This is a genomic window from Bradyrhizobium sp. CCBAU 53421 (assembly GCF_015291625.1).
Classification (GTDB): domain Bacteria; phylum Pseudomonadota; class Alphaproteobacteria; order Rhizobiales; family Xanthobacteraceae; genus Bradyrhizobium.
Window position 1 is genome coordinate 8,183,464 of record NZ_CP030047.1, and the last position, 115,343, is coordinate 8,298,806.

The following is a 115,343-nucleotide window of genomic DNA, read 5'->3' on the forward strand; positions in this document are numbered from 1 at the left end:
CCGGAATTGATGCCGAGGTTGTTGAGCTTGGCGGCCTGCTGCCGCAGCTGCCGGACGGCCTTCATGTCGCGCTGATAGCGCCGCTCGTCCGAGGCATCGAATTCGTCGATCGCCGCGCGCGCCGCGGTGTAGGGCAACGCGAACAGCTGCGACCGCTCCGGGCGCAGGAACAGCGTCCGATTGGTGGTCGCATCGAGGAAGGCGCGATCGTGGCTTGCGATCACCACCGGCATCTCGCGCGGCAGCGCGTTCAGCCAGGTCTCGAGCCGGCCGATCTTGGCGAGGTCGAGATGGTTGGTCGGCTCGTCGAGCAGCAGCACGTCGGGCTCGGTGACCAGCACGCGGGCGAGCAGCGCAAGCCTCAGCCAGCCGCCGCTCAATTGCTTGAGCGGCCGCGCCCACAGCTCCTCCGGCACCTCGAGCGATTGCAAGGCGACGTCGACCCGCCAGCTGTCGCTGGCGCGTTGTTCGCCGGGAAGCGCCTCGAGCACGGCGGCATGGAACGGCGCATCCAGCAGGCTCAGTGGCGCATCCTGCTCGACATGGCCGACGGTGAAGCCGCGCGCGCGGGTGATGTCGCCTGTATTGGGCTCCATCGCGCCGGCAATACAACGCAGCAGCGTAGATTTGCCGCGGCCGTTGGCGGCCACGAGGCCGATCCGGTCGCCGGCATTGACGACGAAATTGAGTTCGGAAAACAGCGGCGCGTTCAGCGTCACGCCGAGATTGCGCACATTGATGAGGGACACGATCGTTCTCTGGTCTTGCCGGCGATCACGACATCCAGAGGCGTCCGGCCATCATTGGATGAGCGTGTCGAAGCGCGGCGAGGGATTTCAGTGCAGGCGCAAACGCTCAAGCGTTCGATGCCGCACGGCCACGAAGGGCAGACCAGGAAGAGATTTTAGTCGAGTTTCCGGTCAGCCCTGCAAACGCATCTGCAGGGCGTTGACGGGGCCACGCTTGAGGTGGGGATCGTTGAATCTCGCCACGACGCAGCCCTCCTTTCTCGGCAAAAATGTAGTGGTGGACGAGATGTAACCGGACGCGCAACGGATGGCAAGCATAGCCGGCCGCGCCGATCGGGCCGTTGAAGCGATTCAGCCGGCTCTGCGAACGGTTTCGGCGAGCAGGTCACCGCCGACCAGCGCGGCAAATTGACCGATCGGGGCCGGCCGGCCGATCAGATAGCCCTGCACCGCGTCACAGCCTTCCTCCGAGAGGAAGCCGAGCTGCGCCTCGGTCTCGACGCCTTCGGCGACGATCGACATTTCGAGGCCGTGGCCGAGATCGATCACCGCGCGGACGATCGCCGCCGATTGCGGATTGCGGCCGAGATTGATGACGAAGGCGCGGTCGATCTTGATCTTGTCGAACGGAAACGCCTGCAGGTAGCTCAGCGAGGAATAGCCGCTGCCGAAATCGTCCATCGAGATGCGGACGCCGAGCGCCTTCAGCCGCCGCAGCAGCGACAGGCCGCGGTCGAAATCCTCGATCAGCACGCCCTCGGTGATTTCCAGCTCGAGCCGGTCCGGGGTGAGCCCGGTCTCGAGCAGGATCGAATGCACGAGCCCGACCAGATCGCCATGGGTGAACTGCGCCGGCGACAGGTTCACGGCGACCTGCATCGGCACCGCCCAGGAGGCAGCCTCGCGGCAGGCTTCGCGCAGGATCCACTCGCCCATCTCGACGATCAGGCCGCTTTCTTCCGCGAGCGGAATGAAGTCGCTGGGCGGCACGAAGCCGCGCACCGGATGGTGCCAGCGCGCCAGCGCCTCGAAACCGATGATCTGGCTGGCCGCAACGCTGCCGCCCGCCGCCGCCTGCGGCTGGTAGTAGAGCGACAATTCGCCGTTCTTGATCGCGACCGAAAGCTCCTGATGCAGCACGCGGCGATCGCGGATTTGCTGGTCCATCTCCGGTTCGAAGATCGAGATGGTGCCGCGCGACTTCGCCTTGGCGCGGAACAGCGCCGCGCCGGAATTGGCCAGCAGCGAGGCAGCGTCGGATCCGTTGTGCGGGAACACCGCGATCCCGGCGGTGAGGCCGGTGCGCACCGACTTGCCGTCGATCAGGAAATCCTGCCCGAGGGCCTCGGCGGCCTGTTCGGCCAGCGCAATGCCGGCGACCGGCTGCTTGCCGTCGATGATGAGGCCGAATTCGTCGCCGGACAGCCGCGCGACCACGCCGCCGCGCGCCACGGTCTGCAAGCGCTGCGCGACCTCGACCAGCACCTTGTCGCCCATCGCATGGCCGTAGACGTCGTTGATCTCCTTCAGCCCGTCGAGATCGACGCAAAGCACGGCGAACGCCTCGTCGGTGCCGTCGCAGGCCTCGATCATCTGGGTCAGCGCCTGCAGGAAGGCGGCGCGGTTCGGCAGATCGGTCAGGCCGTCATGATAGGCCATGTGCGCCATCCGCGACTCGGTCTGGCGCCGGTCAGTGACGTCCTCATGGGTCTTGATCAGATATTGCGGCTCGCCATGGTCGTCGAGCACGGTCATGCGCCGGGTCAGGAACAGCCGCAGTCCGTCCTTGGTCGAGATCGGGTGTTCCTCGGCGATCATGCTGCGTTTGCGGATCGCGGCCTCGTCGCGGGCGATGATCAGCTTGGCTTCGCGCGCGTTGAAGATATCCGAAGCGGTGAGGCCGGCGGCGTCCTCGCGGCGGCGGTTGAGGATGGTTTCGGCGCTGCGGTTGGCCAGCAGATAGCGGCCGTCGCTGACGCGCTGCACGATCAGCGAGACCGGGATGTTGTCGACCACGAGTTCGAGGAATTTCTTGTTGTTCTCGAGCTCGCGCGACAGCGAGCGGCGGTCGGTGACGTCCTCGAACAGCGCGATCAGGAATTCCGGATCGCCGGCCTCGTTGCGCGCGATCACCCGGTTCGATGCCAGGATGCGCCTCTCCGAGCCGCGTTCGACGAGGAATTCGCTACGGTGATAGCCTTCCGGCGCGTCGAGCGCCGCGCGGTCGGCGGTATCGATGCTGACGGCGGTCTCGGGACGGAAGATCTCGTCGGCGCGCTTGCCGACGATGTGATCGCGCGAGAAGCGCGAGAACCGCTCGAACGCGCGATTGGCGAAGATGTAGCGGCCGTCCTCGATGTTCTTGGCGGCGACGCAGACCGGAACGTTGTCGAGCACGGATTCGAGGAATTGCGTGGTCGAGGCGAGCTTGCGCGACAGCTTGCGCTGGTCGGTGCAATCGAGATGGGTCGCGACCGAGCCGCCGTTCGGCAGCGGGAAATATTTCACCAGCACCGACCTGCCGCCGGGCAGTTCGGTGACCAGCCCTTCGGGCGCCGCGGCCCTGGCGAAGAAATCCTCGGCGCTGATGTCGAGCACGCCGCGATCGCGCCGCAGCTCCAGCAGTTCGGAGCCGGTCATGTTGCGCCTGATGTCGGCGCGCGACAGGCCGTAGATGTCGAGATAGCGGTCGTTGCAGAACACGATGCGCTCACGCGCGTCGGTCATCACCACGCCCTGGTTCAGATGGTTGAGCGCGGACGACACGAAGGCACTGCGCCGCAGTTGCGCGCGCTTGGCCTTGCGCAGGGCCGAAAGGATCCACAGCCCGACTGCGCCGAGAAAGGAGGCTACCACCACGCTGCCGATCAGCAGCTCCCAGACCACGCCGGGATCGAGGTCGCCAAGATAGGTCGACGGTGCGAAGGCGGCGGAGGCGGCTTGGGCTGCACCGAACGGCACGACGGCGGCGATCAGGCAAAGGATGGCCCTTGCCGGAATCGAATTCTTCCCGCCCGCCTGCCACTTCCTGCCAGCCATTGATCACCCACGGATTTCCGGGGCGAGTGTCCGGCTCCGGCGGTTTGGATCGGGTAAACGCGTCAGGATGCAACCGGAAAATGCCGGTTAATCTACGGCAATTGCCCTGACATGATTAATGCTCCACTAACTGGGCATGGCTCCCCGACTATTTGAGATGGCACAAGCACTTGCCCAAATCGACGGGATCGGCAGAACGATGGTGGCGGTAGCGGCACGCGCGTCGCTGCGCGGAAATGTTCGGACCTGAAGGACGAGATGGACAGGGTTGATTGCGTGATCGTCGGTGCGGGGGTGATCGGCCTCGCCGTGGCGCGCCGGCTGGCACAGGCCGGCCGCGAAGTGATTGTGATCGAAGAGGCCGAAGGGATCGGCACCGTGACCTCGTCGCGCAACAGCGAGGTGATCCACGCCGGCATCTACTACCGGGCCGGCAGCCTGATGGCGCGGATGTGCGTCAGCGGCAAGCGGGCGCTCTACCGCTACTGCGCCGACCACGGCATCCCGCACAAGAATTGCGGCAAGCTGATCGTCGCCACCACGCCTGCGGAGACCGAGAAACTGCAGTCGATCCGGGCCCACGCCGAGGCCAACGGCGTCGACGACATGCAGCTGTTATCCGGCGAGGCGGCACGCGCCCTGGAGCCGGCGCTGAACTGCGACGCGGCGCTGCTGTCGCCCTCCACCGGGATCATCGACAGCCATGCTTACATGCTGGCGCTGCGCGGCGACGCCGAGGCGGCCGGCGCCGCATTCGCCTTCCATACGCCGCTGCTCCACGCCAGGGCCACGGCCAACGGGTTCGAGGTCGAGGCCGGCGGCGCGGCGCCGATGACGCTGGCCTGCGATCTCCTGGTCAATGCCGCCGGCCTCGGCGCAACGGCGGTTGCGCGCAGCGTCGAGGGTATGCCGATCGCGTTGATTCCAACGGCCTATTTGGCCAAGGGCAATTACTTCAGCTGCAGCGCCAGGGCGCCGTTCTCGCACCTGATCTATCCGGTGCCGGAGCCCGGCGGGCTTGGCGTGCACCTGACGCTCGACATGGCGGGACAGGCGAGGTTCGGCCCCGACGTCGAATGGATCGATCACATCGATTACGCCGTCGACCCTGATCGGTCCGAGCGGTTCTATCCGGCGATCCGCAAATACTGGCCGACCCTGCCGGACGGGGCGCTGATGCCGAGCTATTCGGGAATTCGCCCCAAGATCGTGCCGCCGGCGGTCGCGACCCAGGACTTCCTGATCCAGGGACCGGCCGATCACGGCGTCGCCGGCCTGATCAACCTGTTCGGGATTGAATCGCCCGGGCTGACGTCGTCGCTCGCGGTCGCCGACCACGTCGGCGCGCTGGCGGAGCGCTGAGCAAATGCAGCATGGCCTCCCGGGGGATGCGCGCCGCGGCGTTCATCCCTCGGTGAAAGGCCAGATTATTTGCGAATTTACAGGGGGACCGGCTTAGTGGACCGTGTCGTCGGCGGACAGTCTCAACCGCTCGATTTGATCCTTGACCATCAGCTTGCGGCGCTTCAGCTCGCAAATGTGGAGATCGTCTACAGAAGGATGAACGAGCGCTTCGTGCAGTTCGTTCTCGAGTATTTTGTGTTTACGCTCCAGCTCAACGAGATGGGCCTGTATTGCCATTGCGAACTCTCCTCGGTGCGTTAAACCTCAGGTTCGATCCGGACCAACAAGTGTACACGAGTGGACGGTGCTGTCGATAGGGGACGCGATATGCCGCACGCACGCATTTCCGTTTATCTGTAACCATTCGTGACTATGGAACCGGTTCGGCTTGCGCGGCGCGCGCGCAGGGAGGATATTCCGGCGAGCGGCTGCTTCGGCCGTAACAACCTCATCGTGCTTATCAGTTAATACACAACCATGAACGATCAGGATGAGCGCGAACTCCTCGCCGAGCTTGCGCGTCTGCAACAAGAGCACCGCGACCTCGATGCCGCGATCGACGCGCTGCATCAATCGCCGGCGCCGGATCTCTTGATGCTGCAACGCTTGAAGAAGCGGAAGCTGCAATTGCGCGATCGCATCGCCTTCATCGAAGATCAGATCACGCCCGACATCATCGCCTGACGCCCGCCTCTCGGGTTCGGCGGCGCGCCGGGTCGGGTCCGGCGGCGGTTTTCCCCGTCATCCACAGAGCCTCGGTAGCTTCACGTTCGCGGCAACGGACGCGGCCGGGCTTTTCGGCGCTTGACTCTAAAAGAACAAAATAAGAACATGCCGATCCAGCCGCCAGCCATCAGAGGGAGTTTCGCCATGTCCGCACCGCCTTCCCTGCCCGACAACAGCCGCTACGAGCAGGCCTGCGATCAGGCGATCGCGATGTGCGACGGCAATCTGCGCAGCACCATCAAGGCGCTAATCATGGCCAACGAATATCTGGAAGCCGAGCTCGAGGAATTGCAGGCCGCGATCGCCGCCGGCTGCGTGCCGGCGCGAACCCACGCGGCGAGCGACGCCGCCTGATCTTTGCGGAGCACAGCAATGGCTGACGTGACCTATTACGTGGCACTGCCTTTCGTGCAGGACGACGACGGCACGCCGGTCGCCGGCAGCGCCGAGGAATGCCAGAGCTCGGCGATCGCGCTGCGCCGGGCGGAGACGATGTCGCGGATGCCCGGCAGCATCGGCGCCGTCGCGTTCAGCCGCACGGGCGATCCCGCGATCGGCGAATTCGGCGATGCCAAGCTGCTGCGGGCCTACGGCAACGTGCCGGAGGATCTGAGCGCACTTTGATTATCTAGCTAGGATTCATGGCGCCGCTGCGCCTTTCGCACATACATCGCGCGGTCGGCCTCATCGAGCACGCGATCGGCATCCGAATGCGCGGTGAGGATCGCAACACCGGCGGAGGCACCCGCGGTGACGCGGCTGTTGCGGAACACGAAGCTCAGGCGATCGATCGCCTCCTCCAGCGCAGCCGCCTTCGCACGGGCATCGGTCTCGCTGAGATTCCACAGCAGCACCGCGAACTCGTCGCCGCCGAGCCGGCCGATCACGTCGGAGGCGCGCACCTGGTCCGATATCGCGGCCACGATCGTCTTCAGCACCTCATCACCTGCCGCGTGCCCGAAGGCATCGTTGATCGGCTTGAGGCGATCGACGTCGAGCACGATCAGCGCGCCGCAGGCCTGATAGCGCTTGATGAACGAGAGCGAGCGGACGAGCTCGCGCTCGAAGCCGCGCCGGTTCAGGATGTCGAGCAGGAAGTCGGTCTCGGCGGAGGCCTGCAGCTCCTCGATCCGGGTCTGGGCCCGCGCCAGCTGCGCCCGCAACTTGCGGATGGTGGATTTGTCGCCCGACGCGACCGCGCCTCGCCTCGAAGCTTCGGTTCCAGTCGCTTTGGTTCCAGCCCCCTTTGCTCCAGTCCCTTTTGCGCCAGTCCTGCCGGATGCGGGTTTGCGCGCGGCGGACGCGCCTTTTCGTCGTTTTGCCGCCCCGGAGGCGGCCGCCGTGGTCTTCTTCTTCATGCGCATCCTTGTTGAGGCCTGCTTATGAAGGCTTGCCGGGATTCACCAAGACAGGATAGTCCATTCTAACTCCCTTGCCACGCCTTGGATGACGCCCGGGCCGCCCCTATAATCGGCCTATGCTTTTGGATTCCTGCACAGAATTGAAGAGATGACCGCTCCGATCGCCATCATCATGGGAAGCCAGTCCGACTGGGACACCATGCGCCATGCCGCCGAAACCCTGGCTGCGCTGGGCGTTGCCTGCGAAACGCGCATCGTTTCGGCGCACCGCACGCCCGATCGGCTCTATGCCTTCGCCAAGGGCGCCAAGGCGGCCGGCCACAAGGTGATCGTTGCCGGCGCCGGCGGTGCCGCGCACCTGCCGGGCATGACGGCGGCACTGACGGAGCTTCCGGTGTTCGGAGTTCCCGTCGAGTCGAAGGCGCTGTCCGGCGTCGATTCGCTGTACTCGATCGTGCAGATGCCGGCCGGCATCCCGGTCGGGACACTGGCGATCGGCAAGGCCGGCGCGATCAATGCCGCGCTGCTCGCGGCGAGCGTGCTCGCGCTCAACGATCCCGCGCTGTCGCTCCGCCTTGCGGCCTGGCGCAAGCAGCAGACCGATGCGGTCAAGGACCATCCGGAGGGTGCGGCGTGACGGCTTCGAATCTCGTTAAGCTGAAGCCGGGCGACACCATCGGAATCCTCGGCGGCGGACAATTGGGCCGGATGCTGGCGATGTCCGCTGCGCGCCTCGGGCTGCGCTGCCAGGTGTTTTCGCCGGATCCGGACTCGCCGGCCTTCGAGGTGGTGCAGAACGCGACCTGCGCGGAATATGCCGACGTCGAGGCGCTCGAACTGTTCGCCAATGACGTCGACGTCGTCACCTATGAATTCGAGAATGTCCCGGCCGCAACCGCGATGGTGCTCGCCGCGCGCCGCCCGGTGCTGCCCGCGTACAAAATCCTCGAGACCACGCAGGACCGGCTGATCGAAAAGGATTTCGTCAGCAAGCTCGGCATCGGCACCGCCGATTATGCCGATGTCTCCTCGGTCGCCACGCTGCGCGCGGCGGTCGAGCGCATCGGCCTGCCTGCCGTGATCAAGACCCGCCGCTTCGGCTATGACGGCAAGGGCCAGGCCATCATCCGCGCCGGCGACGACCTCGAGCAGGTCTGGGAGGAGCTCGGCACCAAGTCGGCGATCCTCGAGGCCTTCGTGCCGTTCGAGCGCGAGATTTCGGTGATCGCGGCGCGCTCCGCTTCCGGCGAGGTCGAGTGCTTCGACGTCACCGAGAACGAGCACCGCGACCATATTCTGAAGATTTCGCGCGCGCCGGCCGCGATCCCCGACGAGCTTGCCGCGCAGGCGCGCGCGATCGCCGAAAAGATCGCCACTGCGCTCGACTATGTCGGTGTGCTTGCGGTAGAGCTGTTCGTGGTGCCCGGCAATGGCAGCAATGCGACGGTGCTGGTCAACGAGATCGCGCCGCGCGTGCACAATTCCGGTCACTGGACGCTCGACGGCGCCTCGATCTCACAGTTCGAGCAACACATCCGCGCGATCGCCGGCTGGCCGCTGGGCAAGCCGGTGCGCCACGGCGACGTCACCATGACCAACCTGATCGGCGACGATATCCTGAGCTACGAGCAGTGGCTCACCGTTCCCGGCGCTACCGTGCATCTGTACGGCAAGGGCACGCCGCGCCCCGGCCGCAAGATGGGGCACGTCACCGAAGTGACGCCGGCCCACAAGCCGTAATTCCAAACCGCCTTCGCGCATCGATGGAAATGGGATCGTGGCAACCACGATCCCATCAGCGCATCGGTTCTGATTGAATCAGAACCGATGCTTTAGATTTTTGTTTTGACGCGTTTTCTTCACGCGAACCGGCGTCCGCTTCGCTCGAAAACGCTCTCGCCGATCACGCAGTCTTGACGCCGGCGACGATGCCGGTCGGCTCGTCGCTGAGCCAGCGATAGATCACGCCGCCGAGCGCGCCGCCGATCAAAGGCGCGACCCAGAACATCCAGAGCTGCCCAAGCGCCCAGCCGCCGACGAACAGAGCCGGCCCGGTGCTGCGCGCCGGGTTCACCGAGGTGTTCGTGACGGGAATGCTGACGAGATGGATCATCACCAGCGCGAGGCCGATGGCGAGCGGCGCGAAGCCGGCGGGCGCCTTGCCGTGGGTCGATCCCATGATGATGAACAGGAACATCATGGTCATCACCACCTCGGTGATGAAGCACACCACCATGCTGTACTGGCCCGGCGAGTGCGCGTCGTAGCCGTTGGAGGCAAAACCCTTGCTGACATCGAAGCCGGGCGCGCCGCTGGCGATCACATAGAGCAGCCAGGCCGCGACGATCGCGCCGGCGACCTGCGCGATGATGTAGGGCAGCACCTGGCCGCCAGGGAAACGCCCGCCCGCGGCGAGCCCGACCGTCACGGCCGGATTGAGGTGGCAACCCGAGATATGGCCGATCGCATAGGCCATGGTCACCACACTCAACCCGAAGGTCAATGACACGCCGACCAGGCCGATCCCGACCTGCGGAAAGCCGGCCGCGATGACAGCGCTGCCGCAGCCAGCGAATGTGAGCCAAAACGTACCGATCAGCTCGGCCGCGTATTTCTTCATCTCCATGTGGCATCTCCCCTATTTCCAATGTCCGGGTTGTCAGAAACTCCGGGAGCGGCCCCGATACCGGCGCCAAATCACCCAAATCAGGGCCGCACAAAGGCATTTTCGCCCCATTTCATGGCTTTACTAGGCCCGAAAGTCACTCGACCGGTGGACATCTGCGCGTTTGTCTGATACATGCGCGCGCCTAGGGTTAAGAGGCAGGCCTTTTGCCGCCCCTTTACCTCGCCAGAATTCCGAACCGATCAATTCAAAAGAGGATGCCGCGTGCAGGTTCTCGTCCGCGATAACAATGTCGACCAAGCCCTGAAGGCGCTGAAGAAGAAGATGCAGCGCGAGGGCATTTTCCGCGAGATGAAGCTCCGCGGTCACTACGAAAAGCCCTCTGAGAAGAAGGCTCGCGAAAAGGCCGAAGCCGTGCGCCGCGCACGCAAGCTGGCGCGCAAGAAGCTGCAGCGCGAAGGCCTGCTGCCGATGAAGCCGAAGCCGGTGTTCGGCGCTGGTCCCGGTGGCGACCGCGGCGGCCGTCCCGGTGGTGCAGGCGCTGGTCGCGGACCGCGCTGAACCGTTTTACCGATCCGGAAGTCTAACAGCGCGGGCCACGGGCCCGCGTTGTTGTTTTGAAGCCAGCCGCGTTCCGGGGTACCCATGCAAATCGACCGGCAAGAGCATTTTGCATGACGGCCGTTCCGGCGCCTCGCTCCCCGCTCCCCGAACCTGCGCAGCGCCGTCGTGCGGCGCAATTCGTCATCATGGCGGTGGCTCTCGGCCTGCCGCTCGGCGGCTGCTCCTTCGACTTGGGATCATGGGGCTCGGACGACAAGCCAAAACCGGCTGCTGCCGCTGCCGACAAGCCGGCTACCGACACCATCACCGCGCAGGATATCAACAGCGCCAAGGATCACGCCACGCGCGGCCAGGTGCTGGCGCATTCCGGCAAGGTCGACGAGGCGCAGGCGGAGTTCGAGCAGGCGCTGACCACCGACCCCTACAACATCCAGGCGCTGTACGGCCGTGGCTTGATCTATCAGGGGCGCGGGCAACATCAGCAAGCGATCGACGATTTTACCGCGGCGAGCGGGTTGTCGCCGCAGAAGGCCGAGCCACTGGTCGGCCGCGCCACCAGCTACCTCGCGCTCGACAAGGCCAAGCAGGCCGCCACCGATCTCGACGAGGCCGTGCAGGCCGATCCCAGCAACGTTGCGGCGTGGAGCGCACGCGGCCAGGCCTATGAGCGGCTCGGCGACAAGGCCAAGGCGGCGGCATCCTACAATCGCGTGCTCGCGCTGCGGCCGAATGACGGGAGCGCGCGCAGCGGGCTGGCGCGCACCGGCGGCTGAACTTTCGACTTACTTCGGCAGGACGGCGTGGAACATCGACTTCATGCCGGAGAACATGTCGTCGGTCACCGACGTGTGCTCGTTCTTCGGCGCCGGCATGGCGGCGTCGGCGCGCAGGTCGAGCGGCGCCTGCAGCACCGGGACCGGAATGTCGGCCGGCGGCGTCAGCCGGTTCGAATCCTGGGCATTGGCGGCGTAGGGCGGACGCGGCTGCGCGGATTGATCGGCATTGTCGCTCGACGGGTTCGACACCATGATCGGCGGCGGCAACGGCCGGATCGCCTGGGCTGCCGCCGGACGCTGCTGGTCAGGCAGGCGGGCGACATCCGTGCTGCGAGCGTCCTGGGAGCGCGCGGCGTCCTGGGAGCGCGCAGCTTCCTGCGGACGCTCCTTGCGCAGCCGCTCGATCGCGGCACGCGCAAGATCGTTGGCGTCGTGAGCTTCCTCCGGCGTGACGGCGGACTCGACCGGCGCGGCGGCGGGCGCAGCCTTCGCGACCGCCTTCGGCGCCGCCGGATGATGGCGCGAATCGGCCGGGATGCTGGCCGTATCGGCCGGCGCATCAGCCTTAGTGTCGGCCGACTTGATGTCGGCAGACTTGGTATCAGCCGATTTGGGATCGGCGGGCTTCTCGGTGACGGTGGCCTTCTCCGACGCCGACCGCTCGATCAAGGTGCGCTCGGACATGCCCTTGGCCTTCACGCCGGCTTCCGGGAGGCTGCTGACCACGGTGGACTTTTCGGCGGGCTTGGCGGGGACTTTTGAATCCGGCTTGGGATCCACGGCGGCGGTCACGGCCGCAGCGTCCGGCGCCTGCGGCTTGGCCACGATGTAGTGATTAACGATGTACGCCCCGATGATGGTCGCTGCCACCGAGGGTAAGATGTCCATCACGAATTTCTTCAGGTAACTCAGCATGACCTGCCACTCCCCACCCCGTTATTTCATGCTGGAACTTTGAGGCACATTCAGGGATCAACTGCGTCGGATCGGTGGCAAACCCCCGTTCCGACGTCACCTTTGGTGTCACTTTGGTTTCAGCGGAGGCGCCCCCTGCGCAGGCCGCATCCGCCTTCTAGATCATCGTGCAGCCGTTAACAGCATATGAATTTCCACAGCTGGGCCGGCTGGGGGCTGCCATTCTGCGCGCGCAGGGTTACCGCCCGCATCAGGGCTTGAGTTCGACCTCAAGGAACACGATCTCGTTGGCCGTCTCGTTGAGCACGTCGTGCTGGACCCCGGCCTTGCGGAAATAGGACTTGCCGGCGCCGAGCTGGGCCTTGGAGCGCTCGCCGTTCGGCGCCACGATCGTCATCTCGCCGGCCGTGATCGGAACGATGACGTAGTCCATCTCGTGGGTGTGGTGGCCGGTGGCGCTACCCGGCGCGAGCCGCCATTCGGTCACGCGGACCTCCGCGGTATCCACCTGCACATCCGATTTGGCGCTGAGCATCGTCACTTCTCCAAGTTTCTTGTTTGGGCGGATCGTGCGCTAGGGCACGAAAACCATGAATACGAACACCGCGAACACCACCATGTGAACGAGCCCGAACAGGATGTTGGTGCGGCCGGTTCCGAAGGTGAGCATGCTGACCATGAAGGTGAGCAGCAGGATCAGCATATGCTGGTTGCTGAGCCCGAGCACCAGCTGCTTGTCGAGCACCGAAGCGGCAACCGCCACCGCCGGAACCGTGAGCCCGATGGTGGCGATCGAGGAGCCCAGCGCGAGGTTGATGCTCTTCTGCAGGTCGTTCTTGCGCGCCGCCGACACCGCGGCAACGCTCTCCGGCAGCAGGATCAGCGCCGCCACCACCAGACCGGCAAAGGCCGGCGGCGCGCCGATCTTGACGGTGACGACATCGACCACCAGCGAGAACTTCTTGGCCAGCAGCACCACCGCCAGTAGCGACACCAGCAGCAGGACAACGCTGATCGCGGTCTCGCGGTCCGACATCACCTCGCCATGCGCCGCTGCCTCGTTGGCGCCGCTGACGAAATAATCGCGGTGGCGGATGGTCTGGGTGTAGAGGAACACCGAATAAAGCAGCAAGGTCACGACGCTGATCACGGCGAGCTGGGCCGTGGAGTAGATCGGGCCCGGCGCGGTGAGCGTGAAATTCGGCATGTCGAGCGTGATGGTCGCGAGCACGAACAATACGCTGAGATAAAGGTTGGCGCCGGTGATCTGGAAATCCTGCTCGCGGTAGCGGATGCCGCCGATGAAGATGCAGAGCCCGACCAGACCGTTGCAGACGATCATCACCACCGCGAACACGGTGTCGCGCGCCAAGGTCGGCGCCGGCGTGTCGCCCAGCATGATGGTCGAGATCAGCGCCACCTCGATGACCGTCACGGCCAGCGTCAGCAGCAGCGTGCCGAACGGCTCGCCGATCCGCTCGGCGATCATCTCGGCATGGTGGACGGCCGCAAACACGGTGCCGAACAGGATCACCAGCAGCACGGCGGCGAACACCCAGCCGGCGGCCGATGGCGCGAAGCTGTAGCCGCTGGCCGAGACCGCGGCAAACAACAGCACCGCCAAAAGGGGATACAGCCAGGCCGACCGTGGCATCGGTCCGTGTGCGCTCATTATGGGGTCCCCTCACTTCGGTAACCCCGATTATGCGACAGACAATCGCCGCCGTCAGCCTCTTGCGGCGTCGATAAACCGCCTCGCGGTATCCATCGCGCCGAAATTGTCGAGATCGTCGTGACCGCCACCGGGCAGACGCACGAACTGCTTGGGCTCATGGGCGAGGCCGAACAGCCGCTCGCCGAACTGAATCGGGATCACCGGATCGTTGCTGCCGTGCATGATCAGGAGCGGCGCAGTGACGCCGGTGATTCGCCGGTCGGAATGGAATTGATCCCGCATCAGCAGGCTGACCGGCACATACCAGAAGTGCGCGCCGGCAACGTCGGCGGTCGAGGTATAGGGCGCCTCCAGGATCAGCCTGCCGATCGGATGCTCGGCGGCGAGCGCGACCGCAACGCCGGTGCCGAGGGAGAATCCCCAGGCCACGATCTGCTCGGGGCGATAGCGCGCGGTGGTGAACGCGTAAGCGGCCGCAGCGTCCTGCAGCAGCCCCTGCTCGCTCGGAGATCCGCTCGAGCCGGCGTAGCCCCGGTAGGACAGCGCCACCAGCCCGGTACCGTCGGCCGTGATGCCCTTGAAGCGCGCCACGCGGCCGGCCAGGAAATCGCCATTGCCGGGAAAGAACAGCACGACGGGGCGGCCCGGCTTCGGCGGCACATGCCATACGATGACCTTCTCGCCGTCGGACGTTGTGAGGACATGCTCCTCCGCGTCGGGAAGACCGGCGGCTGCGGGCGCGGTCCGTCCGACCGGAGGGATCGGAAACAGCAATTCGCGCTGCTTGACGTACAGCACCGCGAGCCCGCCGAGATAGACGACGACCGCGGCGATCACGAGCCATTTCAGGATTGCGAGGGCCAGCGCCATAACCGGTGCCGCAGTTATGTCTTGGCGCGAAGCTTGAGCCGTTTCTCGACGTCAGCCTTGATGCTGTCCGGGATCGGCCGGCATGCGCACGCTGCCGCATGCGCGATATGCCACTTGATGCGCTGCTCGCGCGTGGCTCGGGGCGGCATGCGATGGTGTCGATGCCACTCCCGGTTCAGCGCCATTTGCCGCGCGCCCTACATCGCCTTGACGATGTTCTCGGTGACCTTCTTGGCGTCGCCGAGCAGCATCATGGTGTTGTCGCGGTAGAACAGCGGGTTGTCGATGCCGGCGTAGCCCGAGGCCAGCGAACGCTTGATGAACATCACGGTGCCGGCCTTCCAGACCTGCAGCACCGGCATGCCGTAGATCGGCGAGGTCTTGTCTTCTTCCGCCGCCGGGTTGGTGACGTCGTTGGCGCCGATCACGAAGGCGATGTCGGCCTGGGCGAACTCCGAGTTGATGTCCTCGAGCTCGAACACCTCGTCATAGGGCACGTTGGCTTCGGCGAGCAGCACGTTCATGTGGCCGGGCATGCGCCCGGCCACCGGGTGAATGGCGTATTTCACCTCGACGCCTTCCTTCTTGAGGAGGTCGGCCATCTCGCGCAGCGCGTGCTGGGCCTGCGCCACCGCCATGCCGTAGCCCGGCACGATGATGACCTTGGAGGCGTTCTTCATGATGAAGGCGGCATCATCAGCCGAGCCGAGTTTTGCCGGCTTCTGCTCGCCCGAGCCGCCGCCGGCCGCCGCGGTCTCGCCGCCGAAGCCGCCGAGGATCACCGAGATGAACGAGCGGTTCATCGCGTGGCACATGATGTAGGACAGGATCGCGCCCGACGAGCCGACCAGCGCGCCGGTGATGATCAGCGCCGAGTTGCCGAGCGTGAAGCCGATGCCGGCCGCGGCCCAGCCCGAATACGAGTTCAGCATCGAGATCACGACCGGCATGTCGGCGCCGCCGATCGGGATGATCATCAGGACGCCGAGCGCCAGCGCCAGGATCGTGATCATCCAGAAGTCGAACGCGCTGCCACTCAGCACGAGGCCGACGATGAAGAACACCAGCGCCAGCGCCAGCACGATGTTGATGACGTGGCGGAACGGCAGGATGATCGGCGCGCCGCTCATCCGCGCCGACAGCTTCAGGAACGCGATCACCGAGCCGGTGAAGGTCAAGGCGCCGATCGCAACGCCGAGCGACATCTCGACCAGGCTCTGCGGATGGATGTTGCCCGGCGTGCCGATGTCGAAGGCTTCCGGCGCGTAGAACGCGCCGGCGGCGACCAGCACCGCGGCCATGCCGACCAGCGAGTGGAACGCGGCGACCAGTTCCGGCATCGAGGTCATCGGCACCCGGCGCGCGATCACGGCGCCGATGCCGCCGCCGATCGCGACCGCGAGGATCACCAAGAGCCAGGCGACGCCATCGGCCGGCGGATGGCTCGCCAGCGTGGTGCCGACCGCGATCGCCATGCCGATCATGCCGAACATGTTGCCCTGGCGCGACGATGCCGGGCTCGACAGGCCGCGCAGCGACAGGATGAACAGCACCCCCGCCACGAGGTACAACAGTGCAGAGAGATTGGCGCTCATCTCAGGTCCCCCCAAATTCTTGACTCACCCCGAGGTGGTAGCCGTTCACTTGGCTTTCTTCTTGTACATCGCCAGCATGCGCTGGGTGACCAGGAAGCCGCCGAAGATGTTCACGCAGGCGAAGATCAGCGCGATGAAGCCGAAGCCGCGGGCCCAGCCCGATCCGCTCGACACCATGCCGACGCCGACCGCGAGCAGCGCGCCGACCACGATCACCGAGGAGATCGCGTTGGTCACGCTCATCAGCGGCGTGTGCAGCGCGGGGGTCACCGACCACACCACGAAGTAGCCGACGAACACGGCAAGAACGAAGATCGACAGCCGGAACACGAACGGATCGACGGCCTGCGCGAGATGCTCCATGGCTTCTCTCCTTACTTCGGCTGGAAGTTGGGATGGATGACGGCGCCGTCTTTGGTCAGCGCGGTGGCCTTGACCAGCTCGTCGTCCCAATTGACCGCGAGCGCCTTATTGGCCTTGTCGACCATCGTCTCGATGAACGAGAACAGGTTGCGCGCATACAGGCTCGAGGCCGAGGCGGCGACGCGGCCGGCGACATTGGTGTAGCCGACGATCTTGATGCCGTCGGTCTCGACCACCTCGCCGGGCCTCGCGCCCTCGACATTGCCGCCGCGCTCGACCGCGAGATCGACCAGCACCGAGCCGGGCTTCATCGACTTGACCATCTCGCCCGAGACGAGCTTGGGCGCCGGACGGCCCGGGATCAGCGCGGTGGTGATCACGATGTCCTGCTTCTTGATGTGCTCGGCGGTAAGCTGGGCCTGCTTGGCCTGATACTCTTTCGACATCTCCTTGGCGTAGCCGCCGGCGGTCTGCGCGTTCTTGAACTCCTCGTCCTCGACCGCGAGGAATTTGGCGCCGAGGCTCTCCACCTGCTCCTTGGTGGCGGGGCGCACGTCGGTCGCGGTGACGACGGCACCCAGCCGCCGCGCGGTCGCGATCGCCTGCAGGCCAGCAACGCCGACGCCCATCACGAACACTTTTGCGGCCGGCACGGTGCCGGCGGCGGTCATCATCATCGGGAAGGCGCGGCCGAACGCTTCGGCGCCCTCGATCACCGCACGGTAGCCGGCAAGGTTGGCCTGCGAGGACAGCACGTCCATCACCTGGGCGCGGGTGATGCGCGGCATCAGCTCCATCGCGAACGCCGACACGCCGGCATCGGCCATCGCCTTCAGCGCGGCCTCGTTGCCATAGGGGTCCATGATCGCGATGACCAGCGCGCCGCGCTTGTACTTCGAAAGCTCGGAGGCCTCGGGCCGCTTCACCTTGATGATGATGTCGGCGTCCTTGAGCGCATCGGCGCTGACGGTGGCGCCCGCCGCGGTGAGCTCCGAATCGGGCAGCCCCGACTTGACGCCCGCGCCCGGCTCGACCGCGACCTCGGCGCCCAGCGCCTTGAACTTCTTGATGGTATCGGGCGAAACCGCAACCCGCGGCTCCGACGCATCGATTTCCTTGGCAACGGCGATCTTCATGGGCCCTCCGGCGGCGCGAGCGGCGCACGCGTCTTCAAACTAGCGTTATTTTCGCCAGATTGGATACCCGGTTTTTCCATCCGGGTTTCGACAGGAATTCCGGCACCGCCGCGGGACGGCGATGCCGCTAGCCGATCAGAGGATCAGACCAGGAAATAGGCCATCAAGGCGAGGAGGATGGCGACGCTGATGGTGCCCCATTTGACCAGCATGAGAAAGCCTTCATAGGTCTGCTCATGCGCCACGTAATCGTTGCCGTCGGCGGTCGTGTAGGCCACTTCGCTATGGTCTGCCATTGCTGTCCCCAGTCAGAAATTCGCGTTCTGCGAGCCATTACCGCAAACGGATTGGCAGGGCAACGGCGTGGTCCCGATCGGGCGATTTGAACCGCAAATCGTCCCCGATTCACCCCTCGAGCGACGGCCCTTTGGCCGCCGCTCGGGGCAGGATTGGTCTCCCGAACGCGGGCGTCATGGGACGATCATGCCGCGAGGCGCAAAAACGCCGAACGAATCTGATGCGCGGCCGGGCCGCGCACCCGGCCCGACCGAAGGCCGATGGATTTCAGCCCATCGTCTCCAGCTCGTCGATCATGCCGGCGATCACGGACAGGCCGCCGTCCCAGAATTTCGGATCCTTGGCGTCGAGCCCGAACGGCCGCAGCAGCTCGGAGTAATGCTTGGTGCCGCCGGCGGCGAGCATGTCGAGATAGCGTTCGGCGAAACCGTCGGATGCGTGCTCGTAGACCGCATAGAGCGAGTTCACCAGGCAATCGCCGAACGCATAGGCGTAGACGTAGAACGGCGAGTGGATGAAGTGCGGGATATACATCCAGAACGTCTCGTAGCCCGGCTTGATCTCGATCGCCGGCCCGAGGCTCTCGCCCTGCACGCTGAGCCACAGCTCGCCGATCCGCTCGGCGGTGAGCTCGCCATTCTTGCGCTCGGTGTGAACCGCGCGCTCGAATGAATAGAACGCGATCTGTCGCACCACGGTGTTGATCATGTCCTCGACCTTGCCCGCGAGCAGCGCCTGGCGCTGCTTGGCGTTCTTGGTCTGCGACAGCAGCCGCTTGAAGGTCAGCATCTCGCCGAACACGCTCGCGGTCTCCGCCAGCGTCAGCGGCGTCGGCGCCATCAACGCGCCGTTCTTCGCCGCCAGCACCTGATGGACGCCGTGGCCGAGCTCATGCGCCAGCGTCATCACGTCGCGCGGCTTGCCCTGATAGTTCATCAGCACATAGGGATGCGCCGACGGCGTGGTCGGATGCGAGAACGCGCCGGGCGCCTTGCCGGGACGGACCGGCGCATCGATCCAGCGATCGCTGAAGAAACGCTCGGCGATCTCGGCCATCCTGGGCGAGAAGCCGTTATAGGCCGAGAGCACCATGTTGCGCGCCTCGGGCCAGGCGATGGTGCCGGTCGCCGCGAACGGCAGCGGCGCGTTGCGGTCCCAGTGCGGCAGCTTCTTCTTTTTGAACCAGCCGGCCTTCAGCGCATAGTAGCGGTGCGACAGCTTCGGATAGGCCGCGCGCACCGAGGCGACCAGCGCATCGACCACCTCGCGCTCGACGCGGTTGTTGAGATGGCGGGAATCCGCGACATCCTGGAAGCCACGCCAGCGGTCGGAGATTTCCTTGTCCTTGGCGAGCGTGTTGGTGATCAGCGCGAAGGTGCGCTCATTGTCCTTGAAGGTCTTGGCGAGCGCCTGCGCCGCCGCCTTGCGCTTGTCGCCGGCCTTGTCCTGCAACAGGTTCAGCGTCGGCTCGATCGCAAGCTCCTTGCCCGTGACCTTGAAGCGCAGGCCGGAGATGGTCTGGTCGAACAGCCGGTTCCAGGCCGCGTAGCCGCTCTGCGCCTTTTCATGGAAGAGCTGCTCGACGCGATCCTCGAGCTGGTACGGCTTGTCCTTGCGCAGATCCTCGATCCACGGCCGGTAGTGGCCGAGCGTCGGTTCGGCCATCGCGCGCTCGATCACATCGTCGTCAACCCGGTTGAGCTCGAGTGAGAAGAACAGCAGGTGCACCGACGCGGCGGTCAGCCGTTCGGAGATGTCGCCGTAGAATTTCGAGATCGCGGGGTCGACGCTGTCGCCGGCATGGACTAGGCCGGCATAGGAGCCTAGACGGCCAGCCAGATCGTCGATCGCCTCGTAGCGCCCGATCGCCTCGGCCAGCCACTTTCCGCCGCCTTCCTTGGCGGTATTTTCGGCAAGCTTGCCCTTGTAGTCGGTCTCAAACGCGACGCAATCTGCATCCATTTTCTGCAAATCGCGCGCAACTTCCGGCGCGTCGATACCGGAGTAGAGATCTGCCAGATTCCATTCCGGGAGCTTGCCGGTCTTGCTGGCTGCCTGTTTCGCCGCCGGGCCGGCCGCGGCCGGTTTGCGTTGTGCGGCCGTCTTGCGCAACGCGGCTTCCTTGCGGACAGCGGCCTTGCTGAGAGCAGATTTGCCGGGAGCAGACTTCGAGGAGGCAGTTTTGGAGCGCGAGGTCATCTTGTTCGTAACCTTACTTCAGTCGGAAAGATGTCGGCGGCGGCGGAATGAAAGCGGGTTCGCAAGGTTTAAGAGTGCGTTAATCGGCATCGGCGACATTGCCCCGATTCGAGACAAATAAACGTAGCGTGCGGGGAAAACCATGGCTGCCACCATTTTGATCGCCGATGATGACGCAGTACAGCGTCGTTTGGTTGAAAACATGGTGCAGAAGTGCGGCTATGAGCCCCTCGTCGTGGACAGCGGCGACGCGGCGATAGCGGCCCTGACCGCATCCGAGACGCAGGCGATCGATGCCGTCGTGCTCGACCTCGTGATGCCGGGCCTCGACGGTCTCGGAGTCCTCGCAAAAATACGTGAAGCTGGTTTGAACGTCCCGGTCATCGTGCAGACCGCGCATGGCGGCATCGACAATGTGGTGTCGGCGATGCGCGCCGGTGCCCAGGATTTCGTCGTCAAGCCGGTCGGCTTCGAGCGGTTGCAGGTGTCGCTGCGCAACGTGCTGAACGCGTCGGCGCTGAAGGGCGAATTGCAGCGCATCCGCCACAGCCGCGAGGGCCGGCTGACCTTCTCCGACATCATCACCCGCAGCGAGGCGATGGCCGGGGTGCTGCGCACCGCGCAGAAGGCGGCATCCTCGACCATCCCGGTGCTGATCGAGGGCGAATCCGGCGTCGGCAAGGAACTGTTCGCGCGCGCCATTCACGGCAGCAGCGAGCGCAAGGCCAAGCCGTTCGTCGCGGTGAACTGCGGCGCGATCCCGGACAATCTCGTCGAATCGATCCTGTTCGGCCATGAGAAGGGCGCCTTCACCGGCGCGACCGAACGCCACCAGGGCAAGTTCGTCGAGGCCCATGGCGGAACCCTGTTCCTCGATGAGGTCGGCGAATTGCCGCTGGCCACGCAGGTGAAACTGCTGCGCGCGCTGCAGGAGGGCACCGTCGAGGCCGTCGGCGGCCGCAAGCCGGTCAAGGTCGATGTCCGAATCATCTCGGCGACCAACCGCAAGCTGCTCGATCTCGTGAAGGCCGGCCAGTTCCGCGAAGACCTGTTCTATCGGCTGCACGTGCTGCCGCTGACCATCCCGGCGCTGCGGCAGCGGCGCGAAGACATCCCGCATCTGCTACGGCATTTCCTGGCGCGGTTCTGCGCCGAGGAGAACCGCAACATCACCGGCATCAGCGGCGATGCGATGGCGCATCTTTCGCAGCTCGATTGGCCGGGCAACATCCGCCAGCTCGAGAACACGGTGTATCGCGCCGTGGTGATGAGCGACGGCGACCAGCTCGGGCTCGCCGACTTCCCGCAAGGGGCGGCGCATCCAGTGCCGGAAGGCAAATCGTTGCAGGGCGAGCCGCTGGTGGTGTCGCCGTCTACGGCGCCCGCCATGATCTCAGGTAATGAGATACCGGTCGCAACCATCCTCCCCACGGCAGGCGGCCTGTCGATGCTCAATGCCGCCGGCGAGGTGCGCCCCTTGGAAGATCTCGAGAACGAGATCATCCGGTTCGCGATTTCGCATTACCGCGGCCAGATGTCGGAGGTCGCACGGCGCCTCAAGATCGGCCGCTCGACCCTCTACCGCAAGCTGGACGAAGCTGCGGCCGGCACCCGCACCAGCGACGCCACATGAAGCTCTGAGGCCGACACGGCCATACCAGGGAACCTTTTGAACCGTGTCGTGGCGGTGACAGACAAAGGCTGTGCCGCGTGGCAAAAACGCACGGCCCGAGCGAAATCAGCCGCTTCGAGGTCAGTTTGTCGTGAGTTGCCCCGCATGGCGCTGGCTGCATAAGAGGGGCAAATGTATCGTCTGCGTTAATTGCGTGCAGGCGTGCGAGTCGTTCGAGAAGCCGGCGCTTTCGCGCAAGCTATGAAACCGAATACCGATTTGAACTGTTCCAGACTCTCTGGGGGGCAGTTCCACCCAGGGGGTGCGAAAATGCGTGACTGTTCCAACAACCGTCGAGGATTTGACCGCGTCTTGATGGCCGTCGCGGCGACCTTCCTCACGGTGTCCGCGAGCTCGGCCTTCGCGCAGGACACGCCTCGCTCCAGTGCCTCGGAACTCGCGATCGACGCCGCGATCCCGCGCCCCGAACCGGCCAATGTGCCGCCGCCCACTGCCAGCGATTTCAAGGCCGACACTACCGCCGCGCTGCCCGACGCAGCCAAGCCGGCGGACGTGAAGCCCACAGACGTGCAGGCGACCGAGGCCAAGCCCGTCGATACAAAGCCGGCAGAACCGAGCGCGACGGCAAAGGCGGTCGAGCCGAAGCCCGCCGATATCGCGACCGCGCCGGCGACCAAGCCCACCGATGCACCGAAGACCGATACCGCGGTCGCGCCGGCTGCAGCCGCACCCGCCCCTGCAACCGCAACGGCACCTTCCGCAAACCCGGCGCCGGCAACCGCAACGGCGCCCGCCGCAGCGCCCACTCCCGCGACGGCCGCAGCGCCCGCGGCTGAGCCCGCGAAGGCTGCCAGCAACGTTGCCGCCGAGGATCAGCCGGTCGCCGACAAGCTGCGCGAGCAGCTCGCGGGCAAGTCGCTGCGCACCTTCGATCGCAAGAACGAGCGCGCCGCCGCCGAGAAATTCTACTCGACGCGCGACTACGCGCCGGTCTTCACCAAGGCCGGCAAGCTGACCGACGCCGGCAAGGGCGTCATCGCCCGCCTAAAGGATGCGGCCGCCGACGGCCTCGATGCATCGGACTATCCGGTGCCGGATTTCGCCGCTGCGACGACGCCCGATGCGCTGGCCGACGCCGAGCTGAAGCTCGCCGCCAGCATGCTGGACTATGCACGCCAGGCCCAGAGCGGTCGCATGCATTGGTCGCAGGTGTCGGCGGACATCCTCTATCCGGAGCATCCGATCGATCCGGCCGAGGTGTTCGCCAACGTGACCTCGGCCAAGGACGCCTCCGCCGCGCTCGACGGCTACAACCCGCCGCAGAAGCTCTACAAGGAGCTGAAGAAGAAGCTCGCCGAGCTGCGCGGCCAGGGCGACGGCCCGGTGATCACGATCGCCGACGGCCCCGCGCTGAGATACGTCCCCGCGCGCAAGAAGCAGGCCGCGGTCGAGATGGACGATCCGCGCGTGCCGGACCTGCGCAACAAGCTCGGCGTCACCGAGGATGCCGATAGCACGAAGTACGACGCGACGGTGGCGCGCGCCGTGGAGAAATTCCAGAACAGCGTCGACCTCAAGCCGACCGGCGTGCTCGACGAGCGCACAGTGAAGGCGCTGAACAATCCGAAGCGCGACCGCCAGATCGACACCGTGGTCGTCAACATGGAGCGCTGGCGCTGGCTGCCGCGCCAGCTCGGCGCCGCCAATGTCGGCAATGCCTATGTGATCCTCAACATCCCGGACTACACGCTGAAGGTGATGCAGAACGGCGCGCAGGTCTGGACCACGCGCGTCGTCACCGGCAAGCCCGGCCAGCACGCCACGCCGCTTCTGACCGAGACGATGAAGTACATCACGGTCAACCCGACCTGGAACGTGCCGCCGTCGATCATCTACAACGAGTATCTGCCGGCCCTGCAGCAGGATCCGACGGTGCTGCAGCGCATGGGACTGAAGCTCGAGCGCAACCGCGACGGCTCGATCCACGTCTCGCAGCCGCCCGGTGAAGCCAACGCGCTCGGCCGCATCCGCTTCAACTTCCCGAACAAGTTCCTGGTCTATCAGCACGACACGCCGGACAAGTATCTGTTCGCGAAGGACGAGCGCGCCTTTAGCCACGGCTGCATGCGCGTGCAGAATCCGGATCAGTACGCCTCCGTGCTGCTCAACATCACCGAGCCGAACCAGCACTACACGCCGGAGCGGATTCGCAGCATGTACGGCTCCAGCGAAGTCGATCTGAAATTCCCGACGCCGATCCCGGTCAACATCACCTACCAGACCGCGTTCGTGGACGACGGCGGCAAGCTGCAGATCCGCAGGGACATCTACGGCCGCGACGCCGCCATGCTGTCGCTGCTCAAGAACGGCCGCGGCAAGGATCTCGAAACCGTGGTGGCGCACGCCCAGCCGAGCTATTCGCGGCCGCCGAGCAGCAGCCTGCCTCCGGGCGTCAACGTTGCCGGCGACAACAGCGGCTTTGGCTCCTCCGGACCGAACTTCTTCGAGCGCCTGTTCGGTGGATTCGGCCAGCCGGAGCCGCAGCCGGTCCGCCGCGGCCAGGCCCAGCAGCAGCGGCGGGTGATTACCCGCTAATCTGCCCCGCCGCCCGATTGCGATAAATTTTGAAGCAAAATCAACGATCTCGCTCAAAAAGCGAGATCGTTTACGTTAACCATTTCCCATGGCGTCCGGGGAACAGGGCTATCTTTTGCCACACTCGCCCAGTTAGTTAAGCCTAACTTGGGGGCGGGTCGGTAAACCTCGGTTAACCCTCCCGCTTTAAGAAAGCGTTCACCGTCTTCCGCAGGGGGTCTGCGAAGGATGCCGACCGAACGCTCGTCGACTGGGTGGGCTCATAGTGCTGGCTGTCTTCGCACGCCGCTACAAACCGCTGTCGCTGCCTAAGGCCGGATACCAAGTCGGCCTGACCGCGCTATTGCTGTTGGCGGGCGCCGGCTCGGTGCACGATGCGACCGCGCTGAACCAGACCCGCACCCTCTCCTTCCACCACACCCATTCCGGCGAAGACCTCACCGTCACCTTCAAGCGCGATGGCCGCTACGACGAAGCCGCGCTGAAGCAGCTCAATCACTTCCTGCGCGACTGGCGCTCCCAGGATGAGACGGTGATGGACCGTCATCTGTTCGACATCCTCTGGGAAGTCTACAGCGACGTCGGCGGCAAGCAGCCGATCCAGATCATCTCCGCCTATCGCGCCCCTGCCACCAACGCCATGCTCCGCCGTCGCTCCTCGGGCGTTGCGCGCCACAGCCAGCACATGCTGGGCCATGCGATGGACTTCTTCATTCCGGGCGTGCCGCTCGAACAGATCCGCTTCGCCGGCCTGCGCCTGCAGCGCGGCGGCGTCGGCTTCTATCCGACCTCGGGCTCGCCGTTCGTGCATCTCGACACCGGCGGCATTCGCCACTGGCCGCGGATGACCCGCGAGCAGCTGGTGCGGGTGTTCCCGGACGGCCGCACCGTCCACGTCCCGACCGACGGCACGCCGCTGAAGGGCTATGAGCTTGCCAAGGCCGACATCGAGCGCCGCGGCAATGGCGACGATGCGGCTGTTATCAGCAAGCCGACCCTGTTCGCGAAGCTGTTCGGCGGCGGCAAGTCGAATGACGATGAAGACGAAGGCGCGGCCAGTGTGAACGACAAGCCCGCCACCGCCGCCGTGGTTGCGGCCGCAGCTCCCGCCAAAGCCGCCGATCCCGTTCCGCTTCCGCGCGCCAAGCCGCAGTTCGCCGCCGCCATCCAGCTCGCCGCCGCCGACGCCCAGCTCGTCCCGATGCCGAAGGCCAAGCCCGCGGTGCAGGTGGTGCAGACCGCGGAGAACACCGAGCCGCAATCGCCCGCCGACATCATCAACGCTCGCGGCTTCTGGGGTGACGAATCAGCGGCGCCGAAGCAGGCATCGGCCGCGCAGATCGCCGCGCTGAAGGCCCGTGAAGCCGTCGGCGGTGCCGACCCGCAGACCACCGCCAGCGCGACCCAGAATTTCAACAAGGCGCTCGCCTATGCGCCGGCCTCGTCCTCGCCGGTCGATCGCGCCAACATCGTCGCCGCGACCGCGCCGATCCCGCGCAACGTGCGGCCGACGCGCAATGCGGCCGCGCCGGCCACCGAGATCAACACCGTGGTTGCGAAGGGCACGCCTGGCCAGGGCGTGATCACGACGTCGGCGCGGATCTCGGCCGCCAAGGGCAACGACATCTGGATGCGCGTCGTGATGCTGGCGCCGAGCGCGAGCAGCGGCATGCTGACAACGGTGCTCGGCGACACCGACATGAGCATGATGCGACAGCACTTCGTGAAGCCGCAGGCCGCCGTCGCCATGACCTTCTCGGACGATCCGATGATGGGCATGACCTGCGATCACTTCTCGGGCTCGGCGACCACCCTGCTGACCACCCAGTCCTTCGTGCTGCGCACCGCCTCGCTGCGCTGAGCTTCTGCCGACGACGTCACTGCATCAGCCGATCAGGCCGGCAGCCCTGCCTTGAGCAAGCCAGCCTCGTAGCGCGCCCGGTCGGGCTCGCGCTTGTAGTGCTGGGTTGCGAGGTGAGCTGCGACCGAGAAGCTCGGCTCGCGCTTCAGCACCTCGGTCGCATGGGCTGAGGCCGCTACCGAATTGCCCATCTGCGCCAGCGTTGCGGCAAGGAAGGCATGATGGGTGTGGTCGGGCCGCGTGATCCGCGAGAACGCCTCGGCCGCGTCGGCGTATTTCTCGGCGCAATAGCAGGCCCGGCCGAGATGACTCCAGAAGCGCTCCGGATGGAACGGGTTGAGGCGCATCGCCCGCTTGATCCAGTCGATGCCCTCCTCCGGCCGCCCGAGCCAGGTCAGCAGCTCGCCCTGCTGCACCACGACCAGATCGTAGTTCGGATTGAGCGCGAGCGCGCGCTCCTGGTGGAAGGCCGCCTTGTCGTGGTCGTCGCGGTTGAGGTTCAGCGCGGCGAGGATCCGGTGCACGTCGCTGTCATTGTCGTCGAGCTTGAGCGCGATCTCGAGCTCAGATGCAACCTGCGCGAAGGTCGCGTCGCGGTCCTCGCACCAATTGTAGACCCAGGTCTGGCCGAGCACGCAGGCCCGCCAGGCGTGCGCATGGGCGTAGTTGGGATCGAGCAGGATGGCCCGCTCCAGCAAACGCTGCGCTTCCGCATTATCATCGCGCGCCGAGCGGTGATGCAGAACCTTGGCGGCCAGCACGCACTCATAGGCCGCCATGTTGTCGGTCGGCTTGCGCTTGACGCGGTCATGGGCGGCGGCCTCGACGCGGCCCGGCAAGATCGCCACGATCGCGCGCGTCATCTCGTCCTGGATGGCGAATATGTCGGCAAGCTCGCGGTCGTAGCGTTCGGCCCAGACGTGCCGGTCAGCCTCGGCATCGATCAGCTGCACCGTGACGCGGATCCGCCCGCCCGCCTTGCGCACGCTGCCCTCCAGCACATAGTCGACCGCGAATTCCTTCGCGACGTCCTGCACCTTCACCGCCTTGCCCTTGTACACGAAGGTCGAGTTGCGCGAGATCACGAGCAGATCGTGGAAGCGCGACAGCTCGGTGATGATGTCCTCGGTGAGGCCGTCGGCGAAGAATTCCTGCTCGGGGTCGCCGCTCATGTTGGCGAGCGGCAGCACCGCGATGGAGGGCTTCTTGGCGACGACGGGACCGGCCGCAGCATTCGGCTGCTCGGTCGTGGATTTGCCGCCCGATTCGAGATGGACGCGGAAGACCCGGATCGGGCGCGCGATGTTCTTGACGGTCTGGTCGCCGAGATCCTCGAAGCTCAGATCTTCCAGACGATCGCCGACCTGGTCGCGGACCGCGCCGGAAATGCAGATGCCGCCGGGCTCGGCCAGCGTCTCCAGGCGGGACGCGACATTGACGCCGTCGCCGAAGATGTCGGCACCGTCGACGATCACATCGCCGAGATTGATGCCGATGCGAAACTGCATCCAGCGCGCCGGCGCGACGTCGGCGTTGCGCTTGGCCATCCGGCTCTGCACCTCGGCCGCGCACAGCACCGCATCGACGACGCTGTGGAATTCGACCAGCAGGCCGTCGCCGGTGGTCTTGATGATGCGGCCGCGATTCTTGCTGATGGCCGGGTCGATCAGTTCGATCCGATGGGTCTTGAGGCGCGCAAGGGTGCCCGTCTCGTCAGCCTCCATCAGACGGCTAAAGCCGACCATGTCGGCGGCGAGAACCGCAGCGAGCCTGCGCTCTGGTCCTGGCACGTCCATCTGAACGATCTGCCTGGTTACCTCGCCGGCAATCTAGCAAATCCGGCGATGTCACCCAAGCCTCGACAGAGGCTCGATGGAAGCCTTCGGGAGTACCTTGGGCGGGCAGCCTGATGACGCCAGGCGGCCGCCTGCCGCCTCAGAGCATCCCCAGCGCCTGCATATAGGTCTCCAGAATGGTCTCCTGCTCCTGGCGCTCGTTGGCATCCTGCTTGCGCAACCGCACGATGGTGCGCAGCGCCTTGACGTCGAAGCCGTTGCCCTTGGCCTCGGCATAGACGTCGCGGATATCGTCCGAGATGGTCTTCTTTTCCTCTTCCAGCCGCTCGATGCGCTCGATGATCGACCTGAGCTGGTCCTTGGCAAATCGCGTTGCGGGTTCATCCTGAACGGCGGCAGACGTGGTGGCCATCGCGTACTCCTGAAATGGCAATGAAATGTCGCGCGAATACGCGCCACGCGCACCGCTTGTTGCGGGCGACCCTCGATTTTGGAGCCCGCTCCGTCAAGGAAACATCGCGCTCATCCACAGCGCGCCCACAGGAATGCGGACGGCCACGGAACTGACGCCACATGGATCGGGAATTAATGCCCGCTTTGGGCCTTCTTCATCGCCGCGAGCTGCTCCGGCGTCGCGCTGCCCTGATACTTCGCCTTCCACTCCTCATAGGGCATGCCGTAGACCGCCTCGCGGCTCTCGTCCTTGCTCACCGCAAGGCCCTTGGCGTCGGCCTCTTCCTTCATCCAGTTGGACAGGCAGTTGCGGCAGAAGCCGGCAAGGTTCATCAGATCGATATTCTGCACATCGGTCCGGTTGCGGAGATGATCGACGAGGCGCCGAAACACGGCGGCCTCGAGTTCCGTTCTGGTTTTGTCGTCAATGCTCATGATCGTGATCCCGGTGTGATGCGCTCACCATATTGATATCAGGTGGGAATTGTCACAGATTTTGCCATATCGACGCGCAATACGGACCTGTCCGGCCACCCTTGCCACGGTCCCACAGCGTGTCCGGACTGGCGCCCGCCCGTTGACAGTGCCTGCCCGGCACGCGAAATCGACAATGATTTGATATAGCCTCGCCGCATGAGCCCAACAGATTCTCCCGCCTCAGCTCCCCGCAGCATCCGTCTGATCCTGGCCGGCATCCTGCCGGTGCTGGCGCTGGTCGCGGCGTGCCTGTGGACCAGCCCGGCGGCCGCCGATTTCCGGCTCTGCAACAACACCTCGAGCCGGGTCGGGATCGCGCTCGGCTACAAGGATGCCGAGGGCTGGACCACGGAAGGCTGGTGGAATGTGTCGTCGCGGACTTGCGAGACCCTGCTGCGCGGCAATCTTGTGGCGCGCTACTACTACATCTACGCTCTCGACTACGATCGCGGCGGCGAATGGTCCGGCCAGGCCTTCATGTGCTCGCGCGACAAGGAATTCACCATCAAGGGCACCGAGAACTGCCTGGCGCGGGGTTTTGACCGCACCGGCTTCTTCGAAGTCGACACCGGCGAGCAGCGTGCATGGACCGTCCAGCTGACCGAAGCCAACGAACAACAGCCGCAGAAAGTACCGGGAATGCCGGGCGGCGTGGGCCCCGGAGGCCCCGGAACGATGCCGGGCCTGCCGAACCCGCCACCGCCGCCGGGCGCAGCGCCTCCGGGCGCGTCTGGTCTGCCGCCAGCCGCGCCACCCGGAAACAAGCAATGAGACGCCTGCGCCGAATCAAGATCCTCGCAACGCTCGGCCCGGCCTCCTCAGACAGCGCGATGATCCGCAAGCTGTTCGAGGCGGGCGCCGACGTGTTCCGCATCAACATGAGCCACACCCCGCATGACAAGATGCGGGAGCTGGTCAAGACCATCCGCAACGTCGAATCGAGCTACGGACGGCCGATCGGCATCCTGGTCGATTTGCAGGGGCCGAAGCTGCGGCTCGGCTCGTTTGCCGAAGGGTCGACCCAGCTCAAGAACGGCCAGAGCTTCACGCTGGATTCCGACAAGACGCCGGGCGACAACAGCCGCGTCCAGCTGCCGCATCCGGAAATCCTGGCCGCGCTCCGGCCCGGCCATGCGCTGCTGCTCGACGACGGCAAGGTGCGGCTGATCGCCGAGGAAACCTCGCCCGACCGCGCGGTCACCCGCGTCGTGATCGGCGGCAAGATGTCGGACCGCAAGGGCGTCAGCCTGCCCGACACCGACCTGCCGGTGTCCGCGATGACGCCCAAGGACCGCGCCGACCTCGAAGCCGCGCTGCCGGAGGGAATCGACTGGGTCGCGCTGTCCTTCGTGCAGCGCGCCGAGGACGTGATCGAGGCCAAGAAGATGATCCGCGGCCGCGCCGCCGTGATGGCCAAGATCGAGAAGCCGCAGGCGATCGACCGCCTCGCCGACATCATCGAGGCGTCGGACGCGCTGATGGTGGCGCGCGGCGATCTCGGCGTCGAGCTGCCGCTGGAGCGGGTGCCGAGCCTGCAGAAGCAGATGATCCGGATGGCGCGCCGCGCCGGCCGGCCGGTGGTGGTCGCGACGCAAATGCTGGAATCGATGATCCAGGCGCCGGTGCCGACGCGCGCCGAAGTCTCCGACGTCGCCACCGCCGTCTACGAAGGCGCCGACGCCATCATGCTGTCGGCGGAATCCGCAGCCGGCAAATTTCCGGTCGAAGCGGTCTCGACCATGAACCGCATCGGCGAGGAAGTAGAGCGCGACCCGACCTATCGTAGCGTGATCAACGCGCAGCGCGTCGATCCCGAGGCGACGGTGGGCGACGCCATCGCCGACGCCGCGCGGCAGATCGCCGAGACGCTCGACCTGTCGGCGATCATCTGCTGGACGTCATCGGGCTCGACCGCGATCCGCGTGGCGCGCGAGCGGCCGAAGGTGCCGGTGGTCGCGATCACGCCGAACCTCGTCACCGGCCGCAAGCTGTCGGTGGTGTGGGGCGTGCATTGCGTGGTTGCCGAGGACGCGCACGATCTCGACGACATGGTCGACCGCGCCGGTTCGATTGCATTCCGCGACGGTTTTGCCAAGGCCGGCCAGCGCGTCATCATCGTCGCCGGCGTGCCGCTGCGCGCGCCCGGCACCACCAACATGCTGCGCATCGCCTCCGTCGGACCGAAGGGCGACGCGCAGCTGTAGATTCGCGTTTTGACACGTTTTCCTCACGTGAACCGGTGCGCACTTCGCGCGAAAACGCTCTGACCGGCCTCTCCGCGATCAGCCCTGCAACGACGCGTCGAGCGTGATCTTGGTGTTGAGCAGCTTGGACACCGGGCATCCGGCCTTGGCCTTGCCGGCCAACTCCTGGAATGCCGCATTGTCCGCGCCCGGGATCTTCGCCGACAACGTCAGATGCACGGCGGTGATGGCGAAGCCGTCCGCGACCTTCTCAAGGGTCACGTCGGCCTTGGTCTCCATGTGCTCCGCCGTGAGCTTGGCCTCGCCGAGGATCAGCGACAGCGCCATCGTGAAGCAGGCGGCATGCGCCGCACCGATCAACTCCTCGGGGTTCGAGCCGGGCTTGCCCTCGAAGCGGCTGGCGAAGCCGTAGGGGTAATCCGAGAGCGCGCCGCTCTTGGTCGAGATCGCGCCCTTGCCGTCCTTGATGCCGCCCTGCCATTTGGCCGAGCCGTGGGTGGTCGTCATGCGTTGCTCCATCAGGTTGGTTGAACCCAGCCCGCAAAGCTACAACGCCAATGCGACAGAAGTGTTCTTGAAGTTAAGCGCCGACCAGCGCCTTCGCCGGGGTCGTCGCCTGGACCACGAGTCCGCGCGCACGCGCGTCCATTACACCGACCGCGCGCAAGGCGAGCAGCGTCACGGTCTGCACCGCATCGCGCAGCTTGATCGGATCGTCGAGATTGGACGGCGCCAATGGGCCGACCAGCGCCTCGTGCAGCGCGCCGAGCAACGCGGTGGCCGCCAGCGCCGTGTCCTGCGCCGGCAGATGTCCGGCGCGCACGGCGGCATCGATGCGCAGAGCAAGCTCACCGGAAATATCGCGGCGGCTGGCGAGGCGCGAAGCCGTAACGTCGACATCGACCGGCTCGGCCAGGATGCCCCAGGCGAGCTTGCGCTGCGACAGCACGTGGACCGCGATCGTCGTCACCGCGGCGGCGAGCGCCGATGACGGGCCGGGCGCGGCATCCGCGGCGCGCCGGATCGCGGTCAGCTCGTCGCGCGAGACTTCGGTGATCAATTCCGAGATCAGCTCGGCCTTCGACGGGAAATAGCGATAGACGGTGCCTGCGGCGACATTGGCCCGCACCGCGACCGGTGCGATCTGGACCGCCGCCATGCCGCCCGCCGCCGCTGCGTCCCGCGCAGCCGACAGGATGGCGCTGCGCCGGGCAGCCAGCCGTTTCACGACCTGATGAGTTCGCCGGTAGACCATGGCGTTCCGTCCCCCCACCGTGTGCCCTGGGCCGGCGCCCACCGGCAGAACACACGCGTCTTCAATGTTTTGAACGATTGATCCCGCAATCGCCTGAAGAAGTGAACAACTATTCAGACTGGTTGACAAGCTGGAATTGTAAGGATTTTGCGACGGCCGCATGCGACCTCCGATCGAACCGGCGGCCGCTCCGGCCCGTGGAGGCCCCGGCTGCCAGGATTCCGCGACAGATCGGCAGCTGCCAACGGCAACCACGCTCGGATCAGGCCTCCAATCGTGAATCGCGAGCTAACATGATCGCTCGAATTCGAGACATCCGATCTTGCGCTGACCCACGACATCGCACGCGCATTTACCCGAATTTATCGGAAGCCGTGGTCGAGTGCGCCCGACACTCACCAGTGGCGTCGCCACTGAAACCGGCCGAACCAAGAAAGCGCATGTCACTCTCCGTCACCAGCAGCGTGAGCAGCCGCAGCGCGGTGCGAGGACTGCTGCCGCTGTGCGCGGCCGTGGGCGCCTATCTGTTCTATCTCTCCGCCGGTGAAATCCTGCTGCGCGATTCCGACACGGAGTGGCAGATCAAGGTCGGACAGTGGATTCTCGAACACGGCGCGATGCCGACGTCGGACGTGTTCTCGTTCACCCGTTTCGGCGAGCCCTGGATCTCGAGCTCGTGGCTGTCGCAGGTGGCGTACGCCCTCGTGTACGGCGGCGATTGGGCCGGGCCGGTGATCCTGACCTCCATCGCGATCGGCGCAACGGTCGCGATCTTCCTGCATCTGTTGAGCCCGTATTTCGATCCGGCTCGCGCGCTGCTGATCGCGGCGCTGGCGCTGCTGCTGTCGACGATCCATTTCTTCGCGCGGCCGCATGTGCTGGCGCTGCCGGTGCTGCTGGCGTTCATCGGCGGCCTGATGGCATCAGCGGATCGCCGCACCTCACCGTCGTGGTGGCTGCTGCCGCTGATGGCGCTGTGGGCCAATCTGCATGGCGGCTTCGTGCTCGGCCTGGTGCTGATCGGGCCGATCGGACTGGAGGCGGTGTGGAGCGCGGAGCCCGGCCGCCGCCGCAACCTCATCGTGCGATGGGGACTGTTCGGCATCGCGGCGCTGGCCGCGAGCTGCGTGACGCCCTATGGCTGGAACAGCCTGCTTGGCGCCACCAAAATCCTCAACCTCGGCAAGCTGCTGACGCTGATCGGCGAATGGCTGCCCGCCGATTTCAGCAAGCCGAGCTTCTTCGAGGCCACGCTGCTCGGCCTGATCGGCGCCATCTGCTATCGCGGGCTGACCTTGTCGCCGCCGCGGATCCTGTTGCTGCTCGGGCTGATCTGGATGGCGCTGAGCCATATCCGCAACATCGAGCTGTTCGCGTTCATCGCGCCGCTGGTGCTCGCCAAGCCGATCGCCGAACAATGGGGAATGGCAGGCGTTCGCGCCGCCCGTTTCGACGAGACGCGCTCGCTCCCTGTCGTCACGATCCCGGTTGTCATCGCGATGGTGATCGGCGCGTGGGTGACGACGACGACCTACGTCGCGCGGCATGAATTCAAATTCCTGCCGGCGTTCTCGCCGGTTGCCGCGGTCGACGTCCTCCAGCAGCACAAGGCGCAGCGCGTGTTCAGCACCGCGCCGTTCGGCGGCTACATGGTGAGCCGCGACATGAAGGTGTTCATCGACGGCCGCGCCGAGCTTTATGGCGAGCAGTTCGTGCTCGACTATTACGCCGCGCTCGATGCCCGTGACGTCGGCCAGCTGCTGGACCTGCTCGACAAGTACCGGATCGACGCCACGCTGCTGAGCTCGGACTCGCCGGCCGGAAACGCGCTTGATCATCTGAAGGGCTGGAAGCGGCTCTACAAGGACGACATCGCCGTCATCCATGTGCGGTCGGACGAGAAGGCCGGCGTGGTGCCGGCGGTAGAGGGTTCGAGGTAGCCTGCGCCTTAGTGTTCTGCCGAATCGCAGCACCGCCATCAGTTCCGTCACCCTGAGGAGCGCGAAGCGCGTCTCGAAGGGTCGACGGCCACCAGCGGGGCCGTACATCCTTCGAGGCTCGCTCCGCTCGCACCTCCAGCGACAAAGGCGAAGCCTTTGCGCGGGGATGACGGGCTTGGAGTGGCCAGCTTGGCCGCACCCTCAATTCCCCGTCTGCAGCTCGCCGAAGCGATCCCAGGTCTTGCCGTTGAAGCGCATCAGCTGCATCTGGTCGACCGGCACATGATCGGCCGGCGAGGTGTTGACCTTGATGCCTGGCAGCAGCATCGGCAATTCCAGGTCCTTGATCGCGAACGCCTGCCGCAGGATGTTCTCGGTCGAGAGATCGTCGCCGCAGGCCTTCAGCACCGCCTCGAGCGCCATCGCGCTGTTGTAGGCGTTGACGTAGTTGGTGTCGTGCTGATCGCCTTCGGGCACGTATCTGGTCATGAAGTCGCGCCAGCCCTTCATGCCGGGATCGTCCTTCCAGGCCGGATCGTCCGGATCCTTCACATAGGCCGTGGAGATGATGCCGGTGCCGGCTTCGACGCCGGCCGGCTGCATCACGGTCGAAATCCACACCGCGGTATTGGACAGGAACGTCATCGGCCGCCAGCCGATCTCATAGGCCTTGCGGATCGACTGCGCGGCGAATTTCGGCGTCGCCGCGATCACGAAGACATCGGCATTGGTCGCCTTCAGCTTGACGATCTGGGAGTCGATGGTCGGGTCCGTGATTTCATAAGTCGCGACGGTGACGACGGAATCGTATTTCTCGCCGAGCACGTCCTTGAGACCGGCGAGATAGTCGCGGCCGTAATCGTCGTTCTGCGAGATCACCGCGAATGTTGCGTTCGGATTCTTCGCCAGCGCATAGCGTGCATAGAGCCGGGCCTCGTAGCGGAACGGCGCCTGCACGCCCATCGTCGCCTGCGGGAATTGCGCGATATCGCCGAACTTCGAGGCGCCGGAGGCGAGGAACAGCTGCGGGATGTTCTTGCCCTGCAGGTACTTTGCGATCGCCGTGTTGTGCGCGGTGCCGATCGAGGAGAAGATCAGCGCGACCTCGTCGCTCTCGACGAGGCGGCGCGTCTGCTCCACCGTCTTCGGCGGCGCGTAGGAATCGTCCAGCGAGATGAAATTGATCTTGCGGCCGTTGATGCCGCCGCGCTCGTTCAGCATCCTGAAATAGCCGGCCTCGCCCTTGCCGAGCGCGCCGAACGCCGACACCGGCCCGCTATAGGGCATGGTCTGGCCGATCCTGATTTCGGTTGATGTGACGCCGCGCATCTCGCCGGCGAATGAAGCGGTGGGCAGCAGCAGGAATGAAATGGCGCCAAACGCGCCGAGTGCCTTGCGCATAGGCCTCCCCTCCCCTTGTTCTTGCCGCGTCCCAGGAAAGCGCGGCCGTGCCGTTGATCGGCTTGCCTCCAGGATGCCACGGCGCCCGAACGGAGGCCAAGCCTATTCGCCGCGGCGGTCTCAGCGCTTGCCGCGCTGCTTGACCGGGATCACGAATTTCAGCCCCGACCACACCGCGTCGACGGCGCAGACCTTGACGTCGACCAGGCCGGCCGCGAGCCCGGCCTCACGCACGACCCTGTCGTCAAGATCGGTCACAACACCAGAGCTCTTCTTGGGCCACGATACCCAGATCATGCCGTCAGATGCGATCGCCTCCCGGTAACGCTCAAGCTTGGCGCCGAGCCCCCTCGCCTCGGCGGCGAACAGATGCACGGCATCGAGCGGCGCTCGCGCGCTCTTCGCGATCCGCACATCGGCAGGCAGTTCGCCGACGATGTCGCGATAGGGGACGGACAACCCGTCGACAAAAATGCAAAAGCCCGGCTTGAGGCCGAGCTTTTGCACAATCGGTTTGCCGGACGTACCGGCCATGGCGAGCGAGGCTTACGCCTGCGGCTGCGGCTCGAGGCCAGTGTCCGGATCGGGACGCGGGCGCGACTTGCCGGCCGGCGGCACGGCGGAGGCGCGCGGCGTCGACGGCTCCAGCACCGACTCGCGGTTGGGCTTCTTGCCCTTCAGCAGGTCGATGATCTCGTCGCCGGTCAGCGTCTCGAACTCGAGCAGGCCCTTGGCGAGGGCTTCGAGGTCGCCGTGCTTCTCGGTCAGGATCCGGGTCGCTTCCTTGTAGCCTTCCTCGACCAGGCGCTTGATCTCGGAGTCGATCTTCTGGACCGTCGCCTCGGACGCATTCTGAGTGCGCGAGACCGACATGCCGAGGAACACCTCGTCCTGGTTCTCGCCATAGGACACGGTGCCGAGCTCTTCCGAGAGGCCCCAGCGCGTCACCATCATGCGGGCGAGGCGGGTCGCCTGCTCGATGTCGGAGGCGGCGCCCGAGGTCACCTTCTCGCGGCCGAAGATCAGCTCTTCCGCGACGCGGCCACCCATCATGATGGCGAGGCGTGAGGTCATCTGCTCCAGCGACATCGACAGCTTGTCGCGCTCCGGAAGCTGCATCACCATGCCCAGCGCACGGCCGCGCGGAATGATGGTCGCCTTGTGGATCGGATCGGTCGCGACGACGTTGAGGCCGACGATGGCGTGGCCGCCCTCGTGATAGGCCGTCAGCAACTTCTCTTCCTCGGTCATGACGAGCGACTTGCGCTCGGCGCCCATCATCACCTTGTCCTTGGCCTCTTCGAACTCGGCCTGCGTCACCATCCGCTTGTTGCGGCGGGCGGCGGTCAGCGCGGCCTCGTTGACGAGGTTCATCAGATCGGCGCCCGAGAAGCCCGGGGTACCGCGCGCGATGGTCTTGAGGTTGATATCCGGCGCCAGCGGCACCTTGCGGACGTGGACCTTGAGAATCTGCTCGCGGCCGACGACGTCCGGATTGGGCACCACGACCTGGCGGTCGAAGCGGCCCGGACGCAGCAGCGCGGGATCGAGCACGTCGGGACGGTTGGTCGCCGCGATCAGGATCACGCCTTCATTGGCCTCGAAGCCGTCCATCTCGACCAGCAGCTGGTTCAGCGTCTGCTCGCGCTCGTCATTGCCGCCGCCAAGGCCGGCGCCGCGATGACGGCCGACCGCGTCGATTTCGTCGATGAAGATGATGCAAGGCGCGTTCTTCTTGGCCTGCTCGAACATGTCGCGGACGCGGCTCGCGCCGACGCCGACGAACATTTCGACGAAGTCAGAACCGGAGATGGTGAAGAACGGCACGTTGGCTTCGCCCGCGACCGCGCGCGCGATCAGCGTCTTGCCGGTGCCGGGAGGGCCGACCAGCAGCACGCCGCGCGGAATCCGGCCGCCGAGGCGCTGGAACTTGCCTGGGTCGCGGAGGAATTCGACGATCTCCTGCAGGTCCTGCTTGGCCTCGTCGACACCGGCCACATCCTCGAAGGTGACGCGGCCGTGCGCCTCGGTCAGCATCTTGGCGCGCGACTTGCCGAAGCCCATCGCCTTGCCGGCGCCGCCCTGCATCTGTCGCGACAGGAAGATCCAGACGCCGATCAGCGCGATGAACGGCAACCAGGAGACGAGCAGCGAGACGAACCACGGCACGTTGTCGCCGGGCGCCTTCGCGGTGATCTGCACCTTGGCGTCATAGAGGCGCTTCACGAGCGTCGGATCGCTCGGCGCATAGGTCTGGAAGCTGGTGCCGTTGTTGAAGGTGCCGTGAATCTCGGGCCCCTGGATCACGACATCGCGGACATGGCCCTGATCGACTTCAGTGAGAAGCTGCGAGAACGAGATGTCCGAAGACGACGAGCGTTGACCAGGATTCTGGAAAAGCGTGAACAACGCCAGCAACAGCAGGACAATGATGACCCAGAGGGCGAAATTCCGCAGATTGGCGTTCATGGTCTTCCTTCGTGGTCGCGCGGATCGCGGCCTCTTCTAATCCTTGGGCAGGCTCTGTGGGAATCCCCAGGGAATCCATCCCGTCGATGCCCTACAATCTAGGTGCCGCTGGGGTCGATGCCAAGGGAACCACGCACGACTATTTACCGCATCCTAGCGCGATTCCCGGTCAAAAAATGACGCGGAATCCGGTGTTTTTCCGGGGTGGTTAAGCCTCCTTGCCGGTTTATGACAGCGATTGAAACAATCGAACCCGGCTCAGCGGGAACGGGCCCGGCGGGGCGGCGCCGGACCGATCCTGATACGGCCGGAGGCGACGCTGATGACCGCTCCGGCAAGGGTCTGTTTCAGCTTGGATTCGCGTTTTCCCAAGGGCTCATTGACGGCCTCGTCGACCGCGGCGAGCAGGGTTTCGACCTTGCCGAGTTCGGCTGGCCCCTCATGTCCGGTGCGGTCGATGGCGCGCTTGAGCAGGCGAAGGCGGATCTCATCCGGCATCACCGCGAACAGTGCAGCGTCGAAGCCCGCATCGAGGTTATCCTCGCTTTTCAACGTAAGATAGCGCTCGGCGCCGTCGACCAGCACCTCCAGCGCAGCGTTGGCTCGCGCGATCCGCGCGGCGAGCCGTGCCAGGTTCCGCGCGTCGCCACCCTCCTCGGCCAGCATCGGCATCAGCGCGCGCAGCCGCGGCCGCGTGAAGGAAGGATCGCGGTTGGTCGGATCGTCGGCAAAACCGATGTGCGCCTTCTTCAGCGTCGCGATCAGCTGTGCCTTGGAAATATCGAGCAGCGGCCGCGTCAGCAGAACGCCATCGCGCTCGGTCTCGTGCGCCATCGCCGAAAGGCCCGCGATGCCGCTGCCGCGCAGCATCCGCATCAGCAGCGTCTCGGCCTGGTCGTCGCGGGTATGCGCGGTCAGGATATGCGTGGCGCCGTGCTTGCGCGCCGCTTGCGCGAGCAGGCCATAACGCGCCTTACGCGCGGCTGCCGGCACGCCGGTACTGGGCTTGGGCCCGCGCCAGCGCAACGTGTGATGCGGCACATCGAGACTTCGCGCCAGCCGCTTGACGTCGCGCGCCTCGCGAGCCGCTTCAGGACGCAGGCCGTGATCGACGGTGACCGCCACCAGATGCGGACCCTGCGCAAGCGCGCGGCGCCAGCGTGCGGCCAGCCACATCAGCGCGATTGAATCGGGACCGCCCGACACCGCGAGCACGATCGCCGGCGCGCGCGCCAGGCCCGCGAACAGGCGCTTGGCGTCCCTTGCCGGGATGGCGGATTGGTCGTCGGGCATCGCAGAACCAGCAGGTCGCGGAAAGGCCGGAAGCGGCCTCCCCTTGCTGGTTTAGCACTTCACGCGCTTCTGCTCGCGGTCAACCGCAGCCTTGACCCCGCCGGACGCGCGCGGGTACTTCCGCGTGATCTCGCCGAACGCGGCACAGGCTGCTTCCTTTTCCTTCAGCGCCGCCAGCGACTGGCCGAGCCGCAGCAGCGCGTCGGGCGCCTTCGCGGACTTGTCGAACTTGGTGGTCACACCGAGGAAGGTTTCCGCAGCGTCGCGATATTGCTGACGCTGGAAATAGCTTTCGCCGAGCCAGTATTGCGAATCCGCCACCAAGGGATCGGTCGGATACTTCGTGGCGAAGTTCTTCATCGTCTCCTCGGCGAGCGCATAGTCCTTGCGCTGCATGTAGCCGATGCCGAGGTCGAACTCGTCCTTCGGCGTCGCCGACGGCGGCAATGTGGTCAGGGCCGCGCTTGCGCCGGGCGCCCGCTGCGGACTGGTGTTGCCGAGTTCGAGCGGCTCGCCCGCCCCACGGCCGCCCGGAGCGCCGGCCTGCGCATCGCTTGGCATCGGCATCTGGCCGCCGCCGAGTGCGCGCGGCACGCCCGGAGCATTCGGATTCTGGTTCGGATCGAAGGCATCGCCGCGACCGCGGCGGCCGGGAGCTGCCGCAGGCGCCGGCTCCTGCACGATCGGCGCGGGCGCTGCGATCTGCTGCTGGTCATAGCCGCCTTGCGGCTGCCGGCCATAGCCTTGCTGCGGCTGGCCGTAGCCCGGCTGAGCTTGCGGGTAAGTCTGCGGTTGCTGGGCCGGTGGCACCGCCGCGACATTGGGCTGGCCGGCCGGAGCCTGTCCGGGAGCGCCGGGCGGCTGGCCGCCGAGCTGGCGCAGCCGCTCCTCGAGCTGACGGTTGCGGTACTGCAGCTCCTCGTTCTGGCCGGTCAACTGCCGCAGCTGGTTCTCCAGCCGTTCGATCCGCATTTCGGCATCGGAATCGTCGGATTGGGCAAACACTGGTGCGGAAACGGCGAATAGCGCCGCGATCGCCGCGGCGGAGGAAAGAAAATGAAGCCTGGATGACATTTTGCCCTGACGACGAGATCGACGTGAAAAGCGAGCGACATTGAGGGACGGAGTACGCCGGAATTGTGACTGGCACTTCAAATCCGGGACAACGCCGCGGATACCGGTTTAGTACGGACGGTGGAACAAGCAAGCGGCCAATTGCGCGCAGCCTCGTTCATCTTGATGAAGGCGGGCCGGGCTTTTCATGCGGCCAAAACAAAGCCGGCGCCCGAAGGCGCCGGCTCGGAAAACTCATTCAACGTCGCGTCAGGAACTGGCGTTCAGCACGGTGACGGCGCGGCGGTTCTGCGACCAGCAGGAGATGTCGTTACAGACCGCGACCGGGCGCTCCTTGCCGTAGGAGATGGTGCGCATGCGGCTCGGATCGATGCCGCGCGAGGCGAGATAGGCGCGCACCGACTGGGCCCGGCGAGCACCGAGCGCGATGTTGTATTCGCGCGTGCCGCGCTCGTCGGCATGACCCTCGATGGTGAAGGAATAACGGTTGTAGGTCTGCAGCCACTGCGCCTGCTTGTCGAGGGTCGCGGTCGCCTGCGGGCTGAGATCGGTCTGATCGCTCTCGAAGAACACGCGATCGCCGACATTGACCACGAAATCCTGCTGGCTGCCCGGGGTCGCGGCGCCCCCGATCGCGCCGTTGGCGTCCAACGGGTTCTTGTTGGCGCAGGCGCCCATCGACAGCGCCACCGCCAGAACCGCAACCAGCTTCATACCCTGGAGATATTTCATTCCCGGAGCCTCCACGCTCACGCTCTTCGTACTGTCCATTGGGTCTACAGGGCGATGGTTAAGCGAACGTTCCGTCAACCTTGACGAGACCTTGCTGGACCCCATCAAATGCCAGGCAATGGCGAAAAGCGCCCCCGATGGTTAATGGGTGGCAAATGTGGCGCGACGGTGAAGGGAAGGCAAGTTCGCGGGAACCGAGCCGCCCAACAGCAATTTTGCCGCCGTCCGTGACCGGCCGGCGACAGATAGTTGCGGAATTGGACGCGGACCGGCGGCAATGATGGGACCGGAGCCGGCTGATTCCCCCTCAGGAATGCGGCACGATCGAATGGCGCTCGAATCGATCGATCGCCGGCTGCTGGAGCACGTGGTGTTCGCGCTCGAACAGCATGCGGCGCTCAAACGCCGATGAGCGCATCATCGGGTAGCGCGCGAACACCTTGTCGCGCATGGTGGGGAAGTCCGCCGCCATCAGGCCGACCGGCTTGAGCAGGCCCGGAAACAGCCGCGGCTCGGCGATCGTCTCGTGGAAGAAGACGCGGCGGTAGAACGCCTGGTGCTCGGGGCGAACGATCGCGAGCCCCAGATCGGCGCCGAAATACTCGCAAGCCATGTAGGCGAGGCGAACGGTGACATAGGGCAGTTCAGGCGCGCGCCGGGCCCGATCGGGATCCGCAACGAACCGTGCGGGATCGATGATGATCTCATTGCGATCGAGTTTCGGATGCAGGATTTCGCCGAACGCCTCCGCAGAGCACGACTCGCGCCACTCGCTCGTCAGCACGCTGATGCGAACCGAGCTGCTGAGCTCGCCGTCGAGATAGACGCCGAAGGTCCAGGAGTTCTCCAGATCGTCATATTGATCCGTGACCCGCTGCTCCGCGGATTCCTTCACCGCGCCTTCGCGCAGATAGGCGCGGTAACGCAGATTGTAGATCTCTTCTTTTTCGGCGGGCGTTTGGGCGAGGCGGTAATCAACCTGGTCGAGCAGCTCGGGGCCCCGCGAAAAAGCGCGGGGCGCGACGACAGGGGACCTCATGAACTACTCCGGACTTTCACGACAACTTTTGCGAGCCGCCGAAAACCTTAACAGCTTCTTAATTTTCGTCAAAGCAATCGAGGCAATACAGTTAACCTCCGGCCGCAAAGGCGCAGTCCCGGTAGCGCAATCGAGGGCAACCACAACTATCGATTGAAGGGATTTGGCCCGCTCACGCGATCGAGCGCGAGGGAACCACGTGCAGCTGCTCGTCGGTCCGCCTGCCGTGCGAGGCATTGAGCAGCTGGCGGATACGCAGCGCGGGAACCGGCCGGCTGAACAGGTATCCCTGTGCTTCGGTCACGGCGCCGTCGGAACTGATCAGCTCGAGCTGCTCGTTGGTCTCGATGCCCTCGACCACGACCGACATGCCGAGATCCGCCGACAGCCGCGCCACCCCGCGCAGCAGGGTCAGCGGACGGTCGCTGTCGATGCCCTCGAGGAAGGAGCGGTCGATCTTGACCTTCTGCAGCGGGAAATTGTGCAAATAGCTGAGCGACGAGTAGCCGGTGCCGAAATCATCCAGCGAGATCCGCACGCCGAGCGAACGCAGCTGCGACAGCACGTCGTGGGTCAGCTCGGTGTTGTGCAGCAGCGAGGATTCGGTGATCTCGATCTCGAGACGGTGCGCCGGCAGACCGGAGACCTCGAGCGCGTAGCGGACCTCGCTCAGCACGTCGCGCTGATGGAACTGCTGCGGCGAGAAATTGACCGCGACGCTGACCGCCTCCGGCCACTTCATGCATTCCATGCAAGCCTTGCGCAGGATCCAGCGCCCGAGATCGACGATCAGGCCCATGTCCTCGGCAACCGGGATGATGTCGACCGGTGAGACCGTGCCACGCGCCGGATGGTTCCAGCGCAGCAGCGCCTCGCAGGTCGAGACCTTGCCGGACTTCAGGTTGATCAGCGGCTGGTAGAACAGCTCGAATTCCTCGTTGGCGAGCGCCTTGCGCAGATCGAGCTCGAGGATGCGGCGTGCCTCGACGGTCTGCGCCATCTCGTCGCGGAAGAAGCAGAAGGTACCGCGGCCGTCGGCCTTGGCACGGTAGAGCGCCATGTCGGCGTTCTTCAGCAGCGTATCGGCGCCGACGCCCGGCGCGGTCATCGCGATGCCGACGCTGGCGCCGATCTCGACCAGATGGTTGTCGATCTTGTAGCGCTCGCTGAGGCGATCGACGATGCGCCGCGCCAATGCAGCGGCGTCCTCATGCGAGTGGATGTTCTGCTGGAACACGACGAACTCGTCGCCGCCGAACCGCGCCACGAAATCCTCCGGACGCAGCATCTCGCGCAGCCGTTCGGCGACCGCGCAAAGCAGCTGGTCGCCGCAGGGATGGCCGAGCGTATCGTTGACCTGCTTGAACTGGTCGAGGTCGACGAACAGCAATGCGGAGCGATGGTCGCCGTGCTGCATGGCGAGCAGCCGGCCGATCTCGTCGCGGAAATTGACCCGGTTGGGCAGCGCGGTCAGTTCGTCGTAGCGCGCGAGGTGACTGATCCTGGCCTCGGCGTCCTTGCGCTCGGTGATGTCCTCGACCAGCAAGACCGTGCCGCCGCCGGCCATCGGCTGGAACGTCCAATCCAGCGAACGGTTCTGCGCCGGATCGGGGTCGCTGGTGACGATGTCGCCGCGCTGCGAGCTCTCGATCTCGTAGAGAATCTGTTGCGCGGCTGCGGCCGAGATCGCGCCGGACAGCACGCAGGCATTGCAGATATCGGCCGCGCTGGCGCCGCGCTGCACGAAATCGTCCGACAGCTCCATCATCTCGATGAAGCGGTGGTTCATCACCGCGAGGCGTCCGTCGGCGCGGAACATGCACAGGCCGTGCGGCATGTTGTTGAGCGCGGTGTCGAACTGATGCGCCAGCGCCGCCTCGCGGAAGCTAGCGGTCAGCGCCTTGACGAAGATCGCATGCAGGCTGAGGTTGATGCCCTTCAGGCCGAGAAAGAACAGCACCAGCAGGATCGACAGGCCGATGTAGTAGAAGTCGCCGTGCAGCGCCAGGGCGAGCGACATCGGCCCGCAGGCAACCAGCACATGGAGCTGCAGCAGCCGCGGCCGCCCGTAGTTGCGGGCCGCACCACCGGCCGTGTAGCCGACCGTCACCGCGACGCAGAGCATGTGGGCGATCGCATCGTCGCTGCCGAGGATGGTGACGAAGCACCAGGCGCCCAGCACCATGGCATAGACGATCGCACCGATCGAGTAGCGCGGCGCCCAGACCTTGGCTTCCTCGTAGGTCAGCCCGCCACCCTGCCCCTCGTCGTACTTGCGCATCCAGACCGCCCGCGCGGTTCCGATGGCAATGATCAGGAAGGCGAACGGCCACAGCAGCACGTTGCCGGTCTTGAGCGCGGTCATCACCGCGGCGGAGGCGGTGGCGACGCTGCCGAGGAACATCGCCCAGAAATTCTGGCGCATCGAATCCACGAGTGCAGCGTAGAGCACCGGCTCCAGCTCGTCCTGGCTGCCTCGTCGTTTCTGATCCACCAACTGCATCTGCAGACGTACGCGTCCCTTTCCGTCTGCGTAGTTCTAGCGGTCGCAGGTGAAGTCTTTCTGAGGGAACATCGTTAGCGAGTCGTTGCAGCGACCCATTGATGGCCGAAATTCGGCATAAGATTCAGTGCGCTAGGTAAGAAGTGCCGACCGCCCCGGGTTCCCCGGAGCAGCCCTGCACGAGCCTCACGACAACAGCGGCGACCAGGCGGGATCGGAGGCAAAACCGGGGGTCGGCACCCTCAGCTCGTTGCGCCCGGAGACGTCGATGGTGAACAGCGACGGGCCGCTGTTGCCGCCGGGATCGCGGAAGAACATCACGACGCGCCCGTTCGGCGCAAAGGTCGGGCCTTCATTGTGGAAGCCCGAGGTCAGGATGCGCTCACCGGAGCCGTCCGGCTTCATGATGCCGATCGCGAACTGTCCGCCGCCCTGCTTGGTGAAGGCGATGTAGTCGCCGCGCGGCGACCACACCGGCGTCGAATAGGTGCCGTCGCCGAACGAGATGCGCTGCGCCGCACCGCCGGTAGCCGGCATCACATAGATCTGCGGCTTGCCGCCGCGATCGGATTCGAAGCAGAGCCGCGTGCCGTCGGGCGCGTAGGATGGCGAGGTGTCGATCGCCGGCGTGTCGGTCAGGCGCGTCATCGACTTCGAGCGCAGATCCATCACGAACAGGTTGGAGTTGCCGCCCTGCTGCAGGCTCATGATGACGCGCTGGCCGTCCGGCGAGAAGCGCGGCGAGAACGACATGCCCGGGAAATTGCCGACGATCTCGCGCTGGCCGGTCTCGATGTTGAGCAGATAGACGCGCGGGTCGCCCTGCCCGAATTCCATGTAGGTGATTTCCTGGGTCGACGGCGAGAAGCGCGGCGTCAGCACGAGGTCCGAGCCGCGGGTCAGATAGCGCACATTGGCGCCGTCCTGGTCCATCAGCGCGAGCCGCTTGACGCGGCGATCCGCCGAGCCGCTCTCGTCGACGAACACGACGCGGGTGTCGAAATAACCCTTCTCGCCGGTCAGCCGCTCGTAGATCTGGTCGGAGATGATGTGCGCGATGCGCCGCCAGTATTCGGCCGAGGTGTCGTACTGCTGGCCGGCAAGCTGCTGGCCGGTGTTGACGTCCCAGAGCCGGAACTCGGCCTTGACGCGCCCGTTGCCCTGGCGCGTCATGCGGCCGGTCACCAGCGCCTGCGCATTGATGCTCTTCCAGTTGTTGAAGTTCGGCGCCGCGTCGATGTTGATCTGCTTCTCGAGATAGGCGGCCTGATCGATCGGCGCGAACAATCCGCTGCGCTTCAGGTTGTTGGTGATCACCTGCGTGACGCCGACGCCGACCTCGGTGTCGCCGGGCGTGCCGGCGGCAAAATTCGGGATCGCGATCGGCAGCGGCGCGAAGTCGCCTTCGGGAACGATGATGCGCTTCTGGGCGAAGGCGCTGCGGCTTCCGGCGAGCGCGCCAAGCGCGGCCATGCCGGAGATCATCTGTCGGCGATTGAGGCGAAAGGTCATTGCACGCAAATCATTCTGGTCGGTCATTGTCGGTAGACTTTGTTTGCTATTGGCCAAGCGACGCGGTCGTCCTCAGGTCTTTCGCTCTGTGAACACCGGCGCAAAATACTTCCATTCGTCGAAGAAGGCCGCCGGCAGATTGTACGGCTGGCATTCGATGATCGCCCGCAGCGCGCTCTCTTGATACACCCGCAGATAGGGCGTCGACGGTGTGCCTTCCGGCACCGGCATGCCCTCGAGCGAGCCGTCGCGCTTCAGCTTGATCGAGAACACGGCCTCGGTCTGCTGCGCCTCGATGCCGCCATAGGGTTTCTTCCAGCAGCGCTCGACCTGCTGCTTGAACATCGCGCCCCAGGTCGCGGAGTTATCGGCGGCCTTGCCCTTTGCCGTGCCGAGCGAGGCATTGGCGTTGAGCGTATCGCCGGTCGCCGAGGCGCGCGTCGGGTCACGCTTGTCGAGCAAGGCTGCGATCTTGCTCTGGTCGAACACGCGATCCTTCGGCTTCTGCTCCGGCGGCGGCTTGGCGGCCTGCTGGACCGGCTTCGGCGGCGGCTTCTTCTCTTCCTTCTTGATCGCTTCCGCGATCGGATCGGGCTTCACCGGATCGGGCTTCTTCTCGACCGGCTTCGGCTCTTCTTTCGGCTTGTTCTCGACCTTCTTCGGCGGATCCGGCTTCTTGTCTTCCGGCTTCTCCACCTTCGGCGTCGGGGCCGGCGCGGTGTCGGTCACGACCGGCGGCTTCTTGTCGTCGATCTTGCCGACGGCATCGTCCATCGGCTTGGCCTCGGCGACCTTCTCGACCAGCGGCTTGGGATTTTCCTTCTTGCCGTCCTTCTGGCCGGCCATGACATGAGAGAGCTGGTCGGACGAGATCACATCGACGGCAACCGACTCCTCTTCCGGCATCACATACGCCTTGGTCGAGAACGAAATCAGGCCCCACCCGATCACGAGGACGTGCAGGACAATCGATGCCGCCAGAGTCTTGTCGACCTTGACCTTCAAATCAGGCTTCCCCGTGCCTTGGCATGGTGGTTATCCGCCTTCCGGGATGATGACGATATTCGCCTTGAATCCCGCGGCCCGGACCTCCCCGAGCAATTTCATCATATCCGTGTAACAGACGTCCTTGTCGCCACGCAGATACACCACTTTTTCGGCATCCGACCGGGCATCCCCGATCGCCTTGATCTTGGCCGGAAAATCGGCGGCCGTGATCGGCGCGTCGCCGAGATAGAGCTCGACATTCGAGTTGCAGCCACCGCCAGTGCGCTTGACCGACAGCGTCAGCGGCGGCTGGTTCGACGAAATCGACTTGCCGCCGCTCGCAACCGGCAGGTCGATGTCGATGTTCGACGTCATCAGCGGCGCTGCGACCATGAAGATGATCAGCAGCACCAGCATCACGTCGACCATCGGCGTGACGTTGATCTCGGCCATGACCGGCTTGCGCCCGCCGCGGCGGCGTCTGCCACCGCCGGACCCTGCCATGCTCATCGCCATGATCGTACGCTCACAACAGTGACCATCGTGACCATCATTGATCTCAGCCCCGCTCGTCGATCTGACGCGACAGGATGGCGGAGAACTCGTCGGCGAACCCCTCCAGGCGTGCGGCCTGCCGGTTCACCTCCGAGGTGAACTTATTGTAGAAAATAGTCGCCGGAATTGCGGCAATCAGGCCGATTGCAGTGGCAAACAGCGCTTCCGCGATACCGGGCGCCACCACCGCCAAAGAGGTGTTTTTCGAGGCCGCGATCGACTGGAAGCTCGACATGATGCCCCAGACGGTGCCGAACAGGCCGACAAAGGGGCCGGCCGAGCCGACGGTCGCCAGCACCAGCAGCCGCCGTTCCAGCCGCTCCACCTCCCGGGCGATCGAGACGTTCATGACCTTCTCGATTCTAGCCTGCAGGCCGGCAAAGGACCGCGACTGGCTCTCGAACGAGCGCTTCCACTCCCGCATCGCCGCCACGAAACAGGCCGCCATCGACTGGGTCGGCTTGGCCGAGAGTGCCCGGTAGAGTTCCTCGATCGACTGGCCGGACCAGAACGCCTGCTCGAACTTGTCCATCGCCCGCTTGGTGCGGGCGTAGAGCAGGATCTTGTCGATCGCGATCGCCCAGACCCAGACCGAGCAGGACAGAAGTCCCAACATCACGCATTTGACGACCCAATGGGCCTGCCAAAACAACGCGATGAGCGACACGTCGCTCGATGCCAGTGGCAGAGTTGACTGCGCCACGTCGGCGGGATTCATCGGCAATATCCTCTCAACGCAAGTGTCCCAATCAGGGCGGGCCGCCAATCGGCACCGGTTCGACGGCCGCGCGGCCGGCGCGGCAAGAACTGCGCGAGAGCCTCTTACATCTGTCGCATGGGGGGCCCGTCCAAAGCCGGGCCCTGCTTCCCCTGCCAACATGTCAAAACGAGGGCTTTTCACGCGGCATTCCGACCCTAACCAAACGCTAATCATGGTTAAGGCGAGGTTACCAAAGGGAAATTTGAGGGCGGGAAACGCCAGTGGCGGAGGCAGTTGGCGGGTTCCGGAGATGAATGGATTTGGCGTTTGGGGAGGCGAGCGCCTCCTCCCCTTGCGCCGTCCTGGCGAAGGCCAAGACCCATAACCGCCGCACGCGGTGATGAACGGCATCGCGGCCCCAGCGGGCGCGCGTGAGGGACGCATCGGCGGCAGGGCTCCCTCCCCCCTTGCGGGGGAGGGCTGGGGAGAGGGGCGCCACACGACGCGGCCCCTCCGTTCCTTACGACGCCAAGCGAACGATTTGCGAGAGCGGTGCACTCTTCGATCAGCTCGCTCGGGGCCACCCCTCTCCCCACCCTCTCCCGCAAGGGGAGAGGGAGCCTGAGACGCGTGCTCACCTCACGATGGAGAAAGACTCAGGTCAAATGCCGCACGATCGCAAGCCCGGCGAACAGGCCGGCGATCGACAATGCCACCGAGCCCGCGACATACAACACCGCAAGGCCGAGCTCGCCGCGCTCATAGAGCAGTGCGGCGTCGAGCGAGAAGGCGGAGAAGGTGGTGTAGCCGCCAAGGATGCCGGTCATCAGGAACAGCCGCCAGGGCTGCGAGGCCTCTCCCTTGAAGGCGAGATAGCCGGCGATCAGGCCCATCACGGTCGATCCCGTGATGTTGATGATGAAGGTGCCGTAGGGAAACGCGGTGCCGATGCAGCGCGCGCAGGTGACGTTGATCAGGTGCCGCAACGTTGCGCCGAGGCCGCCGCCGAAGAAGACGAGGAGATAGCTTGCGAGTTGCCCCATGCGCACTTTGTGCCGCAAGGCCGCGACCGTCGCAAGGAAACAAAAGGGCGGCAGCCGTGGCTGCCGCCCTCGAAAACTCTCACAACGTCATTCCGGGGCAGCCCGCAGGGCTGAGCCCGGAATCCATTCATCCACCGGACCTGCGGATCGATGGATTCCAGAATGACAGCGAGTACGCTCAGCCGGCCTTGCCGAACAGCTCGTCGACGTAATCCCAGTTGACGAGGCTGTCGACGAACGCCTTCAGATAGTCCGGACGGCGGTTGCGGTAGTCGATGTAGTAGGAGTGCTCCCAGACGTCGACGCCGAGGATCGGCACCGCGCCATGGACCAGCGGGTTCTCGCCGTTCGGGGTCTTGGCGATCTCGAGCTTGCCGCCCTTGACCTGCAGCCAGGCCCAGCCGGAGCCGAACTGACCGACGCCGGCGGCGGCGAAGTCGGTCTTGAACTTCTCGAAGCCGCCGAGGTCCTCGTTGATCTTCTTCTCCAGCCGGCCGGGCAGCTTGCTGCCGCCGCCATTCGGCTTCATCCACTTCCAGAAGTGGATGTGGTTGTAGTGCTGGCCGGCATTGTTGAAGACGGCCGCGTTCTTGCCGAACGAGCCCTTCACGATCTCCTCGAGGGACTTGCCTTCGAATTCGGTCCCCTTGATCGCGTTGTTGCCGTTCGTGACGTAGGCCTGGTGATGCTTGTCGTGGTGAAACTCCAGCGTTTCCTTGGACATGTATGGCGCAAGGGCGTCGTGGGCGTAGGGCAGATCGGGTAGCGTGAAGGTCATGGGGTAATGTCCAACAGAGGGTGGGAGACTACACTTAACGGGTCCCCCTTATAGAAGGTTCCACGGCGGAGAAACACCGCATTTTCGGATCGTGTATGACAGATCGGCACAGCCGAAGAGCAGACCAGGACCCAATGCGATGAGCATCGAAATCGACATTCTCAACGGAGATGCGTCGTGGCGGCGCGCCGAGCCGCTGCTCCGGTCGGTCTGGAGCCCGGATATCATGGAGAATAAACCATGGGCGGACACCAAATGGGCTCACGCCGATTTGCGCGTGCTGCTCGACGCGCCCGACGACAGCGGGCTGGCCTGCCATGCCGGTATCTATTTCCGGACCATCACCTGGAATGGCCACAAGGTGCATGTCGGCGGCATCGGCGGGGTCTCGACCCGCGCGGATTGCCGGCGACGCGGCTATGCGTCGCTCGCGTTAGACGCCGCCGTGCACACCATTCGTGCCAACGACGCCGTGAAATTTGCAATCTTATTCTGCGAGCCGCACAATTTCGCGTTCTATCAGGCGCGTGGCTGGCATCCCTTCGCCGGCGAAGTCTATTGCGAACAGCCTTCCGGGCAGATCCGCTTCGAGGCGATGGCGCCGTTCGTCAACGACATCGTCCGCGCGCCGCGCCAGGGCAAGATCGACCTATGCGGCCTGCCGTGGTGACCCCTGCGCGGGCGCGGGTGGCGAGGCCCAGCTCAGACTCGTAACATGTCAAGCATCATTTATTGATTGCGAGCCCGGTTCACTGGCGTCGAATTGCAGTGCGCCCTCTCCCGCTTGCGAAGTGAGCCGCTGACGCATGACCATCGACGCCTCGATCGACGACATCAGCCCCGCCGCGGCCGCGCCTGCGGTCCCGGTCGATCATCTGTTGACGGCGCCGATCCTGCCGACGCTGCTGCGGCTGGCGGTCCCCAACACCATTGCGATGTTCGGCTCGACGCTGGTCGCGGTCGCCGAGACGTCCTACATCGGCCGGCTCGGCACCGAGCCGCTGGCCGGCATCGCGCTGGTGTTTCCGTTCGCGATGCTGAACCAGATGATGTCAGCCGGCGCGATGGGCGGCGGCGTCTCCTCGGCGATCAGCCGCGCGCTTGGCGCCGGCGACCGCGACCGCGCCGCCGACCTGGCGCTGCATGCGGCAATCATCGGGGTCGGCCTCGGCCTGTTCTTCACCGTGATGATGCTAGGCTTCGGTCGAAATTTCTATGCGCTGCTCGGCGGCCACGGCGGCGTGCTCGAGCAGTCGATGCATTACTCGCAGGTGCTGTTCTCAGGCGCGATCTCGATCTGGCTGGTCAACACGCTCGCCTCCGTCGTACGCGGCACCGGCGACATGCGCGTTCCCTCGATGACACTGATCAGCGTCTCGTTGACGCAGATCGCGGTCGGCGGAGTGCTGGGACTCGGGCTGTTCGGCGTGCCGAGCCTCGGCATGCGCGGCGTTGCCGCTGGCCAGTTCACGGCGTTCACGTGCGGTGCGATCTTCCTCGCCTGGTATCTCGCCTCGGGCCGCAGCCGGTTGAAGCTCGACTTCGCCGCATTCAGTTTCCAGCGCGCGATGTTCCTCGACATCCTGAAAGTGGGCGCGATCTCCTGCCTGTCGCCGCTGCAGAGCGTGCTGACCATCCTGATCTTCACCAAGATCCTGGCCGGCTTCGGTACCGAGACGCTGGCCGGATACGGCATGGGCTCGCGGCTGGAATTTTTGCTGATCCCGATCGCATTCGCGGTCGGCGTCGCTTCTGTGCCGATGGTCGGTATGGCAATCGGCGCCGGCCTCGTCACGCGCGCCCGCAAGGTGGCATGGACCGCCGGCACGGTTGCCGGGCTCGTCGTCGGATTGGTGGGACTCGTGGTCGCACTCAAGCCGACGCTATGGATTGCGCTGTTCACAACCGATCCCGGTGTGACTGCCGCGGCCTCGTCCTATTTCGCGCTGGCCGGCCCGACCTTCGGGTTCTTTGGCGTCGGCGTCTGCCTGTATTTTTCCTCGCAGGGCGCGGCCAAGGTCGGCGGGCCGGTGCTGGCCGGGACCATCCGCCTGCTGCTGGTCGGCATCGGCGGCTGGTGGCTTGCGGCGGCAAGTGCGCCGGCCTGGACGCTGTTTGCGCTGGTCGGAGCTGCGATGGTGGCATTCGGCCTCGCCACTATCATATCAATCAAGCTGACCCGCTGGGGATAACCACTGCGGCGCAGCCGAGCGTTGCCTGAGCATGACCCATCCGGCAAGAAGGCAATAAAATTTTCCGGGTACCGCGCGCCTGATCGCGCAAATATGACATTGCAGAAATCTTTCGACTTGCTATGCAGGCCGGCTTCTTGGGGGATGAGCCATGGCCTGCAGACTGGGATTCGTGATCGCAATCATTGCGACGGCACTTGCCGTGCCTGCCGCGCATGCGCAGAACGCGCCTGAGCCTTTCGGCGTCTGGCAGACCCAGGCCGGCGATGCCCGCGTCAAGGTCAGCAAATGCGGCGGCGGCATCTGCGGCGTGGTGGTGAGCCTGCGCGACCCGATCGATCCGATGACCGGCAAGCCGCAGGTCGACAACAAGAATCCCAATCCTTCGCTGGCCAACCGGCCGATCATCGGGCTGCCGCTATTCTCCGGCATGCAGCCGGTTGCCGCCGGCAAATGGTCGGGCCAGATCTACAATGCCGACGATGGCGGCACCTATGCGAGCAGCGTCTCGGTCACCGGCGAGAGCACGCTGCGCGTCGAAGGCTGCGTCGGCGCGCTGTGCGGCGGCGAGACCTGGACGCGTGTCGGGCGGTAAGGGCCAGGCGGGATATTTCCTTCACCGCTCCCGCGTGCGGGGGAGGGAGCAGAATCCCGATGTTGCAACAACTCACACCGCGCGCGTCTTCAGCACGGTGGCGGCCGAGGCGTAGCCGCCGCGGGCGCCGTCGATGAAATGGACGTGGTCGGCGCGCATCACCGAGGGCGTGAAGCAGGTCATCATCGCCGCGTCCTGCTCGTGCAGGCCATAGCGCACGATGCCTTGCGCGGCGGCGGCAACCAGGCGCTGTTCGAGCTCCGCGGCGAGCTCCGGCGTGCAATCCAGGATCATGCGCAGGCCGTCGTCGAACTTGCGGAAGTCGGAATTCTCGACCACCTGCCGCACATAGTTTTTCGGCACGAACTTGCCGACCGGGATGTTGAACCGCATCAGCGTGTAGGCCCACAGCGTGAACGCGAGCACCGTGGCGCGGCGGAGTGCGAGCGAGCCGCCGCGCCGCGCACGCGCCTCGTACTCCATTCCCTGAGGCGGCCAGCGCAGCGGCGGACCGTTTGCAGGCACCGGCCGTCCAGCCTCCGGGCTCTTCTCGATCAGCACGACAATATCCTCGATCACCTTGCGGAAGGCGGCGGGATCGGCGTCCTTTGCCGGCAACACCAGCACCGAGAGGATGACGCCGCGCACTGAGGGCATCACCTCGAAGCGGCAGGACAGGCCGGACAGATCGGGCTGCGTGCCCTGAGGCGCCGGATCGACCGCGAACTCGCCGCGCTTCATCGCGGCATCGGCGTAAGCCAGGCCGCCGCCGGAGAACATCGCATAGGACAGATTGGCCGACGGCCCGAAGCGCGCGACGCGGACGTCGGCGCCGGAGGCGCGGATCGCCGCCATCGGCACCAGCGCCACGCGCAGCACGAGCTCGAGATCGTCGCGCACCCAGCGCGCGGTCGCCGCCAGCGCCTCGCGCGCGCGGTCGAGATCGGCAGGCGCGACCGCGAAGCTCGCGCCGTCGCCGCCGAACACGAAGGGGAATTCGCGGCCCTCCAGCGCATTGGTGACGGCGGCGACCACCGCGGCACCCGCCATGTTGACCGCCTTGTAGCGCTGCGCCGCGATCGCCTTGGTCGACTCCACGATATCGGCGACGCCGACCGTCCAGTCATCGGGCAGCGGCGCATACAGCGCCGGCTCCATCAGCCGCGCGAAGCCGCGAAACACCGGAATGCCGCCGTAGAAGATCTCGCTGCCGCCAGCCATCGCAACGCCGTGTTGTTCGCTTCTGCAAGACTCTGTAGCAGATACGCAGCGGTTTGCGACGGGTTTTGAAACGTAGCCCGGATGAAGTCCCGTCATCCTGAGGAGCCGCGGAGCGGCGTCTCGAAGGATCGACGGCCCGCCTGTCGCCACGAACGGATGTGCCCCACGAAGACATCCGGGGCCGATTCATCCTTCGAGGCTCGCTTCGCTCGCACCTCCAGCGACAAAGGCGAAGCCTTGGCGCGGGGATGACGGGGACTGAAGGCGCGGTTCTGTCACTTCACGCCGCCTCGCCGGCCCTGCGCCATGGCGGAAACGGATCGCGCAGTTTTGCCCAGGCCTGCGGGTGCATGCCCGGCCGGCCGGTGATGAGGCAGGCATCGAGACGGCGGCAGATGTCGGCTTCGTTCATGCCGGAGCCGATGAAGACCAGCTCCTGCCGGCGATCGCCATAGAGGTCGTTCCAACTCCGCTGAATCATCAGCCGCCAGTCGGGATGATCCGGCCAGCGCTCGCGCGGGATCGCCGCCCACCATGAGCCGAGGCCTTCGGTCCGGACGATCGCGCCGGCCTGGCTCATCTCGCCGCACCAGTCCGGACGCGTCGCGATCCAGAAATGGCCCTTGGCGCGGATCACGCCTTGCCAGCTCTCGCGCAGGAAGCCGTGGAAGCGCACCGGATCGAACGGGCGCCGCGCGCGATAGACGAAGCTCGTGATCCCGTATTCCTCGGTCTCCGGCACATGCCCGGCAAAGCCGTACAGCTCCTTGTGCCAGAGCGGATGCTGCTGCGCGCGCTCATGGGAAAAGCGGCCGGTGTCGAGCACGCGGTCGAACGGGACTTGTGCAAAGCTCGCCTCGACGAGGTCGGCGTCCGGGTTGAGCGCGCGCACGATGGTGCGGGCGGCCTCGCGCTGCGCGGGGGTCGCCGCGTCGATCTTGTTCAGCACCACGACGTCGGCGAACTCGATCTGCTCGACCAGGAGGTCGACCAGGGTGCGCTTGTCGCCGTCGAGCGCCTCGCCGCGCTGGCTCAAGAAATCGGTCGAGGCATAGTCCTTCAGCAGATTGGCGGCGTCGATCACCGTGACCATGGTGTCGAGGCGCGCGACGTCGGAGAGGCTTTGGCCATCTTCGTCGCGAAACTCGAAGGTCGCGGCGACCGGCAGCGGCTCGGAGATGCCGGTGGATTCGATCAGCAGATAATCGAAGCGGCCGCTCTCGGCGAGCGCGCGCACTTCCTTCAGGAGATCGTCGCGCAGGGTGCAGCAGATGCAGCCGTTGCTCATCTCGACCAGCTTCTCATCAGTCCGGGACAGGTTCGCACCGCCATCGCGAACGAGATCGGCGTCGATGTTCACCTCGCTCATGTCGTTCACAATCACCGCAACCTTCAGGCCGTGGCGGTTGTTCAGGACGTGGTTCAGCAAAGTGGTCTTTCCAGCCCCGAGGAAGCCGGACAAGATGGTGACGGGGAGTTTTTGCATCGAGATCAAACAGTTGCTGGAGGGATGGACGGCGGCTGGGCATGGGGCACTGGGTCTATGTAATGTTATAACATAACATCATTGAGACAGCGGGCTGTCAAGCGCCGGAGTTGGGCGCCGTCAGCTTTGCCGTTCCCACAAGTGCGTAGCCCGGATGACAGGAATGGACCGCGCCGCTACTTCCCCAAGCCGCGCAGCACGAGCTGGTTCATGCGGCTGGCGAAGGCGGCAGGATCGTCGGGCATCTCGCCGTCGAGGATCTGCGCCTGCTCGAACAGCAACAGCGACAGGTCCTTCGCCTGCGCGGTGTCGCTCGCGAGCGCGGCGACCAGCGGGTGGCGCAGATTGATCTCGAGGATCGGCTTGGTGATCTCGCCGCGGTTCTGCTGGGCGAGCAAGCGCTCCAGCGCGCGGTCGCGCGCATCGCCACCGGCGACGAGGCACGATGCGCTCGCGGTCAGCCGTTGCGAGGCGCGGACGTCGGAGACCCGCTCGCCAAGCGCATCCTTGATCACCGCGATCGTGGTCGCGGCATCGGCCGCAGGCTCGTCCTTCTTGTCCTCCTTGTCGTCGGCAAGCGGGATCAGGCCGAAATCGACATCGCCCTGGCTCAGCGACTTCAGCGGCTTGCCGCCGAACTCGAGCGGCGCCGAGGTCCAGAACGCGTCGACCGGATCGGTGAGCAGCAGCACCTCGATGCCGCGGGCGCGCGCCGATTCCAGTTTCGGATTCGACTTCAGCCGCTCGATGCTGTCGCCGACCAGATAGTAGATCTCGGTCTGGTTCGGCTTGAAGTCGTCGACGATCTGCTTCAGCGAGCGCTTCTCGCCCGACGTCGTGGTGAAGCGCGCCAGTGCCAGCAGCTTCTCGCGGCGCTCGAAATCCTCCCACAGGCCTTCCTTGATGACCGGGCCGAACGCGTCCCAGATCTTGGTGAAGGTCTCCGGCTCCTTCTCGCCGAGAGTTTCCAGCTCGCCGATCACGCGGCTGGTGACGGCCTTTCGGATCTGCGCGAGCTGCGGATTGTTCTGCAGCATCTCGCGTGAGATGTTGAGCGGCAGATCCTCGCTGTCGATCACACCGCGGATGAAGCGCAGGTAGGCCGGCAGCAGTTCGGCATCGTCGGCGATGAAGACGCGGCGGACATAGAGCTTGACCTTGCCCTTGCGCTCGACCTGGAACAGGTCGAACGGCTTTTGCGACGGCGCGAACAGCAGCACGGCATAGGACTGCCGGCCCTCGGCACGGTAATGCAGCGTCATCGCCGGCTCGTCGAACGCGCCCGCGATCTGCTTGTAGGCTTGCGCATAGTCTTCCGGCTTGAGCTCGGATTTCGAGCGCTGCCACAGCGCGCTCGCCGAGTTGATCTGGCGCGGCTCGCCCTCCTCCGGCACCAGGAGGATCGGAAACTGGATGTTGTCGGAATATTCGCGGACGATGCGCTCGATCTCATAAGCTTCGAGATATTTGGCGGCGTCCTTCTTCAGGTGCAGCACGATCTCGGTGCCGCGCGCGACGCGCCCGGCGGCCTCCTCGCTGGCCGGGGCGATCTCGAAGCCGCTGCCGCCTTCCGACGACCACACCCAGACCTCGTCCGAGCCGGCACGGCGGCTGGTGACGACGATCCTATCGGCGACCATGAACGCAGCATAGAAGCCGACGCCGAACTGGCCGATCAGGTTCGCGCCGTCCTTGGCCTCGGTCAGCTTCGACAGGAACGACTTGGTGCCGGAGCGCGCGATGGTGCCGAGATTGTCGATCAGCTCCTGCCGCTCCATGCCGATGCCGGTGTCGATCACAGACAGCGTATCGGCCGCCTTGTTCGGGACGATCCTGATCTCCGGCGGCGTGCCGTCGGTGATCAGGCCGGGATTGGCGATCGCCTCATAGCGCAGCTTGTCGCAGGCATCCGACGCGTTCGAGATCAATTCGCGCAGGAAGATATCGGTCTCGGAATAGACCGAATGCACCATCAGGTGCAGCAATTCGGCAACCTCGGCCTGGAACGGCTGGGATTCGGCGGCGGCAGTTGTGGTCATGCAGAAACTCGGACAATCGGGAAAGTGGCGGGAAAGCCCTGATATAGCGCGATCGCGCCGCCTGGCAAGACGAGCGGGGCGGAACCCGTCAGTCCGAGATCGCCGCAATATAGCGCGCGACCGAACGGTCGAACGCCGCCTTGGCATCGGTCGCGATGTTCTTGCCCCACCAGGCGCCGTAGATCCGATCGAACGCCAGCGGCGCGACCGCGCGCGCGACGCGGCGGACCGCGGTTGCGTTGAGCGGGATGTAGTTCGGGTAGGAATACATGAAGCTGACCGAGCGGCGATCCATCGCCACCATCGCGATGTCGCCGGTCAAGAGCGCACCGCGCCCGTCCGCGCCCTTGCGCCAATGCAGCATGGTGGCGCCGGCGAAATGTCCGCCGCCCCGCACCAGCAGAATGTCGTCGGAGATGCGATAGCTGTCGCCTTGCCACGGCAGGATAGACCGATAGGGCCGCGTGACCCACTGCGCGTCGTCGCCGTGCAGATAGACCGGCGCGTCGTCGAACGCCGCGCTCCAGTCGGAGACCGCGCCATAATAATGCGGATGGGAGATCGCGATCGCCTTCAGCCCGCCGAGCGATTTGACATGCGCGATCGCCTCCGGCGTGACGAGCGGCACGCAGTCCCACATCACGCAGCCGCCGCCGTCAGGCACCAGCAGCGCGCGCTGCCCGATCGCAAAGGACGGCTCGAGCGCCAATCCGACGAGGCCGAGATCGTCGCGCCAGATCAAGCGATGCCGCCCGGCGAGGTCCTCGCGTGTCAGCCATGCCTGCCCTTTCCAGTTCACATATTGCCGCTCGTCCTCGCAGATCGGGCAGGACGATGGCGGCGCCGCGGTTTCAGGGAATTGCGCGCCGCATTGTTCGCAAATCCAGAGGGGCATTGAGACCACACGCGTGGGGTTGAAGCTGATCCCCTGATCTACGTCAGCAGCGAGGCGCGTTCAATGCCGACGCCCCAGTTCCATCTGCATCTCCGCTGGAGCCGCGCCGAACTTGCGGCGGAAGGCGCGGTGGAAATAGGACAGGTCGTTGAAGCCCACCGTATAGGCAACGTCGCTGACCTTGCGGCCGGCGCCCTGCGCATGGAGCAGCAGCCGCCGCGCCAGCAGCAGGCGCTGATCGAGGACATATTCCGAGAACGTCGTGCCTTCGGCCGCGAACAGGCGTTGCGCCTGGCGCGTGCTCAGCGCATTCGCCTTTGCGATGGCCTCGATCGTGAGCTTGCCATTGTCGAGATTCTTCAGGACGTCGGCCTTCATCAGATCGAGCCGCGCCTTCGCCATGCCGTCGCGAGCGGCCAGCTCCTTCCGTTCGGCACGGCTGCCGAGCACGAGGCCGACCAGATCGGCAAGGTGATGTGCCGCCGCCTGCTGGCCCGGCACATCGAGATCGCCGGCAAGCTCGGTGCAGAGCGCCGAATAGCGCTCGATCATCGCGCTCAAGGCCCGCTCCCGCCCGAGCGGGCGCGCCAGCTGCGTCTCCGCCGTGGGGACGACCTGGAGCAAAAGGCGTCGCGGAAACCGCGTCGTCGTGAAGCTGCCGGACTGGGTGAGATCGGCGGAGCCGACGATATTCATCTCGGTGAGGCACATCTGGCCGCGCTGGAGCTCGATCGCCTTGCTGCCTTGTGTGACCTGCACCGTGCCGCGCGTCGCAAAGATCAGAACGAGGTCGTCGCAGCCGTCGTCCAGAAGCGCGCGGGTCCGCGCGAAACGGGCCGAGCCGCCGCGCGGCGTCGCGATCGCGACCGTGTGCAGCAGCGTGAACTCGTTGTGGCAATCGATGCGGTTGTCGTCGGTCGGTCCGACATCGAGCCGGCAGAAGCCGCGGCAAATGCCTTCGCGCCAAGCCTCATAGGCCGGCCCTTTCGCCAGGCCGTGATGGAAGATCGAGAACCGGTTGGGCACCTGTGTCTCGGACATGATCCGTGCTCCGAAAGCGCGATCGATCGAAACGAGGCGACGAACGATCGCGCTCTTCCCGGCGTGCGCATGTCGTTCCTGTCCCTACGCTTGGCGCGACGGTCCACGACTCCGGCGGGGAGCCTGATACCACTCCGCCGGTTGACGGTAAAGCTATTCACGAGATGCAACCCTATGATGCAAGGTGCGAAAGCCGGGAATAAAACGGCGCAGCAGTTTCGTGACGCCGCCCTGCCCTGGCTCGACGATGCCTATGCGTTCGCCCAGGTCCTGATGCGTACCGAGGCGGACGCCGAACAGGCCGTGCAGGACTGCTATCTGCGCGCACTGCGCCAGTTCGACGGCTTTCGCGGCACCGCCATCAGGCCCTGGCTGCTCGCGATCCTCAAAACCGTCTGTCAGGAAAAACGTGGCGAAAAACTCGGCGGCCGCGTAGCGGCGGATGATGCCGGCAACAAAGACAAGTCCGGCCGACGCGTCACGCCGACAATCCGGCAACTCATCGGCGAGCTACCCGCGCCGCTCGGGGAGGTCATCGCGCTGCGCGAAATGATCGATCTCTCCTACAAGGAGATCGCCGAGGTCACCGGCGTTCCCGTCACCACCGTGATGTCGCGGATCGCGGAGGCCCGCGGCCTGCTGCTCGCGGCGCGGCGCGCAGCAGCCAGGGCGGCGCCGGAGGCGAGCCCTGCAAGTGGCACGTCGAAACCCACGATCTACCGCGCGAACGCCTGTTGAACTGCCGCGGACTCCGTGATGCCGTTTGCGATCAGGAGCTCAAGCAGCACGCGCGCCTTCTGCGGGTTGAGATCGAGCGAGACCGCGAAGCCGAGCTTGTCGTCTTCGACCTCGACGTTGCGGTTGACATAGCCCGAGCCGACCCGGGTCGAACGCACCACCAGGACACCCTGCCTCGCCGCCGCCGCCAGCGCATCGATCGCACCTTTCGACGAATTGCCGTCACCGACGCCGGCCAGCACGATGCCCTTGGCGCCGCGCTTGACCGCATCCTCGACCTCCGCGGCATCCATGTTGGCGTGCGAATAGATGATGTCGACCCGCGGCAGTGGTGGCGCGTCCGGCAGCTTCAGCTTGGCACCCTTGACTGACGCGACCGGCTGCAGGAAGCGCAACGAGCCGGTGTCGACATAGCCGACCGGACCGCCATCCGGCGAACGGAACGTCTCGACGCTGGTGGTATTGGTCTTCTGCACCCAACGCGCCGCATGGATGGTATCGTTGAGCACCACGAGCACGCCGCGGCCCCGCGATTCCGGCGCGGAGGCGACCCGCATCGCCTCGTAGAGATTGGCGGGGCCGTCGGCGCCGATCGCGGTCGAGGGCCGCATCGATCCGACCAGCACCACCGGCATGTCGGTGTCCAGCACGTTCTGCAGGAAGAACGCTGTCTCCTCCATCGTATCGGTGCCATGCGTGATGACGACGCCGTCGACCTCCTTGTTGTCGATCGCGGAACGGATGCGCTTGACGAGGTCGAACCAGACCTTGTCATTCATGTCCTGCGAGCCGATCGACGAGATCTGCTCGGCCGAGATCTGGGCGAGCTTGTCGATGCCCGGAATGGCCGCGATCAGATTGGCCGCACTGACCTTGCCCGAATCGTAGGCATTGCCGGCGCGCACATTGGCCTGGCCCGCGATGGTGCCGCCGGTGCCGAGCACGAGCACGCGGGCCAGAGCGCCGCCGGCGGGCGACTGCTGTGCAATGACCGGCGACGCAAGCCCGACCACGAGGGCTGCGGCAAGGCCGATGATGGTGCGCGCGGAACGAGTTGATCGAAGCGAGTGCAGCGTCATTTCTTCCCCCAGCGACACATTTCCTGGTCACAACTCGTGGTTTTGTCGCGCAAGAAATGGACAAACTTGCGGCGGAGGACGCCGGGAGAAAAATTCAGGCCTTCCCGGCCGGCCTTGCCCGCCATCCTGCGAACTCCGCCTCGTTCTCCGGCGCTCGGGCGATAGCTTGACATCGCAGGGATGCCGGCGCACCTTTTTCGAAGATTCTTCGGATTTTTGTGAACCATGCACTTCCAGCTTCCCGACGATCTCCGCATACTGCAAGGCCGGGTACGCGACTTCGTGCGCAGCGAGCTCAAGCCCCATGATGCCGCGATCGAGGCAACCGGCGCCGTGCCGGAGAGCGCCATGGCCGGCCTGCGCAGGATGGGATTGTTCGGCACCAACACGCCGAAGCAATTCGGCGGGCTGGGCCTCTCCATGCTCGGCAGCTGTCTCGCGATCGAGGAACTCGCGAAGGCGCATACCGCATTCTACTATCTGTGCGGGGTGAACGTTCATATCGGATCGAAGGCGATCGAGTTCTTCGCGCAGCCCGCTGTGCGTGACCGTTGGCTGCCGGAGCTCGCCAGCGGACGGATCATCGGCGCCTTCGCGCTGACCGAGCCGGACGCAGGATCGGATGCCGCCCGCATCCAGACCCGGGCGCGACGGGACGGCGATCATTACGTGCTCGACGGCCGCAAGACCTACATCACCAACGCGCCGGTCGCCGGCGTGTTCACAGTGTTTGCCACGCTCGACCCGTCGGCGGGCGCAAACGGGATTGCGGCCTTTGTCGTCGACGCGAAGACGCCGGGTCTCGCTATCGGCCGTCTGGTCGAGATGGCCGCCGGCCGCGGCTCAGCGCATGCCGAGGTGCTCTTCGAAGGCTGCCGCGTTCCGCGCGAGAACCTGCTCGGCCAGGAGGACGAGGGATTCGCCATTGCGATGCGGTGCCTGGATGCCGGGCGCACGCATTGGGGCGCCTATTGCGTCGGCGCGGCGAGCCAGCTCATGGACTACGCGCTCGATCATGTCTCGGAGCGCGAGACGTTCGGACGCAAGCTGCGCGACCACCAGGGCATCGAATGGCAAATCGCCGACATGGCGAGCGCGCTGCATGCCGCGCGCCTCGTCGCCTATGAGGCGGCCTGGCGCTACGACCAAAGCGACGCCGCCGCCCGCACCGCCGCCGCGGCACTCTCCAAATATACCGGCGCCGACATGGTGCAGCGGGTGGCCGACATGACCATGCAGCTGTTCGGTGGTGCCGGTTATTCCAGGGACCTGCCGATCGAGCGCATCTGGCGCGAGACGCGGGTGGTCCGCATTCTGGATGGCACATCGGAGATCATGCGACAGATCATCGCCCGCAATGCGTTCCGCAACCATGAACGGCGGAACGCACCAATCTGACAACGGCGTCTTCCACTTTATGTTGCAATAGTTCTTGGTGATCCACTTCGGCGGCCTTACTGTTTTTTCGGGACGGGAGAAGGAAGTGGCTTCGGGGACGACGCTCAAGCTCAAGCAACAACGCAGCCGCGATCGGCGCGAGCAGATCCTCTCGGCAGCGACCAAGCTGTTCGGCCAGAAGGGCATCGACGGCACCTCGCTCACCGAGGTCGCGACCGTGGCGAAAGTACCGCTCTCCAGCATCTACGACTATTTCGCGGACAAGCGTGCGCTGGTGCTCGACGTGCCCGAGGGCAATTTCGAAGCGCTGTATCAGAAGACCGAGCCGCTGCTGGTGAAGGGAGGCGATCCCGTCGAGCAGCTTCGCATCATCTTCCTGACCAACTTCCAGTACATCAAGGACAACCCGAGCTGGGGTCGCGTGTTCTTCCTGGAGATCTGGCCGAGCGTCCTTGCCGCCGAGCCGCGCGTCAAGAAAGCGGTCGACAAATATGCGCTGCGCTACGTGCAGCTGATCAAGCAGGCGAGCCGCGCCGGCATCTATCGCCGAAACCTCGATCCCTACACCGCGATGTCGCTGATGATGGGCGGCATGTGCCACCTGACGGCGGTCTGGCTGCTCTACGGCCGCAAATACGATCTGGTGAAGAAGGGCAAGACGCTGTTCACCACGCTGCACAACGGATTCGTGCAGCGTTAGCTGCCCGGTCCCAGCTCTACCCATCCTACGCACTGTCTGCCGGAGAGCGGTTCGCGCCGCGAATGATTTGATCCAAATCCAGCGCTGTTTGACCTCTCGTTGAGACGATCCTTTCCGGAAAACCAATACACAACCGTCGAGATCATGTTCTAGTATGACGCGGTGGGCGACCCGCGGCAGGACGCGCGGGCACTGGGATGGGAGCGAACCGATGGACGTCAAGGCTGTTCTGCCGCCGCGTGGTCGCGACTATCGCCTCGATCTGCTGCGCGGCTTCGCCAACTGGGCGATCTATCTCGATCACATCCCGAACAACGCCGTGAACTGGATCACGCAGAAGAATTTCGGCTTCAGCGACGCCGCCGATCTGTTCGTGTTCATCTCCGGCTACACTGCGTCCTTTGTCTATGCGCGGATGATGCTCGAGCGCGGCACCGTGATCGGCGCCACCCGGCTGATCAAGCGGGCCTGGCAGATCTACGTCGCGCATGTCCTGCTGTTCGTGATCTACATCGCCGAGATCGGCTATCTCGCGCAGCGCTATCACGATCCCAACCTGCAGAATGAATTCAACGTCGCGGGCTTCATGCAGAACCCGGCGGAGACGCTCTATCAGGGCCTGATCCTGGCGTTCAAGCCGGTCAACATGGACGTGCTGCCGCTCTACATCGCGCTGATGCTGGTGTATCCGGTGGTGCTGTGGGCAATGCTGCGCAAGCTCAATCTGACGCTGCTGGCCTCGTTCCTGCTCTATCTCGCCGCACGCCGGTTCGGCTGGAATCTGCCGGCCTATCCGGGCGGCTCCTGGTACTTCAATCCGTTCTGCTGGCAATTCCTGTTCGTATTCGGCGGCTGGTTCGCGCTCGGCGGCGCCAGCGAATCGATCACCTTCATCCGCTCGCGCGCCTTCCTCTGGCTCGGCGGCGCCTATCTGCTGTTCGCGCTGGTCATGACGTTGGCGGGCCGCTTCCCGGAACTGGGCCAGGCGATGCCGGCCTGGCTCTATGACGCCTTCAATCCCAACGACAAGACCAACCTCGCGCCGTATCGCGTGCTGCATTTCGTGGTCCTGGCCTTCTTCGTCACGCGCTTCCTGCCGCGCGAATGGCCCGGATATGAATGGCCGCTGTTCCAGCCGATCATCAAATGCGGCCAGCAGTCGCTCGAGGTGTTCTGCTCGGGTGTCTTCCTTGCCGTGGTCGCGCATGTGGTGCTGGTCGAAGTCTCCGGCAGCCTCTGGATGCAGATCGTGGTCAGCGTGGTCGGCATCGTGCTGATGACCGTGCTCGCCTATTACCGCTCCTGGTCGAAGAAGGTCGACAAGGCGCCGGCGAAGAAGCCCGTGGCCGGACAGGCGACGGTGGCCGCGAAGCCGGCGGAATAGCCGATCGGCGCGCGAAGGGTAGCGCTGGTGGTCAGCGACGATGCGGATGCGCTAGAGTAGCGGAATGTCCTTTACGCAAGACCACGCCGATATCCTGCAACTGGAAGCCGAGGTGCTCGACGCACGGCCCGGAGCCATTCTGCTTGAACGCTCGCCGTTCTTCCCGGGCGGCGGCGGACAGCTTGCCGACCGCGGGGTTCTGAGATGGTCCGGCGGTGTGCTGCCGGTGACGGGCCTTGCACGTGACCAACGCGGCCTCTGGCACATGGTCCCGGGCGACAGCCTGATCTCCGGCAAGGTCGTGCTCGAAGTCGAGCCGGCATTTCGCGCGTTGATGTGCGAGCTGCACACGCTCGCCCATGTCGTCAACGCGCTGGTCTATACGCAGTTCGGCGGCGCGCTGCTGACCGGGGCGCAACTCAATGCCGACGGCACCTTCCGGGTCGACTTCGATCTGCCCGGCGCCGACAACGAGGCCCTGCGGGCGCTTGAGGCGCCGCTGAACGACATCATCCGGCAGGACCTTCCGGTGAGCGCGGCCTTCATGGCGCATGCCGAAGCGCATGCCATCCCAGGACTGTTTCGCAGCAAGGCCGTCGCCCCGCCGGTCGGCGAAGACGGCCTTGTCCGGATCGTCGAGATCTCAGGCCTCGACCGGCAGGCCTGCGGCGGCACCCATCTGGCGTCGACCGGGCAGGCTCGCCCTGCCCGCATCGTCAAGATCGACAACAAGGGCCGCCAGAACCGCAGGATCAAGGTCGCGGTCTGACCGGCATTCGCAAGCCGCCTGCGCTGGCTATTTCGCCAGCGGCTTTCCTGCGGTCTCCGGCGCCAGCCGAATCAGCGGCAGGCCGATCACATAGATCAGCGACAACATCGAGATCGCCAGCGGGAAACTTCCGGTGCGGGCGGCGAGCGCACCGATCAGCGTCGGGCCGGCAGCGCCGAGCACGCGGCCCATGCTGAAGGCGAAGCCGGAGCCCGAGCCGCGCAGCGCGGATGGAAACATCTCCGGCAGCCAGATCGTGAACAAGCCGAACACCCCATTGGTGAAGAAGCCGAGCACCGGCAGCAGCGCCATGAACAGCACCAGACTGTCGAGCCATTCGATCGCGACTTCATAGCAGACCACGACGGAGATCAGCCCGCCGATGAAGAACAGCACCGCGGTGCGGCGCCGGCTGCCGAGCCAGCCGGTGAGCCACGGCACCAGGAAGCAGCCGATCAGCGTGCCGACATTGGTGATCAGCCCGGCCACAGCTCCCATCTCCTGCGCATGCGCAGGCGTCGCGCCCGCCGCGACCAGCTTGGTTGAAATCACGGTGGGCGCCCAGAAGTTCGACGACCACAGTCCGAAGATGATGCAGGCCATCATCAGCGCGGCCGCCCAGGTGGTGCGCGCCTGATCTCCCGCAAACAAGGCCGCGACCGACGGCCGCTCGCGCGACGCACTGTGCTCGGGTTCGGGAATGTTGCTGCGCAGATACGCAATCAGCAGCGCCGGCAGGATGCCGAGCAGGAACATGCCACGCCAGCCGAGCGTGCTGCCGATCGCAAGCGTGACGGCGGCGGCGAGGAACAGCCCGGTCGGCGTGGCCGTGTGCAGCCATCCGGCGAGCCGCACCCGCGTATTCTCGGGCACGGATTCCTGCAGCAGCGGCGTGCCCGCGGCCCACTCGCCGCCAATGCCGAAGCCGGCGACGAAGCGAAACAATGCGAACATCACGATCCCGGTCGCAAGTCCGCACAGCGCGGTGAACAGCGAGTAGACCAGCACAGTCCAGCACATGATCCTGACGCGCCCGTAACGGTCCGCGGCCCAGCCCCAGACCATCGAGCAGGCCCAGCCCAGCATGAAGATCGAGAACAGGAGCCCGCCATAGATGGCGATATTGGCCTTGCTCGGCTCGATGCCACTGGCGGGCAACAGCTCGCTCAGCGCGCTGACCAGGATGTAGCCGTACATCGAGGAATCGAAACCATCGAGCATCCAGCCGAACCAGGTCGCCCAAAACACTTTTCGCGGCGACACCGCTGCAGACGCCGTGACCGGCGCCCCAACGGCATCAACGATGCTCTCAGTCATGTTTCCTCGCACGTTTCTTTTGTGCTGCGGACTATGACGAGGTTTATGCGAGGAGACACCAGCGGCAAACGGGACGGAGGTATCCGGCATGAGAATGGCGGCGCCATTCACATCGGCGTCACCGCGCGACGCAAGCGCGCTCGAAGATCGCGTCCGGGACAAGCGGCCGGGCTGCCGCTTTCGCTGAAAATCGCGCCCGGATCATCCACATCCCGGTCGCGCCTGGGGATCATGCCGCGGTTCGCTCGACGGGGCGCGATCGGCTTGTTAAGCCGCGTCCCGCAAGGATGATTTGAGTCGGGACATGACGGTAGCGATCGAGATGGGACAGACGACGGCCGGCGCTTCGGCGGCCATCGACCTCGAGGAGCTATTGGCCACGCGCCTCCTGGTGCAAGGCAATTCGGGTTCCGGCAAATCCCATCTGCTGCGCCGGCTGCTGGAACAAAGCGCGCCATGGGTGCAGCAGACCATCATCGATCCCGAGGGTGACTTCGTGACCCTGGCCGAGCGATTCGGCCACCTCGTCATCGATGCCGAGGACCATACCGAGCGCAGCCTGCAGGTCGCCGGCGAGCGCGTGCGCATCCATCGTGTCTCCACCGTGCTCAATCTCGAGGGGCTCGACGCCGAGAACCAGATGCGGCGCGCCGCGGCCTTCCTCGGCGGCATGTTCGAGGTGCCCCGCGACCACTGGTATCCGATGCTGGTGGTGGTGGACGAAGCGCAGCTGTTCGCGCCGGCGATCGCAGGCGAAGTGTCAGACGAAGCGCGCAAGCTCTCGCTCGGCGCGATGACCAACCTGATGTGCCGCGGCCGCAAGCGCGGGCTTGCCGGGATCATCGCGACCCAGCGGCTGGCGAAGCTCGCCAAGAATGTCGCGGCCGAAGCGTCCAACTTCCTGATGGGCCGGACCTTCCTGGACATCGACATGGCGCGCGCCGCCGACCTGCTCGGCATGGAGCGGCGGCAGGCGGAGGCGTTCCGCGACCTGGAGCGCGGGCAATTCATGGCGCTGGGACCCGCGCTCTCCCGCCGTCCGCTCGGCCTCCGCATCGGTCCGACCGACACGCAACCGCGCAATGCGGCGCCGCGGCTGATGCCGCTGCCTGAAGCGGCGCTGGAAGACGCACGCGCCATCATCCTCGCAGCCCCGCCGCCCGAAACAGCGGCCAGGCCGCCGCGCCGGGCACCGCCGCCCGACCTGCTCAGCCAGCTGATGGCCGCCAAGCCGACGGCACCGGAGCAGGATCCCGAAACCACGGAGCCGCCGCCGAGCGCCGAGCAGCTGGCCGAGCGGCGTGAGCGGCTGGATCGCATCCTGCGTGCCATCCTCGCCGAGCCCGACGCCGGCTTCCGCGCTATCGGCGTGCTCTATCAGGAGTTCGTGGTCCGCTGCCGCATCGAGGGTCTCGGCGCCGTCGTGCCGGAGCTGACCGATTTCCGCCGCATGCTGACGCGCGCCCGCGCTGGCCTCGGCACCGAGATGGCGGAGGACGACGCGTGGCAGGACGTCTCGCTGCGCGCGGCCATCCTGCCCGAGGACATGCAGGGCGTCTTCATGATGATCGCCCGCGCCGCGAAGGAAGGCTGGCCCTGTCCGAGCGACGCCGCGATCGCCCGCGCCTATGGCACGCACTCGCTGCGCCGCGCCCGGCATCTTTTGACCTACATCGAGGAGCAGGGCCTGATCGTCTGCCAGCTCGACGGGGCGGGCCGGCGGATCGTGACACTCGTCGAGCTCGCCTGGGCCACCGCCGCGGCCGACCCGAATGCCGACGAGGTGCCGGCGGAAGCAGCCAGCAGCTCGGCACCGTGATCGGGCGCTGAGCGCGAAGCGCTCGGTCTTACCCAGAATCAAGCAAGCGTCGCACGACACGAAAAGGCCCGCCGCAAGGCGGGCCTTTTTTGTTTCTGCCGGTTATGAGCGATCCGGCTGCAGGTGGGCCCGCGACAGGCCCACGCATGCCGCATCGTCAGGCCTCACGCATGCTGCGGCTGCGCGAGCTGGCTGATCTGGGTCGCCGGCGGATCGACGACCAGGGTACCGCCATGGCCGTCGCTCGAGGTCGTGAATGTCGAGGCCATGTAGTTGCCGAGCAGCGCGATGCTCGCCGTGACGGTGCCGTCCGTCACCGTGAGCGTTCCGCCCGATGCGTTGCCGCTGAAGCTCGGGGTCTGAACGTTCGCGAAGCTGATGTTGGCGAAATCGATCGCGTCCGAGCCGGTCATCCCGGCGACGGTGCCGGCAAAGCTCGCGGAATTGTCGAGCTTCAGCGTCCCCGTCGAGCCCTGGAACGTCACGGCGGCATTCGAGGCCCCGGTCAGTTCGAGGGTGCCGCCCGGGACGATGGTGGCGCCGCTCGGGCTCTGTCCGGTGACATTGAACGACTGCCAGGCGCCCCACGCAGTGCCGTCATAGGCCCGGATCCAGAGCTGGTCGGTGCCCGAGCCGGCCTGATAGGTCGCCTGGGAGAGCTGCGCCGCGGTGATGTCGATCTCGGTATTGGCCGGCTCGTTGATGCCGCCGACGTTCCAGCGCCCGTTGGTGTTGGAATCCCACAGCGCATACTTCGTGATGGCATCGCCGTCGGCGTCCGTCGCCGTGACGAGGTTCGCAGCAGCAAAGCTCTGCCCCGACACCGTCACGACGTTGGCGACCGCGACCGTCGGCGCCTGGTTGGTTGCGGTGGCCGTGAAGGCCTTCCAGCTGCTCCACTCGCTGCCGTCGTTGGCCCGCACGTAGAGCGTGTCCGACGGCGAGCCGCCGGGCCCGAACACGTAGCTGACCTGCGAGAGGTTCGCCGCCGCGACGTCGATCTCGGTGTTGGCGGCCTGGACGACGCCGTTGACCACGAAGTGGCCGTTGCCGCCGGTGTCCCAGAACGCATACTGGGTGATCGCATCGTTGTCGGCGTCCGACACCGAGAACAGGCTCGAGGCCGCGACCGAATGGTCGTGGATTGCGGAGACGTTCTGCGCCGTCACGACCGGAGCCGTATCGGGGCCTGGCGTTGCCGTGAATGCGGCCCAGGCGCCCCACTTCGATCCGTCGTTGGCCCGCACGTAGAGCGTGTCGGCCGGCGAGCCGCCGGGACCGAACACGTAGCTGACCTGCGACAGGTTCGCCGCCGAGACATCGATCTCGACGTTGGCCGCCTGGACGACGCCGTTGACCACGAAGTGGCCGTTGCCGCCGGTGTCCCAGAACGCATACTGGGTGATCGCATCGTTCTCGGCATCGGAGACCGAGAACAGGCTCGAGGCGAGCGTCGAGAACTGGCCGTGAACCGCTGCCACGTTCTGCGCCGTCACCACCGGAGCCTGATCGGGTCCCGGGGTCGCCGTGAACGCGGCCCAGGTGCTCCACTTCGATCCGTCGTTGGCCCGCACGTAGAGCGTATCCGGTGTCGAGCCGCCCGGCCCGTATACGTAGCTGACCTGCGACAGGTTCGCCGCCGAGACATCGATCTCGACGTTGGCTGCCTGGGCGACGCCGTTGACCACAAAGTGACCGTTGCCGCCGGTGTCCCAGAACGCGTACTGGGTGATCGCATCATTGTCGGCGTCGGAGACCGAGAACAGGCTCGAGGCGAGCGCCGAGAACTGGCCGTGATTGGCGGTCACGTTCTGCGCCGTCACCACCGGAGCGGTGTCGGGACCCGGGGTTGCCGTGAATGCGGTCCAGGTGCTCCACTTCGATCCGTCGTTGGCCCGCACGTAGAGCGTATCCGGCGTCGAGCCGCCGGGACCGAACACGTAGCTGACCTGCGACAGGTTCGCCGCCGCAACATCGATCTCGACATTGGCGGCCTGAGCGACGCCATTGACCACCCAGTGACCGTTGCCGCCGGTGTCCCAGAACGCGTACTGGGTGATCGCATCGTTCTCGGCATCGCTGACCGAGAACAGGCTCGAGGCGAGCGCCGAGAACTGGCCGTGATTGGCGGTCACGTTCTGCGCCGTCACCACCGGGGCCGTATCGACCCCCGGCCCTGCCGTGAACGCGGCCCAGGTGCTCCACTTCGATCCGTCGTTGGCCCGCACATAAAGCGTATCGGGCGTCGAGCCGCCGGGACCGAACACGTAGCTGACCTGCGACAGGTTCGCCGCCGCAACGTCGATCTCGACATTGGCCGCTTGGGCGACGCCATTGACGACCCAGTGGCCGCTGCCGCCGGTGTCCCAGAACGCGTACTGGGTGATCGCATCGTTCTCGGCATCCGAGACCGAGAACAGGGTCGAGGCGAGCGCCGATGTCTGGCCGTGATTGGCGGTCACGTTCTGCGCCGTCACCACCGGAGCCGTATCGACCCCCGGTGTTGCCGTGAACGCGGTCCAGGTGCTCCACTTCTGTCCGTCGTTGGCCCGCACGTAGAGCGTATCCGGTGTCGAGCCGCCGGGACCGAACACGTAGCTGACCTGCGACAGGTTCGCCGCCGCAACATCGATCTCGACATTGGCGGCCTGGGCGACGCCGTTCACCACCCAGTGACCGTTGCCGCCGGTGTCCCAGAACGCGTACTGGGTGATCGCATCGTTCTCGGCATCGCTGACCGAGAACAGGCTCGAAGCGAGCGCCGACGTCTGGCCGTGATTGGCGGTCACGTTCTGTGCCGTCACCACCGGAGCCTGATCGGGTCCCGGGGTTGCCGTGAACGCGGTCCAGCCTCCCCACAGCATCCCGTCATTGGCCCGCACGTAGAGCGTGTCGGCCGGAGAACCGCCGGGGCCGAACACATAACTCACCTGCGACAGGTTCGCCGCGGAAACGTCGATTTCAACATTGGCTGCCTGGGCGACACCATTGACCACAAAGTGGCCGTTGCCGCCGGTGTCCCAGAACGCGTACTGGGTGATCGCATCGTTCTCGGCATCGGAGACCGAGAACAGGCTCGAGGCGAGCACCGACGTCTGCCCGTGATTGGCTGTTACGTTCTGCGCCGTCACAACCGGAGCGTGATCGGATCCTGGCGTTGCCGTGAATGCGGTCCAGCCTCCCCACAACGTTCCGTCGTTCGCCTTGATGTACAACGTATCGGGCGCTGACCCTGTGGGCCCGAAGACGTAGCTCGTCTGCGACAGCTGCGCCGCCGTAATATCGATCTCGGTGTTGGCGGCCTGCGCCACACCGTTCACCACCCAATGACCGCTTCCTCCGGTGTCCCAGAGCGCATACTGGGTCATCGTGTCGCCGTCCGGATCGCTCACCGTGAACAGGCTCGATGCGGCAATCGACGTCTGGCCGTGCGCCGCAGTCACGTTGACTGCGTTCACGGTCGGCGCGGTGTCGGCGAATGCCTTGGCCGTGAATGCAGTCCAGCTGCTCCAAGCCGTGCCGTCATTGGCCCGAACGTAAAGCGTGTCAGTCGATCCGCTTGGACCGAAGACGTAGCTCACCTGCGACAGATTCGCCGCCGCAACATCGATCTCGGCGTTGGTGGGCTGGACGACGCCGTTGACGACCCAGTGTCCGTTACCTTGGGTGTCCCAGAACGCATATTGGGTGATGGGATCGCCATCGGCGTCCGCCACACTGAACAGGGTGGACGCGAGCGCAGAGCTCTCGCCACGAACTGCCGTGACATTGGGCGCTGACGTCACCGGCGCGACGTCGGCCCGCGTCGTGACCAGCGTGCCGGTGCCGGAATCCGCGCTGACGCTGAAGCGCACGCCAGGCGTCGCATCAAGCTGCAGATCGAAGGAGGAAGCTCCCTCGGTGACATGCAGGATGTTGCCGGCCAGCAAGGTCGCCGAGCCGCCCGAGACGAAATTGAGGCCAGCCAGATCGATGCTGTCGCCCAGCACCAGACTGCTGATGGTCGTGCCGGCCAACGACGTGCCGTCGATCTTCAACTGTCCGCCGGACCCGCTGAAGGTGATGCCGCCGCTGGCGGTGCTTCCCGCCTGCAATTCGACCAGGCCGCCGGAGATTGTGACCGGTCCCGTGGAGCCGCCCGAGGATACAAGTTCATTACCTCCGGCGAACACGAAGACGTTGCTTGTCGTCGTGCCGGCAAGATTGAACGTGCCACCGCTCGACACCGCGATGTCGTGCGCCGTGCCTCCGGAAGCAACGTTGAGCACGCCGCCGCTGGAAACGGTCAGGTGATCCAGCGCGCCGCCTGAAAAGACGTTGACCGTGCCGCCGGAGATGGCGGTCCCGGAGCCGACAGCCCCCGTGACGACACCACCTGAGAAGACATTCTCAACACCGCCGGCATAAACGCCCACGCGGCTGAGCACGGTGCCCGACACGTTGAACGTGCCGCCGCTCGAAACGGCGACATACGACGCTGAGCCTCCAGCCAGGATGTTCAATATGCCGCCGGAGTTAACACCCGTGCCGGAGCTGATGGCCCCGGAGATGGACCCGCCGGACAGCACGTTCTCGACGCCGCCGTTGTTGACGGTGACATTGCTCAGCACATTGCCCGCGACATTGAAGATGCCGCCGCTCGACACGCCGACAAAGGCGGCCGTGGCGCCGGCCGACAGGTTCAACGTACCGCCCGAAATTCCGGTGCCGGATCCGCTCGCTCCCGAGATCGATCCACCGGACAACACGTTCTCGACGCCGCCGGCGTAGACACCGGTATTGCTCAGTACCTTGCCTGCGACATTGAAGATGCCGCCGCTCGACACGCCGACGTGCGCGGCCGAACCACCGGCCAGGACGTTCACAGTGCCGCCGGCGGAAATGACCGTCGCCGCACTCGATGCTCCGGAGATGAACCCGCCGGACAGCACGTTCTCCACGCCGGTGTCCATGACCAGCGTGTTGCTGAGAATCGTGCCAGCAACATTCATGGTGCCGCCACTCGACACCGAGATGTTGTACGCCGTACCACCGGCGGACACGTTCAGGACGCCACCGCTCCAGGCCGTCACGTGAGCGAGTGAACCGCCCGCGAGCACGTTGAGGGTACCGCCAGAAATGGCCGTCCCCGATCCTGTCGCGCCGCTGACAACGCCACCCGAGAGGATATTTTCAACGCCGCCGGCAGAAACGGTCACGTTGCTGGTGATCGTGCCCGCCACATTCATGGTGCCGCCGCTCGACACGGTCACGTGGTGAGCCGTGCCGCCGGCGGAGACATTCAGCGTGCCACTCGAAACCGTCAGGTGATCCAGCGCGCCGCCCGCGAGGACGTTGACCGTGCCCCCGGATACGCCGGTCCCGGATCCGGTCACGCCGGTGACGACGCCACCCGAGAGAACGTTTTCAACACCGCCGCCATACACGGCCCCATAGCTGAGCACCGTGCCCGCAACGTTGAAGACGCCGCCGCTAGACACGCCGACGAACGCCGCCGAACCGCCCGCGAGCAGGTTCACGGTGCCACCGGAAATATTGGTTCCCGAGCCGGTCGTCCCGGTGATCACACCACCCGAAGAGACGTTTTCGGTGCCGCCCGCGAACACCGTCGTCAGGCTCTGGACGGTGCCAAGCACATTGAGCGTGCCGCCGCTGGAGACAGACAAATTGTCGGCGAGGCCGCCCGAAAGCACCGTCGCCTTGCCGCCGTTCAACACAGTCGTGCTCGTCGCATCGCCGCCGGACGAGACCTGCAACTGGCCACCACTCGAGACGATCGTGCTGATCGCCGTTCCGCTGTCGATCTCGATACCGCCTTGAAGCACCATGTTCAGTGCGGTGCCGCCAGACTGCACGGTCAAGGTTTGGCCGCTGCTGATCACCAGGCCCGCGCTGACCTGGCCATTGCTCACAACGATGTTGGTGCCGCTGGTACCTCCACTGCTGGTGACCAGGAAGATATCGGTGCCGCCACCGTCAGCGGCGCTGCCAAACTGGAGACCGCTAAAGGTTTGGCTTGGATTAAGCTGGATCGCCAGCGTGCCGTGGTCGTTGGTTGCAACATCCAGGACATTGCCAGCGCCAAGACCGACACTCGTGATCTCCGACATGCTCACGCCGGTCAGATTGATGGTGTCCGTGACGGAAAACCCGGAGATGACCGTGGTCGGCATCGCCGTGCCATCGATCTCGAGCTTGCCGTTGGGGCCGACAAATACCACCGATCCGGCTTCCGCGGCGCCGCCGCCGAGATCGGCCGTGCCGCCGGAAATCGTCAGCACGCCACCAGCCATGAGTTGCGTGTTCGATGTGGTGCCGTGGGAGAACACGATCTCGGTGCCGCCGCTGGACACGGTGGTACCGATGTCGACACCGCCGGACAGCACATTCTCGATGCCGCCAGATACAACGGTGACGCTGGATGTGGTCGTACCGGCCACATTGAGCGTACCGGATCCGGAGAAGGTGAGGTTGTGTGCCGAAGCCCCGGCAGAAATGTTGAGCACACCACCGGAAAGCAGCGCGGCATGGTCGAACTCGGCGCCGGAACTGACGTTGACCGTGCCGCCCGAAATACCCGTACCGCTGCCGGGGATGCCGGTGACGACGCCGCCGGACAAGACGTTCGCGGTACCGCCGCCGTAAACAGCCATGTTGTGGAGCATCGTGCCGGCAATATTGACGATCGCCCCGCTCGATACGCCGATATTGGTGGCCGAGCCGCCGGCCGAGATATTCACCACACCGCCAGCAGATACACCTGTCCCGTTACCCGTGCCGCCGCTGATCAGCGCGCCCGACATGACGTTCAGGACACCGCCGCTGCTCACCAGGATATGGTCGGCCTTGCCACCGGACAGAATATTGATGGTGCCGTTATCGCCGGTGAAATTGCTGGCGTTGCCTGTCGCATAACCGCCAGAGGAAACGGTCTCGGTCCCGCCGGAACCGATGAAGACATGGCTGAGCGTCGTGCCGTCCACGATCAGCGAACCGCCGCTTGAAACGGATATGTCGTGCCCCGGAAGGGCGCTGGAGGACACGGTGTAGGTGCCGCCGCTACCGACGAAGATGCTGCCGCCACTGAGAATGTTTTCGCCCGAAACGGTACCACCGGCGAAGATCGCCAATTGCCCGCCGCTTCCGATCGTAGGATTGAGGGCAACGCCGCCCGAAACCGTCAATATCGCCAGCAGTCCGGGAGAGTTTGCGCCCGATACGGTTGCCGAGATGCTTTGGCCCCCGGCGAGGACGTTCTGGTCGGAGCCAGACAGAATCTGGGCGCCGGTATCCACGCCGCCGCTTATGATGGACTCGTAGCCGCCGGACAGAATCGTTCCCGTAGCGCTGCCGCCGGCCGAGCCGGCATTGCTGCCAAAGGGCGTCAAACCGAGGTCAAGGAACCCCTGGCTGGACACGACGGTCCCTGTCGCGGTGCCGCCGCCGAGCACGGTGAGGCCGCCGAAGCTGCCAACCTGGGTTTGCGAAGCCGCTCCACCGGAAGAAACCGTCAATACACCGTAGCTGCTGTTGTTGGATCCGGCGATCTGCGCGGAAATGCTGACGCCGCCTGCCGAAACGGACGCGTTGCCAGCCAGGATCGCGGCGCCGGATTCGAGGCCGCCGCTCTTCACGGCTTCGAAGCCGCCGGACAGAATCGTGGTGCTGGTTGCGCTCCCGCCATCGATCTCGACGTAGCCGGCAGAAGCGACGGTTGCACTGAAGGCGCTGCCGCCAGACAGATATATGCTACCGCCTGTCTCGACGGTCGCGCTCGACGTCACGCCGCCGGAATAGACCACCTCGGAGCCAGCGGAAACAATGGTGTTTATCGCCGTGCCACTGTCGTTCTCGACGCCACCGTCGATGATGGTGTTGTTCACCGTGCCGCCGGCCTGCACCGTCAGCGTCTGACCATTGCTGATCACCAGACCCGTGCTGGTCTGGCCGTTGCTCACGGTGATATTTCCGACACCGTTGCTGACAAGGTAGATGTCGGTGCCGCTGCCATCTGCGCTACGGCCGAACTGGTTGACAAAGCTCTGGCCCGGATCGAGCTGAATGCTGAGCGTGCCGTGATCGTTGGTCGCGATCTTCAGCACGTTGCCGGCGCCGAGGCCGACGCTGGTGATCTCCGACATGCTGACGCCGGTCAGATCGATGGTGTCTCCGATGGCCAGGCCGTTGACGACCGTCGTCGGCATCGAAATCCCGTCGATCTCGAGCTTGCCGCCGACGCCGGAGAAGATCACCGTCCCGCTTTCGGTCGATCCGCCATTCAGATCGACGATGCCACCGGCCGAGATCATGACCAGGCCGCCCGACGAGACCTGCGTGTTCGACGTTGCGCCGAGATTCATGGCTGTCAGCAAACCGCCGCTGGAGACCTTCGCGCCGATGCTGAGGCCGCCGACCAAGAGCACCTGGTTGCCACCAGACAGAATCGTGGCGCCGGAATCGACGCCACCTCTGGAGATGGCCTCGAATCCGCCAGACAGGATCGTGCCCGTCGCACTGCCACCGGCCGATCCGGGAATGCCGTTGAACGGTCCCTCGCCGAGCTGGAAGTAGCCGCCGCTCAGCACGGTCGTGCTGGTCGCCGTGCCGCCGCTCAGCACGGTCATGCCCGCGGAGCTGGAGATCGTTGTTGCCGATGCCACGCCGCCCGAGGCGACTAGCGCGCCGCCGCCACGCGCACCGTCTGCGGCGAGCGTGGTGGACACCGCGAGACCACCGGAATTCACGTTGAGCTGGCCGCCCGACACTGTCGTGTTGCTGGCCGTTCCGCCGGCCGCACCACCCTGCCCCTGGTACGGCGGGACGCCGAGTTGCAGGAAGCCGGCATCACCAACAATGGTGCCCAGGGCCGTACCGCCCGCGAGCACGCTCTCCATCCCGTTCGCCGTGAGGGTGATGGCGGAGGTCAGGCCGCCCGACAGCACGTCGAGGATCAGGCCGGTACTCACCGGATAGCCGCTCACGACAGCGCCAGGGCCCACCTCGAGGTTGGTGCCGCCACCGAACGTCGTGTTGGAAAGCTGCGAAACGGACGCTCCGCTGACGAGCTCGACGGCGCCGAAATTGATGACCGAGACGCCACTGAGCGAGCCGCCCGAGAACAACTTCAGCAGACCGCCATTGACTATCGTGGCGTTTGCCGCACCACCGGAAAGAACGTCGAGCTCACCGCCGTTGACATTGGTGCCGTTCGCCACGCCGCCGGACGAAACGGTTTCCAGGCCGCTGTAGAAGATGTTGATGTTGCTGGTCGTGCTTCCCGCGAGATTGAGCCGGCCACCGTTGTTCACGTTGACGTCGTGCGCCGATCCGCCGGCCTGCAGGTTCAGGGTGCCACCGCTATTGACGGTAACATCGCCGACTGCGGCGCCCGAGGATGCATTCACTGTGCCGTTGACGTTGACCGTGGGAAAACCGGACGGATTGATCGATCCGTTGACGGCGCCGCCGGCGGATACGTTCAGCGTGCCGCCGCCCGTAACGAACACGTTGCTCGTAGCCGTGCCGAGAAGGTTGAGCGTCGCCCCGCTCGATACAGTCAGATCGTGAACGGTGGCGCCGGCTGCGATAGCGGCCGAGGCTCCGGACGACAAAGTGAAGAACTCGGACTGGCCTCCAGAGGAAACATTGAGCGAGCCTCCCGACAGTGTGACGAACTCGGCGTCGCCGCCAGAAAGCACGTTCAGCGTGCCTCCCGATACAGCGAAGTTCTGCGCGCTGCCGCCCGAAGATATGTTCTCCGTGCCGCCGGAGTAGATCGCCCCGTTGCTGATCTGCGATCCCGCGAGGTTGAGGACACCGCCGCTGCTGACGCCGAGGTCATGGATCGTCGCGCCATTGTCGACCGTGACCAGGCCGCCACTGTTGATCGTGAAGAAGGAGAACTGACCGCCCGCGGTCACGCTGACTGTGCCGCCCGAGACACTCGTCCCGCTGCCGGGTGCGCCCGTCTCGACGCCGCCTGAAGAGATCTCGATGAGGCCGCTCGAATAGACCGCGACCTGGCTTGTCACCGTTCCGGCGACGTTCATGGTGCCGCCCGAGGACACGGCAAGGAAGGACGCCGCACCGCCCGAGGACACGTTGAGCGTGCCGCCTGCGTAGACCGTGGAATGCCCGAGCGTAGCGCCGACCAGAACGTTGAGCGTGCCGCCGGATACCCTGGTGCCCGAACCGGTGACGCCGTTGGCGTTGCCGCCGGCAAGGACGTTCTCGGTGCTGCCGGAGAGCAGGAACGTGTTGCTGGTGATCGATCCCGCAACGTTGAGCGTGCCGCCGCTCGACACGGTCAAGTCATGCGCGACACCGCCGATGTCGATGTTGAGCTGGCCGCCACTGCTGACCGTTGTGCTCTGCTCGGTACCGAACACGTTCTCGGTGCCGCCGCTCAGCACGGTGCCGATCGCCGCGCCGCCCGAGAGAACGTCGAGCGTCTGCCCCGCGCTGATCACAAGGCCGGTCGAGGTCTGGCCGGCGCTGACCTTGATGGCCGAGCTATCAATGAAGGTGATGTCCGTTCCCGCGCCGTCGGCGGCGCTGCTGAACGTGCCGCTGAACGTGTCGCCGGGCGAAAGCTGCAGATTGAGCGTTCCATGGTCGCTGGTCGCGACCGCCAGAACATTGCCGGCACTAAGGGTGATGCCGGTGATGTTTGCGGCACTCTCACCCGTAAGATTGATCGTATCCCCGATGGCGAATCCGGAGATGACGGTGCCCGGCATGGCCGTGCCGTCGAGCTCAAGCTTGCCGCCGGCGCCGGCAAAAATCACCGTCCCTGATTCGGTCGCTCCTCCGCTCAGGTCAACCGTGCCCGCGCCGGAGATCGTGACAACACCACCGGAGAGGATTTGAGTGTTCGACGTCGTGCCATGCGCGTAGACGTTCTGCTGGCCGCCGCTGGATATTGTGGTGCCGATGTCGATGCCGCCCGACAGCACATTCTCGATTCCGCCCGAAACGACGGTGGCGCTGGACGTGATGGTGCCCGCCACATTGAGGGTGCCGGATCCGGAAAACGTCAAATTGTGCGCAGTCGCACCGGAATTGATATTGAGCACGCCACCGGAGAGAAGCGCAGCATGATCGAGCTCGGCGCCCGACATCACGTTGATGGTGCCGCCGGAAATGCCGGTGCCGCTGCCGCTGAAGCCGGTGACGATGCCCCCCGACAACACGTTCTCGATGCCGCCGCCATAGACCGCCTGATTGCGGAGCACGGTGCCGGCGATGTTCGCGGTGCCGCCGCTCGAAACGGCGAAGAAGGCGGCCGAGCCGCCGGCAAGGATGTTCAAGGTGGCGCCAGCCGACACGCCCGTGCCGGAACCGGACTGGCCGCTGATCAGGCCCCCCGAGTAGACGGTCTCGACCGCGCCGGCCGAGATGCCGACATTGCTCAGCGTCGTGCCATAGACGTTCAGCACACCGCCCTGCTTGACGACAACATGATCGGCCTGGCCGCCGGACAGAACGTTGATGGTGCCGCTGTCGCCGGTGAAAAGGCCGCCGCTGCCGCCGCCGCTTCCGGTGATGAGGCCGCCCGACAAGACGTTGACCACGCCACCGCTGGCGACGAAGAGATTGCTCGTGACGGTGCCGGCGACGCCGAGGACGCCGCCGCTGTTGACGGACATATGGTCGAGCGTGCCGCCCGACAGCACGTTGACTTGCCCGTTGTCGACGTTGCCGCCGCTGCCGAGCGCGGTCTCGAGACCGCCGGACGCAATGGTTTCGATGGCGCCCTGCTTGATGAAGACGTCGTGCAGCGTCTGACCGGCCGAAACGGTGAAGAGCGCGCCGTTTTCAAGCGTGACGTGGCCGCCGCTCAGAACGGTCTCGCCGATCACCGTGCCGCCGCCCGCGATGTCCAGCAAGCCATTGCTGCCGACCGTCGTGCCGCTCGCGATGCCGCCGTTCGACACGAATTGGGCCGCGAAGAACCCGGAACTGTTCGTGCCAGAGACCGTGGCCGAAATGCTGAGACCGCCGCTCGAGATGTTCTGGCTGCCGCCGGACAGAATCATGGCGCCGCTGTCGACACCACCGTTCGAAATCACCTCGTAGCCACCGGACAAGGTCGTCCCTGTGGCGCTGCCGCCGCTTGAAATGTTCAGGCCGCCGGAAATCCCGACCGTCGTGTTCGTCGCCGAGCCGCCCGCGGAAATCGTGACGTTGCCATAGGAGCCAGCGCCGCCGGTGACGGTCGTCGAGACTGCCAGCCCCCCCGACTCGATGCTGACACCGCCACCCGATACGACCGTGCCGCTTGCGGTCCCGCCGGCGAAAATGGCCGAGCCGTTGCCGGGATCGAATCCCAGTGCCAGAAAGCCGCCGGCGTCGACCACGCCGCTGACGAGCGTCGCCCCGCTCAGGACGGTCTCGGCGCCGCCTGCGGAGATGGTCGTGCCGGATGCAACGCCGCCGGAGTCCACCTGCTCCTGGCCGCCATTATAGACCGTCGTGCCGGTCGTGGTCCCGGAGTCGAATAGGAAGCCGCCGCTCAATTGCGTGCCAACGGCGCTGGCGCCGGGATCAATGATCAGCGTGCCGCCAGTCAGGACGGTATCGCCGGTTTCAGTGCCAGAAGATACGGTAACGGTCACGCCGCCGGAAATCGTCTGCATGGCTCTGCCCCTGGGCCAGAATAAAATTCATTTTGCCGGTTTCGGGCACCGATGCCCGTCGGCATCGATGTCCTTTACGCGCTACGCTTTGGCGCCGACCGGAAATCCCGGTATGCGCTGAATAACCTGCTTGACGTGATCGGCCGTAATCAGCCGCGTGCATTCGAACTGCCGGGGCGAATTGGCATGCCGCGGGCACCACAGGAAATCCTTGTGGTCGAAACGCACCCGCGGATCATTCCAGCAACTGTTGCACGCGTGAAAATTGACAATGCGGTAGGGCGTTTCAAATTCGTTGGTCGGATGGGTGAACCCGCTGATCATGACGACCGGCGTTCCTGACGCCCATGCAAGCCACGACAGGCCGCTCGACAGACCAATGAAAAAGTCAGCATGCTTCAGGTAGCGAAATCGCTCGGCCAGCGGCTTGTCGCCGGTCTCATCCTCGGCACCGTTCGGAATATGGTTCCAGATCAACTGAGTGCCGTGAGTGGCCTTCTGGTCGATACAGACCACCCGGTAGCCGGCCGCCTTCAGGAAATTGACGATCTCGCGCCAACCATGGGGATTATTCCAGTATTTGCTTTGCGTGGTGCTCTGAACCGCGATGCAGACATAGGGCTCGGCAATCGGCCTCGTATCATCCTTGATGGCGATGCGCGGCGGCTGCTCGGTCGGATCGACGCCCAGAATGTAACCCGCGGTCCGATGTAGCCCGACATGGCGAAAATCGGTGGGCTGATAGACGCAATCCTTGTCATCGAAAAACAGTCCGACGCTGTAGGTCGCGTAATATCGCTCCGGCTTGACCTCTTCGTGGGTGATGAACTCGATGTCCGGATACGCGTCGCGGAACAGTTCGATCAGCGGCGCGCCCATGGCGCAACTCAGCTTGCAGCCATGCCTGTCCTTGAACTTCACCGCATAGGGAAACCATCCCATCGTATCGCCGAGCGTCCCGACCGGAAACTGGATCAGGACGTGACGATCCGTCGCGTTGTACTCATGCGAGAAAATGACATTCTCGCCCTGCAAGACCTCGATACGGAAGCGAATGTAGTAGCGCTTCGAGCTGTTGACGCGCCCGCCCGCGAACTGCGTCTCGAAGAGAACATTGCCGGTCTCGGTGTCCCAAAGACGTACGCGCCAGGGGCCGTCGGCTTCGGGACAGACCACCCGGGCGCCGTCGTTGAAGTCGAATCGCAGTCCCTTTGGACCGAGTTGAGTGGGAAGTTCGGCGGCGGCCGGATAGGCCCGCTTGGGCGCCTCGGCAGCCGACGCAACGGCTTCCGATTTGGTAGCCTCCGAGTTGGCAGCCTCCAACTTGGCAGGTACGGCGCTGGTCGACCGATCAACGATGACTTTGGGTTGGTCGGCCACTTGGTCAATCGGACGCTTCAGCCCGATCGCCGGCGCGACGGCAATCACATTCACGAATATCCCCTGCCCCGAAAATATAAAGAACGCTAAAAATGCGGGCAGAAGGTAAGCGAGATTGACAACCGCGTCAACGGACGAAAACCTTAGCGAGTACCCCCCTCGCGGCCGCTCCGGAGCCGCAGAAACAAAGAAACACAAGCGATGAGCCGTAACCCCAGCAAGATCCCGTTTGTGATCGCAGCATCGGCTCATGGCCCGCTGATCGTCAATCGGCTGGACTACCACACGTCGGGCGATCACATCTTTGGAGTGGGGATTCAGATTCTCGAGCACGGTGCGTTCGACGTCACCGAAATCGAGCTCACGAAGGGTCTTCTTGCACTGCGAAGAACCTACCGGGGAGATGGCGTGGTCGCGATCGACTGCGGGGCGAACATCGGCGTTCACACTATCGAATGGTCGAAGCACATGACCGGCTGGGGCTCGGTCGTTGCCATCGAGGCGCAGGAACGGGTCTACTACGCACTCGCCGGCAACATCGCCATCAACAACTGCTTCAATGCGCGGGCGATGCACGCGGTTATTTCGTCGGAGACCGGGAAGACCTGGGTGCCGACCTTAAGTCATCAGGAGCCCGCCAGTTTCGGAAGTCTGGAGGTGACGCAGCGCGCCGGCACGGAGCAAATCGGCCAGAAGATCGATTATTCCCAGGCCAACGGCACTGAGACGGCGATGATCACCCTGGACTCCCTCAATCTGAGCCGCTGTGATCTGATCAAGATCGACGTCGAAGGGATGGAGCTGAAGGTGCTGGAAGGAGCCAACGCCACGATCCGGCAGCATCACCCCGTGATTCATGCGGAATTCATCAAGACCGACAAGGCTGCACTGGTTCGCGCGTTGGCCGATCATGGATACCGGACCTACGACGCGGGACAGAACTGCCTGGCGATCCATGAATCCGATCCAAGCCTGAGCCACGTCGAATCGCGAAACACGCCTTGACGGCCCGGCCGCCGGGTTTTTTCTACCGCTCCCGGAGAGCATCCTTGCGATAGCGCACGATCGGCGACAACAAATAGCTCATGATGCTGCGGGCGCCCGTTCTGATCTCGACGGTGACGGTCATCCCCGGCGAGAGATTGATCTCCTTGTCGTCGACGACCATCTTGGTCCGGTCGATCGAGACATGCGCGACATACACCGGCCCCGTCCCCTTGGGCTCGCTGCTTTCCTCGGGCGCGCCGCCATTGGGTTCGCGAGCTGGATCCCGCGGCCGGTCGCGGGAGACCGAATCGGGCGAGACGCTGACGATCTTGCCGTGCAGCAGGCCGTAGCGCGTGAAGTTGAAGGTATCGACCTTGATTTCGGCGTCCTGGCCCGGATGCACGAAGCCGATATCGCGATTTGAAACCATCGCTTCGATTTCAATCAGATTATCGCTGGGAACGACGACCGCGAGCGTCTGGGCGGGAGTGACGACACCGCCGACAGTGTGCACGGCCAGTTGCTGCACCACGCCGTCGATCGGCGCGGCAAGTTTCTGAAGGTTGGTCCGGTGCTCGGCCTTCGACACCTCGTCCTTGAGGCTGCCCGCCTTCTGCGTCGCCTTGGCCAGATCATCGTACAGGCGGTGCCGGTATTCCGAGACGAGCTTGGCGCGCGTCTCTTCGAGGGCGGCCACAGCCGCATTGGCCTCCTCGAGCTTGCTCCGTTGCACCAGGATGTCCTGCTGCATCCCGACCAGTTCCTGGAGCTCCTGCAGATATTGCAGCTTTGAACCGTACTCCCTGTCCGCCAGGTACTTGCGAACTCCGACGCGCTCCTGCAGCACCGGCAGCAAGGCTTCAACCTTGGCGATGCTGGCGTCGATTGTCTTGGTCTCCGCGACCTTCTGCACCCGTTGCCGATCCAGCTCGGACAATTTGGCGCGCTGCTCGGAATCCTGACTGCGCAGGTACTCGAGATGCATCTGGATCAACGCGGGCGGCGTGTCGGCCGGCGCGCCGTCAAGCGCGTCGGTGTTTCCGTCAAGCGCCGAACGGGTGCGTGCGATATCCAGCAGCGACGCGAGAAGGTCGTTCTTCAGGTGCTGAAACTCCGCCTGATTGCTGGTCGGATCCAGCTCGATCAAAATCTCGCCGGCCTTGACGGTTTGCCCGTCGCGGACGTGAATGGCCCGCACCACTCCGATCTCGAGCGGCTGAACCAGCTTCACGCGGTCGCCCGGCACGATCTTGCCGGGAGCGGAGGCAACGATATCGATCTTGCCGAGACCCGCCCACGCCACGGCGCAGCAGAACAAGGCCGCCAGCAAGATGGCGGTGAGCCTCGCTGTCGGAGATGGCGGCGTCTCGACGATCTCGAGGGCGGCCGGCAGGAAGGCCAGCTCGTCCCGCGTTTTGCCCCCGACCGCAAGTGCTTCACGAGCCGACTTCATGAATCCCCGCCTGCAACCGGTACAGCGACGCGTATCTTCCGCCCGTGCTCAGCAACTCCTCGTGGGATCCCTGTTCGACGAGCCGGCCGCGATCGATGGTGATGATTCGATCGGTGCGTCTGACGGCGGACAGACGATGCGCAATGACAAAGACCGTTCGTCCCTTCACGATCCGGTTCATGTTGTCCTGAATGACCCGTTCGCTTTCGTAGTCCAGCGAACTCGTCGCTTCGTCGAAGATCAGGATGCGGGGATCGGTGATAAGGGCGCGCGCGATCGCGATGCGTTGCCGCTGACCTCCCGACAGGCTGGAGCCGCGCTCGCCGACGACCGTGTCGTAGCCTTCCGGCAGCTCCAGAATGAATTCGTGAGCCCCCGCAAGCTGCGCCGCGGCGATCACCTGCTGCATCGGAGCGGCCGGGTCGGCGAGCGCGATGTTCTCCCGTACGCTACGATTGAACAACACGTTTTCCTGCAGGACGACGCCGACCTGGCGACGCAGCCACGCCGGGTCGACCATCGCAAGATCGACCCCGTCGACAAGGACCCTGCCCTTCTCCGGAACGTAAAGGCGCTGGACGAGCTTGGTGAAGGTGCTCTTGCCCGAACCGGACGGACCGACGATGCCGACGACCTGGCCGGCCGGAATGCTGATGTTGATGTCATGCAGCACTTCGGGGCCATCGACCCGATACCGGAAGGACACGTGTTCGAGCGTGACCTGCCCCTTGATCGGCGGCGGCACGGCGCGACCAGGGCTGAACGTCTGCTCCGCCGGCGTATTCAGGATGTCGCCGAGCCGCGCGACGGAGAGCCTGGCCTGATGGAAGTCCTGCCAGAGCTGCGCCAGCCTCAGAACCGGCGCGCTCACGCGCGACGAGAACATGTTGAAGGCGATCAGCTCGCCGACCGTGAGGCTTCCGTCGATCACCAGCTTGGCGCCGGCATAAAGGATCACCGCGGTGACGAGCTTGCTGACGAACTGGACCGACTGGCTTGCGACATTGGCGAGGCTGAGCACGCGGAAGCTGGCCGCAACGTATTCGGCCAGCTGCTCCTCCCAGCGGCGCTGCATCTGCGGTTCGAGCGCCATCGCCTTGATCGTCTCGACCCCGGTCACGCTCTCGACGAGAAAGGCCTGGTTTTCCGCTCCGCGCTCGAATTTGGTGTCGAGCCGCTGACGGAACATCGGCGTCGCACCGGCCGAGATGCCGACGTAAAGCGGGAAGGACCCGAGGACGATCCAGGTCAGGATCGGCGAATAAACAAACATCACCGCGATGAAAACGACGGTGAAGAACAGGTCGATCACGACGGTCAGCGCAGAGCCGGTCAGGAAGTTGCGAATGTTCTCCAGCTCGCGGACCCGCGCTACCGAGTCGCCGACCCGGCGAGCCTGGAAGTAGGCAATGGGCAGCCCGATGAGATGCCGAAACAAGCGGGCTCCCAGCTCGACATCGATCCGGTTCGTCACGTGCGAGAACAGGTAGGTCCTCAGTATTGCGAGGGCGGTCTCGAAGACCGCGATGCCGATCAACCCGACGACGAGCACATCGAGTGTGCTGAGTGTGTGATTAACCAGGACCTTGTCGATCACCACCTGAAAGAACAGCGGCGACACCAGTGCAAACAGCTGCAAGAAGAAGGAGGCGATCAACACCTCCACGAAATGATACCGGTATTTGTGGATTGCCCCCAGAAACCACGACAGGTCAAAGCGGCGCGCAAGGTTGACCAGCCCCGCCCGCCGGCTCACCAGGATCAGCTTGCCGGTCCACACCGCTTCGAGGTCGGCCCTCGTGATCAACTCCGGACGCTCGGACAGAGGCGACTGGACGAGGATCTTGTCCGCGCCCACCTTGGCGAGGATCAAATGGCCACCGTCGCGCAACAGCGCGATGGCGGGAAGCGGGACCTTCTCCAGCCTCAACCAGTTGGTGCTCACCTCGCGCGCCTTGACGCCGGTCGAGCGCGCGTAGCGCAGCATCTCCGCCGTTCCGAACGGGCCATTGCCGACTTGATGACGAATCTGGTCGACATCGGCCGGGATGCCGTGAAAACGCAGCAACATCGCGAGCCCAACTATCCCGCTGTCTGCTGTCGTAGCGCTCCGCGTCTCAATCATCTCGCGATTTAATCTGCTCAGTAGCTGAAAATAACTGCCGTCGAAGGTGAGCCGAGATTGTCGTGAGCGCGCCCCCGCCCCTGCTCTTCGGCCTCGCCGTCAGCGCAAACTGACTATTCGCAACGAAACGACAGAGCAGCAAATGAATATGACAGCCAGAGTACTATGGCTCTCCGGCGAGATGCAATTGGCGTTATCATCGGCCGCGCCGAATTCGCAAGCAACACCATGCCGATCCCGGAGTCGATCGCGGAACCGTTCGAAGCCCAACCAGACTCCGTAGTCTTACGGATCGCGGCGCCTGCGATGGCCGTCACCGGGGTCACACGGGTGATCGCATCGACCACTTAGCGTATAGAGGGTGATGACCTTGCGATCCTGCGGGATGGGGGAACGGCCCGGGCTGTGTGCCATGCTGCAGGCCAATCGCGCCGGAGGCGTCGAAGATGAACAGCCTCGCGCAGTGCCTTGTCCGGTTCCGGCGCATCGGTGCCTGTTGACTACCCTGTCACTGGTCAGCATGAATATTACCCATTATTGCTGCGCTACCATAGATTGAGAGCCCGACCAAGATGCCTTGGACATATTCCGTATCACTGAACGATTCATCGAACGCGGGCGGATCCGCCGACGCGTCTCTTGTTTACGATCTCGAGCAGGCCCTCAATATCTGGCAGCGATATATCCTGGGCATCGGCAACCTGGTCGTGTCCCTCAACATCCTGCCCACCGCCGTTGGCCGCGCCGACGGCGGGCCGACCTCGAGCTACTATGTCGGCACGAATGCCGGGCTCTCGGTGTATGAGCCGTCGAGCCAGTACGAGCTGACCACGGGACAGCACGTCTCTGGAACGACCAGCGACATCACCATCAACATCGATCCCGGCTACTTCCAGTACATCGACCTCGACTATGGCCTGAGCTGGTCCAGCCAGGTGCCCGGAAACGTGATCAATCCGATCAACGTTTTTCTGCACGAGCTGGAGCACGGCTTCGGCATGACAGGCTGGTACAGCCAGAGCGGCCAGTTGCCCGGCGCCTACGAATCCACGTTCGACACCCTGATTCAAAAGACCGCAACCGGTGCCAACTTCGTCGGTGCGAATGCCGAGGCGGCCTACGGCGGCCCGGTGCCCCTGACCACAAACAGCACCACCCAGAACTATTACCATTTCGGCAACCAGCAATCCGACCTCTACGCCACCCCATCGACCGTCAAGGACCCGCTGACGCTGGACTTGATGAACGGGATCGTCTTCTACGCGGACTACCAGTACGCGATCTCCAACCTGGACATCGGAGTTCTGAAGGACCTCGGATACAGCATCCGGACCACGCCGATCGTCACCGCCAGCGATCAGTCCGCGGCCAGAAGTCAGGTTTATGCGGCCTCATCCTTGTTCTCGGTGAACATGGCGACCGGCGATTCCATCACCGAATATTCCTTCTGGGACAGCAACGGCAACGGTTACTGGACGGTGGGAGGCGTAGCCCAGGGCACCAACACCGAGATCGACATCACCGCATCGCAGCTGGCTCAAACGAGTTACCAGGCCGGCCCCGGCTCGGACACGCTGTGGGTGAGAGCCTTCGACGGCTATTTGTGGAGCGACTGGAAGTCCTTCGTGATTTCTCCGGCCGATCATGCGCCCGTGGTCACCGCAACGAACGTGACCGGCGCGCACGGGCAGCTCTCGTTGCCTGAATCCTCACTGTTCTCGGCCAGTGACACGGACGGCGACACCATCACCAAGTATGCATTCTGGGACACCGAGGGCCACGGGCACTGGGCGATCAATGGTGTCACGCAAGCCACCAACGCCGAGATCGACGTCTCGGCCGCCAACCTCCCGCAAGTCAGCTACGTATTCGGAGCGGCTGCGGATACGCTCTGGGTGCGGGCCTATGATGGATATCTCTGGGGAGCATGGGTCCCGTTCACCGCGACGCCCGGTCTGGATCACGCTCCCGTTGCTTCGGCTTCCGGCTTCACGGCAGCCCACGGACAAACTTCGGTCGCGGCATCGAGCCTGTTCAGCGTCGCCGACGCGGACAACGATACGATCACCCAATACGCACTCTGGGACAGCAGCGGCCACGGCGCATGGGTGGTGAACGGAGCCGTTCAGGCCACCAATGCGGAAATCGACATCACCGCCGCGCAGCTTGCCCAGACCAGCTACCAGTTTGGCTCGGCCCCGGACCAGCTGTGGGTCAGGGCCTACGATGGGACGCTGTGGGGAGCATGGGTCCCGTTCACGGTCACCCCGGGGCCGGAGCATGCACCGGTGGTCAGCGCAACCGACGTTGCGGCGACCCATGGCCAGGACATCGCCGCATCGAGTCTCTTCAGCGTGTCCGACTCCGATGGCGACACGATCACTGCCTATCAATTTTGGGATTCAACGAGCGATCCGGCCAGCGGTCACTGGGTGGTCGGCGGCGTGGCGCAGGCCACCAACATCGCCATCGATGTGACGCCCGCCCAATTGACGGGCGCCTCGTTCCAGTCGGGCTCCGGCTCGGATGACTTGTGGGTGCGAGCCAATGACGGCACGACATGGGGGGCCTGGAAGGAATTCCATGTCAACGCGCCGATCGACCACGCTCCGGTGGTGACCGCGTCCGACGTGACGGCCACACATGGTCAGGACATCGCAGCGTCCAGCCTGTTCTCGGTCAGCGACGCCGACAACGATACGATCGCCAACTATCAGTTCTGGGACTCGACCGCCGATCCTGCCAGCGGGCATTTTGTCGTGGCCGGCGTAGCGCAGCCCACCGGCCAGAGCATCGACGTGAGCGCGGCCCAATTGGCCAATGCATCGTTCCAGAGCGGCTCCGGCTCCGACGATCTCTGGGTGCGCGCCTTCGATGGCATGACATGGAGCAGCTGGAAGGAATTTCACGTCAACGCGCCGATCGACAATCTTCCGATCGTGTCGGCCGCCGACTTTTCGGCGAGCCACGGCCAGGACATCGCGGCGTCCACGCTGTTCTCGACCAACGACGCGGATGGAGACACCATCGCCAACTACCAGCTGTGGGATTCGACGTCTGATCCCAGCAGCGGGCATTGGGTGGTCGGAGGCGTCGCGCAGGCTACCAACGTCGCAATCGACATCACCGCTGCGCAACTCTCGAGCACGAGCTTTCAAAGCGGCTCCGGTTCAGACGATCTCTGGGCCAGGGCTTACGATGGCTTTGCCTGGGGGCCGTGGAAGGAATTTCACGTCAACGCACCGGTTGACCATGCTCCGGTCGTCACCGCATCCGACTTCCACGCGACCGCCAACCAGAGCGTGGCCGCATCGAGCCTGTTCTCGGTCTTCGATGCCGACGGGGACAGCATCACCCAATATCAAGTCTGGGATTCGACACCGTCAGCCAGCAGCGGCCACTGGAGCATTGGCGGGACCGCGCAGCCGGTCAACACCGCGATCAACGTCAGCGCGGCCCAGCTCGCCAGTACCACTTTCGCTGGCGGCACCGTGTCCGACGATCTCTGGGTTCGCGCCAACGACGGCATGACCTGGAGTGCCTGGCAGGAGTTTCATTTCATCGTCTAGAGCCCCGTTCCGATTGAATCGGAACGGGCTCTAGATTCTTATTTTGGCGCGTTTTCTTCACGCGAACCGATATCCACTTCGCTCGAAAACGCTCTAGCAAGCCGCGCAGGCCTGCGGGGGGCGGTGATCCGCCAGCCAACACGCGCACGAACTCTTTTCAAAACAAAAATGGCCCGCGCGATGCGGGCCATTTTCTCATCGGATCCGGTAAAATCCGAATTTGGTTGCGGGGATAGGATTTGAACCTATGACCTTCAGGTTATGAGCCTGACGAGCTACCGGGCTGCTCCACCCCGCGTTAAACCGTTGCGTGCCTTGCAGAAAGAGTGCCCGAACCTACCGGCCAACGCGTCTAACGGCGCCGATCGATCCGTCCGGAGGCTTCCTGAGAAGGCGACCCGGGCCGAAGCCGTCGGGTGCGAGGGGTATGTATCAACGTGAGGTCGGTTTGGAAAGCCCCGGATGCGGGTTTTTGAGGATTTTGTGACGTCCAAATCACCGGTTTTCCTGACAAATTTTACCGTCGGGAACCGGGCCTTGCCAGACCGCGCGCAAAAGCGGAGCTTGGCGCCAACAAAATCCGTCAAGGAAACGTCATCCGAGGGGAAACGCCATGGACCGGCCACTGAAGAGCCCGGGGCTGCATGCGCTTGAGGAGGTCTTTCACCGCCAAATCGAGCTGTCGCGGAGCGAGCCGGCGCCGACGTTGCAGGCGCGGCTCGACCGGCTGCGCCGCCTGCGCGCCGCGCTGACCGAGAACGAGGCGCGATTCGAGGCGGCGATCTCGGCCGATTTCGGCCACCGCTCCACCGTCGAGACCGCGATCGCCGAGACCATGCTGGTGCTCGGCGAGATCAAGCATGCGGCCAAGCACCTCAAGGGCTGGATGGCACCCGAGCGGATCCCGACCACGGTGCAGTTCGCGCCGGCCAGGAACCGGCTGATCCCGCAGCCGCTCGGCGTGGTCGGCATCATCGCGCCGTGGAATTATCCGCTGCAGCTGACCCTGGCGCCCGCGGTCGCCGCGATCGCCGCCGGCAACCGCGCCATCATCAAGCCGAGCGAGCTGGTGCCGCGCTTCGCCGAACTGCTGGCCGAGGCGATCGCGAAGAAATTCGACACCACCGAGCTGGCGGTCACCGATATCGACGACAACATCGCGACGGCCTTTGCGGCCCTGCCGTTCGATCATCTGATCTTCACCGGCTCGACCCGAATCGGCCGGCTGGTCGCGGAGGCTGCCGGCCGCAATCTGACGCCGGTGACGCTCGAGCTCGGCGGCAAATCGCCCGCGATCGTCGACGGCTCCGCCGACCTCGACGAGGCCGCGCAACGCATCGCCTATGGCAAGCTGCTCAACGCCGGCCAGACCTGCATCGCGCCGGATTACGTGCTGGTGCCGCAAGCCTCGGTGCAGCCGTTCGCGCTGCGGCTGCAGGGCCACATGCAGCACATGTTCGGTACCGATCCGAAAAATCCCGACTACACCTCGATCGTCTCGGACCGGCATTATGCCCGGCTCGAGAGCCTGGTCGCCGACGCCGCCGCGAAGGGCGCGACCATCATGCAGCCGGCCGCGCCGAACGATCCCGAGTGGAAGGAAGTGCGCAAATTCCCGCCGACCGTCATCGTCGATGCGACGCCCGAGATGACCGTGATGCAGGAGGAGATTTTCGGACCGCTGCTGCCGGTCATGGGCACCCGCGACGCAACCGAGGCGATCACCTTCATCAATAAGCGTGACCGTCCGCTGGCGCTGTACTGGTTCGGCACCGACAATGCCGCTCGCGACGCGGTGCTGGCGCGCACGGTGTCGGGCGGCGTCACCGTCAACGATTGCCTGTTCCATTTCGCACAGGCCTATCAGCCGATGGGCGGCGTCGGCGCCTCCGGCACCGGCGCCTATCACGGCGAATGGGGATTCAAGACGCTGACCAAGCTGAAGCCGGTGTTCTATCGCTCGCGCTTCAACCGGCTCGCCGATCTCTATCCACCCTATGGCGCGAAGATCGCTCGGCTGGAGAAAGTGATGCGGATGTTGTCGTAGGATTCACGCCGTCATTGCGAGCGCAGCGAAGCAATCCATGGCGCCGCATAACGGATAGGTGGATTGCTTCGCTGCGCTCGCAATGACGCAAAACCAAGACAAGGGGGAAACATACGTGACTGACACATTCGATTTCGTGGTGGTGGGCGCAGGCTCCGGCGGCTGCGCGGTGGCGGGGCGGCTGTCGGAGGATCCGGCAACCTCGGTCGCGGTGCTCGATGCCGGCGGCAAGAACGACAATTGGGTGGTGACGACGCCCGGCGCCATCATCCTGATGCTCTCGAGCAAGCTCAACAACTGGGCGTTCGACACGGTGCCGCAGAAGGGCCTGAACGGCCGCATCGGCTATCAGCCGCGCGGCAAGGGCCTCGGCGGCTCGAGCGCCATCAATGCCATGGTCTATATCCGCGGTCATCGCGCCGACTACGACCACTGGGCTTCGCTCGGCAACACCGGCTGGAGCTACGCCGACGTCCTGCCCTACTTCAAGCGCTCGGAGCACAACACCGAGCTCGACGGCGAATATCACGGCAAGGGTGGGCCGCTCAACGTCACGGGCCTGCAGTCCGACAATCCGGTCAAGGAGATGTTCCTGCAAGGCGCGCGCGAGGCCCAGTTCCGGATCCGCGACGACTTCAACGGCGCCGAGCAGGAAGGCCTCGGCATCTACCAGGTGACCCAGAGGAATGGAGAACGCTGGAGCGCAGCGCGCGGCTATATCCATCCCCACATGGGCCGCCGGCCCAATTTGCGCATCGAGACGCAGGCGCAGGCGACCCGCATCATCTTCGAGGGCAAGCGTGCCGTCGGCGTCGAATACCTGCAGGGCAAGGAGAAGAAGGTGCTGCGCGCGCGGCGCGAGGTCATCCTCTCGGCCGGCGCATTCCAGTCGCCGCAGCTGATGATGCTGTCGGGCGTCGGCGACGCCGCGGCGCTCGGCAAGCACGGCATCGCCGGCGTGCATCACCTGCCGGGCGTCGGACAGAACCTGCAGGATCATCCGGACTTCGTGTTCGGCTTCGCCTCCGACGCACCTTATTTCTCGGGACTGTCGTGGGGCGGCATCGGCCGTATCATCAAGGGGATCGGGCAATACCGGCGCGAGCGGCGCGGCCCGATGACCTCGAACGTCGCCGAATGCGGCGGCTTCCTGAAGACGCGGCCCGAGCTCGACGTCCCCGACATCCAGCTGCATTTCTGCATGGCCATGGTGGAAGACCACGGCCGCAAGCCGCGCTGGGGTACCGGCTTCTCCTGCCATGTCTGCCTGCTGCGCCCGGCAAGCCGCGGCAGCGTGTGGCTGAACAGCGCCGATCCATTGGCGGCCCCCGCGATCGATCCGAATTTCTTCGGCGAGGACAGCGACGTCGAGACCATGGTCGCGGGCTTCAAGATGACGAAGCGGCTGCTCGACACGCCGGCGCTGCGCGCGCTGCAGCAGAAGGACATGTTCACATCGGATGTCCGCAGCGACGACGACATCCGCAGCGTCCTGCGGGCGCGCTCCGACACGGTCTATCACCCGGTCGGCACCTGCAAGATGGGCAGCAATGATCCGCTCGCCGTGGTCGATCCGAAGCTGCGCGTGCACGGGCTCGAGGCCCTGCGCGTGGTCGACGCCTCGATCATGCCGACATTGATCGGCGGCAACACCAATGCGCCGACCATCATGATCGGCGAGAAGGCCGCCGACATGATCAGGGCGGAGATGCGGGCGGGGTGACCAAATGCCGTCGCAAGGCCGCACTGGCAAAATAACGAAAACAACCCCATGCACAGTAGCCGGCGGCGGCTGCTGGCAGACACCGCGACTTGACACGTCGGGCAACTCAGCGGTATTGTTCTATTATTCCGAAATCGTGCGGACGTCCTTCAGCTTGCTCAGTGTCATCACCCGCGCATGCGGGTGATCCAGTATTCCAGAGACGGCAGTGCTTGAGCCGAGAGGCCGCGGCGTACTGGATCGCCCGGTCCATGTGCGCAATTGCGCACAGGCCGGGCGATGACGGCGGTGGACGAGGATACAGCCTCACTGGCTCTCGGATGACGTCTTGTTTCGCGGCTTTTCGCTGTGCTTCATCCGGGCTACGCACTTGACCCGCACCGTCATTGCGAGGAGCGAAGCGACGAAGCAATCCATAGCCGCCGCAAGCGGAGACATGGATTGCTTCGCGGAGCCTGTCATCGGGCGCGCGTTCGCGCGACCCGTTGGCTCGCAATGACGCGCGGATTAGTTCAGCAGGAACCCGCCATCGACCGTCACCACGGTGCCGGTCATGTAGCGCGAGGCGTTCGAGGCCAGCAGCATGATCGCGCCGTCGAGATCGGATTCGGCACCGACGCGGCGCTGCGGGATCCGCTTTGCCAGCCGCTCGCCGGCCGGGGTCGACCAGAAATCATGGTTCATCTCGGTGTCGATATAACCCGGCGCCAGCGCGTTGACGCGGATGTTGTTGCCGGCGAGTTCCAGTGCCATCGCCTTGGTGCCCTGGATCATGCCGGCCTTGGAGATCGCATAGGGCGACACCGCTTTCAGCACGCCCTGCCCGAGCACTGAGGCGACGTTGATGATGTTGCCCGGCTGCTTGCGCAGGATCATCCGCCGTGAAAGTTCGGTCGCGAGGAAATAAGCGCCTTTCAGATTGGCGTTGACCACGGCATCCCAATCGGCCTCGGTCTGCTCGGTCGCGAGCTTCTCGATCGCGATGCCGGCATTGTTGATCAACACCGAGACAGGACCGAGCGCGGCTTCAGCCGCGTCGAGCGCTTTCGCAATGCCGGAAATATCCGCAACATCCATCTGCACCGCGGCGGCGCGGCCACCCTTGGCCTTGATCTCCTCCGCGAGGCTTTTCAGCTTCGCAGTCTGGCGCGCCGCCAGCACCACCGCGGCGCCATGCGCCGCCAGCACGCGGGCGAATTGCCGCCCAAGCCCCTGCGAGGCGCCGGTGATGAGGATGATTTCTTTACTGACATCGAATAGGTCGGACATCGACAGGTTCCCGGATTGAAGCGGACGAGTGATAGCGACAATTGTCCCTGATGTAAGCAGGTTTGATCAACCAGGGGACGCTAAAGCGCGATGTGATTAGGTTGAATCGTCATCGCGCTTCAGCTCTTTGATTGAGCATGATCTCTTTGGAAAACCGCTTCGCACTTTTCCGGATCATGCTTTAGGAGATTGAGGCAGGAATTCCCTCCATGAATCTCTTCGACATCGTCGTGACGCTCGGGCTGTTGTTTGCGGTCGTCACCGGCTTCACGACCGGCCTGCTGCGCAGCGCGGTCACCATCCTGGCCTATCTCGTCGCGATGCCGCTTGCGGTCGCGGTGCTGGCGATGGTCGGGCCCCACATCGCGACGCTGCCGTCCTCGCCGTTTCCGCCCAATGGGGTGCTGCTGTTCGGCCTCTTCCTTTTGATCGGCGTCATTCTCGGAAAGATGGCGCGGACGATGCTCGACGACACCATCGGCGCGGAGATCGGAATCGGCGACCGGCTCGGCGGCGCGCTGCTCGGCGCGGTCAGGGTCGGCCTCGTCGTGACCACGCTGGTGCTGGTGTTCGATCAGCTGGTGCCGCTGGCGAGGCAGCCGCAATTCCTCAACGGATCGCAATTGCGGCCGTGGTTCTCGGCTGCCGGACAGGCCGGATTCCGGTCGCTGCCGCCCGAAGCCACCATTGCGATCGAGCGGCTGCGGCGCGAGCAACGCATCTAACCCAACGGGCTCACCCGGGCTGCTCCGGTCCGGCATGCACTTATGCATTGCACCTCCCTTACCGGCGCCGCCGGGCTTGGCTAGACTGGCGCCAGCGAAACTTTACAAACCTATCCGACATCACAGGGAGTGAACTCGTGGATCTTGGAATCAAAGGCCGCCGCGCCATCGTCTGCGCATCGAGCAAGGGACTGGGCCGCGCCTGCGCGATCGCGCTCGCCGATGAGGGGGTGCATGTCACGCTGACGGCGCGCGGCGCCGAGGCGCTGAAGCAGACAGCCGACGAAATCCGCAAGGCGCATCCCACCGTCACCGTCACCGAGATCGTCGGCGACATCACGACGCCGGCCGGACGCGAGGCCGTGCTCAAGGCCTGCCCCGAGCCGGACATCCTGATCAACAATGCCGGCGGCCCGCCGCCCGGCGATTTCCGCAATTGGACCCGCGACGACTGGATCAAGGCGATCGACGCCAACATGCTGACGCCGATCGAGCTGATCAAGGCGACCGTCGACGGCATGATGGCGCGCAAGTTCGGCCGCATCGTCAACATCACCTCGGCGGCGGTGAAGGCGCCGATCGAGATCCTCGGCCTGTCCAACGGCGCGCGCGCCGGTCTCACCGGCTTCGTCGCCGGCCTGTCGCGCAAGACCGTGATCAACAACGTCACCATCAACGGCCTGCTGCCGGGCCCGTTCGAGACCGATCGCCTGCGCGGCACCGCAAAGCCCGAGGCCGAGAAGCGCGGCATCTCGGCCGAGCAGGTCCTGGCCGAGCGCGCCAAGCTGAACCCCGCCGGCCGCTTCGGCCATCCCGACGAATTCGGCTACGCCTGCGCCTTCCTGTGCGGCGCCAAGGCCGGCTTCATCACCGGGCAGAACCTGCTGCTCGACGGCGGCGCCTTCCCGGGCACCCTCTAGTGCCGCCGATGGAAAGGGGCGCTCGATGAGAGCCGTCTGGTACGAACGGACCGGTGCGGCGCCGACGGTGCTTACCGTCGGCGAGATGCCGACACCCGACGCCGGCCCGGGTGAAGTCCGGGTTCGTCTCGAGGCCTCCGGCGTCAATCCGGCCGATGTCGGCCGCCGCAGCGGCAATTATCGCGCGATGGAATTTTCGCGCGTGATCCCGAACAGCGACGGCGCCGGGATCATCGATCAGATCGGCGAAGGCGTCACGCGCTTTGCCGTCGGCGACCGCGTCTGGCTGTTCAACGGCCAGCGCAACGGCCGCGCCTTCGGCACCGCGGCCGAATACATCACGCTCGCCGATTACCTGGTGACGCCGCTGCCGCAGGACGTGTCGTTCGCGGCAGGTGCGACGCTCGGCATCCCCTGCATGACCGCGTGGTGCGCGTTGTTTGCGGACGGTCCGATCTCCGGACAAACGGTGCTGGTCACCGGCGGCGCCGGCGCGGTCGGTCACTACGCCGTGCAATTGGCAAAGTGGGGCGGCGCGCGCGTGATCGCGACGGTGAGCTCAGAGGTAAAGGACGTCGAGGCGCGGCTTGCCGGCGCCGACACCGTCGTCAACTACCGGACCGAGGACGTCGTTTCCAAGGTGATGGCCTTCACCGAGAACCGCGGCGTCGACCGCGTGATCGACGTCGATTTCGGCGGCAACCTCGCCACCACGCTGAAGATCATGGCGTTGAACTCCACGATCGCGGTGTACGCCACCAACGGCAATCGCACGCCGACACTGCCGGTGCGCGAATTGATGGAGAAGTGCATCACGGTGCGCTCGCTGGTGCTGTTCGCGCTGCCGCCGCCGCTGCTCGCGGCCGCGCAGGCCGACATCACCAAATGGCTGGCGTCGGGCACCCGCGTGCACAACATCGCCGGCCAATTCGCGCTGGCGGAGACCGCCGATGCCCATCTCGCCGTCGAGAAGGGCGACAAGATCGGCACCGTGATCGTCGACTGCGCGCGATGATGTTGCTCTCACTTCTCCCTCTCCCCGTTCTTACGGGGTCGAGACGAGCGAAGCTCGCTCTTGGAGGGTTGGGGTGAGGGACTGTCTCCGCGAAGTTGGTGATTGGGAATCTGCGGAACCTCCCCCTCACCCGGATCGCATTCCGCTTCGCTGCATGCGATCCGACCTCTCCCCGCAAGCGGGGCGAGGTAAGGAGAACAGCACGCTTCTACTGCCTATTGGATCGGCGTGGTGCGCTCGTCGCTCGGCGACAGGCCGAACTCGTCGAGCCCTTCGGCGAGGAAATCGCCGAGCATCGGCTCGCCCAGCAGATAGCTCGCGGTGCGGCCGTTGCGACCGCGCGCGGCTTCGCGGCGGAGATCGGCCCATTCCTCGATCGTGCCGTCGCCGCGGCCAAGCCGCATCAGCGCAACGAGGTCGACCTGCTCGTCCTCGCTCAGCGCATCGATGAAGCCGGTGATCTCGCGCGCCACCGGATCGTTGCCGTCGTCCTCCAGCACGTCGATCATCTCGTCGTCGGCGCCGTTCGAGCCGGAATCCGGATCGACGATCCCTTCCTTGACATCGAATTCCCGCGCCTTCTCGATCAGGAAGCCAACCTTTTCAGGGGAGATTGTGAGTTCCGGCATTCGCGCACTCCTTCGTCCAACGAAGCGGTAACGCAGGAGGCGCCGACTTGATCCATTGCGCCGGCGCGCGGAAACCCGCATGGTCCGGCGAGAAACAAGAAACCGAGGGCACGCCGCATGCAATGGACGATCGGCAAGGTCAAAATCACAAAGGTCGTCGAGCTCGAGACCGTCGGCAGCACACGCTTCATCCTGCCGCTGGCCGGCCGGGAAGAGATCCAGCGCCTGCCCTGGCTGATCCCGCATTTCGCCAACGAGGATGGCCGGCTGAAAATGTCGATCCATTCGCTGCTGGTCGAGACGCCGGAGCACCGCATCATCGTCGACACCGGGCTCGGCAACGACAAGCAGGGTCGCAACGTGCCGACCTGGAACAACCGCAGCGATCCGTTCCTGGAGAAGCTGACCGCGGCCGGATTTGCGCCTGACAGCATCGACACCGTGCTGTGCACGCATCTGCATGTCGACCATGTCGGATGGAACACGAAGCTGGTCGGCGGCAAATGGGTGCCGACCTTCGGCAATGCGCGTTACGTGTTCGGCAAGACCGAGTACGAGCACTGGCGCGACCACAGCGACGATGCCGCGCATGCCGCGGTGTTCGCCGATTCGGTGAAGCCGATCGCGGATGCCGGCAAGGCCGAGCTGGTGCCGAGCGACCATCGCCTGACCGAGGAGATCACGCTGATCCCGACGCCGGGCCACAGCCCCGGCCATATGAGCATCCACATCAGGTCCGGCGGCGCGGAAGGGCTGCTGACCGGCGACGTCGCGCATCATCCCTGCCAGATGTACCATCTCGACTGGTCGTCGACCGCGGATTCCGACCAGAAGCAATCGGCCGCGACGCGGCGCGAATTGTTCTCGCGCTTTGCCGATACGCCAACGCTGGTGATCGGCGGACATTTCAATGCCGGCCACATCAAGCGCGACGGCGACGCCTTCAGGTTCATCGCGCTCGAGGCGTGAGCTAGATCAAACTGGCGCGCGCGAGGAAGAGCGCGTCGGCCTCGCTGGCGGCGATCGCGGCCGGATAGGGCAACGCCTTGGCGCGTCCGGGAAGGCTGCGCTCGAGCTCGGCGCGCTCCGCCTCATCGTCGACGACATAGACGGTGACCCGGATCAATCGGCCGAGCTCGGCCTTGCGCGCCTTCATCCACAGCACCATCGGCTTGCCGGCGGCGACATCCGGCTGATCGTTGACGTTGACGATCACGGCGAGCGGACGGTCCGCGGCAAGCAGCGCGGTATATTCCGCGGTCCAGTCGCAGCCGTCCTGCTCGGTTTGCAGACGGCCGGTCGCGATGAAGATGCCGGGCTCGGCTTCGCGAAAGAATTTCATGGAAGCTTCCTCAAGATGACAGCGCCGGACCGTGCTGATCGGGTCGATCCGGTCGGCGGCGAGGCACAAATATCCATCGACTGACGGTCGGTCAATTGACTTAAGCTATTTCAAAGACATTCTAAATATGCGATCTCAGAATCGAATATCAGGAGCGGATGGATGCTGACGGCATGATCGGGAAGCGGCAGGCGGCGGCCACGCGCGGCACATCGCAACATTGGCGGCGCACGCAGCCCGCCGAGGTCAGGGTGGACGATTTGATGTCGGCGGCAGCGGCGCTGTTCATTGCGAAAGGCATCGAGGCCACCACGATCGACGACATCGTCACGCGGGCCGGCGTCGCCAAGGGCACCTTCTACCATTACTTCTCGACCAAGGCCGATGTCGTCATCGCGCTGCGCGCGCGCTTCACGCAGGATTTCCTCTCCCGCGTTGCCGGCGCGATCGGCGAGCGCGCCGCGAACGACCACGCCGGGCGGCTGTCCGCCTGGTTGCGCGGCGCCGTTGGAACCTATCTTGCCAATGTCGAGCTGCACGACGTCGTGTTTCACGACTTCCCGCATCACCAGCGCCAGTCGCAGGAAAAGGACGACGTGATAGCGCAGGTCATCGCCGTACTGGAGGACGGCCGAAAGGCAGGCGTCTGGGCATTCCCCAACGCGCGCAGCGCGGCGCTGATCGTGTTCGACGGGATGCATGCCGTGGTCGACGACGCGATCGTCGCGGGCACGCGCGATCCCGAGCCGCCGTGCCGCCTGCTGGAAGAGATGTTCACGCGGATGCTGGCCGCGCCGCGTCCGCGATCATGACCGGCGTTTGAAAGAACCGGCTCACAGCGGCTACGCCGGCAGGTGATGGCTGCAATGCCATGGCCGTGAAGCGGTTGAATTTCCTCCCGCGCTGTTCCATGAAGCGTGTCGAGGTATACCAGTAACAATCCTCAAGACATCGTAGGGAGTGATCAACATGAAGCTTGTTCGTTATGGCGAAAAGGGTGCGGAAAAGCCCGGTCTGATCGATAAATCCGGCCAGCTCCGCGACCTGTCGGCCCACCTCAAGGACCTGACCGGCGACGCCTACGCGCCGGACTCGCTGAAGAAGCTTTCCGCGCTCGATCCTGCCTCCCTCCCGGCCGTCTCCGGCAAGCCGCGCTTCGGCGCTCCGGTCACCGGCATCTCCAAATTCGTCGCGATCGGCCTCAACTATTCCGACCACGCCAAGGAAACCGGCAACCCGATCCCCTCCGAGCCGATCTTCTTCCTCAAGGCCAACACCGCGCTGTCGGGCCCCAATGACGCGGTCGAGAAGCCGCGCGGCTCGACCAAGCTCGACTGGGAAGTCGAGATCGCCGCGATCATCGGCACCCGCGCGAAGTATGTCTCGGAAGCCGACGCGCTGAACCACGTCGCCGGCTACTGCATCTGCAACGACGTCTCCGAGCGCAACTTCCAGATCGAGCGCCTGGGTCAATGGACCAAGGGCAAGTCGCACGACACGTTCGGCCCGGTCGGCCCGTGGCTCGCCACCAAGGACGAGATCCCCGACGTGCAGAAGCTGTCGATGTGGCTCGACGTCAACGGCCAGCGCCGCCAGACCGGCACGACCTCGACCATGATCTTCACCATGGCGAAGTGCATCTCCTATGTCTCGCAGTTCATGACGCTGCTGCCCGGCGACATCGTCACGACCGGCACCCCGCCCGGCGTCGGCACCGGCATGAAGCCGCCGCAATATCTCAATGTCGGCGACGTCGTGACGCTCGGCATCGAAGGCCTCGGCGAGCAGCGCCAGGAAATCGTTGGGGCGTAGTTTTTGAGACCGTCATCCTGAGGAGCGCGCAACGCGCGCGTCTCGAAGGATGAGCCAAGGACGCCGTCATCCGTCGATCAAACGGATGATGGAAGTGCATCGATCACGACCCATCCTTCGAGACGCGCGCCCAAGGGCGCGCTCCTCAGGATGACGACTGTGTGTGCGAAACGAGGTCATCACCATGAAACTCACCTTCTCTCCCGCCTCCCCGTTCGCCCGCAAGGTGCGCATCGCGGCGATCGAGCTCGGCCTGATCGACAAGATCGAGTTCGTACCGGCCAGCGTCGCGCCGGGCACGGCCAATGACGAATATTCGAAGATCTCGCCGCTGAAGAAGCTGCCGGTGCTGATCCTCGACCATGGCGACGTCATTTTGGATTCCTACGTCATCGTCGAATATCTCAACGAGATTGGCGGCGGCCGGCTGATCCCGGGCTACGGTCCGCGGCGCTGGCAGCTGAAGACCGATCACTCGCTGCTCAACGGCATGCTCGATTCCATGCTGCTGTGCCGCTACGAGAAGATGGTGCGGCCGCAGGGCTCGCTGTGGCAGGCCTGGTATGACGATCACTGGAACAGGGCCTGGGCCGGCATGGCGCGGTTCGAGAACCGGCCGGACGTGCTGAACGGCTCGTCGTTCGACATCGCGCAGATCGGCCTCGTCTGCGTGCTCGGCTATGCCGATTTCCGCTTCGCCGATTGCGGCTGGCGCAAGGCCTATCCCAAGCTCGACGCCTTCTACCAGAAAATGCTGGAGCGGCCGTCGGTGAAGATCTCGGCGCCACCTGCGGCTTAGCAAGGCAAGGGCGGGGAGCATCACGCGCGAATGCCTCCTCGCCCCTCACCTCCCCGCGCAGGTCTTGTGCAACGTCGGCGGGGCTCGACGACGACTGGACAATGTCTCACCGTCATTGTCCCGATCTCGATCTTGTGATGAAGACGACGGCAGCCCGGTACGGCGAGCCCAACGAAGGCCTTGCGGCGATAGGCACCCTCGCCAACATCATCAATCCCGCCCTGCGCGACGCGCACTGATCCTTCAAGGAGCTCCACATGAGCCTGAAATTTGCCGCCGGCGATCTCACCATTCATCGTATCGTCGAGGAGGAAGGACTGTTCCTGCCCGCGCGCGACATGCTGCCCGGATTGACGCCGGAGCTGCTCGCCGAGAACCGCGGCTGGATGAAAGCGGCCGGCGCGCTCGACGACAGCGACACGCTTATCCTGGCGTTCCAGTCCTACATCGTGAAGACGCCGCACCACACCATCCTGATCGACAGCTGCATCGGCAACGATAAGCCGCGGCCGGGCCGGCCGAGCTGGAACATGAAGACCGACGACAATTACCTGCGCGGCCTCGCGGCGGCGGGCTTCTCGGTCGGCGACATCGACTATGTGATGTGTACACATCTGCATGTCGACCATGTCGGCTGGAACACGCGGCTGGAGAACGGCCGCTGGGTGCCGACCTTCCCGAACGCGCGCTACGTGTTCGACAAGGGCGAGTTCGACTACTGGACCGAGACCAACGCCAAGGCGGAGGTCCCGCCCTTCGTCGACAGCGTGCTGCCGGTGGTCGAAGCCAAGCGGGCCGAGCTGGTCGGTAATGATTTTGCGATCGGCGATCATATGCGGGTGCTGCCGACGCCCGGCCACACGCCGGGCCATGTCGCCTTCACCTTCGGCCGCGGCAAGGACGAGGCGGTATTTTCCGGCGACCTGATGCACTCGCCGATCCAGACGCTCTATCCGGAGCTGTCGCCGAAGTTCGACGTCGACCCGGCACTGGCCGCGAAGACGCGGCGCAGCTTCCTCGAGCGCTATTGCGACACCGATACGCTGTGCTGCCCCGCGCACTTCCCCTCGCCGACGGTCGGCAAGATCAGGCGGAAGGGCAACGGGTTCGTGTGTGAGACGGTGTAGGCGATACCGCTTGCTCGGTTCACCCTCCCCTGGAGGGGGAGGGTCGACTCACAGCGAGCGAAGCGAGATGTGAGACGGGGTGGGGTGATCTCTCAACGCGGGCAGCATCCGATACGAGAGGCTTTCACCCCACCTCGGTTCGCATTTCATGCGAACCGATCCTCCCCCTCCAGGGGAGGATGAAGAACGCCCGCTCAATCGAACAAACTCGGCGTGTGGTTCACCACGGCGCCTTCGATCTGCAGCATCTTCAGCTTGGTCACCACGCCGCCATTGGCCGAAAAACCGCCGGGCTTGTTGCCGGCCGCCAGCACCCGGTGGCACGGTACCACGATCGGGCACGGGTTGCGGCCCAGCGCCTGACCGACGTCGCGCGACAGCTCGACGCCGCCGAGCTGCTTGGCGATGTCGCCATAGGTCACGGTCTTGCCCGGCGGGATCTTGCGCGCGATGTCGTAGACGCCGCGGTTGAACTCGGGCACGCCGTCGAGATCGAGCACGATGTCGGCGAGGTCGTTCGGCTTGCCGGCGAGCAGATCGATCATGCCGTCGATCGCGTGCTGCACCTCGGCCGGCGGGGCCGCCTCGGTGACGTCGCCGTTGCGCTGGGCGATCCGCTTGCGGGTCTTCTCCTCGGTGCCCATCGGCAGCTGCACGCCGGTGACGCCGTGCTCGCCCCAGACGACGCCGCAGGCGCCGATCATGGTCTCGAAGATTGCAAAATGCTGGCCGGTCATGGCTCGCTCCAGATGTTCCTTCAGCTCATGCCTCTGAGCCTGCTGTTGATCTGAAATCTAGGCTTGGAGAATGTTGCTATCCACCCGAATTCCGTGGGAACTTCGGCCAAATCAACAACATCTCCTGCCCTCCGCGAGCCTCCAAATGCACAGCCTCCACGTCAACGGTTTCGACATGCCCTATCTCGATATCGGCAAAGATACCGGCAAGGGCCCGCCGCTGGTCTGCGTGCATGGCTCGCTGTGCGATTTCCGGATCTGGTCGGCGGTGCTCGGCCCGCTGACGCGGCGGCATCGCGTGATCGCGGTCAGCCTGCGGCATTTCTTCCCGGCGCATTGGGACGGTGTCGGCGACACCTATTCGATCGCGCAGCATGTCGACGACGTCATCGCCTTCATCGAGAAATTCGACACCAAACCGGTCGACCTGATGGGGCATTCCCGCGGCGGCCACATCTGCTTCCGTGTCGCGCAGCGGCGGCCGGACCTGCTGCGCAAGCTGATCCTGGCCGAGCCCGGCGGCGAGCTCGACGAGAGCCTTGATCCGGATTACAAGCCCGGCCCCTCGCCGCTGGCGGCGCGCTTCGCGGCCTGTGCCGCTGAGATCGCCAAGGGCGACATCGACGGCGGCTTGCAGATCTTCATGGACGCGCTCGAAGGCCCCGGCGCCTGGAAGCGGATTCCGGCGACCTCCAAGCAGCTCTTGCGCGACAACGCGACCACGCTGCTCGGCCAGACCCGCGACCAGCGGCCGCCGTTCTCGAAGGCCGACGCGGAGGCGATCAGGACGCCGACATTGTTCATCGGCGGCGCCAACACCAAGGGCGTGCTGCCGAAGGTGCTGCACGCCCTCGCCGCAAATGTGAAGGGCGCGCGTACCGAGATGATCCCCGGCACCACGCACCCGATGTTCGAGCAGGCCCCGCAGCGCTACTGCGAAATCGTGCTGGAATTTCTTTCCGCGTAAGGAGTGCACCTCTCCCCTTGTGGGAGAGGTCGGATCACATCGACAGATGCGATCCGGGTGAGGGGTCTGTTTTCGCGGAGAGAACCCCTCACCCGGCGCGATGCCGCTGCGCTTTATCGCGCCACCCTCTCCCACAAGGGGAGAGGGTGCATTGTGCGCGCGGCAAGAGATGTCACACCTTCCACGCACCGACAGGTTGCCGCACGGCGACGTTCAGCCGGTTCCAGACATTGATCGCGGCGATGCCGAGCACCAGGGACGCGAGCTGCTGCTCGTCGAAATGTTTCGCGGCCTCGTCCCACACCGCGTCCGTCACTGGATCCTCGCGGTCGCTGAGCCGGGTCACCGCTTCGGTCAGCGCCAGCGCGGCGCGCTCGGCTTCGGTGAAATACGGCGTGTCGCGCCAGGCACCGACCGCGAACAGCCGCTCATCGGTCTCGCCGGCGCGCCGCGCAAGCTTGGGGTGCATATCGACACAGACGCTACAGCCGTTGATCTGGCTGGCGCGCAGATGGACCAGCTCGAGCAGCTTTTCCGGCAAAGCCGGCTTGGTGCTCTCGCTGAGCGCCTGCAGCGCCTTCATGGCATCGGGAACAACCATCACAGGATGGTTCATGCGGGCTTTCATCATATCACTCTCCTGATTTGCCTTTTGACGCCGCCGTGCCGATCTGCTGTCACATCGGCCGAGTTTCGTTCGTCATGGCCTTGACGGAGCGGACAAAGGGAATGTGACCGATGAACGAGAAAAAGTTTGTGGCCGAGCAGTTCGAGGCCAACCGGCCACGCCTGCGGGCCGTGGCCTACCGCATGCTGGGCTCGACCGCCGAGGTCGACGACGCCGTGCAGGAGACCTGGCTGCGGCTCGGCCGCACCGACACTGCTGCCGTCGACAATCTCGGGGGTTGGCTGACCACTGTGGTCGCGCGGATCTGCCTCGACATGCTGCGCTCGCGCAAATCGCGCCGCGAGGAGCCGATGGGTGCGCACGTGCCGGAGCCGATCGCCGACAATCCGTCCGAGCGCGAGACCGAGATGGCCGACTCCGTCGGCGCCGCGCTGCTGGTGGTGCTGGAAACGCTGGCGCCGGCGGAGCGGCTGGCTTTCGTTCTGCACGACATGTTCGCGGTGCCGTTCGAGGAGATCGCGCCGATCGTCGGCCGCACGCCGGCCGCCGCGCGGCAACTGGCGAGCCGCGCGCGGCGCCGCGTGCAGGGCGCGCCGCCCGCGCCGGATGCCGATCTCAGCCGGCAGCGCGGCATCGTCGAGGCTTTCCTCGCCGCATCCCGCAACGGCGACTTCAAAGGGCTGCTTGCGGTGCTGGCGCCCGACGTCGTGGTGCGCGCCGATCAGGCCGCGCAGCGGCTCGGCTCGCTGCCGGTGATCCGCGGCGCCACTGCGGTTGCCGAGAGCTTCAAGGGACGCGCGCAAGCAGCAAGACCAGCGCTGGTCGACGGCGAGATCGGCGTTGCCGTCATCCTCGGCGGCAAGCTGCGTGTCGTGCTGCGAGTCACGATTTCAGGCGACAGGATCGCGGCGATCGATGCGACCGCCGAACCCGCAGAGATCGAAGCACTCGATGTCGAGGTGCTCGATCGCACCTGACGCGGCTAGGTCGCGATGCTAGTGTCCTCCTTGCGCTTACTGCTGGGAGGACAATCATGAAACTATCCGTCAAATTGCTCGCGTCAGCTGGCCTGATCGCCCTCGCCTCATCCTCCGCCTTTGCCGCCGCGGATGAGAAGCTGCGCGCGCCCGCCGAGCAGGCCCAGCCGGCCGTGATCGAAAGCCTGCACGACATGGTGCTGATCGAGTCAGGCTCCAGCGACGTCGAGGGCCTGAACAAGATGGCCGACTACACCGAAGCGCGGCTGAAGGCGCTCGGCGCCAAGACCGAGCGGCGCAAGACCACGAAGGGCGCCGGCGCCGACATGGTGATCGGCACCTTTGAAGGCACCGGCAACAGGAAGCTGATGCTGATCGCGCATATGGATACGGTCTATGAGCACGGCATCCTCGACACCCAACCCTACAAGGTCGATGGCAACAGGATCTACGGACCCGGCATCGCCGACGACAAGGGCGGCATCGCCGTCATCCTGCATTCGCTCAAGATCCTGCAAGATATCGGCTGGCGCGACTACGCCAAGCTCACGGTGTCTTTCAATCCGGATGAGGAGGTCGGATCGATCGGCTCCGGCGAGATCATCTCCGAGCTCGCCGACCAGCACGACGTGGTGCTGTCCTGCGAGCCGACGGTGGCACCGCCGGTGGCCAAGAACGAGAGCCTGCTGCTCGGCGCCAGCGGCACCGCGACCGGCACGATGGACGTGAAGGGCAAGGCCTCGCATGCCGGCGCCGCGCCGCAGCTCGGCCGCAACGCACTGATCGAGCTCGCGCATCAATTGCTGCAGACCCAGGACGTCGCGAAATCAATCCCCGGCACCCAGCTGAACTGGACCACCGCGAAAGCCGGCACCGTACGCAACCAGATCCCCGACCACGCCAGCGCCGGCGCCGACATCCGCCTCACCGTTCCGGACGGCGTGCAGAAGCTTCAGGCGGCACTCGACGAGAAGGTGAAGAACAGGCTGATCGCGGACACCGAGGTGACCGTGAAGGTCACCGCAGGCCGTCCGCCCTTCGTCGCCAATGATCGCGGCCGCTCCCTCGCCAAGCAGGGACAGGCGATCTACGCCGAGCTCGACCGCACGCTCGATATCGCGGAAATGACCGGCGGCGCGACCGATGCCGGCTACGCCGCGCGCAGCGGCAAGGCCATCGTGGTCGAAAGCTTCGGCCTCGCCGGCTGGGGCTATCACGCCCGCGACGAATACATCGACACCAACTCGATCGTGCCGCGGCTCTATCTGATGACGCGGATCCTGATCGAGCTGGGCAAGGCGAAGTAGCGGCGAGGAGCATGCACAACGGCACCCGTTGAGACGGCACGCCAATCTTTAGCGCCGGCGTCCGGGCCACCCCTCTCCCCACCCTCCCCCACAAGGGGGGAGGGAGCATGACCGACGTGCTCACCTCACTTTCTCATCCACGGGACGCGGCTCTCTCCGTTCCCTCCCCCCTTGTGGGGGAGGGTCAGGGAGGGGGATGCCGCTTGCTCCGCTTGCCAACGAAGGTTGGCCGGTGACTGCGACCTACGTTCGAGGGTTGCCGAAAACATCACCAGTTTCAGCCGTTTAGGATCACCACGAATCCCAGGCTTGACCGTTCCCGCAACCGGCAGTACCTTCTCTTCGAACACGGAATTCCGTATTCCAATTTGGACTGATGCAATGATCCCGTTGGACCCGCTTCCGAACCTGATCGACCAGGTCTACGGGCGATTGCTCGAGGCGATCATCGACCGCACGTTGCTGCCCGGTCAGCGCATCACCCAGAACGAACTTGCCGATCGGCTCGGCGTGTCGCGCCAGCCGATCTCGCACGCGCTGCATCTGTTGCATCGCCAGGGCCTCGTCGCCGAGAGCGGCAAGCGCGGCTTCGAGGTGACGCAGCTCGATCCGCAGCGCATCCGCGAGCTTTATGAAGTCCGCGGCGCCATCGACGCGCTGGCGGCGCGGCTTGCCGCGAGGCGTGTGAAAGAGGATTCCGCTGCACGCGCACGGCTCGAGAGCGCGCTCGAAGCCGGACGCGCGATCAACGGCGACGCGCCGCTGGCGCGCCTGATTGCGCTCGACGTCGACTTCCACAGCGCGATCTATCGGCTCGCCGGCAATCCCGCGATCGAGGAAATGATTGCGCCGCAATGGCCGCATATGCGCCGCTCGATGGCGACCGTGCTTGCCGAGCTCGATTACCGCGACAGCGCCTGGACCGAGCATGAGGCCATCGCCGCGCATATTTTCTCCGGCAATGCCGCCGCCGCGGAGACTGCGGCGCTGGCGCATGCGCAGACGGCAGGGCGAATGACCGAACAGAAGCTGAGAGCGATCGACGTGGCGGCTTGAGCGGAATCGTCACGTCGCCGCAAGAACGAAGATCAACAATCAAAGGAGGAAAGCACCATGAAACTGAGCCAGGAGCAGGTCGAATTTTTCCATCGCGAAGGCTGGCTGTTCCTGCCCGAGCTGTTCAGCCAGGAAGAGGTCGATTTCCTCGCCCGCGAGGCGGTCGCGATCTATGACGCCAACCGCCCCGAAGTGTGGCGCGAGAAGAGCGGCGCGCCGCGCACGGCCTTCGCCGCGCATCTCTACAACGAGGCGTTCGGCACCCTCGGCGCGCATCCGCGCATGATCGACCCGATCGAGCAGCTGTTCGGCGAGAAGGTCTACATGCACCAGTTCAAGATCAACGCGAAGGCGGCTTTCACCGGCGACGTCTGGCAGTGGCACCAGGATTACGGTACCTGGAAGCGCGACGACGGCATGCCGGAGCCGCGCGCGATGAACATCGCGATTTTCCTCGACGAGGTGATGCCGATCAACGGCCCGCTGATGCTGGTGCCGCAGAGCCAGACTGCCGGCGACCTCAAGGCCTCGCACGATCTCGAGACCACATCCTACCCACTGTGGACGCTGGACGAGGAGACCGTCACGCGACTCGTCAAGCAGGGCGGCATCGTCGCGCCAACCGGCAAGGCCGGCGGCATGCTGATGTTCCACGGCAACCTGGTGCATGGATCGAGCGGCAACATCACGCCCTACCCGCGCAAGATCGTCTATCTGACGCTGAACGCGGTCTCGAACTACATCCGCACCCCGACGCGGCCCGACTACATCGCGCACCGCGACTTCACACCAATCCAGACCGTTGCCGACGACGCGCTGCTGCGGCTGGCCCGTGCGCCGCGGCAGGCGGCGGAGTAGACTCGCTCGTGCCCCGGACGCAGCGCAGCCGCAGCGATGCGCTGCTGCGCCGGGGCCCACACACTTGTTCATACTTCCTCCATGGGTCCCGGCTCTGCGGAGCAGCACTTCGTGCCGCACCGCGTCCGGGACATGGCGATAATCCCGGACACCATCATGAACCTGCATCACCTCCTCAAAACCCGCGCCGCCGCCGGCAAGCCGGTTCGCGTTGCCCTGATCGGCGCCGGAAAATTCGGCTCGATGTTCCTGTCGCAGGTGCCGCACACACTGGGGCTCGAAGTGCCCGTGATTGTCGATCTCGACCGCGATCGCGCCCGCGAGGCCTGCCGCACGGTCGGCTGGGACGACGCGCGGATCGATGCCACCACCTTCACCGATGACGGCGCGCGCGCGATCGCGGGCGGCGCGTTCGATGTGGTGGTGGAAGCGACCGGCAATCCCGCCGTCGGCATCCGCCATGCCCGCGCGGCGATAGCGGCCGGCAAGCACGTCGTGATGGTCAATGTCGAGGCCGACGTGCTGGCGGGGCCGCTGCTCGCCGAGGAGGCGCGCAAGGCCGGCGTGGTCTATTCGCTCGCCTATGGCGACCAGCCGGCGCTGACCGCTGAAATGGTCGACTGGGCGCGCGCGACGGGCTTTCACGTCGTCGCCGCCGGCAAGGGCACCAAATACCTGCCGGCCTATCACGACGTGACGCCGGAAGGCGTGTGGCAGCATTACGGGCTCACCGCAGGCGAAGCGCAATCCGCCGGCATGAACCCGCAGATGTTCAACTCCTTCCTCGACGGCACCAAATCTGCGATCGAGATGGCCGCGATCGCCAATGCCTGCACGCTCGACGTGCCGTCGGAAGGCTTGCTGTTTCCGCCCTGCGGCGTCGACGACCTGCCGCATGTGATGCGGCCGCGCGACAAAGGCGGCGTGCTGGAGAAATCCGGCATCGTCGAGGTGGTGTCGTCGCTGGAGCGCGATGGCCGTCCGGTGTTTCGCGATCTGCGCTGGGGCGTCTATGTGGTGCTGGAAGCCCCGAACGATTATGCCGCCGATTGCTTCAAGCAATATGGCCTCAAGACCGACGCGTCCGGCCGTTATGCCGCGATGTACAAGCCCTATCATCTGATCGGGCTCGAGCTGAACATCTCCGTCCTCTCGGCGGCACTGCGCAACGAGCCGACCGGACAGCCGCGCGGTTTCCGCGGCGACGTCGCAGCGGTCGCCAAGCGCAATCTTCGCGCCGGCGAGATGCTCGACGGCGAAGGCGGCTATACGGTGTGGGGCAAGCTGATGCCGGCCTCCGCCAGCCTCGCCGCCGGCGCATTGCCGATCGGGCTCGCCCATCGCGTCAAGCTGAAGAACGACGTCGCCCACGGCGGCGTGGTGCGCTGGAGTGACGTCGAGGTCGACGAGAGCAACGACACGATCAAGACGCGCAAGGCGATGGAGAAAGCGTTTTCGCGGTGACGTTTTTTTGCTGTTCACTCCAACGGAGCGACATCCTCACCTCTCCCCGCCCTTTTGCGGGGAGAGGTCGGATCGCATCGTCAGATGCGATCCGGGTGAGGGGCGAGGCACGGTGCTCAACAAGCAGCAAGGTGCTCGCCGGATAGAGGCCCCCTCACCCCAACCCTCTCCCCGCAAGAGCGGGGCGAGGGAGCAGAGAGGAGCGTCGGCTGAACTCACGGCAACAACCGGCTCGCCTTCGCCAGCTTGAACCACTTCCGGAACATGACTTCCGTATCCATCATCTCGGTGAAGCCGGCCTGATTGATCTTGACCGTCGAGACGATCGAAGGCGGGCCGGATTCGGTCTGCCCGTAGCGCATGCTGTAATCGGCATATTGGAACGACAGGCCGACGAACTCTTCCAGGCCAGGTGCGATCAGATCGTGCCTCCTGCGCAGCTCGTCCCACAACGCGATCCATTTCGGGTATTCCTGCGCCAGCGACAGCGGCACATGCCGGCCCGGCGCCATCTCGAGCGCATCTGATACCGCCGGCCAGATATTGTCCCAGGTGAAGACGTCGCCATTGGTGACGTTGAAGGCTTCGTTGCGCGCGGTCTCGGCCTCGCCCGACCAGGCGATCGCCCGCGCCAACAGATCGACATCGACCGCCTGCGCGACGCGCGGTGCGCCGCCGGGATAATCCAGCGGCCTGCCCTGCGCGCGCAGCACCGCTGCATAGACGCCGAGCGGCGGGATCAGGTCCATCGCACCGCCCATGGCTTCGCCGATGATCAGCACCGGACGCAGGATGCTCCAGTGCCAGCGCTTGCCGCGTTGCAGTTCGCGCAGGAAGTTCTCCTGCGCCCAATAGAAGTTCGGCTGCTCGTACATTTCCGAACGGCCCTCGCGCGCCGGCACCGTGAGCGGCCGGACATGCACGCCATAGGCTTTGGTACCCTGCAGCAGCGCGACATGCTTGAGATCAGGCGCGACGGGTTCGAGCGCGCCCATCAAATTGCGCAGCATCCGGTCGTTGGTTGCGATCTGCCCGGCATCGCGCCAGCCATCGACCAGGCTCGGCGCTTCGTAAAGCGCCGCGTAGATCAGGTGCGTTGCGCCGGCGAGCTCGGCCGCGGCGCGCTGGCAATCCTCGGCGCTGGTAAGGTCGATTCGCACATGCCGCGCGCCGTAGAGATCGCGCGGCTCCCGCCGCGACAGCGCAATGCGCTCACAATCATCGGATGCGCCGAAGTGTCGCAAGGCGGCGTTGCCCACGAGGCCGGTCGCGCCGGCGACCACGACTTTCTTGTTGGCCATGTCCTTGAACTCCCATCAACTCACCTGCCGTCGTAGCAGATCGCGGAGCGACCGGCAGCCATCGCGGCGGGTATCGGATGAGACCGACAGTGCCGTTTCCTTCGCACCTGCAATGAAGGCAGACGCTTGATTTCCTTTGGCAATCAATCATCCTGACCGGCGGAACCGAAGAGCTCGGATTTCCACCTACAAGAGCCCGTCGAGGGCCACCGGACACATCACCACAGCAACGTCGATCGTTCGGCCAAGAAAAACGGCATCAAGATCGTTCCCCTTGTCGAGGCATCGGCACACAGGAGGGATACGCATGAAGCGTCGTGATTTCTTGAAGGCAGGCGGCGTCGGGCTGGCTGCGACGGCGGTGGCTGCGCCCGCGGTCGCGCAATCGATGCCGGAGGTCAGGTGGCGGCTCGCGGCAAGCTGGCCGAAGGCGCTCGATACGCTGTATGGCGGCTGTGAATTCTTCTGCAAGCGCGTCGCCGAAATCACCGACAACCGTTTCCAGATCCAGTCCTTCGCCGCCGGCGAGATCGTGCCCGGCCTGCAGGTGCTCGACGCCGTCTCCAACGGCACGGTCGAGATGGGCAACACCGCGCTGTATTATTACTGGGGCAAGAATCCCGCCTTCACCTTCGGCACGTCGCTGCCATTCGGCCTCAACACGCGCCAGCATATTTCCTGGCTGCAATGGGGCGGCGGCAGCGAGCTGATCAACAATTTGCTTGCGGAATACAATTGCGTCGGCATTCCGACCGGCTCGACCGGCGCCCAGATGGGCGGCTGGTTCCGGAAGGAGATCAAGTCGATGGCGGATTTGCAAGGGCTGAAATTCCGCGTCGGCGGCTTCGCCGGCACCATCATCGCCAAGGTCGGCGGCGTGCCGCAGCAGATCGCCGGCGGCGACATCTATCCGGCACTGGAGAAAGGCACCATCGACGCGGCCGAATGGGTCGGACCGTATGACGACGAGAAGCTCGGCTTCGTCAAGGTCGCGAAGTTCTACTACTACCCCGGCTGGTGGGAAGGCACCGGCCAGGGCCACAACGTGATGAACAAGGACAAGTGGAACGCGCTGCCGAAGCACTATCAGGCCGCGATCCAGGCCGCCTCCGAAGACACCTTCACATGGGTCACCGGCAAATATGATGCGGTGAATCCGCCGGCGCTGAAGCGCCTGATCGTGGCCGGCGCGCAATTGCGGCCGTTCCCGCAGGAAGTGC

92 protein-coding genes and 1 tRNA gene (2 of these 93 only partly in view) are annotated in these 115,343 nt (G+C 65.0%); 42 read left to right on the forward strand and 51 right to left on the reverse strand.

Annotated elements, in window-relative coordinates; all coding sequences use genetic code 11:
• Together XH92_RS37975 and XH92_RS37980 are read right to left on the reverse strand one after the other, a co-directional pair.
• On the reverse strand, positions 1-749 hold the 5' portion of the coding sequence (locus tag XH92_RS37975; RefSeq protein WP_194456610.1) for an ABC-F family ATP-binding cassette domain-containing protein. The gene continues 775 nt to the left of window position 1, outside the view; only the first 749 of its 1,524 coding nucleotides appear in the window; it begins with the start codon at positions 747-749; its stop codon lies off the left edge, out of view.
• Between the two features lie 351 nt (positions 750-1,100).
• Complete coding sequence (locus XH92_RS37980) at positions 1,101-3,788, reverse strand: EAL domain-containing protein (RefSeq protein WP_194456611.1); 2,688 nt, start codon at positions 3,786-3,788, stop codon at positions 1,101-1,103.
• 258 nt (positions 3,789-4,046) lie between these two features.
• Here XH92_RS37980 and XH92_RS37985 point away from each other — a divergent pair, with 258 nt between their 5' ends.
• Entirely contained in the window at positions 4,047-5,150 is a 1,104-nt protein-coding gene (locus XH92_RS37985) for an NAD(P)/FAD-dependent oxidoreductase (RefSeq protein ID WP_194456612.1), read from the forward strand.
• A 93-nt stretch (positions 5,151-5,243) separates the two neighbouring features.
• Here the strand turns inward: XH92_RS37985 and XH92_RS37990 are convergent, their stop codons facing one another.
• Positions 5,244-5,429 carry a YdcH family protein gene (locus XH92_RS37990; RefSeq protein ID WP_050422666.1) on the reverse strand — a complete coding sequence of 62 codons (186 nt, stop codon included), beginning with the start codon at positions 5,427-5,429 and terminating at the stop codon, positions 5,244-5,246.
• A gap of 240 nt (positions 5,430-5,669) precedes the next feature.
• Here XH92_RS37990 and XH92_RS37995 point away from each other — a divergent pair, with 240 nt between their 5' ends.
• The 3 genes from XH92_RS37995 (at position 5,670) to XH92_RS38005 (ending at position 6,542) form a co-directional block, all read left to right on the forward strand.
• A complete protein-coding gene (locus XH92_RS37995) occupies positions 5,670-5,876 on the forward strand; it encodes a YdcH family protein (RefSeq protein ID WP_024583705.1) in 207 nt (68 codons plus the stop codon).
• Positions 5,877-6,062: 186 nt separating this feature from the next.
• Complete coding sequence (locus XH92_RS38000) at positions 6,063-6,272, forward strand: hypothetical protein (RefSeq protein WP_092123514.1); 210 nt, start codon at positions 6,063-6,065, stop codon at positions 6,270-6,272.
• An 18-nt stretch (positions 6,273-6,290) separates the two neighbouring features.
• A complete protein-coding gene (locus XH92_RS38005; RefSeq protein ID WP_194456613.1) occupies positions 6,291-6,542 on the forward strand; it encodes a hypothetical protein in 252 nt (83 codons plus the stop codon).
• A gap of 8 nt (positions 6,543-6,550) precedes the next feature.
• Here the strand turns inward: XH92_RS38005 and XH92_RS38010 are convergent, their stop codons facing one another.
• Entirely contained in the window at positions 6,551-7,282 is a 732-nt protein-coding gene (locus XH92_RS38010) for a GGDEF domain-containing protein (RefSeq protein WP_194456614.1), read from the reverse strand.
• A 145-nt stretch (positions 7,283-7,427) separates the two neighbouring features.
• Here XH92_RS38010 and purE point away from each other — a divergent pair, with 145 nt between their 5' ends.
• Both purE and XH92_RS38020 read left to right on the forward strand, forming a co-directional pair.
• A complete protein-coding gene (purE, locus tag XH92_RS38015) occupies positions 7,428-7,916 on the forward strand; it encodes a 5-(carboxyamino)imidazole ribonucleotide mutase (RefSeq protein ID WP_194456615.1) in 489 nt (162 codons plus the stop codon).
• Positions 7,913-9,019: a 5-(carboxyamino)imidazole ribonucleotide synthase gene (locus XH92_RS38020; RefSeq protein WP_194456616.1), complete on the forward strand. Its 1,107-nt coding sequence runs from the start codon at positions 7,913-7,915 to the stop codon at positions 9,017-9,019. The genes purE and XH92_RS38020 overlap by 4 nt, the downstream gene beginning before the upstream one ends.
• Before the next feature lie 163 nt (positions 9,020-9,182).
• On the opposite strand, the gene aqpZ is transcribed toward XH92_RS38020, so the two are convergent.
• A complete protein-coding gene (gene aqpZ / locus XH92_RS38025; protein WP_194456617.1) occupies positions 9,183-9,905 on the reverse strand; it encodes an aquaporin Z in 723 nt (240 codons plus the stop codon).
• A gap of 264 nt (positions 9,906-10,169) precedes the next feature.
• Here aqpZ and rpsU point away from each other — a divergent pair, with 264 nt between their 5' ends.
• Together rpsU and XH92_RS38035 are read left to right on the forward strand one after the other, a co-directional pair.
• On the forward strand, positions 10,170-10,466 hold the full coding sequence (gene rpsU, locus XH92_RS38030; protein ID WP_021078544.1) for a 30S ribosomal protein S21: 297 nt from the start codon (positions 10,170-10,172) through the stop codon (positions 10,464-10,466).
• A gap of 113 nt (positions 10,467-10,579) precedes the next feature.
• Positions 10,580-11,242, forward strand: a complete 663-nt coding sequence (locus tag XH92_RS38035; RefSeq protein ID WP_194456618.1) for a tetratricopeptide repeat protein — start codon at positions 10,580-10,582, stop codon at positions 11,240-11,242.
• 9 nt (positions 11,243-11,251) lie between these two features.
• On the opposite strand, the gene XH92_RS38040 is transcribed toward XH92_RS38035, so the two are convergent.
• The 9 genes from XH92_RS38040 to XH92_RS38080 form a co-directional block, all read right to left on the reverse strand.
• Positions 11,252-12,160: a hypothetical protein gene (locus tag XH92_RS38040; RefSeq protein ID WP_194456619.1), complete on the reverse strand. Its 909-nt coding sequence runs from the start codon at positions 12,158-12,160 to the stop codon at positions 11,252-11,254.
• A gap of 250 nt (positions 12,161-12,410) precedes the next feature.
• A complete protein-coding gene (locus tag XH92_RS38045) occupies positions 12,411-12,695 on the reverse strand; it encodes a cupin domain-containing protein (protein ID WP_194456620.1) in 285 nt (94 codons plus the stop codon).
• A gap of 39 nt (positions 12,696-12,734) precedes the next feature.
• Positions 12,735-13,832, reverse strand: a complete 1,098-nt coding sequence (locus XH92_RS38050) for a calcium:proton antiporter (protein WP_194456621.1) — start codon at positions 13,830-13,832, stop codon at positions 12,735-12,737.
• 54 nt (positions 13,833-13,886) lie between these two features.
• A complete protein-coding gene (locus XH92_RS38055) occupies positions 13,887-14,705 on the reverse strand; it encodes an alpha/beta hydrolase (RefSeq protein WP_194456622.1) in 819 nt (272 codons plus the stop codon).
• Positions 14,706-14,902: 197 nt separating this feature from the next.
• A complete protein-coding gene (locus XH92_RS38060; protein ID WP_194456623.1) occupies positions 14,903-16,300 on the reverse strand; it encodes an NAD(P)(+) transhydrogenase (Re/Si-specific) subunit beta in 1,398 nt (465 codons plus the stop codon).
• A gap of 45 nt (positions 16,301-16,345) precedes the next feature.
• Positions 16,346-16,663, reverse strand: coding sequence for a proton-translocating transhydrogenase family protein (locus XH92_RS38065; RefSeq protein ID WP_050403072.1), 318 nt, complete (start codon positions 16,661-16,663; stop codon positions 16,346-16,348).
• Between the two features lie 11 nt (positions 16,664-16,674).
• Entirely contained in the window at positions 16,675-17,799 is a 1,125-nt protein-coding gene (locus XH92_RS38070; protein ID WP_194456624.1) for a Re/Si-specific NAD(P)(+) transhydrogenase subunit alpha, read from the reverse strand.
• A gap of 143 nt (positions 17,800-17,942) precedes the next feature.
• Positions 17,943-18,095, reverse strand: coding sequence for an aa3-type cytochrome c oxidase subunit IV (locus XH92_RS38075; protein WP_021078552.1), 153 nt, complete (start codon positions 18,093-18,095; stop codon positions 17,943-17,945).
• Positions 18,096-18,363: 268 nt separating this feature from the next.
• Entirely contained in the window at positions 18,364-20,295 is a 1,932-nt protein-coding gene (locus XH92_RS38080) for a M3 family oligoendopeptidase (protein WP_194456625.1), read from the reverse strand.
• Between the two features lie 142 nt (positions 20,296-20,437).
• On the opposite strand from XH92_RS38080, the gene XH92_RS38085 reads away from it, so the two are divergent.
• The 3 genes from XH92_RS38085 to XH92_RS38095 all read left to right on the forward strand — a co-directional run bounded on the left by XH92_RS38085 (position 20,438) and on the right by XH92_RS38095 (position 26,384).
• Positions 20,438-21,928 carry a sigma-54 dependent transcriptional regulator gene (locus tag XH92_RS38085; protein WP_194456626.1) on the forward strand — a complete coding sequence of 497 codons (1,491 nt, stop codon included), beginning with the start codon at positions 20,438-20,440 and terminating at the stop codon, positions 21,926-21,928.
• Between the two features lie 309 nt (positions 21,929-22,237).
• Positions 22,238-24,523, forward strand: coding sequence for a murein L,D-transpeptidase (locus XH92_RS38090; protein WP_194456627.1), 2,286 nt, complete (start codon positions 22,238-22,240; stop codon positions 24,521-24,523).
• A gap of 265 nt (positions 24,524-24,788) precedes the next feature.
• Positions 24,789-26,384, forward strand: a complete 1,596-nt coding sequence (locus XH92_RS38095; RefSeq protein WP_194456628.1) for a DUF882 domain-containing protein — start codon at positions 24,789-24,791, stop codon at positions 26,382-26,384.
• Between the two features lie 32 nt (positions 26,385-26,416).
• Here the strand turns inward: XH92_RS38095 and XH92_RS38100 are convergent, their stop codons facing one another.
• From XH92_RS38100 to XH92_RS38110, 3 genes are all read right to left on the reverse strand, one after another.
• Positions 26,417-28,180, reverse strand: a complete 1,764-nt coding sequence (locus XH92_RS38100; protein WP_194456629.1) for an adenylate/guanylate cyclase domain-containing protein — start codon at positions 28,178-28,180, stop codon at positions 26,417-26,419.
• A 139-nt stretch (positions 28,181-28,319) separates the two neighbouring features.
• Positions 28,320-28,592 carry a DUF2312 domain-containing protein gene (locus tag XH92_RS38105; RefSeq protein ID WP_050422683.1) on the reverse strand — a complete coding sequence of 91 codons (273 nt, stop codon included), beginning with the start codon at positions 28,590-28,592 and terminating at the stop codon, positions 28,320-28,322.
• 173 nt (positions 28,593-28,765) lie between these two features.
• Positions 28,766-29,068, reverse strand: coding sequence for a DUF1244 domain-containing protein (locus XH92_RS38110; protein ID WP_076862154.1), 303 nt, complete (start codon positions 29,066-29,068; stop codon positions 28,766-28,768).
• Positions 29,069-29,266: 198 nt separating this feature from the next.
• Between XH92_RS38110 and XH92_RS38115 the strand changes: the two genes are divergently transcribed.
• Together XH92_RS38115 and pyk are read left to right on the forward strand one after the other, a co-directional pair.
• Positions 29,267-29,881, forward strand: a complete 615-nt coding sequence (locus XH92_RS38115; RefSeq protein WP_194456630.1) for a DUF1036 domain-containing protein — start codon at positions 29,267-29,269, stop codon at positions 29,879-29,881.
• Positions 29,878-31,314 (forward strand): pyruvate kinase, encoded by a 1,437-nt coding sequence (gene pyk / locus XH92_RS38120; RefSeq protein ID WP_194456631.1) that lies wholly within the window; start codon positions 29,878-29,880, stop codon positions 31,312-31,314. Before XH92_RS38115 ends, pyk begins: the two co-directional genes overlap by 4 nt.
• A 78-nt stretch (positions 31,315-31,392) precedes the next feature.
• Here pyk and XH92_RS38125 read toward each other — a convergent pair whose 3' ends face one another.
• Together XH92_RS38125 and XH92_RS38130 are read right to left on the reverse strand one after the other, a co-directional pair.
• A complete protein-coding gene (locus XH92_RS38125; protein WP_194456632.1) occupies positions 31,393-31,821 on the reverse strand; it encodes an OsmC family protein in 429 nt (142 codons plus the stop codon).
• A gap of 73 nt (positions 31,822-31,894) precedes the next feature.
• On the reverse strand, positions 31,895-32,569 hold the full coding sequence (locus tag XH92_RS38130; protein ID WP_194456633.1) for a TetR/AcrR family transcriptional regulator: 675 nt from the start codon (positions 32,567-32,569) through the stop codon (positions 31,895-31,897).
• 440 nt (positions 32,570-33,009) lie between these two features.
• On the opposite strand from XH92_RS38130, the gene XH92_RS38135 reads away from it, so the two are divergent.
• A complete protein-coding gene (locus XH92_RS38135; RefSeq protein WP_194456634.1) occupies positions 33,010-34,509 on the forward strand; it encodes a hypothetical protein in 1,500 nt (499 codons plus the stop codon).
• Positions 34,510-34,710: 201 nt separating this feature from the next.
• Here XH92_RS38135 and XH92_RS38140 read toward each other — a convergent pair whose 3' ends face one another.
• The 14 genes from XH92_RS38140 to XH92_RS38205 all read right to left on the reverse strand — a co-directional run bounded on the left by XH92_RS38140 (position 34,711) and on the right by XH92_RS38205 (position 50,595).
• Positions 34,711-35,910: an ABC transporter substrate-binding protein gene (locus XH92_RS38140; protein ID WP_194456635.1), complete on the reverse strand. Its 1,200-nt coding sequence runs from the start codon at positions 35,908-35,910 to the stop codon at positions 34,711-34,713.
• Between the two features lie 120 nt (positions 35,911-36,030).
• Positions 36,031-36,444 carry a DUF3052 family protein gene (locus tag XH92_RS38145; protein WP_194456636.1) on the reverse strand — a complete coding sequence of 138 codons (414 nt, stop codon included), beginning with the start codon at positions 36,442-36,444 and terminating at the stop codon, positions 36,031-36,033.
• Between the two features lie 12 nt (positions 36,445-36,456).
• Positions 36,457-38,379, reverse strand: coding sequence for an ATP-dependent zinc metalloprotease FtsH (ftsH, locus tag XH92_RS38150; protein WP_074128467.1), 1,923 nt, complete (start codon positions 38,377-38,379; stop codon positions 36,457-36,459).
• A gap of 258 nt (positions 38,380-38,637) precedes the next feature.
• On the reverse strand, positions 38,638-39,672 hold the full coding sequence (gene tilS, locus XH92_RS38155) for a tRNA lysidine(34) synthetase TilS (protein WP_194456637.1): 1,035 nt from the start codon (positions 39,670-39,672) through the stop codon (positions 38,638-38,640).
• A gap of 51 nt (positions 39,673-39,723) precedes the next feature.
• Positions 39,724-40,746 carry a tol-pal system protein YbgF gene (ybgF, locus tag XH92_RS38160; protein ID WP_194456638.1) on the reverse strand — a complete coding sequence of 341 codons (1,023 nt, stop codon included), beginning with the start codon at positions 40,744-40,746 and terminating at the stop codon, positions 39,724-39,726.
• Between the two features lie 249 nt (positions 40,747-40,995).
• Complete coding sequence (gene pal, locus XH92_RS38165; RefSeq protein ID WP_021078622.1) at positions 40,996-41,478, reverse strand: peptidoglycan-associated lipoprotein Pal; 483 nt, start codon at positions 41,476-41,478, stop codon at positions 40,996-40,998.
• 307 nt (positions 41,479-41,785) lie between these two features.
• Positions 41,786-42,517 carry a hypothetical protein gene (locus XH92_RS38170; RefSeq protein ID WP_194456639.1) on the reverse strand — a complete coding sequence of 244 codons (732 nt, stop codon included), beginning with the start codon at positions 42,515-42,517 and terminating at the stop codon, positions 41,786-41,788.
• 172 nt (positions 42,518-42,689) lie between these two features.
• The gene (locus tag XH92_RS38175; RefSeq protein WP_194456640.1) at positions 42,690-45,020 is read right to left on the reverse strand and encodes a bifunctional diguanylate cyclase/phosphodiesterase; all 2,331 of its coding nucleotides are present in this window, start codon (positions 45,018-45,020) and stop codon (positions 42,690-42,692) included.
• A gap of 186 nt (positions 45,021-45,206) precedes the next feature.
• On the reverse strand, positions 45,207-46,532 hold the full coding sequence (gene tolB / locus XH92_RS38180; RefSeq protein ID WP_050404484.1) for a Tol-Pal system beta propeller repeat protein TolB: 1,326 nt from the start codon (positions 46,530-46,532) through the stop codon (positions 45,207-45,209).
• A gap of 72 nt (positions 46,533-46,604) precedes the next feature.
• A complete protein-coding gene (locus XH92_RS38185) occupies positions 46,605-47,537 on the reverse strand; it encodes a cell envelope integrity protein TolA (RefSeq protein WP_194456641.1) in 933 nt (310 codons plus the stop codon).
• Positions 47,538-47,567: 30 nt separating this feature from the next.
• The gene (locus tag XH92_RS38190) at positions 47,568-48,035 is read right to left on the reverse strand and encodes a biopolymer transporter ExbD (RefSeq protein WP_097676111.1); all 468 of its coding nucleotides are present in this window, start codon (positions 48,033-48,035) and stop codon (positions 47,568-47,570) included.
• Positions 48,036-48,078: 43 nt separating this feature from the next.
• A complete protein-coding gene (gene tolQ / locus XH92_RS38195; RefSeq protein WP_016846954.1) occupies positions 48,079-48,792 on the reverse strand; it encodes a protein TolQ in 714 nt (237 codons plus the stop codon).
• A gap of 638 nt (positions 48,793-49,430) precedes the next feature.
• Positions 49,431-49,817 (reverse strand): fluoride efflux transporter CrcB, encoded by a 387-nt coding sequence (gene crcB, locus XH92_RS38200; protein WP_194456642.1) that lies wholly within the window; start codon positions 49,815-49,817, stop codon positions 49,431-49,433.
• A gap of 178 nt (positions 49,818-49,995) precedes the next feature.
• A complete protein-coding gene (locus XH92_RS38205; protein WP_021078629.1) occupies positions 49,996-50,595 on the reverse strand; it encodes a superoxide dismutase in 600 nt (199 codons plus the stop codon).
• Positions 50,596-50,734: 139 nt separating this feature from the next.
• Between XH92_RS38205 and XH92_RS38210 the strand changes: the two genes are divergently transcribed.
• From XH92_RS38210 to XH92_RS38220, 3 genes are all read left to right on the forward strand, one after another.
• Positions 50,735-51,265 carry a GNAT family N-acetyltransferase gene (locus tag XH92_RS38210; protein ID WP_194456643.1) on the forward strand — a complete coding sequence of 177 codons (531 nt, stop codon included), beginning with the start codon at positions 50,735-50,737 and terminating at the stop codon, positions 51,263-51,265.
• A gap of 136 nt (positions 51,266-51,401) precedes the next feature.
• Positions 51,402-52,787, forward strand: coding sequence for an MATE family efflux transporter (locus XH92_RS38215; protein ID WP_194456644.1), 1,386 nt, complete (start codon positions 51,402-51,404; stop codon positions 52,785-52,787).
• A 151-nt stretch (positions 52,788-52,938) separates the two neighbouring features.
• The gene (locus tag XH92_RS38220) at positions 52,939-53,382 is read left to right on the forward strand and encodes a DUF2147 domain-containing protein (RefSeq protein ID WP_194456645.1); all 444 of its coding nucleotides are present in this window, start codon (positions 52,939-52,941) and stop codon (positions 53,380-53,382) included.
• 72 nt (positions 53,383-53,454) lie between these two features.
• Here XH92_RS38220 and XH92_RS38225 read toward each other — a convergent pair whose 3' ends face one another.
• From XH92_RS38225 to XH92_RS38245, 5 genes are all read right to left on the reverse strand, one after another.
• The gene (locus tag XH92_RS38225; RefSeq protein WP_194456646.1) at positions 53,455-54,603 is read right to left on the reverse strand and encodes a DUF3095 domain-containing protein; all 1,149 of its coding nucleotides are present in this window, start codon (positions 54,601-54,603) and stop codon (positions 53,455-53,457) included.
• A gap of 280 nt (positions 54,604-54,883) precedes the next feature.
• Positions 54,884-56,089: a zinc metallochaperone GTPase ZigA gene (gene zigA, locus XH92_RS38230; RefSeq protein ID WP_194456647.1), complete on the reverse strand. Its 1,206-nt coding sequence runs from the start codon at positions 56,087-56,089 to the stop codon at positions 54,884-54,886.
• Between the two features lie 176 nt (positions 56,090-56,265).
• Positions 56,266-58,128 carry a molecular chaperone HtpG gene (gene htpG, locus XH92_RS38235; RefSeq protein ID WP_194456648.1) on the reverse strand — a complete coding sequence of 621 codons (1,863 nt, stop codon included), beginning with the start codon at positions 58,126-58,128 and terminating at the stop codon, positions 56,266-56,268.
• 88 nt (positions 58,129-58,216) lie between these two features.
• Positions 58,217-59,023 carry an MBL fold metallo-hydrolase gene (locus XH92_RS38240; protein ID WP_194456649.1) on the reverse strand — a complete coding sequence of 269 codons (807 nt, stop codon included), beginning with the start codon at positions 59,021-59,023 and terminating at the stop codon, positions 58,217-58,219.
• Positions 59,024-59,083: 60 nt separating this feature from the next.
• Positions 59,084-60,064 carry a helix-turn-helix domain-containing protein gene (locus tag XH92_RS38245; RefSeq protein WP_246787994.1) on the reverse strand — a complete coding sequence of 327 codons (981 nt, stop codon included), beginning with the start codon at positions 60,062-60,064 and terminating at the stop codon, positions 59,084-59,086.
• Positions 60,065-60,238: 174 nt separating this feature from the next.
• Here XH92_RS38245 and XH92_RS38250 point away from each other — a divergent pair, with 174 nt between their 5' ends.
• Positions 60,239-60,802 (forward strand): sigma factor-like helix-turn-helix DNA-binding protein, encoded by a 564-nt coding sequence (locus XH92_RS38250; RefSeq protein WP_194456650.1) that lies wholly within the window; start codon positions 60,239-60,241, stop codon positions 60,800-60,802.
• On the opposite strand, the gene XH92_RS38255 is transcribed toward XH92_RS38250, so the two are convergent.
• Positions 60,781-61,881 (reverse strand): asparaginase, encoded by a 1,101-nt coding sequence (locus tag XH92_RS38255; RefSeq protein WP_194456651.1) that lies wholly within the window; start codon positions 61,879-61,881, stop codon positions 60,781-60,783. The genes XH92_RS38250 and XH92_RS38255 overlap by 22 nt on opposite strands.
• A 225-nt stretch (positions 61,882-62,106) precedes the next feature.
• Between XH92_RS38255 and XH92_RS38260 the strand changes: the two genes are divergently transcribed.
• From XH92_RS38260 to XH92_RS38275, 4 genes are all read left to right on the forward strand, one after another.
• Positions 62,107-63,279 carry an acyl-CoA dehydrogenase family protein gene (locus XH92_RS38260; protein WP_194456652.1) on the forward strand — a complete coding sequence of 391 codons (1,173 nt, stop codon included), beginning with the start codon at positions 62,107-62,109 and terminating at the stop codon, positions 63,277-63,279.
• A gap of 85 nt (positions 63,280-63,364) precedes the next feature.
• The gene (locus XH92_RS38265; RefSeq protein ID WP_194456653.1) at positions 63,365-63,979 is read left to right on the forward strand and encodes a TetR/AcrR family transcriptional regulator; all 615 of its coding nucleotides are present in this window, start codon (positions 63,365-63,367) and stop codon (positions 63,977-63,979) included.
• A 211-nt stretch (positions 63,980-64,190) separates the two neighbouring features.
• Positions 64,191-65,363, forward strand: a complete 1,173-nt coding sequence (locus XH92_RS38270; protein ID WP_194456654.1) for an OpgC domain-containing protein — start codon at positions 64,191-64,193, stop codon at positions 65,361-65,363.
• Positions 65,364-65,427: 64 nt separating this feature from the next.
• Positions 65,428-66,132, forward strand: coding sequence for an alanyl-tRNA editing protein (locus XH92_RS38275; RefSeq protein WP_194456655.1), 705 nt, complete (start codon positions 65,428-65,430; stop codon positions 66,130-66,132).
• 27 nt (positions 66,133-66,159) lie between these two features.
• Here the strand turns inward: XH92_RS38275 and XH92_RS38280 are convergent, their stop codons facing one another.
• Positions 66,160-67,449 carry an MFS transporter gene (locus XH92_RS38280; protein WP_194456656.1) on the reverse strand — a complete coding sequence of 430 codons (1,290 nt, stop codon included), beginning with the start codon at positions 67,447-67,449 and terminating at the stop codon, positions 66,160-66,162.
• A 304-nt stretch (positions 67,450-67,753) separates the two neighbouring features.
• Here XH92_RS38280 and XH92_RS38285 point away from each other — a divergent pair, with 304 nt between their 5' ends.
• Positions 67,754-69,268 carry an ATP-binding protein gene (locus XH92_RS38285; RefSeq protein WP_194456657.1) on the forward strand — a complete coding sequence of 505 codons (1,515 nt, stop codon included), beginning with the start codon at positions 67,754-67,756 and terminating at the stop codon, positions 69,266-69,268.
• Between the two features lie 164 nt (positions 69,269-69,432).
• Here XH92_RS38285 and XH92_RS38290 read toward each other — a convergent pair whose 3' ends face one another.
• Both XH92_RS38290 and XH92_RS38295 read right to left on the reverse strand, forming a co-directional pair.
• Positions 69,433-81,906, reverse strand: a complete 12,474-nt coding sequence (locus XH92_RS38290; protein WP_194456658.1) for a hypothetical protein — start codon at positions 81,904-81,906, stop codon at positions 69,433-69,435.
• 81 nt (positions 81,907-81,987) lie between these two features.
• The gene (locus tag XH92_RS38295; RefSeq protein ID WP_246787996.1) at positions 81,988-83,340 is read right to left on the reverse strand and encodes an autotransporter strand-loop-strand O-heptosyltransferase; all 1,353 of its coding nucleotides are present in this window, start codon (positions 83,338-83,340) and stop codon (positions 81,988-81,990) included.
• A 147-nt stretch (positions 83,341-83,487) separates the two neighbouring features.
• Between XH92_RS38295 and XH92_RS38300 the strand changes: the two genes are divergently transcribed.
• Positions 83,488-84,291 carry an FkbM family methyltransferase gene (locus XH92_RS38300; RefSeq protein ID WP_194456660.1) on the forward strand — a complete coding sequence of 268 codons (804 nt, stop codon included), beginning with the start codon at positions 83,488-83,490 and terminating at the stop codon, positions 84,289-84,291.
• A 22-nt stretch (positions 84,292-84,313) separates the two neighbouring features.
• On the opposite strand, the gene XH92_RS38305 is transcribed toward XH92_RS38300, so the two are convergent.
• Both XH92_RS38305 and XH92_RS38310 read right to left on the reverse strand, forming a co-directional pair.
• Entirely contained in the window at positions 84,314-85,726 is a 1,413-nt protein-coding gene (locus tag XH92_RS38305) for an HlyD family type I secretion periplasmic adaptor subunit (protein WP_194456661.1), read from the reverse strand.
• On the reverse strand, positions 85,710-87,797 hold the full coding sequence (locus tag XH92_RS38310; protein WP_371817882.1) for a type I secretion system permease/ATPase: 2,088 nt from the start codon (positions 87,795-87,797) through the stop codon (positions 85,710-85,712). Before XH92_RS38310 ends, XH92_RS38305 begins: the two co-directional genes overlap by 17 nt.
• 761 nt (positions 87,798-88,558) lie before the next feature.
• Between XH92_RS38310 and XH92_RS43480 the strand changes: the two genes are divergently transcribed.
• Positions 88,559-91,420, forward strand: coding sequence for a hypothetical protein (locus XH92_RS43480; RefSeq protein WP_246787998.1), 2,862 nt, complete (start codon positions 88,559-88,561; stop codon positions 91,418-91,420).
• 221 nt (positions 91,421-91,641) lie between these two features.
• Here the strand turns inward: XH92_RS43480 and XH92_RS38320 are convergent.
• A tRNA-Met gene (locus XH92_RS38320) sits at positions 91,642-91,718 on the reverse strand.
• A 315-nt stretch (positions 91,719-92,033) separates the two neighbouring features.
• Between XH92_RS38320 and XH92_RS38325 the strand changes: the two genes are divergently transcribed.
• Positions 92,034-93,467, forward strand: a complete 1,434-nt coding sequence (locus XH92_RS38325) for a coniferyl aldehyde dehydrogenase (protein WP_194456663.1) — start codon at positions 92,034-92,036, stop codon at positions 93,465-93,467.
• A gap of 115 nt (positions 93,468-93,582) precedes the next feature.
• Positions 93,583-95,190 carry a GMC family oxidoreductase gene (locus XH92_RS38330; RefSeq protein WP_194456664.1) on the forward strand — a complete coding sequence of 536 codons (1,608 nt, stop codon included), beginning with the start codon at positions 93,583-93,585 and terminating at the stop codon, positions 95,188-95,190.
• A 507-nt stretch (positions 95,191-95,697) separates the two neighbouring features.
• On the opposite strand, the gene XH92_RS38335 is transcribed toward XH92_RS38330, so the two are convergent.
• Entirely contained in the window at positions 95,698-96,459 is a 762-nt protein-coding gene (locus tag XH92_RS38335) for an SDR family NAD(P)-dependent oxidoreductase (RefSeq protein ID WP_194456665.1), read from the reverse strand.
• 209 nt (positions 96,460-96,668) lie between these two features.
• On the opposite strand from XH92_RS38335, the gene XH92_RS38340 reads away from it, so the two are divergent.
• The 3 genes from XH92_RS38340 (at position 96,669) to XH92_RS38350 (ending at position 99,119) form a co-directional block, all read left to right on the forward strand.
• The gene (locus XH92_RS38340) at positions 96,669-97,184 is read left to right on the forward strand and encodes a CvpA family protein (protein WP_194456666.1); all 516 of its coding nucleotides are present in this window, start codon (positions 96,669-96,671) and stop codon (positions 97,182-97,184) included.
• 137 nt (positions 97,185-97,321) lie between these two features.
• Complete coding sequence (locus XH92_RS38345) at positions 97,322-98,104, forward strand: SDR family oxidoreductase (RefSeq protein WP_194456667.1); 783 nt, start codon at positions 97,322-97,324, stop codon at positions 98,102-98,104.
• 25 nt (positions 98,105-98,129) lie between these two features.
• Complete coding sequence (locus XH92_RS38350; protein ID WP_194456668.1) at positions 98,130-99,119, forward strand: NADPH:quinone reductase; 990 nt, start codon at positions 98,130-98,132, stop codon at positions 99,117-99,119.
• A gap of 215 nt (positions 99,120-99,334) precedes the next feature.
• Here the strand turns inward: XH92_RS38350 and XH92_RS38355 are convergent, their stop codons facing one another.
• Positions 99,335-99,748, reverse strand: a complete 414-nt coding sequence (locus tag XH92_RS38355) for a DUF3775 domain-containing protein (RefSeq protein ID WP_194456669.1) — start codon at positions 99,746-99,748, stop codon at positions 99,335-99,337.
• A 117-nt stretch (positions 99,749-99,865) separates the two neighbouring features.
• On the opposite strand from XH92_RS38355, the gene XH92_RS38360 reads away from it, so the two are divergent.
• On the forward strand, positions 99,866-100,717 hold the full coding sequence (locus tag XH92_RS38360; protein WP_194456670.1) for an MBL fold metallo-hydrolase: 852 nt from the start codon (positions 99,866-99,868) through the stop codon (positions 100,715-100,717).
• A gap of 1 nt (position 100,718) precedes the next feature.
• Here XH92_RS38360 and XH92_RS38365 read toward each other — a convergent pair whose 3' ends face one another.
• The gene (locus tag XH92_RS38365; RefSeq protein WP_194456671.1) at positions 100,719-101,090 is read right to left on the reverse strand and encodes a hypothetical protein; all 372 of its coding nucleotides are present in this window, start codon (positions 101,088-101,090) and stop codon (positions 100,719-100,721) included.
• A 173-nt stretch (positions 101,091-101,263) separates the two neighbouring features.
• Here XH92_RS38365 and XH92_RS38370 point away from each other — a divergent pair, with 173 nt between their 5' ends.
• The 4 genes from XH92_RS38370 (at position 101,264) to XH92_RS38385 (ending at position 104,828) form a co-directional block, all read left to right on the forward strand.
• Positions 101,264-101,902 (forward strand): TetR/AcrR family transcriptional regulator, encoded by a 639-nt coding sequence (locus tag XH92_RS38370; protein ID WP_194456672.1) that lies wholly within the window; start codon positions 101,264-101,266, stop codon positions 101,900-101,902.
• 157 nt (positions 101,903-102,059) lie between these two features.
• A complete protein-coding gene (locus tag XH92_RS38375; RefSeq protein ID WP_194456673.1) occupies positions 102,060-102,902 on the forward strand; it encodes a fumarylacetoacetate hydrolase family protein in 843 nt (280 codons plus the stop codon).
• A 184-nt stretch (positions 102,903-103,086) separates the two neighbouring features.
• On the forward strand, positions 103,087-103,701 hold the full coding sequence (locus XH92_RS38380; protein ID WP_194456674.1) for a glutathione S-transferase family protein: 615 nt from the start codon (positions 103,087-103,089) through the stop codon (positions 103,699-103,701).
• 257 nt (positions 103,702-103,958) lie between these two features.
• Positions 103,959-104,828, forward strand: coding sequence for an MBL fold metallo-hydrolase (locus tag XH92_RS38385; protein ID WP_194456675.1), 870 nt, complete (start codon positions 103,959-103,961; stop codon positions 104,826-104,828).
• 194 nt (positions 104,829-105,022) lie between these two features.
• Here the strand turns inward: XH92_RS38385 and XH92_RS38390 are convergent, their stop codons facing one another.
• Positions 105,023-105,565 carry a methylated-DNA--[protein]-cysteine S-methyltransferase gene (locus tag XH92_RS38390; protein ID WP_194456676.1) on the reverse strand — a complete coding sequence of 181 codons (543 nt, stop codon included), beginning with the start codon at positions 105,563-105,565 and terminating at the stop codon, positions 105,023-105,025.
• Positions 105,566-105,710: 145 nt separating this feature from the next.
• Here XH92_RS38390 and XH92_RS38395 point away from each other — a divergent pair, with 145 nt between their 5' ends.
• The gene (locus tag XH92_RS38395; protein WP_194456677.1) at positions 105,711-106,532 is read left to right on the forward strand and encodes an alpha/beta fold hydrolase; all 822 of its coding nucleotides are present in this window, start codon (positions 105,711-105,713) and stop codon (positions 106,530-106,532) included.
• 172 nt (positions 106,533-106,704) lie between these two features.
• Here XH92_RS38395 and XH92_RS38400 read toward each other — a convergent pair whose 3' ends face one another.
• Positions 106,705-107,160, reverse strand: coding sequence for a carboxymuconolactone decarboxylase family protein (locus XH92_RS38400; protein WP_194461630.1), 456 nt, complete (start codon positions 107,158-107,160; stop codon positions 106,705-106,707).
• A 110-nt stretch (positions 107,161-107,270) separates the two neighbouring features.
• Between XH92_RS38400 and XH92_RS38405 the strand changes: the two genes are divergently transcribed.
• The 5 genes from XH92_RS38405 to XH92_RS38425 all read left to right on the forward strand — a co-directional run bounded on the left by XH92_RS38405 (position 107,271) and on the right by XH92_RS38425 (position 112,822).
• Complete coding sequence (locus XH92_RS38405; RefSeq protein WP_194456678.1) at positions 107,271-108,137, forward strand: sigma-70 family RNA polymerase sigma factor; 867 nt, start codon at positions 107,271-107,273, stop codon at positions 108,135-108,137.
• A 56-nt stretch (positions 108,138-108,193) separates the two neighbouring features.
• Complete coding sequence (locus XH92_RS38410) at positions 108,194-109,444, forward strand: M20/M25/M40 family metallo-hydrolase (RefSeq protein WP_194456679.1); 1,251 nt, start codon at positions 108,194-108,196, stop codon at positions 109,442-109,444.
• A 381-nt stretch (positions 109,445-109,825) separates the two neighbouring features.
• On the forward strand, positions 109,826-110,500 hold the full coding sequence (locus XH92_RS38415) for a GntR family transcriptional regulator (protein ID WP_194456680.1): 675 nt from the start codon (positions 109,826-109,828) through the stop codon (positions 110,498-110,500).
• A 57-nt stretch (positions 110,501-110,557) separates the two neighbouring features.
• Positions 110,558-111,358: a phytanoyl-CoA dioxygenase family protein gene (locus tag XH92_RS38420; protein ID WP_194456681.1), complete on the forward strand. Its 801-nt coding sequence runs from the start codon at positions 110,558-110,560 to the stop codon at positions 111,356-111,358.
• 156 nt (positions 111,359-111,514) lie between these two features.
• Entirely contained in the window at positions 111,515-112,822 is a 1,308-nt protein-coding gene (locus XH92_RS38425) for an NAD(P)H-dependent oxidoreductase (RefSeq protein WP_194456682.1), read from the forward strand.
• A gap of 215 nt (positions 112,823-113,037) precedes the next feature.
• Here XH92_RS38425 and XH92_RS38430 read toward each other — a convergent pair whose 3' ends face one another.
• The gene (locus XH92_RS38430) at positions 113,038-114,123 is read right to left on the reverse strand and encodes an NAD-dependent epimerase/dehydratase family protein (protein ID WP_194456683.1); all 1,086 of its coding nucleotides are present in this window, start codon (positions 114,121-114,123) and stop codon (positions 113,038-113,040) included.
• Between the two features lie 307 nt (positions 114,124-114,430).
• Here XH92_RS38430 and XH92_RS38435 point away from each other — a divergent pair, with 307 nt between their 5' ends.
• On the forward strand, positions 114,431-115,343 hold the 5' portion of the coding sequence (locus tag XH92_RS38435; protein WP_194456684.1) for a TRAP transporter substrate-binding protein. Its footprint extends 176 nt past the window's final position; only the first 913 of its 1,089 coding nucleotides appear in the window; the start codon lies at positions 114,431-114,433; its stop codon lies beyond the right edge, outside the window.

Bases quoted from the DNA above. Each gene is read 5' to 3' on its own strand.
- XH92_RS38140 (WP_194456635.1), bottom strand. From the start codon at position 35,910: ATGCGCAAGGCACTCGGCGCGTTTGGCGCCATTTCATTCCTGCTGCTG.
- XH92_RS38260 (WP_194456652.1), top strand. From the start codon at position 62,107: ATGCACTTCCAGCTTCCCGACGATCTCCGCATACTGCAAGGCCGGGTA.
- ftsH (WP_074128467.1), bottom strand. From the start codon at position 38,379: ATGAACGCCAATCTGCGGAATTTCGCCCTCTGGGTCATCATTGTCCTG.
- XH92_RS38220 (WP_194456645.1), top strand. From the start codon at position 52,939: ATGGCCTGCAGACTGGGATTCGTGATCGCAATCATTGCGACGGCACTT.
- XH92_RS38145 (WP_194456636.1), bottom strand. From the start codon at position 36,444: ATGGCCGGTACGTCCGGCAAACCGATTGTGCAAAAGCTCGGCCTCAAG.
- XH92_RS38420 (WP_194456681.1), top strand. From the start codon at position 110,558: ATGAAACTGAGCCAGGAGCAGGTCGAATTTTTCCATCGCGAAGGCTGG.
- XH92_RS38175 (WP_194456640.1), bottom strand. From the start codon at position 45,020: ATGCAGTTGGTGGATCAGAAACGACGAGGCAGCCAGGACGAGCTGGAG.
- XH92_RS38365 (WP_194456671.1), bottom strand. From the start codon at position 101,090: ATGAAATTCTTTCGCGAAGCCGAGCCCGGCATCTTCATCGCGACCGGC.
- XH92_RS38310 (WP_371817882.1), bottom strand. From the start codon at position 87,797: ATGTTGCTGCGTTTTCACGGCATCCCGGCCGATGTCGACCAGATTCGT.
- XH92_RS38190 (WP_097676111.1), bottom strand. From the start codon at position 48,035: ATGGCGATGAGCATGGCAGGGTCCGGCGGTGGCAGACGCCGCCGCGGC.
- tilS (WP_194456637.1), bottom strand. From the start codon at position 39,672: ATGCCCGACGACCAATCCGCCATCCCGGCAAGGGACGCCAAGCGCCTG.
- tolQ (WP_016846954.1), bottom strand. From the start codon at position 48,792: ATGAATCCCGCCGACGTGGCGCAGTCAACTCTGCCACTGGCATCGAGC.
- XH92_RS38300 (WP_194456660.1), top strand. From the start codon at position 83,488: ATGAGCCGTAACCCCAGCAAGATCCCGTTTGTGATCGCAGCATCGGCT.
- XH92_RS38270 (WP_194456654.1), top strand. From the start codon at position 64,191: ATGGACGTCAAGGCTGTTCTGCCGCCGCGTGGTCGCGACTATCGCCTC.
- XH92_RS38085 (WP_194456626.1), top strand. From the start codon at position 20,438: ATGGCTGCCACCATTTTGATCGCCGATGATGACGCAGTACAGCGTCGT.
- zigA (WP_194456647.1), bottom strand. From the start codon at position 56,089: ATGCAAAAACTCCCCGTCACCATCTTGTCCGGCTTCCTCGGGGCTGGA.
- ybgF (WP_194456638.1), bottom strand. From the start codon at position 40,746: ATGTCATCCAGGCTTCATTTTCTTTCCTCCGCCGCGGCGATCGCGGCG.
- aqpZ (WP_194456617.1), bottom strand. From the start codon at position 9,905: ATGGAGATGAAGAAATACGCGGCCGAGCTGATCGGTACGTTTTGGCTC.
- XH92_RS38110 (WP_076862154.1), bottom strand. From the start codon at position 29,068: ATGAGCATTGACGACAAAACCAGAACGGAACTCGAGGCCGCCGTGTTT.
- XH92_RS38245 (WP_246787994.1), bottom strand. From the start codon at position 60,064: ATGTCCGAGACACAGGTGCCCAACCGGTTCTCGATCTTCCATCACGGC.
- htpG (WP_194456648.1), bottom strand. From the start codon at position 58,128: ATGACCACAACTGCCGCCGCCGAATCCCAGCCGTTCCAGGCCGAGGTT.
- XH92_RS38385 (WP_194456675.1), top strand. From the start codon at position 103,959: ATGAGCCTGAAATTTGCCGCCGGCGATCTCACCATTCATCGTATCGTC.
- XH92_RS38000 (WP_092123514.1), top strand. From the start codon at position 6,063: ATGTCCGCACCGCCTTCCCTGCCCGACAACAGCCGCTACGAGCAGGCC.
- XH92_RS38205 (WP_021078629.1), bottom strand. From the start codon at position 50,595: ATGACCTTCACGCTACCCGATCTGCCCTACGCCCACGACGCCCTTGCG.
- XH92_RS38425 (WP_194456682.1), top strand. From the start codon at position 111,515: ATGAACCTGCATCACCTCCTCAAAACCCGCGCCGCCGCCGGCAAGCCG.
- XH92_RS38115 (WP_194456630.1), top strand. From the start codon at position 29,267: ATGAGCCCAACAGATTCTCCCGCCTCAGCTCCCCGCAGCATCCGTCTG.
- XH92_RS38285 (WP_194456657.1), top strand. From the start codon at position 67,754: ATGACGGTAGCGATCGAGATGGGACAGACGACGGCCGGCGCTTCGGCG.
- XH92_RS38430 (WP_194456683.1), bottom strand. From the start codon at position 114,123: ATGGCCAACAAGAAAGTCGTGGTCGCCGGCGCGACCGGCCTCGTGGGC.
- XH92_RS38250 (WP_194456650.1), top strand. From the start codon at position 60,239: ATGATGCAAGGTGCGAAAGCCGGGAATAAAACGGCGCAGCAGTTTCGT.
- XH92_RS38405 (WP_194456678.1), top strand. From the start codon at position 107,271: ATGAACGAGAAAAAGTTTGTGGCCGAGCAGTTCGAGGCCAACCGGCCA.
- XH92_RS38225 (WP_194456646.1), bottom strand. From the start codon at position 54,603: ATGGCTGGCGGCAGCGAGATCTTCTACGGCGGCATTCCGGTGTTTCGC.
- XH92_RS38340 (WP_194456666.1), top strand. From the start codon at position 96,669: ATGAATCTCTTCGACATCGTCGTGACGCTCGGGCTGTTGTTTGCGGTC.
- XH92_RS38005 (WP_194456613.1), top strand. From the start codon at position 6,291: ATGGCTGACGTGACCTATTACGTGGCACTGCCTTTCGTGCAGGACGAC.
- XH92_RS37995 (WP_024583705.1), top strand. From the start codon at position 5,670: ATGAACGATCAGGATGAGCGCGAACTCCTCGCCGAGCTTGCGCGTCTG.
- XH92_RS38035 (WP_194456618.1), top strand. From the start codon at position 10,580: ATGACGGCCGTTCCGGCGCCTCGCTCCCCGCTCCCCGAACCTGCGCAG.
- XH92_RS38060 (WP_194456623.1), bottom strand. From the start codon at position 16,300: ATGAGCGCCAATCTCTCTGCACTGTTGTACCTCGTGGCGGGGGTGCTG.
- XH92_RS38130 (WP_194456633.1), bottom strand. From the start codon at position 32,569: ATGGTCTACCGGCGAACTCATCAGGTCGTGAAACGGCTGGCTGCCCGG.
- tolB (WP_050404484.1), bottom strand. From the start codon at position 46,532: ATGACCTTTCGCCTCAATCGCCGACAGATGATCTCCGGCATGGCCGCG.
- XH92_RS38210 (WP_194456643.1), top strand. From the start codon at position 50,735: ATGAGCATCGAAATCGACATTCTCAACGGAGATGCGTCGTGGCGGCGC.
- XH92_RS38105 (WP_050422683.1), bottom strand. From the start codon at position 28,592: ATGGCCACCACGTCTGCCGCCGTTCAGGATGAACCCGCAACGCGATTT.
- XH92_RS38240 (WP_194456649.1), bottom strand. From the start codon at position 59,023: ATGCCCCTCTGGATTTGCGAACAATGCGGCGCGCAATTCCCTGAAACC.
- pyk (WP_194456631.1), top strand. From the start codon at position 29,878: ATGAGACGCCTGCGCCGAATCAAGATCCTCGCAACGCTCGGCCCGGCC.
- XH92_RS38390 (WP_194456676.1), bottom strand. From the start codon at position 105,565: ATGACCGGCCAGCATTTTGCAATCTTCGAGACCATGATCGGCGCCTGC.
- XH92_RS38065 (WP_050403072.1), bottom strand. From the start codon at position 16,663: ATGGAGCATCTCGCGCAGGCCGTCGATCCGTTCGTGTTCCGGCTGTCG.
- XH92_RS38275 (WP_194456655.1), top strand. From the start codon at position 65,428: ATGTCCTTTACGCAAGACCACGCCGATATCCTGCAACTGGAAGCCGAG.
- XH92_RS38255 (WP_194456651.1), bottom strand. From the start codon at position 61,881: ATGACGCTGCACTCGCTTCGATCAACTCGTTCCGCGCGCACCATCATC.
- XH92_RS38410 (WP_194456679.1), top strand. From the start codon at position 108,194: ATGAAACTATCCGTCAAATTGCTCGCGTCAGCTGGCCTGATCGCCCTC.
- XH92_RS38325 (WP_194456663.1), top strand. From the start codon at position 92,034: ATGGACCGGCCACTGAAGAGCCCGGGGCTGCATGCGCTTGAGGAGGTC.
- XH92_RS38045 (WP_194456620.1), bottom strand. From the start codon at position 12,695: ATGCTCAGCGCCAAATCGGATGTGCAGGTGGATACCGCGGAGGTCCGC.
- XH92_RS38010 (WP_194456614.1), bottom strand. From the start codon at position 7,282: ATGCGCATGAAGAAGAAGACCACGGCGGCCGCCTCCGGGGCGGCAAAA.
- XH92_RS38050 (WP_194456621.1), bottom strand. From the start codon at position 13,832: ATGAGCGCACACGGACCGATGCCACGGTCGGCCTGGCTGTATCCCCTT.
- crcB (WP_194456642.1), bottom strand. From the start codon at position 49,817: ATGGGGCAACTCGCAAGCTATCTCCTCGTCTTCTTCGGCGGCGGCCTC.
- pal (WP_021078622.1), bottom strand. From the start codon at position 41,478: ATGAAATATCTCCAGGGTATGAAGCTGGTTGCGGTTCTGGCGGTGGCG.
- XH92_RS37980 (WP_194456611.1), bottom strand. From the start codon at position 3,788: ATGGCTGGCAGGAAGTGGCAGGCGGGCGGGAAGAATTCGATTCCGGCA.
- XH92_RS38355 (WP_194456669.1), bottom strand. From the start codon at position 99,748: ATGCCGGAACTCACAATCTCCCCTGAAAAGGTTGGCTTCCTGATCGAG.
- XH92_RS38135 (WP_194456634.1), top strand. From the start codon at position 33,010: ATGTCACTCTCCGTCACCAGCAGCGTGAGCAGCCGCAGCGCGGTGCGA.
- XH92_RS38090 (WP_194456627.1), top strand. From the start codon at position 22,238: ATGCGTGACTGTTCCAACAACCGTCGAGGATTTGACCGCGTCTTGATG.
- XH92_RS38170 (WP_194456639.1), bottom strand. From the start codon at position 42,517: ATGAGGTCCCCTGTCGTCGCGCCCCGCGCTTTTTCGCGGGGCCCCGAG.
- XH92_RS38070 (WP_194456624.1), bottom strand. From the start codon at position 17,799: ATGAAGATCGCCGTTGCCAAGGAAATCGATGCGTCGGAGCCGCGGGTT.
- XH92_RS37990 (WP_050422666.1), bottom strand. From the start codon at position 5,429: ATGGCAATACAGGCCCATCTCGTTGAGCTGGAGCGTAAACACAAAATA.
- XH92_RS38280 (WP_194456656.1), bottom strand. From the start codon at position 67,449: ATGACTGAGAGCATCGTTGATGCCGTTGGGGCGCCGGTCACGGCGTCT.
- purE (WP_194456615.1), top strand. From the start codon at position 7,428: ATGACCGCTCCGATCGCCATCATCATGGGAAGCCAGTCCGACTGGGAC.
- XH92_RS38400 (WP_194461630.1), bottom strand. From the start codon at position 107,160: ATGAAAGCCCGCATGAACCATCCTGTGATGGTTGTTCCCGATGCCATG.
- XH92_RS38305 (WP_194456661.1), bottom strand. From the start codon at position 85,726: ATGAAGTCGGCTCGTGAAGCACTTGCGGTCGGGGGCAAAACGCGGGAC.
- XH92_RS38040 (WP_194456619.1), bottom strand. From the start codon at position 12,160: ATGCTGAGTTACCTGAAGAAATTCGTGATGGACATCTTACCCTCGGTG.
- XH92_RS38100 (WP_194456629.1), bottom strand. From the start codon at position 28,180: ATGGACGTGCCAGGACCAGAGCGCAGGCTCGCTGCGGTTCTCGCCGCC.
- XH92_RS38215 (WP_194456644.1), top strand. From the start codon at position 51,402: ATGACCATCGACGCCTCGATCGACGACATCAGCCCCGCCGCGGCCGCG.
- XH92_RS38290 (WP_194456658.1), bottom strand. From the start codon at position 81,906: ATGCAGACGATTTCCGGCGGCGTGACCGTTACCGTATCTTCTGGCACT.
- XH92_RS38395 (WP_194456677.1), top strand. From the start codon at position 105,711: ATGCACAGCCTCCACGTCAACGGTTTCGACATGCCCTATCTCGATATC.
- XH92_RS38080 (WP_194456625.1), bottom strand. From the start codon at position 20,295: ATGACCTCGCGCTCCAAAACTGCCTCCTCGAAGTCTGCTCCCGGCAAA.
- XH92_RS38370 (WP_194456672.1), top strand. From the start codon at position 101,264: ATGATCGGGAAGCGGCAGGCGGCGGCCACGCGCGGCACATCGCAACAT.
- XH92_RS38375 (WP_194456673.1), top strand. From the start codon at position 102,060: ATGAAGCTTGTTCGTTATGGCGAAAAGGGTGCGGAAAAGCCCGGTCTG.
- XH92_RS38360 (WP_194456670.1), top strand. From the start codon at position 99,866: ATGCAATGGACGATCGGCAAGGTCAAAATCACAAAGGTCGTCGAGCTC.
- XH92_RS38350 (WP_194456668.1), top strand. From the start codon at position 98,130: ATGAGAGCCGTCTGGTACGAACGGACCGGTGCGGCGCCGACGGTGCTT.
- XH92_RS38075 (WP_021078552.1), bottom strand. From the start codon at position 18,095: ATGGCAGACCATAGCGAAGTGGCCTACACGACCGCCGACGGCAACGAT.
- XH92_RS38055 (WP_194456622.1), bottom strand. From the start codon at position 14,705: ATGGCGCTGGCCCTCGCAATCCTGAAATGGCTCGTGATCGCCGCGGTC.
- XH92_RS38125 (WP_194456632.1), bottom strand. From the start codon at position 31,821: ATGACGACCACCCACGGCTCGGCCAAATGGCAGGGCGGCATCAAGGAC.
- XH92_RS38380 (WP_194456674.1), top strand. From the start codon at position 103,087: ATGAAACTCACCTTCTCTCCCGCCTCCCCGTTCGCCCGCAAGGTGCGC.
- XH92_RS38415 (WP_194456680.1), top strand. From the start codon at position 109,826: ATGATCCCGTTGGACCCGCTTCCGAACCTGATCGACCAGGTCTACGGG.
- XH92_RS38335 (WP_194456665.1), bottom strand. From the start codon at position 96,459: ATGTCCGACCTATTCGATGTCAGTAAAGAAATCATCCTCATCACCGGC.
- XH92_RS37985 (WP_194456612.1), top strand. From the start codon at position 4,047: ATGGACAGGGTTGATTGCGTGATCGTCGGTGCGGGGGTGATCGGCCTC.